The following is a 113229-nucleotide window of genomic DNA, read 5'->3' as shown; positions in this document are numbered from 1 at the left end:
TCAGGATTGATGAAGGTGATGCCTTCATTGCTGGGTTTGATCGTCCGAATATTCGTTACGCGATCATGGAGAAGGATAATCCCCGGGCGCAGCTCAGACGCTTCTTGGCAGGCCGGGACAATGAAAGCGGCATCGTCTATTGCCTGTCGAAGCGCAAGGTCGACGAGACCGCGGCGTGGCTCTGCCAAGAGGGGCGCGATGCGCTGCCCTATCATGCCGGTATGGACAAAGCGGCCCGTGAGGAGAACCAGACCCGTTTCCAGCACGGGGAAGCCATTATCATCGTTGCGACCGTCGCCTTTGGCATGGGCATCGACAAACCGGATGTACGCTTCGTGGTGCATATCGATTTGCCCGGCAGTATCGAAGCCTATTATCAGGAAACGGGGCGCGCCGGTCGTGATGGCCTGCCGTCTGACGTGCTGATGCTCTATGGTTACGAAGATATTGCCCTGCGTAATCGCTTCATCGAAGAGTCGGATGCCGCAGACCAGCGGAAGCATATGGAACGCCAGAAGCTGGATGCGCTGCTTGGTCTCGCGGAAACCGCGGGTTGCCGGAGGCAGGTTCTGCTTTCCTATTTTGGCGATCGGTGCGAGCCCTGCGGCAATTGCGATACGTGTGCGGCACCGCCCGATCTGTTCGATGGGGCCGTCGCCGCGCAGAAGCTCCTTTCCTGTATCTACCGTACAGGAGAACGTTTCGGACAGGCCTATGTCATCAGCGTATTGCTGGGCGCGCAGGATGAGCGGATTTCCCGGTTGGGGCACGATCGCATCAGCACGTACGGGATCGGCAAGGAACACGATAATCGGACCTGGCGCGCGATCTTGCGCCAGCTGGTGGCAATGCGCTTGATTGAGGTCGACCTTTCCGGCCATGGTGGCCTCTCTATTTCCGAGGAAGGACGACGCTTCCTGCGGGAAAAACCCGCATTGATGCTGAGGGTACCGAGCGCTCCGCGATCCGGCCGGCAGCAGGCAAGCCGCAATGCGGTGTCGACGATCTTGCCTGACGCCGACCGGGGTCTGTTCGAGGCTTTGCGGGCGAAGCGCATGGAAATTGCGCGTGCGCAGAACGTTCCGCCCTACGTCATTTTCCACGACAGGACTTTGCTGGAATTGGCGACAGCGAAACCGCAGACCGCAAGGGCTATGGCTGGCATCGCCGGCGTCGGAGAGACCAAGCTCGAGCGCTACGGCGATGCCTTTCTGACGGCGATCCTACAGCACGCTGCTACTGGGTGAGACGTTCCGCCGAAGCCTGATAGCCGGACAAGGAAGTCGGTCCGGCAGAAGCAGCGGTCAACCCGTGGTATCCTTGAAGAGCACATTCTGATCAATGAGGTATCGAGAGAAAAGCGGCAGACTGGCGCCGCCGATCGCTCTCGCCTGGCTGCCGACCGCACCCTCGACGATTTCTGGCATCGTGACGCCCTGTAGATCGTGATGTTTCAGAGCGGCCTGGGTGGCGGCGACGATGCGCGCCCTCACCCAATCCGGAAAGCCGCCATCGATGATGACGCTGGAAAAATCGATAATAGAGGCCGCCGCGATAACAGCCTGAGCCAGTGCGGCAGCCGTCTTCCTGATCCAACTCTCAAGAGGTTCGCCGAAATCGATCCACTCATCCGGCGAGAACCAAAGCGGCCGCGGATCGATGCCTCTTTCCCGCAGCATGTTTTCCAAGACGAAGATCGACGCGATTTTCAGGAGCTGGACGGTATTACCATCCTGGCCCTGGACGGGCAGCGGGCCGATTGCGCCAGCGGTTCCAGTCTTTCCGGAAAAAAGCGCTGAGTTCAGGACGACGCCGCCACCGATAAAGGAGCCGATGAAGACGTAAAGAAAATCCGGATAATTCTGGCCAGCGCCAAAAACCAGCTCGGCACCGCAGGCACTCGTGGCATCGTTTTGCAGGAAGACCGGATAGCTGACGCCTTCGGCAATCTGCGATCTTATATCGACGCCGCGCCACCGCTCCATCTCAATTGGCGGCGCACCCACTTCCTGAGCCCAATTCCAAAGTTCAAATGGGGCGGCGATACCAACGCCCGCGATTCTCTCCCGTTCGAGCGGCGACAGTTGCGATTCAAGATCAGCGATTCCGTCGATGACGAAGGGCAATATCCATTCCGGCAGGGGGTAGGGGTAGGTCCTGCGCAGCTTGAGCCTTATCCGGCCAACGAAGTCCATGAGGACAAGATCGACGCTGCGCCGACCGATCTTCACACCAAACGAAAACACGGCATCCGGGTTGAGCCGCATCGGCGTCGAAGGCTGCCCGACTTTACCGCGCAGGCGCTCACCACGAATAAGAAGGCCGTCCTTCTCAAGCGAACGCATGATGACCGAGACCGTTTGCGCCGACAGCCCGCAAAGTCTTGCAATATCGGCTTTCGACAGCGCGCCATGGCGGCGGACCAGAGACAGCACCAGCCGCTCATTATAAGCGCGCACGCCAACCTGATTGGCACCGCCGCTGATATCCATAGGGGTCGACGGCGCTGGCGGCGCCGTCTCAACAGAGTGTCTCATATGTCATCCTCCCGCCCGCACTATCTGTCGCGACCGATAGATCAGGCTTTATGGCAATCTTGCTATCGCAAACGTTAACCGACGTGGCGATTGTCCTCCCTGCCGCTGACAGAATGCCATACGGAATTAATAATTCAATCGGATTTATTTATTGACAGCCGGTTCCTTTGGTGGTTCCATCTGCGTCAACGGTCGTCGATCTCGGAGGAGACGGGATCGTCGGGTAACCGTAAAGGTACTCAAATATCCATTGGGAGGATCTCATGAAGACCACTGTTTCCGCTCTTCTGGGCGCGCTTGCGCTTGGCGTTTCTTTCGCTTCCGCTGCATCTGCCGCCGACACATCCGTTTGCCTCATCACCAAGACCGATACCAACCCCTTCTTCGTCAAGATGAAGGAAGGCGCCACCGCCAAGGCAAAGGAACTGGGCGTTACGCTGAAGGCCTATGCCGGTAAGATCGATGGCGATTCCGAAAGCCAGGTGGCAGCGATCGAAACGTGCATTGCCGATGGCGCCAAGGGTATCCTGATTACCGCTTCGGACACCAAGGGCATCGTACCTGCCGTGCAGAAGGCACGGGATGCCGGGCTTCTGGTGATCGCGCTCGATACGCCGCTTGAACCCGTCGATGCCGCCGATTCCACCTTCGCAACCGACAATCTGCTGGCCGGCGAATTGATCGGCAAATGGGCAGCCGGCACGCTTGGCGACAAGGCCAAGGATGCAAAGATCGCATTCCTCAACCTCACCCCCTCGCAGCCAACGGTCGACGTGCTTCGCAACCAGGGCTTCATGAAGGGCTTCGGCATCGACGTGAAGGACATCAACAAGATCGGCGATGAGAACGATCCCCGCATCGTCGGCCATGATGTCACCAACGGTAACGAAGAAGGTGGCCGTGCAGCGATGGAAAATCTGCTGCAGAAAGATCCGACCATCAACGTTGTCCACACCATCAACGAACCGGCAGCTGCCGGCGCCTACGAAGCGCTGAAGGCAGTCGGTCGCGAAAAGGATGTTCTGATCGTCTCGGTCGACGGCGGTTGCCCGGGCGTGAAGAATGTGGCCGAAGGCGTGATCGGTGCGACGTCGCAGCAATATCCGCTGGCCATGGCGGCACTGGGCGTCGAGGCGGTCAAGAAGTTTGCCGACACCGGTGAAAAGCCAAAGCCGACAGCTGGCAAGACCTTCTTCGACACGGGCGTGACGCTGGTGACGGACAAGCCGGTGAAGGGTCTCGACTCGATCGATACCAAGGAAGGCCTCAAGAAGTGCTGGGGCTGATGCCTCGCATCTGACGCAGGCGGGGGCTTTTTGCCCCCGCTTTCAGCCTCAAGTGAATGAGGCGTGATCCAGATGAGTGGACGCAGGGCGCGCCCCTGGGTCGACGGAGTCCGCTTCTCAACAGTTTGAATCGACACAAGGCCCGCTGCAGAACGGTTATGCTTCCAGGGCAAATGTGATGAAGCGATCGGGAGGAAAATCCATGAGCGATCAGCCAGTGCGGACCCAACCGCATAATGAATTTGAAAATGTGCTGTCCGGAAGCTCGACCCAGGTCGCCGCTTTCGATACGCACGACAAGAGCCTGCTCGAAAAATTCCAGCATTTTCTGCACTCCAGTCCTGCAGCTGTCCCGCTGATTGTTCTGGTGCTGTCGCTAATAGTGTTCGGCATCACACTGGGCGGCAAATTTTTCTCTGCCTTTTCGCTGACGCTCATTCTTCAGCAGGTGGCCATTGTCGGTATCGTCGGTGCGGCGCAGTCGCTCGTCATCCTGACTGCCGGCATCGATCTGTCCGTCGGCGCCATCATGGTGCTGTCTTCGGTCATCATGGGGCAGTTCACCTTCCGCTACGGCTTGCCGGCGGAACTCTCCATTCTCTGCGGACTGGCTGTTGGCGCATTTTGCGGCTTCGTCAACGGCATCCTCGTGTCGCGCATGCGATTGCCGCCCTTCATCGTGACGCTTGGCATGTGGCAGATCGTTCTTGCCACCAACTTCCTTTACTCTGCGAATGAAACCATCCGCGCCCAGGATATTGCGCAGCAGGCACCCATCCTCCAGTTCTTCGGGAACAACCTGCGCCTCGGCAGTGCCGTCTTTACCTATGGCGTCATCGCCATGGTGTTGCTCGTTGCCCTCCTCTGGTATGTGCTGAACCGCACCGCCTGGGGCCGCCACCTCTACGCTGTTGGTGACGATCCGGATGCGGCCGAGCTTGCTGGCGTCAACGTCAAGCGCATGCTGACGACGGTTTATACGCTTTCGGGGCTCATCTGCGCCTTCGCAGGCTGGGCATTGATCGGCCGCATCGGCTCGGTATCGCCAACGGCCGGACAGTTCGCCAATATCGAATCCATCACCGCTGTCGTGATTGGCGGCCTCTCGCTCTTCGGCGGTCGTGGCTCGATCATGGGCATGCTGTTTGGCGCGCTGATTGTCGGCGTTTTCTCGCTAGGCTTGAGACTGATTGGTACGGACCCGCAATGGACCTATCTGTTGATCGGTGTCCTCATCATCCTGGCTGTTGCAATCGACCAGTGGATCAGAAAGGTAGCAGGCTGATGGCACGCGAACCCATTCTCACGGCACGCAATCTCGTCAAGCGATACGGACGCGTGACCGCACTCGACAATGCCGATTTCGATCTTTACCCCGGTGAAATTCTCGCCGTCATCGGTGATAACGGCGCTGGCAAATCCTCGCTCATCAAGGCAATCTCGGGCGCGGTGACGCCCGACGAAGGGGAGATCAGGCTCGAAGGCAAGCCGGTGCAGTTCCGCTCACCGATCGAAGCGCGAAAGGCCGGTATCGAAACCGTCTACCAGAACCTCGCACTCTCACCAGCCCTGTCGATCGCCGACAACATGTTCCTGGGCCGCGAAATCCGCAAGCCCGGCATAGCCGGCAGCCTTTTTCGTGCCCTCGACCGGCCGGCCATGGAAAAGTTCGCGCGGGACAAGCTCTCCGAACTCGGATTGATGACTATCCAGAACATCAATCAGGCGGTGGAAACGCTCTCCGGCGGCCAGCGGCAGGGCGTAGCCGTAGCACGCGCAGCCGCTTTCGGCTCGAAGGTGGTGATTCTTGACGAGCCGACAGCCGCTCTTGGCGTCAAGGAAAGCCGGCGCGTCCTTGAGCTCATCCTCGACGTCCGCGCCCGTGGATTGCCGATCGTTCTGATTTCGCACAACATGCCGCATGTGTTCGAGGTGGCGGATCGCATTCATATCCATCGGTTGGGCAAGCGCCTCTGCGTCATCAATCCGAAGGATTATTCGATGTCCGACGCAGTCGCCTTCATGACCGGCGCCAAGGAAGCGCCGAAGGAAACGCTCGCCGCATGACGTTGAAGCTCGTAACGATCGTTGAAGACGTTCTTCGACGGGCAAAGGGCCAATCCCGTTTCATCGTTGCCATTGCCGGCCCCCCAGGGGCCGGCAAATCCACGCTGGCGGATGCCCTATGTGATGCTCTCATCGCACGTGGCGAAACGGCCGCCGTGCTGCCCATGGACGGCTTCCATATGGATAATGGCATCCTTGAAGAGCGGGGGCTTTTGCCGCGGAAGGGTGCGCCGGAAACATTCGATGTCCGTGGCTTTCTGGATATCGTCTCTGCCGTTCGGCAGGGCGGGCAGGAAGTGCTGGTGCCGGTTTTCGATCGTTCCCGAGAAATCGCCATCGCCTCTGCCCGTGCCATCGCGCCTGAAACGCGCTTTATTCTGGCTGAGGGCAATTATCTACTGCTCAACGAAGCGCCCTGGACAAGGCTATCCGACCATTTTGATTTGAGTGTCTTTGTAGGACCTTCCGTGACCGTTCTGGAACAGAGACTGCGTGACAGATGGCTGGGCTTTGGCCTTGATGCGGCTCAGATTCATGCCAAGCTTTTCGAGAACGATCTTCCGAATGGAAAACGGGTGATTGAAAACGCCCGCCCGGCCGATATCCACATCGACATCTGGGAATAGATCGACGTTCCCCGAACATGACGTGTTCCGCGCCGTTTAGCGGCTGTCACTCTGCGATGAATCTTTTTTATCCCCAGGGGCCAGCTTTCGCGTCATCTACTGGTTGACGCTAGGATTTCCTCATATACTATATCTAGTGTTCAAGGTTCTTCCGATTCGCAAGGGTTGGGAGCTAAGACGGGAATTCGGTGCGTTACGCCATTGAGGCGAAACAAGGCCGAAACTGCCCCCGCAACTGTAAGCGGCGAGCATCGTTCCGATTTGAGTCACTGGGGCTGAGAGCTTCGGGAAGGCCGGAATGAATGTTGTGACCCGCAAGTCAGGAGACCTGCCTTGAGCGCAAACGTCCACGGGCGGGGTGTCCGGAGGAAGGTGTATCGCGCAAATGACTTGCGTGCGCCCTTTTCTGCCCCCTCCATAACGAGCTTCGGGGTGAAGTCATGCCAGTGCATATTTTTAAGTTGCTACGCTCGTCAGCGTAGAGGAGCGACTTCTGTTGTTTGAAGCGTGCCCGAAAATCCATCTGTTTTCATTCGGATCGCACGAACTCTCAAACACCAAGCATCACCTGAATGACAGAACCATCACCGTCCGGTTGTGATTGCAATCGGCAAGGCTTTGCCGCGTCCAAAATTGGCTTCGAGAGGGAAATTATGACCGTCACCGTTTACAGTAAACCCGCCTGCGTCCAATGCACCGCCACTTATCGCGCCCTCGACCGTATCGGCGTTCCCTATGAGATTATCGACATTTCCGAAGATGCGGATGCGCTCGACCACGTCCGTGGCCTCGGCTACATGCAGGTTCCCGTAGTCGTTGCCGGCGAACGCCATTGGGCGGGTTTCCGGCCGGATATGATCGGCGCGATCAGCTGAGGCGGCGGGCGATGAGCCTGATCGTCTATTATTCCAGCCGTTCAGAAAACACTCATCGTTTCCTTCTGAAACTGGGGCGGCGATTGCTTCGCCTGCCGCTCGGCGCTGAAGAGGATGTACCGCAGGTGTCGGAACCCTATGTGCTCGTCACCCCAACCTATGGCGGCGGCGGCACCAAAGGGGCAGTGCCGAAACCCGTGATCCGGTTTTTGAACGAACCCTCCAACCGCAACCTCATCCGCGGCGTCATTGCGGCGGGAAACACCAGTTTTGGCGCCGCCTTCGCATCCGCCGGAGATATCGTCTCGCGAAAATGCGCCGTGCCGTTTCTCTATCGCTTTGAGCTTCTCGGGACGGAAGAAGACGTCGCCACCGTCAAACATGGATTGGACCGATTTTGGACACGCTGACCGCTAGCGCATTGCGCAATGACACCAAGCAGCCAACAGCCGCAAGCCAGAAGCCGCTTGATGCGGGCTTGGACTACCACGCACTGAACGCGATGTTGAACCTCTATGACGAGAACGGAAAAATCCAGCTCGACAAGGATCGGCTCGCTGCACGTCAATATTTCCTCCAGCACGTAAATCAGAATACGGTGTTTTTCCATAATCTTAGGGAAAAGCTCGATTATCTGGTGACCGAAGGCTATTACGAGCAGGCGGTGCTGGACCAGTATTCCTTCAATTTCGTGCGCGATCTCTATGACGAGGCCTATGCGCGGAAGTTTCGCTTTCCGACGTTCCTCGGTGCGTTCAAATACTACACCTCTTACACCCTGAAGACCTTCGACGGGAAACGTTATCTGGAGCGTTATGAGGACCGCGTCTGCATGGTGGCGCTGGCTCTTGCGCGCGGTGACGAGCAGCTTGCCCGAGATCTGGTCGATGAGATCATTTCCGGCCGTTTTCAGCCGGCAACGCCAACATTCCTCAATGCTGGCAAGAAGAGCCGCGGTGAGCTGGTCTCGTGTTTCCTGCTGCGGGTGGAAGACAATATGGAAAGCATCGGTCGCTCCATCAATTCGGCGCTGCAGCTTTCCAAGCGCGGCGGCGGCGTTGCCCTTTCACTGACCAATATTCGAGAGGCTGGAGCACCGATCAAACAGATCGAAAATCAGTCCTCCGGTGTCATACCTGTCATGAAGCTGCTGGAAGATTCGTTTTCCTATGCCAACCAGCTCGGCGCCCGCCAAGGTGCGGGTGCAGTCTATCTGCATGCCCACCACCCAGACATCATGCGTTTCCTCGACACCAAGCGTGAAAACGCTGACGAAAAAATCCGCATCAAGACCCTGTCGCTCGGCGTTATCATCCCAGACATCACCTTCGAGCTCGCCCGCAACAACGAGGAAATGTATCTGTTCTCTCCCTATGATGTGGAGCGGGTCTATGAGGTGCCCTTCACCGAAATCTCGGTGACGGAAAAGTACCACGAGATGGTCGCCGACAGCCGCATCCGAAAGAAGAAGATCAAGGCGCGCGAATTTTTTCAGGTCATCGCCGAAATCCAGTTCGAGAGCGGCTATCCCTATATCATGTTCGAAGATACGGTGAACCGGGCAAATCCGATTGCCGGTCGCATCAGCATGAGCAATCTTTGCTCGGAAATCCTGCAGGTCAGCGAAGCCAGCGCGTTCGATGCCGATCTCTCCTATAGCCACATGGGCAAGGATATTTCCTGCAATCTCGGTTCGTTGAATATCGCCGCGGCAATGGATTCAGCCGATTTCGGCAAGACCATTGAAACCTCCATCAGGGCACTGACGGCGGTGTCGGACATGAGTCACATTTCCTCCGTTCCGTCTGTTGAAAAGGGCAATGACGACAGCCATGCCATCGGACTCGGTCAGATGAACCTGCACGGTTATCTGGCGCGCGAGCGCATCTTCTATGGCTCCGAAGAAGGCGTAGATTTCACCAATATCTATTTCTACACCGTGACCTATCACGCTATCCGCGCCAGCAACCGGCTGGCGATGGAGAGAGGACAGAGCTTCAAGGGCTTCGAAAACTCCAAATATGCTTCGGGCGAATATTTCGACAAATATACCGAACGGGAATGGCTGCCGGCGACGGAAAAGGTCCGCGACTTGTTCGAAAAGGCCGGCATCGCCATTCCAACGCAGGAAGACTGGAATGTCTTGAAGGGGGAGGTCATGGCATCAGGCCTCTATAACCAGAACCTTCAGGCCGTGCCACCGACAGGCTCGATCTCCTATATCAACCACTCCACATCTTCCATTCATCCGATCGTCTCGAAAATCGAAATCCGTAAAGAGGGAAAGATCGGCCGCGTTTATTACCCGGCTTCCTATCTCTCGAACGACAATCTCGAATATTATCAGGATGCCTATGAGATCGGGCCGGAAAAGATCATCGACACCTATGCGGCCGCTACCCAGCATGTCGATCAGGGCCTGTCGCTGACTCTGTTCTTCCGTGATACGGCCACGACCCGCGATATCAATCGCGCACAGATCTATGCTTGGAAGAAGGGCATCAAGACCATCTATTACATCCGTTTGCGCCAGATGGCGCTGGAAGGCACGCAGGTTCAGGGCTGCGTTTCCTGCACGCTCTGATTAGAGGGACAAGACAATGAACATCGCCGTAAAACCCGTGTCCCGTGTCCGAGCGGTCAACTGGAACCGCATTGAGGACGAAAAAGACCTCGAAGTCTGGAACCGCCTCACCTCGAACTTCTGGCTGCCGGAAAAGGTGCCGCTTTCCAATGACATCCCCTCCTGGGGAACGCTGAAGCCGGAAGAACAGAAGCTGACGATCCGTGTCTTCACCGGACTGACTTTGCTCGACACCATCCAGAACGGCGTCGGCGCGGTGCGCCTGATGGCGGACTCGGCAACACCGCATGAGGAGGCGGTGCTCTCGAACATCTCCTTCATGGAGGCCGTGCATGCGCGCTCGTATTCTTCGATCTTCTCGACCCTCTGCTCCACGCCTGACGTCGATGATGGCTATCGCTGGTCGGAGGAAAACGAGTTCCTGCAGCGCAAATCCGCACTCATCATGCGAGAATATGACAGCGGCGATCCATTGAAGAAGAAGATCGCCAGCGTGTTTCTGGAGAGCTTCCTGTTCTATTCCGGCTTCTACCTGCCGATGTTCTGGTCAAGTCGTGCCAAGCTTACTAACACGGCGGACTTGATCCGCCTCATCATCCGCGATGAGGCCGTGCACGGCTATTATATCGGCTACAAGTTCCAAAGGGCGGTGGACCGCCTTAATGAAAACGAAAGGCAGGAGATCAAGGATTTTGCCTTTGACCTGCTTCTCGAGCTTTACGACAACGAGGCGAAATATACCGAGGACCTCTATGATGGCGTCGGCCTGACCGAGGACGTCAAGCAGTTCCTGCACTACAACGCCAATAAGGCCCTCATGAATCTGGGTTACGAGGCACTGTTCCCCGCCGAGGCTTGCCGGGTCAATCCAGCGATCCTTTCAGCGCTCTCGCCCAATGCAGATGAGAACCACGACTTCTTTTCGGGGTCCGGTTCGTCCTACGTCATCGGCAAGGCGGTCGCGACCGAGGACGAAGACTGGGACTTCTGAACCCTTTGGGCAAACCGCAGTAGGTTCACTGCGGATTCACCACCTGGCTGGCAAGCCGGAAGGGGCTGGAAACGGTTGCGCCGATAGCATCGAACACGAAAGCGCCCGCGCGACCGATGCCGTTTTGGCCATTGCCGTTGCGGCTTGACTCCAGCTGCGGCACGAGCGCCGCCAAGGCGGCGTAGCGGTCGTGATTGAGCGGGTCTGAGGCTTTCAGTTTGGAGATATCTACGAACTGAACGCCTTCTTTCAGGGCGGCTTCCTGTACCTTCGGATCCGTAACGTCAAGTGCGCCGATCCGCGTCACGTCTGCGCCGAGTATGGAAGAGGCTTTGAGAGCACGGTCATCCTTGGAGACCAGAACGGTAAGCGGCGGATTGAGCCGGCCGACCACCTCGATCTGCTTGCGGAAGACATCGGCATCGATATCGGGTGCGGCCAGCACCACCTGCAACTTGGCGATAACGTCGTTTCGTCCCTCGAAACGCAACTGGCGCAGCGCTTCCATGACCAGCCAGCCACCCATGCTGTGACCAAAAACGACGATGTTCTTGCGCGGAGAACGGCGTGTGAGATCCGTTAGGAGATTGGCAAGCGCATCGCGGGAATAGGTCGCCGATTCCTTGTCGGCAACGTAGCCGGCGACATTCGCCTGCGACGGCCAGGAGAATACCAATGGCACGCCATCCATATTGGCATCGGCTGCCATCTGCGCTGCCCGGAAAAGCGCTTCCTGATAGCTGTAATTATAGCCATGCACGAAAAGCGCGATCTGCTTGCCGGAGCGGGTGATATCTCCGAGGTCACCGTTGAAACGTGCCTTGCTCAACATCTGCGCCTGCGTGACGACAAAATCTTTCTTCGCGTCGGGTTTTCCGGTCGACCACTCAATTTTTCCGCTCTTGTGGGTGGGCGGTATCGAAATGTCGAAGCGGGCATAATTCGGTTCGGCCGCTCTGAGCGCACTGAAGCCCTTTTTGGCCTCTTCGCTTTTCTCGCGCGTGCTTGCCACATAGGCGGTCACGATTTTAGCATCCTTCGCTCTGGTGTCGACCGCTTGCAGAACGTCCGCTCCCGGCCGTCCGGCGCAGGAGGAAAGGAGGCCGAGCATGATGAAAAGAGACAGAAGGAGACGCATGGGAGGGTTACCGGTGATAACGAACCGGCTATAAATAGCCGCCCGCTAAAAAAGTTGCCACTACTGAATAATTCGCATGGTTTCGGCGCTCGGCGATAAACATGGGCAAGAGCCGCCTTGCCATCGGGGCAGCTTCGTTTTAGGCCGTAACCATGACGAACAAGGTCTCGCTTTCCCGCCTGAAACTCACGGACTTCCGCAATTATGCGGCGGCATCGCTTTCCCTGGATGACCGCCATGTGGTGCTGACCGGCGACAATGGGTCCGGCAAGACCAACCTTCTGGAGGCGGTGTCGTTTCTGTCGCCCGGACGCGGACTTCGCCGCGCAGTCCTGTCCGACGTCACCCGCGTGGGTGCAGAGGCAAACGGGTTTTCGATCTTTGCCGATGTCGAGGGCATGGATGGCGAGGTCGCAATCGGCACGGGCATTGAAGGCGATGGAGAGGTGGTGTCGCGCCGGCTGAGGCTGAACGGCACGCCCGTCAAATCCGTCGATGAATTGACCGATCATCTGCGCGTTCTGTGGCTCACCCCTGCCATGGACGGCCTTTTTACCGGCCCATCGTCTGACCGCCGACGTTTCCTTGACAGGCTCGTGCTGTCGCTTGATCCCGCCCATGGCCGACGCGCCAGCGATTTTGACAAAGCGATGCGTGGGCGTAACAGGCTGCTTTCCGAAGGCCGCTTTGACCCGGTCTGGCTCGACGGTATCGAAAAGCAGATGGCCGAACTCGGCATCTCCATGGCAGTTGCCCGTTATGAGATGCTCGGTCTGCTCCGGAGTCTGATCGAACGGCGAACGGGCGATGCGGCCTTCCCCTCTGCGACGCTGTCGCTTTCCGGCTTTATGGATGATGGCCTCAACCGCCCCGCCGTCGATCTGGAAGACGAATATGGCTTGATGCTGCGTGAAGGTCGCTACCGGGACGCCGCCGCCGGGCGCACGCTTGATGGGCCGCACCGTGTCGATCTCTTCGTGCGCCACGCGGAAAAGGACATGGAGGCCGAACGCTGTTCGACCGGGGAGCAGAAGGCGCTGCTGGTTGGGCTGGTGCTCGCGCATGCGCAGCTGACAGCCAATATGACCGGTTATGCGCCGGTTCTGCTGCTGGACGAGATTGCCGCTCATCTGGACGAGGGCAGGCGGGCGGCTCTTTTTGATCTCATCCACGCGCTGGGGGGACAGAGTTTCATGACTGGAACGGATGCGGCCATGTTCTCCGCCCTTGGCGAGCGGGCGCAATTCTTCAATGTATCCCACGGGAGCATCACCGCATGAACGCAAAAAGAGGGAGTGCGACATGGACCCGCTGAGCCCGGAAGAAATCGAACGCTACAAACGCCACATCCTGCTGCCGGAGATCGGCGGCGCAGGCCAGCAAAGGCTGAAGGCCGCACGCGTCCTGGTCATCGGGGCGGGTGGTCTAGGAGCGCCCGTCCTTCATTATCTGGCGGCCGCCGGCGTCGGCACACTCGGCATGATCGACGATGACGTCGTGTCTCTCTCGAATCTTCAGCGCCAGGTGATCCATGATAGCGGAACGATTGGCGAGCAGAAGACGGAAAGTGCGCGCAAGGCCATCGCACGGCTTAATCCGCATGTGCGTACCATCGTCTTTGAAGATCGTTTTTCGCAGGTCTGGGCGCACGATCATCTGCAATCCTTCGATCTCCTGATCGACGGATCGGACAATTTCGACACGCGATATTCTGCAGCCGACGCGGCGGAAACGGCAAGAAGGCCGCTGGTGACCGGCGCGGTCGGGCGTTTTGATGGCTCCGTGACGGTGCTAAAGCCCTATGAGACAAATGACGAAGGCGCCTTGCTGCCCGGCTATCGTGACCTGTTTCCCGAGCCGCCGCCGCAAGGTCTTATTCCAAATTGTGCGGAAACAGGGATTGTCGGTGCGCTGACGGGCGTTGTCGGCACGCTGATGGCCATGGAGGCGATAAAGCTGATCACCGGTGCCGGCGAACCGCTGATTGGGCGTCTGCTCCTTTATGACGCCCTGTCGGCACGTTTCGAAACGGTGCGATACAAGCGGCGGCAGGAGACAAAGAAAACATGATGGAAATCAAAAGAATCGGTGACGACTTCGACCGCTGGCATGAATTGCTGGCGCTTATCATGACGTCCTTCGCTTACATGGATGGCGTCATCGACCCGCCATCTTCAGCCCATCGCCTGACGCCTGATAATCTTGCTGAAAAGGCAAGGGCGGAGGTTGCTTTCGTGGCTTTGGACGGGAATGAGTTACTGGGTTGCCTTTTCTGCAGGCCGGAGCCACCCTCTTGCCTTTATGTCGGCAAGCTGTGCGTTTCCCCGAACGCACAGGGAAAAGGCATCGGTAAAATATTGCTGGCGCAAGCCGAGGCCTTGGCCCGTGAACTGGCATTGCCGGCGCTACGGCTGGAAACCCGGATTGAGCTTGTCGCCAATCATGCAAAGTTTGGGGACTGGGGTTTCGTCAAGACGGCAGAAAACGCCCATGAGGGATATGATCGCACGACCTCGATCGAGATGACGAAGATCCTCGGCTAAAGCGACTTTTCCGATGAGAGTGGTCAGGCAAGAGTCGTGAGGGCTTTTATCAGAGCCCGTTTCAGGGCCTAGCTGCGGCCGGGCAACACCCGGTTCGGCGGACGGTGGCCATCGAACAGCGTGCGGATATTGATGATGACCTTGTCGCCCATCTCGATGCGGCCTTCGATCGTTGCCGAGCCCATATGTGGAAGCAGTACGACCTTGCCTTCCTTGGCAAGCTTGATGAGCTTGGGGTTCACCGCAGGCTCATTCTCGTAAACATCCAGCCCAGCGCCGGCGATCTTGCCCTCGCGCAGGCATTGGATCATCGCTGCTTCATCGATGATATCACCGCGTGCCGTGTTGACGATGTAGCTCGTCGGCTGCATCAGCGCGAGCCGCCGTGCCGAAATCAGGTGATAGGTCGCCGGCGTCGAAGGGCAGTTGACGGACACGATATCCACGCGCGCCAGCATCTGGTCGAGGCTGTCCCAATAGGTCGCCTCAAGCTCCGCCTCGGTGACCGGATTGACGCGTTTGCGGTTGTGATAGTGAATGGAAAGCCCGAAAGCCTTGGCGCGCCGCGCGACCGCCGTGCCGATGCGGCCCATCCCGACAATACCGATACGCTTGCCGGAAATACGCCGCCCCAGCATCCACGTCGGTGACCAGCCGAGCCATTCGTCTGCGCCATTGGCAAGCACGCGTGTGCCCTCGATCATGCGGCGCGGTACGGCGAGCACAAGGGCCATGGTAATATCGGCGCTGTCCTCGGTCAGCACATTGGGCGTGTTGGTCACAGTGATGCCCTTACGGGCTGCGGCGTCCACGTCCACGTGGTCGATGCCGTTGGAGAAGCTGGCGATCAGCTTCAGCTGCGGCCCAGCCTGCTCGATCATTGCAGCGGTGACACGGTCGGTAACCGTCGGCACGAGCACGTCCACCCGCTGCATGGCGGCGACCAGTTCTTCCTCACTGCGCGGGGTGTCGTCAATATTGAGTTCCGCGTCGAACAGCTCGCGCATTCTGGTTTCGACGACATCAGGCAATTTGCGGGTGATATAGACTGTCGGTCTCTTCTTGTGGGTCATCGTTTGCCGCTGCCTTGTTCAGAAGTCATTAACCAGAAAGAGCGATAATTTCTTTCAATCAGGGCGTTTCTACCAGACCCAACGGCGAAGACAAATAAAACTCGCCGCATCTTGAGGCATGGGGAAACACGCCCCCTTGGATATCATCCGGTTTGCAGAAGGCGGGAAACGGAAATGGGCATGCGCAGTGTGGTTTCTATCGTTTGCATTGCATTGTCTCTGGGCTTGTCCGGTGTGGCAGGCCAGGCCGTTGCCCAAGGCGCGGCTAAGGGCGCGAGCGGCTTGCCTCTGCCGCGTTTTGTCAGCCTGAAATCCAAACGCGTCAACATGCGCATCGGACCGAGCACGGATTATGCCGTGTCCTGGATGTACATGAAATCGGGCATGCCGGTCGAAATTATCCAGGAATATGAGAACTGGCGCCGCATTCGCGATGCTGACGGCACTGAGGGCTGGGTCAATCAGGCGCTGCTGTCGGGAGAGCGCACGGCTGTTGCTGCCCCATGGATGCGCGGTAAGGGCAAGGAAGTCTATGTCAACATGCGCCGCGAAGCGCAGTCCGGCGCTGCCGTCGTAGCACGGCTTGAGCCGGGTGTGGTCTTCCGGATCGGCGAATGCAACGGTGACTGGTGCCGCGCCGAGGCCGGTCAGGCCTCGGGCTGGGTGTCACAGGGCGAAATCTGGGGTGCTTACCCCGGTGAAGCCTTCAAATAAGGCCGTGCTTCTCGCCAAGCGCCTTCAGCGATGACATGGGGCGCGGCCCGACCTGCTGGATGACGGCGGCAGCCGCAAGGCAGCCAAGCTTGCCGCAATCTTCCAGCGACCTGTCCTGGGTGTAGCCGAACAGGAAACCGGCGGCGAAAAGATCGCCCGCACCCGTCGTGTCGACCACGTCATGCACCGGATAGGCTTCCACCTTCACGCGGTCAGTGCCGCGCAGGATAACCGCACCTTCCTCGCTCATCGTCACCGCCGCGATCTTGCAGTCGGCGGCGATCCTGGTCAGCGCAAGCTCGAAGTCGTCGGTTTCGTAAAGGGAAAGCGCTTCCTGCTTGTTGGCGAAAACGATGTCCACTGTGCCGGAGCGCATCAGATCGAGAAACTCGTCACGGTAACGGCCGACGCAGAAACTGTCGGAAAGCGTCATGGAAACTTCGCGGCCGTTTTCATGTGCAATACGGGCACATTCGCGGATCGCGTCCTTGGCGCGTGGCGGATCCCACAGGTAACCTTCGAAATAGGTGACCTTTGTCTGCGCCACCACATCGTCTTCCACATCCTCAGGGCCGAGATCGACGCAGGCGCCGAGATAGGTGTTCATCGAACGCTCGCCGTCTTCGGTCACGAAGATCATCGAGCGGGCAGTGGGCGGGAAAGTGCCTTCCGGCTTGGTCTCGAAATAAACGCCTTGTGCGCGGATGTCGTGCTGGAAGATTTCGCCAAGCTGATCTTCCGCCACCTTGCCGAAATAGGCAGCCCTGCCGCCAAAATTCGCCACACCTGCCGCCGTATTGCCGGCGCTGCCGCCGGAGGCTTCGAGTGCCGGGCCCATCAGTGAATAAAGCAACTCCGCGCGCTCCGCGTCGATGAGGTTCATCGCACCTTTGGTAATCGCATTGTCGTTGAGAAACGTGCCATCGCAGCGGGAGATGATGTCGACGATGGCATTGCCGACAGTCAGTACGTCGAATTTCGTCATGGGCCCTATCCGGTTCGCACGAGGCGTTGTTTCTGATGGTCTTAAACATTTCTCGCGGCAAGAAAAGCCCAAAGGATGCCATGCCGGTTGAGGAGCTGGCCAGAACCGTCATCTTCCCGTCACGTGAGTGAGCTATCTGTTCCTTCAGAGCACCGGTGAGGAACTCTTGCCGGCATGGAAGGCATGAAGGTCTTCTGGCTCGACCGTTATCTCCGCCACGGATGTACTGGCGGTCCATAGCGGACAAAAGGCGGGGGCGACCCCGCTTTTTCTTTTATGCCATGCCTCCTCTCTCGATTTCGGCAGGCATGCCGCTCACTTCAAAGGCAATAGGCATGCCATCCATCACGCGTGCCGTTCAGCTAGAAGCAAGACGCTCATATTTCCTGATTCCATTCCGGCCGAAAAGGCTCTAAAGCGGAGTGTCTCCCCGCAGAAGCCGCGAAAGCTTTCCTTCATGTCTGCCGTTGCCGCGAATGTTGCCCCCATCTTTATTCTCATCCTGATTGGGTGGCTCACCGTTAAGGCCGGATTGTTCAGGGCGGATGCGGGCGATATTCTCAGCGACTTCGTGTTCAAGATCGCAGTACCGACGCTGATCTTTCGCACCTTGGCGGAGGCGAATTTTCACGGGGCATCGCCCTTCCTGCTCTGGATCACCTATTTCGCCAGCGTGGCCATTACCTGGACGGCCGGGCATATCGTCACCCGTTACGTATTCAGGCAGGATGGGCGCATTGCCGTGATTGCCGGAATTTCATCGGCCTTCGCCAACAATATCTTCATCGGCCTGCCGTTGGTCGGTCGTTCTGTCGGTGATGAGGGGCTGGTTGCCCTGTCAATCCTGCTCGCTATCCATCTGCCTGTGATGATGATTGCTGGGACGATCCTGATGGAGAACGCCACGCATAAGGCCGTTGGCGGCGAAAAGCGCAGCGTGGCTGCTGTCTTCAAACAGGTCGGCCGCAACCTCGTGACCAATCCGCTGGTCATCGGCCTTGCCATCGGCCTCTCGACCAATGTCTCCGGCGTGCCCCTGACGCCCATTCTCAAAACCGTGGTTGATCAGGTCGCGTCCATGGCCGGGCCGGCAGCGCTCATCTCGCTTGGCATGGCCCTGACGAAATATACCATCCGCGGGAATATGGGTATCGCCGTGACCATGACCGTTTTCAAGCTGTTGCTTCTGCCCGCCTGCGTATGGGCCATGGGCCACGCGCTCGGCCTTAGCCACGAATGGACGGCGGCGCTGGTGCTCACCTCATCGGTACCGACGGGTGTAAATGCCTGGCTGATCGCCAACCGGTTCGGTATCGGCCACAGTGTCGCGGCCTCCACGATCAGCATCTCCACAGCGACCGGCGTTCTGTCCGTGTCGCTATGGGCCTGGCTGCTGAGCTGATTTGATTACTTCTGGGCGCTCAGAATCTTGAAGCGGGCGTTGCGGCACACTTCGGCAGTCGTGCGGAATTCGGCGGCCAGAACCGGCTCATAGGGCAGGCCGCGATTGGCGACCATCAGCAGCTTGCCGCCGCTGCGCAGCGCCCCTGCTGCGGCCTTGATGAAGGCTTGGCCAAGCGCCGGTTCCGCCGCCTGTCCGGCTGCATGGAATGGCGGATTCATGATAATGAGATCGTATTTCTCCTTCGGCGGCTCATTGGCCAAATCCTGCCAGAAGAAGCGTGTCGTCAGCCGCGGATTGTTCTCGAGAAGATTGGTCTTGGCGTATTCCAGCGCGTTCCAGTCGGCTTCGAACAGATCGATGCGCGCCGTTCGCGGCGACTTCTCGGCCAGCATGATGGAGAGATAGCCCCAGCCAGCACCGAAATCGGCTGCATTGCCGTCAAAATCAGTCGGCAGACGCGATGCGAGCAGTTCCGAGCCATCATCCACGCGGTCATGGGAGAACATGCCGGGCAGGGCGGTGAAGCGACCTTCCACCGTCACCGGCTTCTGCGCGAGTTTTGCCACAATGGCGGAGGCATCTTCCGGGCGCCTGAACCAGAGGGCAACGCCATGATATTTCGGCGTCGATTCCGCTTCGATGCCGAGTTTTGCCAGCGTCTTGCGCAACGTGACGATGCCGTCCTCCTTGGAGCCGGCTGCAACGATCAGCCCGCCGGCCTTCACGCGTGACAATGCTTCGGCGACGCGATTTTCGTTCTCACCGCGATGTTTGCCACACAGCAGCAATGCCGCATCGTAATCCTCACCGGAAATATCCGGCGTGACGTTACCGCCCTGCGCCTGCAAGGCGCGATAGAGCGGGCGAAGATGCTGAACCGCGACGATCTCCGCATTGAAGCCCTCAAGTCGCGGACCCGCCTCCGCTCCCAGAAACAGAACGCGTTCGCCCTGTTTCGGCATGTCGAGCATTTCTGCAGCAAAAGGGTGGAACAGGGTTTTAACAGCGTCGCGGCTCATGGGAGCGTCCTCAAGATGGAATAGAAAAAAGGCGCGGGTAAAACCCGCGCCTCGATAGGGTCTGGTGGCGCGGCCTTATTCGGCAGCGGCTTCACCGTCTTCCTTCTTCTTGTCGGCAACGATTTCCTTGCCGCTTTCCTGGTCGACAACCTTCATGGACAGGCGAACCTTGCCACGCTCGTCGAAGCCCATCAGCTTGACCCAGACCTTGTCGCCTTCCTTGACGACGTCGGAAGTCTTGGCAACGCGCTCGGAAGCGAGCTGCGAAATGTGGACGAGGCCGTCACGGGCGCCGAAGAAGTTGACGAAAGCGCCGAAGTCGGCGGTCTTGACAACCGTGCCTTCGTAGATCGCGCCGACTTCCGGTTCCGCAACGATGGAGTGAATCCACTTACGAGCCGCTTCGATTTCCTTGCCGGAAGAAGAAGCGATCTTGACGGTGCCGTCGTCCTCGATGTTGATCTTCGCACCCGTCTTTTCGACGATTTCGCGAATGACCTTGCCGCCGGAGCCGATGACTTCACGGATCTTGTCGACCGGAATGTTCATCACTTCGATGCGCGGCGCAAATTCGCCGAGCTGGCCGCGGCTCTCGGTGATGGCATTGGCCATTTCGCCGAGAATGTGCTTGCGGCCACCTTGTGCCTGCTCCAGAGCGATCTTCATGATCTCTTCGGTGATACCGGCGATCTTGATGTCCATCTGCAGCGAGGTAATGCCGTCGGCGGTACCTGCAACCTTGAAGTCCATGTCGCCGAGGTGGTCTTCGTCACCGAGAATGTCGGAGAGAACCGCGAAACGGTCACCTTCGAGGATCAGGCCCATGGCGATGCCCGCAACCGGCTTGGCAAGCGGAACACCTGCGTCCATCAGTGCAAGCGAGGTGCCGCAAACCGTTGCCATCGACGAGGAGCCGTTGGATTCGGTGATTTCGGAAACGACGCGCAGCGTGTAGGGGAATTGTTCGGCAGTCGGCAGCATCGGACGGATCGCGCGCCATGCGAGCTTGCCGTGGCCGATTTCGCGACGGCCCGGGGAACCCATGCGGCCAGTTTCGCCGACCGAGTAGGGCGGGAAGTTGTAATGCAGCAGGAAGCGTTCCTTGTACATGCCGGTGAGGCTGTCGACATACTGTTCGTCTTCGCCGGTGCCGAGGGTCGCAACAACGATCGCCTGGGTTTCACCGCGGGTGAAGAGCGCCGAGCCGTGGGTGCGGGGCAGGATGCCGACTTCGGAAACGATTGGGCGAACGGTCGACAGGTCACGGCCGTCGATGCGGCTCTTGGTGTCGAGAACGTTCCAGCGAACGATCTTGGCCTGAAGGTGCTTGAAGACGGCGCCGATTTCTTCCGGCGTGTACTTGGCTTCGCCTTCTTCCGGCAGGAAGTGCGCCTTTACCTTCGCCTTGACGGCGTCGACGGCGGCGTAGCGGGAGGCCTTCTCTGTGATTTTGTAAGCGTCGCGCAGTTCAGCTTCCGCAAGGGCGAGCATCTCGTTTTCGAGCGTGGAAAAATCTTCCGGTTCGAACTCGCGCGGCTCCTTGGCGGCAACTTCCGCGAGCTTGATGATAGCGTCGATAACCGGCTGGAAACCGCGGTGACCGAACATGACCGCGCCGAGCATGACGTCTTCGTTCAGTTCCTTGGCTTCCGATTCCACCATCAGGACGGCGTCCTGTGTGCCGGCGACAACGAGGTCCAGGACCGATTCATCCATCTCGTCGAGATGCGGGTTCAGAACGTATTCTCCGTTGATGTAGCCAACGCGTGCGCCGCCGACCGGGCCCATGAAGGGAACGCCGGAAAGCGTCAGCGCTGCGGATGTGGCGATCATGGAGAGAATGTCAGGGTTGTTTTCCAGATCGTGCTGGATCACGGTGACGACAACCTGCGTGTCGTTCTTGTAGCCTTCAGGGAAGAGCGGACGGATCGGGCGGTCGATCAGGCGCGACACCAGCGTTTCGTTTTCGCTCGGACGTCCCTCACGCTTGAAGTAGCCACCGGGGATCTTGCCGGCAGCGTAGGTCTTCTCCTGATAGTTGACGGTCAGCGGGAAGAAATCCTGGCCCGGCTTCGGAGACTTTGCGGAAACCACAGTCGCGAGAACCATGGTCTCGCCGTAGGTTGCGATGACGGCGCCATCAGCCTGACGGGCGACCTTGCCGGTCTCGAGCTTCAGCGGGCGGCCTGCCCATTCGATTTCCACGGAGTGTTGATTGAACATATCTCGTCCTTGGTTGTGGCTGCCGCTCCGGCATCGTGCCGGCGGTGGCAGCGCAGTGACTCAATCACGGGCAAGACAGCGGGAGGCTTTCGACGAGCAAGCATCCGGCAATCCTGCCCCATGACAGGTCTGCGGTTGAAAAAGGCGGCGCCGGCCCATCCGGGTCGCCCTTATCGTCCGGGGGCCACATCAGCGGCAAACGCCCGGAAATTTATGCGGCCTCAAAAGACCGGATACAAAAACCGGCGGGCATCGTTGCGAAACCCGCCGGAGAAGTTATTAGCGGCGAATGCCGAGAGCACCGATCAGCTTGGAGTAACGGGCTTCGTCCTTCTTCTTCAGATAATCGAGAAGCGAACGACGGCTCGAAACCAGCGTCAGAAGGCCACGACGGGAGTGGTTGTCCTTCTTGTGGTCCTTGAAGTGACCGGTCAGGTTGTTGATCCGCTCGGTAAGGATAGCGACCTGAACTTCCGGCGAACCGGTGTCGCCTTCCTTCGTTGCATATTCCTTGATGAGGGCGGCTTTACGCTCTGCAGTAATCGACATCGGACGATCCTTTCAGTTTTAAGGAAAACGGGACGCCTAGAGCCGGGATGTCGTCCAGCTCTGGCCATGAAAAGCAAAGGCAAAGCCCAAGCTGGCGCTGCCTATAAACTATTCCGGGTGCAATGGAAAGAGGCGATTGACAGCGCTGCGCCACGCGTCGGCAAACGCGTGACGGTCCGACTCAGCCGAAAACCCTCTTCGGGCGAAACTCGCCTTCGCCGATTTCGCCAATGGCGACCAGCTTGCCATGTGCCGTAGCGTAGGCTTCCGGATGGTTGGCAGGCGCATCGCGCCCGCGCAGCAGGATAGGGTTGCCCATCTTTAACCGGTGCGCCTGGTCGTCGTTGATGATGAGGCGGGGAAGGGCGGAAAGCGCCTCCGCCGTGTCGATCAGATAGGCGTCCAGCGCTTCCAGCCGCTCGTCGCGGTCTTCAACGGCTTCCAGCGCGGTGAGAGTCTCTAGCGGCACCATCATGTCTTCGCCGAAGGGCGCGACCATGGTGCGGCGCAGTTCCGAGATGTGGCCGAAACAGCCGAGATCGCGGCCCATGTCGCGTGCCAGCGCCCGCACATAGGTGCCTTTGCCGCACTCCACCTCGAAATGCGCTGTATCGGCATCGGGGCAGGCCAGCAGTGTCAGGCGATGGATTTCCACCTCACGCGCGGGAATTTCCACCGTCTCGCCGTCGCGTGCCAGATCATAGGCACGCTCGCCGGCGATCTTGATGGCGGAGAACTGCGGCGGGGTCTGCATGATCATACCGGTATAATTGGGCAGAAGATCGCGGATCGCCTGCTCGTCCGGGCGATGATCGGAAGATTCGACCACTTCGCCTTCGAGATCGTCGGTCGCGCGTTGTTCGCCCCAGGTCACGGTGAATTCGTAGATCTTCCGGCCGTCCATGACGTAAGGCACGGTCTTTGTGGCGTCACCGAGCGCGATCGGCAGCATGCCGGACGCGAGCGGATCGAGCGTGCCGGCATGGCCGGCCTTCTGGGCGTTGAAAAGCCACTTGATCTTGGAAACGGCCTCGGTTGAGCCGAAATCGAGTGGCTTGTCGAGGATCAGCCAGCCCGAAATTGGACGGCCTTTGGGTTTGCGGTTCTGCTGTTTGCGTGGTTTGGACATGCTTCAGTTCTGTTCGTCGTCTTTTTCGTTTGAAGGCCCAAGATCGCGCTGCACTTCGGGCGAGCGCAGAAGCGCGTCGATCTTCTGGTAGTTGTCGAAACTCGTATCGTCGCGGAAACGCAGTTCCGGCATGTATTTCATCTGCCGAAGCTGCGGGCCGAGGCGGCCGCGCATGAACTTGGCGTGGCGGTTGAGTGCCGTGATGATGTCGGTGTGATCGGCAACGCCGAGCGGCGTTACGTAGGCAGTCGCGATCTTGAGATCGGGAGACATGCGCACTTCCGAAATGGAAATGACGGTGCTTTCGATCAGATCGTCGCGGACTTCGCCGCGCTGGAGAATCTGGGTCAGGGCGGCGCGCACCTGTTCGCCGACGCGCAGCATGCGTTGCGAAGGGGCCGATGATGTTGCTTTTGCCATTGATTATGCCTCAAACGGAGCGAGCGCCGGTAAGCCGGCGCCCGACAGTAAAGTCCTGTTCTGCGGCGAGAATGCGCTAACTCTTTGTTTTATCGCATTTCCGGACGGAAAACCGGGGTCCACTTTTCCTGGAAATGCTTTAGAGCGTTCTCGTGATGTGTTCGACGCGGAAGCACTCGATGGTGTCGCCAGCGCGGATGTCTTCGTAGTTCTCGAAGGCCATACCGCATTCCTGACCAACAGGCACTTCGTTGACTTCGTCCTTGAAGCGCTTGAGGGTCTTGAGCTTGCCTTCGTGGATAACGACGTTGTCGCGAACCAGACGCACGCCCGCACCACGTTCCACCTTGCCTTCGACGACGCGGCAACCCGCGACCTTGCCGACCTTGGTGATGTTGAACACCTCGAGGATTTCGGCATTGCCGAGGAAGGTCTCGCGACGTTCCGGCGAAAGCAGGCCCGACATCGCCGCCTTCACGTCATCCACCAGATCGTAGATGATGTTGTAGTAGCGGATTTCGATACCGGCGCGTTCGGACGCCGTCCGTGCCTGTGCGTTGGCGCGAACGTTGAAGCCGATGATCGCGGCGTTGGAGGCCTCGGCAAGCGAGATATCCGATTCCGTGATGGCGCCAGCACCGGAATGAACGATCCGAGCGCGAACTTCGTCGGTGCCGAGTTTGTCCAGCGAAGCGATAATGGCTTCGACCGAGCCCTGCACATCTGCCTTGATGACGAGCGGGAATTCCTTCATTCCCGAGGTCTGAAGCTGGCTCATCATCTGTTCCAGCGAACCACGCTGACCGGTCTGACGAGCGACAGCCTTGTCACGGGCCAGACGCTGGCGGTACTCGGAGATCTCGCGAGCACGGCTTTCGTTTTCGACAACCGCGAAACGGTCGCCGGCCGAAGGCGTGCCGGAAAGGCCGAGAATCTCGACCGGCATGGCCGGGCCGGCTTCCTTGACGTGTTCACCCTTGTCGTTGACAAGCGCGCGGACACGGCCCCACTGATCACCGGCAACGATGATCTGTCCGGGCTTCAGCGTACCCTTCTGAACCAGAACCGTGGCAACGGCACCGCGGCCGCGGTCGAGCTCGGCCTCGATGACCGTACCTTCCGCCGTGCGGTTCGGGTCTGCCTTGAGGTCGAGGATTTCGGCCTGCAGCAGGATCGCTTCAAGCAGCTTGTCGAGGTTGAGCTTGTTCTTGGCCGAAACTTCGACGTCAAGAACTTCACCGCCCATCGATTCCACGAAGACTTCGTGCTGCAAGAGCTGCTGGCGAACCTTGTCAGGGTTGGCCTCGTGCTTGTCGATCTTGTTGATCGCAACGACGATCGGGACACCCGCTGCCTTTGCATGGTTGATGGACTCGATCGTCTGCGGCATCACGCTGTCGTCTGCGGCAACCACGAGGACGGCAATATCCGTCGCCTGCGCACCACGGGCACGCATGGCCGTAAAGGCGGCGTGGCCGGGCGTATCGATGAAGGTGATCTTCTGACCGTTCTTCTCAACCTGATAGGCGCCGATATGCTGGGTGATGCCACCGGCTTCACCGGCAACGACGTTCGCCTGACGGATGGCATCGAGCAGAGAGGTCTTGCCGTGGTCGACGTGACCCATGATGGTGACGACGGGCGGACGGGCAACCATTTCGCCCTCGTCGTCCGTCTGGTTGAAGATGCCTTCTTCCACGTCGGATTCAGAAACGCGCTTGACGGTGTGGCCAAATTCGACCGCGATCAGCTCGGCCAGATCGGCGTCGATCACGTCGCCCGGCTTCATCATCTGGCCTTCCTTCATCAGGAACTTGATGACGTCGACCGCACGTTCGGACATGCGCTGCGACAGTTCCTGAATGGTGATGGTTTCCGGCAGGATCACTTCGCGCATAACCTTTTCACGGGTCTCCTGCATCTGGCTGCGGCGGAACTTTTCCTGCCGGCGGCGCATGGATGCCATGGAGCGGCCACGTGGCGTACCGTCCTCATCCAGGTTGGACGAGGTCACGGTCAGCTTGCCACGGCGGCGTTCTTCTTCTGTCTTCAGGCGGGCAGCCGGTTTGGCCGGCGCAGGTGCTGCGACCTTGCCGCGAACCGGCAGGTTGCCACGGCGTGCGCCGCGATCGTCCTCTTCGTCGCCATCCGGGCGGCGACCGCGCGGAGCGGCGGTTTCGGGCGTCGTGCGGCCGGGTGCAGCAGCGGCGGGCTGAGGACGGGTCTCGCCACGCGACGCCGGCTGGGCCGCCGCAGCGGGCCTTTCCGCGGTTGTCTGTGGCTTTGCTTCCACGGCCGGCTGGCTTGCCGCTACCTTGGCGGCTTCAGCCTCTTCGGCGGCACGACGTGCTGCCTCTTCCTTCTCGGCGGCAATGCGGCGTTCTTCTTCCACCTTGCGGCGTGCTTCGTCTTCGGCGCGCTGCTTGGCTTCGATGACATCGCGGGCCTGCGCTTCCATCAGCGCGCGGCGACGTGCTTCCATTTCACCGGCCGACAGATCGTGCAGGACGTTGCCGCGCGGACGCTCGGGCTGACGCTGCTGCGGTGCGGACGAGCCTGGGCGCTGCGGCTGGGACGAACCCGGACGCTGCTGTTGGCCGCCTGGCTGGTGAATGCGTGGCTGCGGAGCCTGCGGACGTGGCGCGGCGGCAGCAGGAGCAGCCGGCTTCGGCGCGGGCGTCACCGGCGAATGAACCTGCTTCTCGTCTTCCGGACGCATGGGGCGACGCTTGCGTGTTTCCACGACAACCGCGTTCGTGCGACCTCGACCCATATCCTGCCGCACGGTGCCCTGATTCATCCCGCCCGGCTTGAGGGTGAGAGTCTTCTTAGGCTGTGCGTTAAGTGTCTTGTCGTCGTTGTTGTCGGTCATTCCGTTCCCGTTCCTTCGGACGAGAACCGGATGACGTCCATCAGGTCTCGTCGTTCAATTGCTGCATCGGAACGCGGCGACCGTACATTTCAGTCGACCGCGTCATTGTTCTGTCCGGGCAGCGTCGCGTTCCGCCTGAGGTTGGCCGCCAAGGCGGTACCGCTCAAGCATCGTTGCGCGCTTCACTACACCCTCACCCGCCTGCCCTGCAAGCGCGCAGGCATGGATAAAAGCATTCTGGCCCATCAACTCGTCCATTTCGGCTTCGCTAAAGAGCCGGAAGGACGGAATTTCGTTGCCGGCATCGCTGCCGAGTGCCCAGGCCTTGCGGGCCTGGTCCAGTTTTCTGACGCCATCGGCCGCAGCATCGGTTGCGTGGAACACGGCGATCGCGTGTCCCGAACGGACAGCAGCATCGACCTTCGTCGCGCCGCTGATGAACTGACCCGCCTTGCGCGCCATGTTCATCATACCAGCCACATGCTGCGCCATCAGCCGGTCGAGAAGAGCGAGAAGCTCCGGCCCGGCCTTGACGTCGCGTTTGAGAGCCCGCGCGAAGAGCTTCTTCGCGATGGCCTTCTCGATCAGGGCGCGCTCGGGTGTCACCCAGCAACCGCGCCCCGGCAATTGGCGTTTCAGGTCCGGAACGACATTGCCGTCCGGGCCTGCGACGAAGCGGATCAATTCATCTGGCGATCCGCTCTGCCGTGTCACAATGCACATACGTCCATTGACGTCGCCCTTGATCCGCCCGTCATCGTCAGTCTCGGGCAGCTCGTCCGGCTCATGCGCCTGCGATGTCATTCCTGCTCGGCGGTATCCGCCTCCTCGGCAGCTTCCGCATCGGCGTCCTGTTCGGAAGCGAGCTCTTCGGCGGTGATCCAGCCTGCCAGAAGGCGAGCCTGCACCACCATGTTCTCGGCTTCGACGCGCGAAACATCGAGCTTGGAGAAGATGCCTTCGAACTTCTTCGTCTCGCCATCCTTGCGCTCGCTCCAGCCAACGAGATCGTCCGCTGCACAGCCGGCGAAGTCTTCGATGGTCTTGATGCCGTCTTCGCCGAGCGCAACCATCATCTGCGAGGTCAGGCCGTCGATCTGGCGCAGCTCGTCGGAAACGCCGAGTTCCTTGCGCTTGGCATCCATTTCGGCTTCCAGGCGTTCCAGATATTCGCGGGCGCGGGTCTGGATTTCATCGGCGGTGTCTTCATCGAAGCCATCGATCGACGAGATTTCGTCGAGATCGACATAGGCGAGTTCTTCAACCTGCGCGAAGCCTTCCGAAGCCAGAACCTGGCCGACCATTTCGTCGACGTCGAGCGCTTCCATGAAGAGGGCCGTGCGCTCGTTGAATTCCTTCTGGCGACGCTCGGATTCTTCCTGCTCGGTCATGATGTCGATATCCCAGCCGGTCAGCTGCGATGCCAGACGCACGTTCTGACCGCGGCGGCCGATGGCGAGAGACAGCTGCTCGTCGGGAACAACCACTTCGATACGCTCGGATTCTTCATCCAGAACGACCTTGGCGACTTCCGCCGGCTGCAGGGCGTTGACGATGAAGGACGCCGGCTCCTGGCTCCACGGAATGATGTCGATCTTCTCGCCCTGCAATTCGCCGACAACGGCCTGCACGCGCGAACCGCGCATACCGACGCAGGCGCCGACCGGGTCGATCGAGCTGTCGTTCGAGATAACGGCGATCTTGGCGCGCGAACCGGGGTCACGCGCAACCGACTTGATCTGGATGATGCCGTCGTAAATTTCCGGAACTTCCATGGTGAACAGCTTCACCATGAACTGCGGATGGGTACGCGACAGGAAAATCTGCGGGCCACGCTGTTCGCGGCGAACGTCATAGACGTAGGCGCGCACGCGATCACCGTAACGCATGTTTTCGCGCGGGATCATCTCATCACGACGGATAATGCCTTCGCCACGGCCGAGATCGACGATGACATTGCCGTATTCGACGCGCTTGACGGTGCCGTTGACGATCTCGCCGATGCGGTCCTTGAACTCGTCATACTGGCGGTCACGCTCGGCTTCACGCACCTTCTGGACGATCACCTGCTTGGCGGACTGGGCGGCAATACGCCCGAAATCCATCGGCGGCAGTGGGTCGGCAATGAAATCGCCGAGCTTGGCGTCCGGGTTGCGGTCGCGGGCCAGCTCCAGCGGGATCTGGGTCGAATAGTCCTCAGCGGCCTCGACAACTTCCAGAAGACGCTGCAGGCGGATTTCGCCGGTCTTGGAGTTGATGTCGGCGCGGATGTTGGTCTCCGAACCATAGCGCGAGCGGGCGGCTTTCTGGATAGCGTCGGCCATTGCGGCAAGCACGATTTCGCGGTCAATGACCTTTTCGCGCGCCACAGCATCGGCGATCTGCAGAAGCTCAAGCCGGTTAGCACTCACTGCCATTTTTATATCTCCGTAAGTCGCATAATTGCGGGGATCGCCCGTTTCCGGGCTTTACGTTGGAATTAGTCTTCGTCTGCTTCGTTTTCGTCGTTCTGGTTTGCGGCAGCGGCCTTGGCCGCCTTGTCTGCCCGCAGCGCATCACGAATAAGGTCGTCCGTCAGAATGAGCTTCGCATCCGAAAGCGCAGTGAACGGAACGATGACCGTCGGCTCTTCGCCATAAGCGATCTGGTCGCGTTCCAGCTTGAAACCGTCAGCATCAACCTCAACGATCTTGCCGCGAAACCGCTTGCGGTTCTCGACCAGAATGGAGGTTTCGACCTTCACCAGATGGCCCTGCCAGCGGGTGAAATCCGATTTGCGAACCATCGGCCGGTCGATGCCGGGCGAGGAAACTTCGAGATGATACGCCTTATCGACGGGATCTTCCACATCAAGAACCGGTGAAATGGCCATGGAGATGGCTTCACAGTCCTCAACGGTCATCGTGCCGTCTTCCCGCTCCGCCATCACCTGCAGGGTCATGCCGTTCTGGTTGGAAAGCCGCACGCGTACCAGAACATAGCCCATACCTGCCAGAACAGGCTCGATGATTTCGGCAATACGCTGGTCGATGCCGGTTTCGGTTATCAGTCGCGGTTCATGTGCGGTGTCTGCCATATGGCCTTCCGGTCTCTCTTTTTCATCGGGCGATGCGCCCGCCGTTTCCGGCTCGCCTAACGAAAAAGAGCGGAGCCTTGCGGCCCCACTCTTCATCAAGCGATCAAGAATTTCAGGGGTCATATAGACCTATCGGGGCAGGATTGCAAGGTTTTCGCCAAAATCGACGACACTGGAGGCAATCGTCACATTTTCACCCCGACGATGGCGCAGGGGGTGGATTGATTTTCGGCACTGTCTATAGTTGCCGTTTGATAAATCGCAGTTGCATCAAGTGGACAGATCGTGCCTGACCGTAAATCGCCACTCGCGCCTTTAAGGCATTTGACCTACAGACGAATCTGGTTTGCGAGCATCGCCTCGAATTTCGGCGGGCTGATCCAGGCCGTGGGTGCGGCCTGGATGATGACCTCGCTGTCGAGTTCGGAAAACATGATCGCGCTGGTGCAGGCCTCCACCTCGCTGCCGATCATGCTGTTCTCGCTGATTTCAGGCGCGCTCGCCGACAGTTTCGACCGCCGACGCATCATGATTTCGGCGCAGATACTGATGCTGACGGCCTCCGTGCTGCTCACCGTCTTTGCCTGGTCGGGATGGCTCACGCCCTGGCTGCTGCTGTTCTTCACCTTCATGATCGGTTGCGGCACCGCGCTCAACAATCCATCGTGGCAGGCGTCCGTCGGCGAAATGGTGCCGCGCGAGGATTTGCCGGCTGCGGTGACGTTGAACAGCGTCGGCTTCAACATTACCCGCAGCGTCGGACCGGCCATTGGCGGTATCATCGTCGCGGCCGCCGGTGCCGCCGCCGCATTTTTTGTCAATGCGCTGAGCTACTTCACGCTCATCTACGCCCTGTTTCGCTGGCAGCCGCCGAAATATGCCTCGAGCCTGCCGCGTGAGCAGCTGCTGGCGGCCATCTCGGCTGGCATGCGTTATGTGGCGATGTCGCCCAACATCGGCAAGGTGCTGGTGCGAGGCTTCCTTTTCGGCCTTTCCGCCAGCGCCATCCTTGCCCTGATGCCCATCGTCGCCCGCGATCTGGTGGAGGGCGGCCCCTTGACTTACGGCGTCATGCTGGGTGCATTCGGCGTTGGTGCCATCGGCGGCGCGCTGGTCAGCGCGCGCCTGCGGGAGGTCATGTCGAGCGAATGGATCGTTCGCGTGGCTTTTCTCGGCTTTGCTTTCAGTGCCGGAGTGACTGCAATCAGCACCAATGCCATCATCACGTCCCTGGTGCTGACGATCGCCGGCGCCTGCTGGGTTCTGGCGTTGTCGCTCTTCAACACCATCGTTCAGCTTTCCACGCCGCGCTGGGTGGTGGGCCGGGCGCTTTCGCTTTACCAGACGCTGACCTTCGGCGGTATCGCCGTCGGCAGCTGGCTATGGGGTGAACTTGCCGAGGACTACGGCATTTCCTATTCCCTGCTGGGCTCCTGTCTCCTGATGCTGCTCGGCGTTGTCGTGGGTTTCAAACTTGCCATGCCGGCCTTCGCCTCGCTCAATCTCGATCCGCTCAACCGGTTCGTGGAGCCGCCGCTCAGGCTCGATATCAAGCCGCGCAGTGGTCCCATCGCCATCCTTATCGACTATGAAATCCACGACGAAGACCTTGGTGAATTCCTGCCGCTGATGGCGGAGCGTCGCCGTATCCGTATCCGCGATGGCGCCCGCAACTGGAACCTGATGCGCGATCTCGAAAACCCTGATATCTGGACGGAAAGTTACCATGTGCCGACTTGGGTGGAATATGTCCGCCATAACCACCGCCGCACCCAGGCGGATGCGGAAGCCTGGGACCGGCTGCTCGAGCTTCACCGCGGCAAGACGCGCCCCCGGGTGCATCGGATGATCGAGCGGCAGACCATTCCACCGACCGACGACATCTTTCACAAGCCGCACACCGATCAGCATTGAGTGACGATGTTAAGTGAGTGGCGATGCCCTTCCCGCACTCTCCCGTCATCCTCGGGCCTGTCCCGAGGATCCAAACACCTATCGTTCAATCAATCGGTTGCAGATGCTCGGGACGGGCGCGAGCATGACGGGGGAGAGGTTTTCACACGTTGCCAGCAACCGCTACTTCAGCTTCGTCTTCAGCGTGGCGTCTGGAAAACACGTTGGGGCCAAGCCGTTTTTCGCCTGCCAGTCGCCGAGTGAGCGACGCGTCTTGAAACCGGCCAGCCCGTCCGCCTTTCCCACATCGTAACCCTTGGCGACCAGCGCCTTCTGCATGGTGAGGACATCCGAGCGCAGCATAGAGCCGACATTGCCCCATTCCCCCTTGAATGGTCCTGCGCCATGGGCGATGCGGTCGGCGAGATTGCCGATGAAAAGGGCGTAGAGATCGGAATTGTTATATTCCTTGATGACGTAGAAATTCGGTGTCACCACGAATTCCGGCCCGTGTCTCCCGGCAGGCACCAGCATCATGCCGTCGGCAGTCAGGTCATTGGCAGGAAAGGCTTTTCCGGAGATGCTGGTAATGCCCATCTTCGCCCAGTCGGCCACCGGCCGGGCGAGGTCGGGGCCTTCCTGCGCGCAGGAGACATTGGCCGGGATGGAGACTTCGAAACCCCAGTCACGACCGCGTTGCCAGCCGCGCGCAGAAAGATAGTTCGCTATGGATGCCAATGCATCCGGCACTGAATTCCAGATATCGCGATGACCGTCGCCATCGAAGTCCACGGCATATTTCAGATAGCTCGACGGCATGAATTGCGGCTGGCCGAGCGCACCGGCCCAGGAACCCATCATGCGCGAGGCAGCGATATCACCGCTTTCGACGATCTTCAGCGCATCGATAAGCTCGGCACGGAACATCTCCTTGCGGGTGGACATATAGGCTTTCGTGGCCAAGACATCGATCACCGAATGGGGAAGTTTTGCCCGACCGAAACCGGATTCGCGGCCCCATATGGCAACGACGATATCGCCGGGCACACCATATTTGGCCTCTATCCGGCGTAGCGTCGCCGCGTGGGTGGAGGCAAGCGAACGCCCGGTGGCTGCTAGCCCCTGTAGCCGCTTTTCGGAGAAATAGGCGCCTGGCGAGGAAAATTCCGCCTGACTCTGGCTCTGTTCCTTCGGCGGTTTTTGGCCCGGAATGACGAGATCGGGCAGGTTCCAGCTGATGGACAGACCGCTGAGCGTGGCCTCAAGCGTCTTTTGCGAAATGCCGGCCTTGCGGGCTTCCGGCCAGATCTCTTTTTTCAGCCAGGCATGAAATTCGACATCATATCGGGCTGCCGCAGCTCCTGTCGGTGCCGATTGCGCCAACGCCGTCGTTGCTGAAAAAACGGAAAGAAGGCCAGCCAGTGCCTTCGTGGCAAAACGGTTTCGCATTCGGTCTCCTCTTTGAATGACGGGGAGGGAGGGGCGCTTTAGATTGTCGTGCGCGCCCGAAGCGCCGCCGTCAATGTCCCCTCATCGAGATAGTCAAGTTCGCCGCCCACCGGCACGCCGTGCGCAAGCCGGGTGATCTTGATGTCGAGACCGGAGAGGCGGTCGGTGATGTAATGAGCGGTTGCCTGCCCTTCCACTGTCGCATTGACGGCGATGATGAGTTCGCGAATGCCGCCAGCGCTCACACGGTCGATCAGGCCCTTGATGTTCAGGTCCTCCGGCCCAACGCCGTCCAGCGGCGACAGCGTGCCACCCAGAACATGATAGGCCGTGTTCATCGCGCCTGTCCGCTCCAGCGCCCACAAATCCGACACGTCTTCCACCACGATGATGACCGACTGATCGCGCCGGTCGTCGGTGCAGACGGTGCAGGGATCGATCGTGTCGACATTGCCGCAGCAGGAGCAGATCTTTACCTTATCATAGGCTTCGCCCATGGCATGTCCCAAAGGCCCGAGAAGCTGTTCCTTCTTCTTGATGAGATGCAACGCCGCCCGGCGCGCCGAGCGGGGGCCAAGCCCCGGCACTTTTGCCAGAAGCTGGATCAGTTTTTCGATTTCGGGACCAGTGACTCGTTTTGCCATGAGCGCTTTCTACTGCATAAATTAGGAAACGGGAATCATGAAGCGCGAAGGGCAGTCCATGAAAATAGGGGCGGTGTGCCGGGGCGAGGCGACAAGCCTGCCGGGAAAGACGACGAAGACGGGTATCTTCAAGCACGCGGTGCAGGGGCCGGTGATGGTCGATGCCCAGGGCATCGTCAGCGACGCCGTTTGCAATCGCAAACACCACGGCGGGCCGGACCAGGCGATCTACGTCATGGGTTCGGCCGATCTCGACTTCTGGTCCCATTTTCTGGGCTATGCGGTTGAACCGGGTTTTTTCGGCGAAAATCTGGTCATCGATGATGTCGACAGCGCAAAGCTGCACGTTGGCGACAGGTTCAAGGCAAATGAAGTCGTGCTGGAAGTGACCGCCGCGCGCATTCCCTGCGCCACGCTGTCGGCTCGGATCGGCGATCCCGATTTCGCGCCTCGCTTCCGGCATGCGGGCCATCCGGGTTTTTATTGCCGGGTATTGAGCGGTGGAATGCTCGCTGCCGGGGAGGAGATCGCCTTTGAAGCCTATCAGGGAACGAAGCTGGCGATACCAACCATTTTGCAACGATTTCGTCCATTGCGGCTGAGCGTGTCGGAACGTGCGGCCTATCGCGAAACACCGCTGGCAAGCCGGTTCCGGGCGATGCTGGAAGTCTGAAAATAGGTGTCCGCCAAACCGGCTGAAGGCCGGAATGGCGGACAGATCATCAAATCAGAATGGCAGCTTCATGCCGGGCGGCAGCGGCAGACCGGCGGTCAGGCCAGCCATCTTTTCCTGGGCCTGCGCCTCGCCCTTACCCTTCGCGTCCTTGTGGGCCGCAACGATGAGGTCTTCGAGGATTTCGACTTCGTCTTCCTTGAGTAGCGACGGATCGATCTTCAGACCACGCATTTCGCCCTTGCCATTCAGGATAACGGTCACCAGACCGCCGCCAGCACGTCCTTCGATTTCAAGCGCAGCAATTTCTTCCTGCACCTTCTCCATCTTGGACTGCATTTCCTTGACCTTGCCCATCATGCCCATGATGTCGCGCATATGCCAATCTCCTGTTCTTCTTGTTTAAAACTCGATGTCGTCGCCGGGAAGGATGTCGCCTTCGCTCGATTCGGCAACCGATGGCGGGGTGATATCCTCCGCCTCATCCTGCAACGCGGCGCGGATGCGCACGTCGGTGATTTTAGCACCCGGAAACTGCGCCAGAATCGCGGCGACGTCGGGGTCCTGCCGTGCATCGACGAGACGCGCATCGCGGGCGTTGCCTTCGGCTTCGACAAGCGTCGGCTCGCCCTGGTCCTTGCTGAGGCTGACGATCCAGTGGATGCCGGTCCATTCCTTCAGCTTAACGCCCAGTTCGCCGGGAAGTGAGCCGGGTGCGCCCTCGCCAAGGCGCATATCAAGCCGGCCGGGCTCCAGCCGCACCAGCCGCACGAAGTTGCGAACCTTCGCCCGCATGACCGGATCGCGGTTTTTCTGGCAGAGATCGGCTATATCCTGCAGCGAGTTAACGGGAACTTTCGGCTCCGGTCTCTCTTCGGTTTTCGGGGAAGCGACCTGCATCTCCTGCGGCCGGCTATCTGGAACGGCGCGCAGCATCGTGGATGGCTGCGGACCGGCCTGCCTCGGGGCGGCAAATTCTGCAGGTCTTCCGGCTGCCACGGTCTGCGCCGACGAATAGGCGCGCGCGCCACCACCATTGCCGCCGCCTGAAGGCGCGCCATTGGCATAACCGCCGCCATCGCCATTCGAAAGTTCGAGCAGGCGACGTGCCGCATCCTCAGGTGCGGGTAGATTGGCGGCATGCGAAAGTCGGATCAGCACCATCTCGGCAGCACCGGCGGGGCGAGAAGCGTTTTCCGTTTCCGGAATTCCCTTCAGCAGCATCTGCCAGATGCGCGACAGCGCCGTCACGGCGATGGTGTCGGCAAACTCCGCGCCCCGCACGCGCTCCACTTCGGAGAGCGAGGGGTCTTCCGCCGCATCAGGCACATATTTCATCCGAGTGACGAGGTGGGTGAAGTCGGCAAGGTCGTTCAACACGACGACGGGGTTCGCGCCGGCCTCATATTGCCCGTTGAATTCCGCAAGGGCAGCGGCAACATCACCCTTCACGACATGCTGGAAAAGATCGACGATGCGCGCACGGTCGGCAAGACCCAGCATGCCGCGCACTGTTTCCGCCTCCACACGGCCGCCGCCATGGGCAATCGCCTGATCGAGCAGCGACAGGCCGTCGCGGGCGGAACCTTCGGCCGCACGCGCAATCATGGATAGAGCCTGCGGATCGGCCTCGAAGCCTTCCTTGCCGGCAATGGCGGTAAACAGCCCGACGAGATCAGCAGCGCTGATACGGCGCAGATCGAATCGCTGACAGCGTGACAGAACCGTGATCGGAACCTTGCGGATTTCCGTTGTCGCGAAGATGAACTTCACATGCTCCGGCGGCTCTTCCAGGGTCTTCAAAAGACCGTTGAAAGCCTGCGTCGAGAGCATGTGTACTTCGTCGATGATATAGACCTTGTAACGCGCCGAGACCGGGCGATAGCGCACCTGCTCGATAATCTCGCGAATATCGTCGATACCCGTATGGGAGGCGGCGTCCATCTCGATCACGTCGACATGCCGGCCTTCCATGATCGCCTGGCAATGTTCGCCGGGAATGCGCAGATCGATGGTCGGCTTGTCGATGGTGTCGGTCTTGTAGTTCAGCGCACGGGCGAGAATGCGGGCCGTGGTGGTTTTGCCCACACCGCGAACGCCCGTCAGCATATAGGCCTGCGCGATACGTCCGGTCTCAAACGCATTGGTCAGCGTGCGGACCATCGGCTCCTGGCCGACCATCAGATCGGAAAAATCCTTCGGGCGATATTTGCGTGCCAGTACCCGGTAGCCGGTCCCGACCTGGGATTCGCTCGATGTGGTGGGTACGGTGTCGCTCATTGCCTCGCCAGTTTGTTTTGCCAGTTATCTTGGGGCGCGGAACTGGCCCGGCGAAAGCTGAGCACGGCATTTAAAAAAGGTGGGAGGCTGGCACGGCGACCCGTGCCGGGCTCGTTAGGGCTGCTTCCTTCCGGACCTGACCCGGTTGGCGAGTGGCTCGTCCACCACCAACCTCCCGGGGCCACATATCGGCAATATCGACAGCAAATGCAAGCCAAGCCTTCAAAAAACTGCTATCACGATGAAAACAAACATGGAGGACGCCTTGGAGACATTCCAGCTGGACGAAAGACTGGCGCGCGACAGCGTGCTTGTGACACGTTTGGGTCTTTGCGAGCTGCGCTTGCAAAACGACAGTCGCTGGCCCTGGCTGGTGCTGGTGCCGCAGCGGGATGGCGTCAGCGAATTGTTCGATCTCACTCCGCTCGATCAGGCCGTGCTGACATTCGAGACCAATCTCGTCGCATCCGCCTTGAAGGACATCACCGGAGCCACCAAGATTAATGTCGGCGCTTTGGGCAATATCGTCCGGCAGCTGCATGTCCACATTATCGCCCGCAATGAAGGCGACACCTGCTGGCCCGGTCCCATCTGGGGTCACGGAACGGCGGTACCGTATGCGGCGGGCGAAAAGGAAAGCCTCATGAAAAAAATCTCCGGCGCGCTCTGATGATATCAATGAAAATTTTCGAAACCACGGCACCCCATCCCGAAGCAAGCCTGCTGACGGCCTTTTCCAAAAATGCTCTCGACCGTTTCGCCGAAAAGCGCACCGAGGAGTGCGTTGCCGAGGCGCTGAAAGTCGACGGCACCCATATTTTCGCCTTTTCAGGTAACCGGCTGGTCCTCAAGCATGACGAGCAGGTGATCGACCCCCTGTTTGCCGCCTATGAACTGGCAGAGTTGCAGCCGGATTTCGACAATGCCGTGCTGCTCGGCTATCGCGAAACCGGCGAACCACGTATTGCGGTGCCTGTTGCCATCGCGGAGGACCAGCTGGCAAGCCACTACAAGCTGGCCGATGCCCGCACACTTTACCGCGATCAGCTGCTGGATGAAGAGTTATTGAGCGAGGTGGCCCAAGCCGTCAGCCTGACGCACTGGAACGGCGACAATCGTTTCTGCGGACGATGCGGCGGCACCATGGAGCTGCGGATCGGCGGCTATAAGCGCATCTGTTCGGCTTGCAACCACACGATTTTTCCCCGCACCGATCCCGTCGTCATCATGATGACGATCGACATCGAGCGCGATCTTTGCCTGCTTGGCCGCGGCGCGCATTTTGCGCCGGGCATGTATTCATGCCTCGCCGGTTTCGTTGAGCCGGGAGAGACGATCGAACAGGCCGTGCGCCGGGAAACGCATGAGGAATCGGGCGTCGACGTCGGTCGTGTTCGCTACCACGCGTCCCAGCCATGGCCGATGCCGCACACGTTGATGATCGGCTGTTATGCCGAGGCGCTCTCATCCGAAATTGCGCGCGACGAAATAGAGCTTGAGGATTGCCGCTGGTTCACACGGGAAGAGGTGGCGAAGATGCTGGACGCACCGGCGGGGGAAGGTTTGTCGGCTCCGCCGATCGGCGCAATCGCGCATCGGCTGATGCGCGATTGGGTGGAGTGGCCAAAGTGACCTAACGGCTTGTGGCGGGCTCAGCTCTGGTTGAGCTTGCCGCGCATGGGGTGACCCTTGTAAACTCCGAGAATGCGGACCTTCTCGGAAAAGAAGCGCAGTTCATCCAGCGCGTGCCGCACGGATTCGTCTTCGGGATGCCCCTCGATGTCGGCATAAAACTGCGTCGCCACAAACTTGCCGCCCAGCTGATAGCTCTCAAGCTTGGTCATGTTGATGCCATTGGTCGCGAAACCGCCCATGGCTTTGTAAAGCGCGGCGGGAATGTTGCGGACGTTGAAGACAAAGGTCGTGACGAGAATCTCGTCGCTCGTCTGGCGCTTCGCCCAGTTTTCATCGCGCGACAGCACCACGAATCGAGTGACGTTGTTCTCGGAATCCTCGACATTCTCGGCGAGAATATCGAGGCCGTAGAGGCTGGCGGCAAGGCGCGGCGCAAGGGCTGCCATGCTTCGGTCGCCCGTTTCGGAAACGAGCCTTGCCGAACCCGCGGTATCGCCGGCGATGACAGGCTTCCAACCGTTGGAACGAATGATCTTGCGGCACTGGCCAAGCGCATGGATATGGCTGTGCACGGTGCGGATTTCGTCCTTCGTCACGCCCGGCATCACCATCAGCTGAAAACGGATCGGCATGAAATATTCGCCGATGATGTGCAGGCGTGATTCGGGCAGCAGATGGTGAATATCCGCCACCCGGCCGGCGAGCGTGTTTTCGATCGGGATCATGCCGAGGTCAGCTTCGCCGTTTTCGATGGCGTTGAAGGCATCCTCGAATGTCGGGCACGGCAGAGGTTCCATGTCCGGAAACATGTCGCGGCAGGCCATGTCGGAATTCGCGCCGAATTCGCCCTGGAAGGCAATACGATTGGTGATCAGGCTCATGAAAACTGTCCGTTAATGGGTTCTGCTTGCGAGAATTTTGCGGGCTTTTTCGAGGTCATGCGGCGTGTCGACGCCGAGCGGTACGGAGTGGACGATTTCCGCATCGATGCGCATGCCGGCCTCGAGTGCCCGCAGCTGCTCCAGCCGTTCGCGCTTTTCCAGAGGGGAAGGCGGCAGGCTTACGAATGTCTCCAGCGCTGCACGGCGGTAGGTGTAGAGACCGATGTGATGATAAAGCGGGCCATCGCCATAGGGCGCGGTGGTGCGGGTAAAATAAAGCGCGCGCAGTCTCGTATCGGAAAGCGGGCTGCCGACGACCTTCACGACGTTGGGATTGGTCTTTTCCTGTTCATCGGTGATTTCGACCGTCAGCGTCGCAATGTCGACGGCGGAATTTTCCAGTGGGCGCAGCGAGGCGCGAATTGTTTCCGCCTCGATGGTCGGGAGGTCACCCTGGACATTGATGACATAGTCGGCCTTGCCGTAGGGATCGGCCTTTTGCAGCGCTTCGAAAATCCGGTCCGAACCGGATTGATGGTCGTCGCGCGTCATCATCACGTCGAAACCGGCACTTTGAACGGCGGAAAACACCTGTTCGTCATCAACGGCAACAACGATTCGTTCCGCGCCTGCTTCCCGCGCGCGCAGTGCCACCTGCACGATCATCGGCTTGCCGCCGATGTCGGCGAGCGGCTTGCCAGGCAGGCGCGTGGATGCCATCCGCGCCGGTATGAGGACGACAGCTTTCTCGAATTCCCGATTCTTCATCCGACACCCTTCAAATCCCGACCGAAAAGTGTCAAAACGTCACGGTGTGGGGAACATTATTCAAGTTGCGCAGGCTGTGCAAAAGCCATAGCTTTCGAGCAATTTCAAGATGCCCGGTTATATGGAGCGGATGCGAGGGAGCGCATATAGATGAATTCTTATGTTAATATGGGCGTTGGGGCGTTGCTGGGCACGGTTTTCGTTCTGATGTCGGTGTCGATTGCCTCTGAGGGCATTTTCCATGCACCTGCGCCCGAGAAGGAAGGTTTCGCTATTGTTGCCGCCGAAAGCGGTGGCGAAGCCGGTGGCGGAGAAGCTGCGGCAGCCGCGACGCCAATTGCAAAACTGCTTGCGAGCGCCGACGCCGCCAAGGGCGAGGCGGTCTTCAAGAAGTGTACGAGCTGTCATACCGGAGAGAGTGGTGGTCCAAACAAGGTCGGCCCCAATCTCTTCGATGTCGTCAACCGGCCGATCGCCAGCCACGAAGGTTTCAGCTACTCCGCAGCGATGAAGGATTTTTCCAAGGGCGGCTCCGTCCACTGGGATTACGATCACCTCAACTACTTCCTGGAAGCTCCGAAGAAACATGTTCCCGGCACGGCCATGGGCTTTGCAGGCGTGAAGAAGGAAACGGAAAGAGCCGACCTCATCGCTTATCTGCGCTCGCTATCTGCAAGCCCTGCGCCGCTTCCGGATCCGAATGCGCCGCCCGCACCGATGAACTGATTGTCTTCATGGTTGCATGATGAAAGCCCGGCAGCGCTGCCGGGCTTATACATTAAAGGCCGGAGCATCGTTATGATGTTCCGGCCTTGTTTGTCTTGAGGGCGATTGCAACACCGTCGAGACGACGCAAGGGCAATCGAAGCGGCGGACGTGAGAATCAGAAGCCCTTGCCGCCGCGCACCTCGGATATCACGGTGCCGACCATGATCTTGATATCCAGCCAAATCGAAAAATTCTCGACGTAATAAAGATCTGAGACGATCCGGGCGCGCGCCTTGTCGCTGCGGTCCGTCGGGCCGCGCAAACCTCGCATCTGCGCAAGGCCGGTAATGCCCGGCCGCACCCGGTGCCGCATGTGATAGTGCGGAACCAGTTCTTCGTAGAGGCGTCCTGCGGCCAGCATCCCGATGGCATGGCAACGCGGCCCGACCAGGGACATATCGCCCTTCAGCACATTCAGAAGCTGCGGCAGTTCATCAATATTGGTGCGGCGAAGAATAGCGCCGACGCGGGTAACGCGGGGATCGTCTTTAACCGTTTGCGCTACACCGGTCGCATCACACAGATCGCTTTTCATGGAGCGGAATTTATAGACACGGATCTTCCGTCCGTTCATGCCCCAACGCACCTGTGAAAACAGGACCGGTCCTTTGCTATCCAGTTTCACCAGCGCTGCTACCGTGATCAACACGGGGGCGAGCGCGACAAGGGCAATGGTTGCCCCCGCTATGTCCATCATTCTTTTCAGCGCGAACTGACTGCGCTTAGACGCCGAGATGCCTTTTTCAAAGGAAGGCTGCGTCGGTGTCAGTTCAAAAGTCGCTAATGTAGAATTGGCTGCCCCGTAAAAAGCAGCCGACGACGAGCTTTCAGTACCCAGCATAATATCACGCCCTGAAAAGTTCTTTTGTTGGAAATATTAAAATATATTAATGGTTAACAATTTATTTACCATAGAATACTGCTGAAATGTAGCTTCTTTTTTACAAAAATCAATCTAAGGTTAATGTGCATGCACGCTTATGTTGCGGCCTTACGCCAGGCATGCCCGGGACTGCGGATGCAGCCGCTTCAACGGGTGTTTGAAAGCTAAATGCTAATAGGATAAACGTGGCCAGTCCTGAGATCGGGGTCTGCTGCGGCTTTTTGCCGTCAATTCCCCATCAGAATGTCGAGCAGGGTCGTCTGCTTGGGCCTGGGTGACGCCTGACCACCAATATCGGCGGGCGGGACGGGGCCGTTCTCGGCTGAATAGCCGGGTTCGATATCGCGGGAGGGTAGAGTGGCGGGCGGCATCGGCGGGCCGGGCTGAGGTTGGTTCGCTGGAGCGGGAGCGTCGGGATAGACCCGACTGTCAGTCGATCCACCGCCGAGCGCATTGGAAATGAGGTCGCCAATGGAGGAGGGGGCGTTCTCAGGCGCCGGCTGCTGCATGTCGCCAAGCGGCGGTACACCGCCTGCACCGAGGCCAAATAGCGGCGCGGGCGAAAGGCCGGAGTGGGCAGCCGTCATGAAGTCTTTCCAGGCGCGGGCAGGAAGCCCGCCGCCCGTTACCTTTTTCATCGATGTGCCATCGTCGTTGCCGAACCAGACCCCGGTGGTGAGATTGCTGGTGTAGCCGACAAAAAGGGCGTCGCGGAAGGACTGCGTCGTGCCAGATTTTCCTGCCGCCTGCCAGCCTTGCAGGCGCGCGGCCTTGCCGGTGCCTTCAGTGATGACGCGGGACAACATGCCGTTCATGGTCGCGGCAATCTCTTCGCTCAGCACGCGCGGCGGATTGTCGTATTTGTTTTCATAAAGCACCTTGCCGTCGGCATCGGTGATGCGTTTGACGATGTGCGGCGTCGCCTTGTAGCCGCCGTTCATGAAGGGGGCGTAAGAGGCGGTCAGCTCCATCAGCGATACTTCCGACGTGCCAAGCGCGATGGAGGCATTGTTCTGGAGCTCGGATTCAATGCCCATACGATGCGCCACCTGGGTTACCCGCTCGGGTCCGACTTCCATGACCAGTTGCGCGGCAATCGTGTTCAGTGAATTGGCGAGAGCCGTTGCGAGCGTGACTTCGCCTCGATATTTCTTCTCGTAATTTTCCGGTGTCCAGTTGCCGATGCGTACAGGCCCGTCGTTGCGGATGGTGTATGGGGTCAAGCCCGATTCGAGGGCTGCGACGTATACGAAGGGCTTGAAAGCCGAACCGGGCTGCCTTTTTGCTTTCACGGCGCGGTTAAACTGGCTTTGGGCGTAATCTGCCCCGCCAACGACGGCGCGGATCGCGCCCGTCCCGTCAATGGAAACCAGCGCTGCCTGTGAAGCGCCCTGTTTCTTGCCGTCACCCTGGAGGACGTGGGACAGCGCCTTTTCGGCATCGCGTTCGAGATTGGGATCGATCGTCGTGTCGACGACAATGTCCTGCTTGACGTCGCCGACGAGATTGCGAACCTCCTCCAGCACCATATCGGCGGCATAATGCTCGGCGCCTGACCAGAAACGTTTCGCCTTGGTCGGCGGCTGCGACATGGCAGTCTTGATCTCGTCGTCGGTGATGAAACCGACATCGCGCATGGATTGCAGCACGACCTGCGCCCGCTCCTCCGCCGCCTGCGGATCGCGCGCGGGTGAAAGACGCGAGGGGGCTTTCAGAAGTCCGGCGAGCATGGCTGCCTCGCCCAGATTGACGTCCCGCGCCGACTTGTTGAAATACCGCCGCGAGGCCGCCTCGACGCCATAGGCATTGGAGCCGAAATAGACGCGGTTGAGATACATCGCCAGGATTTGGTCCTTGGTGAACTTGTGCTCCAGCCAGAAGGACAGCAGAACTTCCTGAACCTTTCGCTCCAGCGTGCGATCCGGGGAAAGGAAGAGATTTTTTGCCAGCTGTTGCGTCAGCGTCGAGCCACCCTGAACGGTGCGCCCCGTCAACAGGTTCGTAACGATGGCGCGTCCGAGGCCGAGCGGATCGACCCCGAAATGCGAATAGAACCGCCGGTCCTCGATCGCCATCACGGCCTGCGGGATGTAGGGCGACATGTCTTCCAGCGCCAGCGCCTCACCGCCGGTGGTGCCGCGATTGGCAAGAACGCTGCCATCGACGGAAACGATCTTCACATTCGGCGGGCGTTCGGGAATGGACCAGCTGCTGGCGCTCGGCATCCGCGCGCCGTAATAAAGGACAAGCGCGGCAACACCGATGCCGCCCCATATGCCGAGTACGATGCACCAGTAGAACAGTGAGCGGATGAACCCCGTGACGCCACGGCCTGAACTGCGGTTGCGCTTTTGGCTTTTTCCGGATTTTCTGCGGCTTGCTGGAGACTTTGCTTTTTTGGCTTCCTGCTTTGCAGTTCCGCTGATGCGCTCGCTGGCATCAAGACGCAGGTCATCACCGGACTCGTGGAAATCCCCGAAGGAAGGTTCTACCCGTTCGCGTGATTTTCCCTTGCCTGCCATCCAGCCTAAATCGCTCCTTTTGCAAAACCGCACACCCGTCAGGGTTAAGCTTCTATGCCTGCGCGATCCTTAATCCAGGATGAAGAGTTTAAATGCGGCAATTTAAGGCGGGGTTAAGTCTTTAAGGGATCACATCGGCGTCATTGGCAGACGTCGATCCACGCCGCGCCCGTCAGTTCGGCCATCACGTCGGGCGAAATCTTGACGGCAGCATTGGTGGCGCCGGCAGCAGGCACCACTTCGCCATACTGTTTAAGCGACAGGTCACAATAGACCGGCAGGGCCGAGGGCAGGCCGAATGGGCATACACCGCCTACCGGATGACTGGTCACCGCAACAACCTCCTCTGGCCCAAGCATGCGCGGTTTCGCTCCAAAATGATCCCTGAATTTGCGGTTATCCAGCCGTTTTGTCCCGGCGGTAACGACGAGAAGAACGAGATCACCCGCCTTCAGGCAGATCGTTTTGGCAATCTGGTCGGGGTCAACGCCATGCGCCTCGGCCGCGAGTGCGACGGTTGCCGAACTGGCTTCCGTCTCGATCACGGTGATTTCGGGCGACTTCTCGGCAAAAAAGGCTCTGACAGATTCAATAGACATGCGTATTTCTTAGGCGTTACGACGAGTCGCTTCAAGGTGCCGCGCGCAAGCTATGCGTTTTCCGCAATGCTGCGCTGCGATGAAGCGTCTGTTTTTTAAGCTGATATGCTGTATCTTCAAATCATCGAAGCGACGCACTCCTCCTCCCAGCGTCGCCCGATTGGACTGACAATACTCCTCCTCCCAATTGTCAGTCAGTTTTAAGAACCCGGCGCACCTCCTCCCGCGCCGGGTTTTTGCTGTCTGGAGCTTTCAATTCCTCTCGCCCGGCATAGCCTAACGTGATCGTTTCGTTCAAAGAAACTTGACTTTCTGCGACTTGCGACCTAGGTACTTCGCCATCGATATTTGTTTGACGACCAGAGCTTCGGCGTCTTTTTTGACGCTCACGACGATCTTTTCCTTCAAATTCGACCCAAGTCCGCACTGCTCGCAGTGCAAATACAAAATTGCCAACGGAAGGAAATCGTTATGGCGACTGGTACAGTTAAGTGGTTCAACGCAACCAAGGGCTACGGCTTCATTCAGCCGGACGACGGTTCGCAGGACGTGTTCGTTCACATCTCTGCTGTTGAGCGTGCAGGTCTGACCGCCCTCAACGACGGCCAGAAGCTCTCCTACGAGCTGATGCAGGACCGTCGCTCGGGCAAGATGTCCGCAGGTAACCTCGTTGCTGCCTGATAAGCGCTTTGACCCGAAAGGGTCACATGCATGAATGGGAAGGCCGGATTTTTCCGGCCTTTTTCTTTTGCGGGCAGCGCTTTTCGCAGTAGCCCTTGAAAAGGCAAGGCCGGATGACAATATAGGGTTCAACGGTGCTCCAGGCCCGAAGCTTGGGAATGGCGCTTTTATAGAGTGCCGCTGCTGTTGCGTTAACCAAAGATTAACCAAAGCAGCTGATCCTGAGCCGGAAAGCAGCGTTGAGTTATTCGACGCGCTCTGGAGCATCAGACCGTTTGAACGCTTTGACCACGGATGTACTGGCATTGACGCAAAAACGGATAGAAAGGTCGGGCTCGCCCGGCCTTTTTGTTTTTATGGAATGAGAAGGCACCGAGCTTCCGGCACCTTCTCATTTTTGCATCATTTCGAAGCCAGCGCGTCGAGGATGCGGACCCAGGAGCGGATGCCCTTGTGGAAGGACTGCAGGTCGTATTTCTCATTCGGGGAGTGAATACGGTCATCGGTCAGTCCGAAGCCGACCAGCAGGGAGTCCATGCCCAGCATCTTCTGGAAATCACCAACGATCGGGATCGAGCCTCCCATGCCGATGACGACAGCCGGTTTTGGCCATTCCTCAGAAAGCGCGTTCTTGGCCTTGGTCAAAACGGGCGAATCATAAGACAGCTGAATGGCCGGAGAGCCGCCATGCTCGTGAAATTCCACCGAGCAATCGGCGGGAATCTTCGAGCGCACATAGGCCCGGAAGCTTTCGCGAATGGCTACGGGGTCCTGCTGGCCGACGAGGCGGAAAGACACTTTGGCAGAGGCCTTCGCGGCAATCACGGTTTTGAAACCATCGCCGGTATAGCCGCCGATGATGCCGTTGACTTCGGCCGTGGGTCGCGCCCAGGTCTGCTCCAGCACGGAGCGACCTTTTTCGCCTGATGGGATCGAGAGACCGACTTCGCCGAGAAAGGCTTCCGCAGTCCGGCCCAGCGTTTCCCAGGAGGCCTTGATGTTGGCTGGCGTCTCTTCCACGCCATCGTAAAAGCCGGGAAGCGTAACGCGGCCGGTCTCATCGTGAAGGCCGGCAAGAATATCGGTGAGGATGTGGATCGGGTTCGCAGCCGCACCACCAAACAGACCGGAATGCAGGTCGCGGTCGGCGGCGGTGATGACGATCTCTTCGCCGACGAGACCACGAAGCGCGGCAGCAATGGCAGGTGTGTCACGGTCCCACATGCCGGTATCGCAGACCAGCGCGTAATCGGCTTTCAGCTCCTCTGCATTGGCCTCGAGGAAAGGCTTGAGCGATGGCGAGCCGGACTCCTCTTCGCCTTCGAAAAGAATGGTGACACGCACCGGCAGGCCGCCATTCACCGCCTTATAGGCGCGGCATGCCTCCACGAAGGTCATCAGCTGACCTTTGTCGTCTGCCGTGCCGCGCCCCGTGATCACCTGCCGGCCGGCACCGATATCCTTGACGGCGGGCTCGAAGGGATCGTTTTCCCAGAGATCGAGCGGATCAACCGGCTGCACGTCATAATGGCCGTAGAAAAGGACATGCGGGGCGTCGTCGGTGGCTGCGTCATGATGCGCCACCACCATGGGATGGCCGGCCGTATCGCGCACGGATGCCGTGAAGCCGAGCGAGGTAAGCGTTCTTACCAGCCACTCGGCAGCCTTGCGGCACTCCGCCTTGTAGGCTGGGTCTGTGGAAATTGAGGGAATGCGCACCAGCTCAAACAGCCGCTCCAGGCTGGATGTGAGATTATCGTCGGCGGTGGAAAGAATGGGGGAAACGTCTATCATCGCTGATCCTGTCATGTCTGTCGTGACCCGGCGAGAAACAAAACATCCGGGCATCGCGCATCGCGGGAAACAAGCCCGGGTCGTCGTGAATCGACGAGCCCGCGGCGGGCGGAACGATAGAGCAGATCATGGAAACTGCGAAGCGCTTTCGCCCTGCAATGACTATTTTGCTTTTTTAGCGCTATCGATCGCCCGGCGCATATATTCCAGCAGGAGTTGCCGTTCGAAGCGCCGGAAATCGGCAAGCAGACTGTCTTCGGTTGCCTCCGATGCGGCAATCGCATTGGCTTCCAGATCACGCCCGCGCTGAGTCAGTTCGATAATCTGGGCGCGGCGATCATTGGGGTGAGCCTTTCGAACGATCAACCCGTCTCGCTCCATCCGCGACAGCGTGTTGGCAAGGGTCGCCTGTTCAATGTCTATCCTATCCAGCAACTGCCGCTGGGTCAGACCCTCTTCGTGCCATAGCTCGATGAGGATAGGGAACTGGCCGGGCGAGAAGCCAAGCGCAGCTGCCCTTTTCTGCAACGCCATGGTGAATTCGCGCGCCATCCGCGAGGCAAGATAGATCACTGATTCATCGCGGGAAAAGCTCATTCGTCCGTGCCTGAGAGATAGCTGCCGACAACCCGGCAAAATTGATAGCACGATATATATCGCAGGATATGCTTAAGCCAAGTACGAACGGGGCGCAAAATAAAACCGCCACGGCCGGGAGGGGTCGGCCATGGCGGTCATATTGGAGGACAAAGGCCCGGAGAGGGGGAAAGGCCTTTGTCCGGTCTGACGCGGCGGGGGACGAGCCAGCTATCAGACTACGGCGTGATCAGGCGCCGTCCTCTAAGAAATGTGTCTGCAAATGCGGCTTTTCAAGGGAAGCCTGGATTACAAATCGGTAAGGTGCGTCGACCGTTTACCGTGGTGCCTGATTTTGCGTTTTGCTCGCATGGCGAGGAGGAATTTTGCACTCCCCACCAGTAAAACAAAGACTGCAAAGAAAGTCAGTTGCTGCCCTAGGTCACCCAGAGGGTGGAGCACCAGCAATAGGAACGCCGCGAGCACCGCGGCTTCGAGAAGGTGAAATTCTGCAGTTGCGAGGGTGCCGCGCGTCGCGCCAAAACGCTCAGGAAAAAAGGCACGCAAGCCCGTGCCCGCCAGCAGAAAAAGCGGCGCCACGAGAGATTTCTGAAAGATTATCGTTGCCGGCTCGTGCTGAAGCCATGAGGCGATGACAACGATAGCGGTGAGAAGAACGGCTCCGAAATAGGCATTGACTATGGAACTTTTTGACATCGGCTTTTCCCTAGAAATCATCAAAGATATAGCCTCGCATCTGATCTCCACGATAGACCTTTCGCCTCTGGCGCGCTATCCATGCTACCCATGAAAAAAGGCGATCATCTCTTCCTCGTTGACGGTTCCGGTTTCATTTTCCGGGCCTTCCATGCCATCCCGCCGCTGAACCGCAAGTCGGACGGGCTGCCGGTCAACGCCGTCTCGGGCTTCTGCAACATGTTGTGGAAGCTTCTGAAGGATGCCCGTAACACCGATGTCGGTGTGACGCCGACGCACTTCGCGGTGATTTTCGATTATTCGTCGAAGACATTCCGCAACGAGCTCTACGACCTCTACAAGGCAAATCGCACTGCGCCGCCGGAAGATCTGGTGCCGCAATTCGGACTGATCCGGGAGGCGACGCGCGCCTTTAATCTTCCCTGCATCGAAACCGAGGGGTTCGAGGCCGACGATATCATCGCCACCTACGCCCGGCAGGCCGAGGCGATCGGCGCTGACGTCACCATCATCTCTTCCGACAAGGATCTGATGCAGCTCGTGACAGCCAATGTGCATATGTACGATGCCATGAAGGACAAGCAGATCGGCGTTCCCGATGTCATCGAAAAATGGGGCGTCGGCCCCGAAAAGATGATCGATCTGCAGGCGATGACCGGTGATTCCACCGACAATGTTCCGGGTATCCCTGGCATTGGCCCGAAGACGGCGGCGCAATTGCTGGAAGAATATGGCGATCTTGAAACGCTTCTGGCGCGCGCCGGCGAGATTAAACAGCAGAAACGTCGCGAAAACATCATTGCCAATGCCGATCTGGCCCGCATTTCGAGGCAGCTCGTGGCGCTGAGGACCGACGTGCCGTTGCAGCAGTCGCTTGAGGAGCTGGTGCTGGAGCCGCAGAACGGCCCGAAGCTGATCGCCTTCCTGAAGGCAATGGAATTCACGACCCTGACCCGCCGCGTTGCGGAAGCGACGGATACCGATGCCTCCGCCGTCGACGCCGCTACCGTGCCGGTGCAATGGGGTGCCGATGCCCATGGGCCGGACCTTGATGCGCCAGCCGATGCTGTCAGCGCCGCAGGTGCGATAGCTGCCGGGACGAACGCTGCGGTTACCCGCGCTGCGCCTGCAAGAAAGGCATCTGGCGAAGGCAACGCCCCCGCCGATCTTGCGGCAGCACGACAGGCGCTTTTTGCCGCCGCCAAGATCGATACGACCGCGTATACGACGATCCGCGATCTTCAGACCCTCGACCTCTGGATTGCCGCGGCCCGCGAAACCGGCATTGTCGCCTTCGACACGGAGACAACCTCGCTCGACCCGATGCTTGCGGAACTTGTCGGCTTTTCGCTCGCCATTGCCGATAACGGCAAGGATGCCTCGGGGACCGATATCCGTGCCGCTTACATTCCCCTAACCCACAAAACGGGCTCGGGCGGCGATCTCTTCAGCGATGGTATCAGGCTTGCGGAAGGTCAGATTCCCTTTGCCGAGGCCTTGGCCCGACTTAAGGACCTGCTGGAAGACCCAACTGTCCTCAAGGTCGCGCAAAACCTCAAATACGATTATCTGTTAATGAAACGCCACGGCGTCGTCATGCAGAGTTTTGACGACACGATGCTGATTTCCTACGTGCTCGAGGCCGGCAAGGCGACGCACGGCATGGATTCCCTCTCGGAGCGCTGGCTCGGCCACACGCCGATCCCCTATAAGGACGTGGCGGGCTCAGGCAAGTCGAGCGTTACCTTCGATTTCGTCGATATCGACAGGGCAACCGCCTATGCTGCCGAAGATGCCGATGTGACCCTCCGGCTCTGGATGGCCTTGAAGCCAAGGCTTGTTTCGAAGCGTTTGACCCGGGTTTACGAGCGGCTGGAGCGCCCCCTTGTACCGGTTCTGGCGCATATGGAAGAGCGGGGTATCACTGTCGACCGGCAAATCCTCTCACGGCTTTCCGGCGAGCTCGCACAGAAGGCAGCCGCGTTCGAAGAGGAAATCTACGAACTGGCGGGCGAACGTTTCAACATCGGATCGCCTAAACAGCTTGGCGATATCCTGTTCGGCAAGATGGGCCTGCCAGGCGGGTCAAAAACCAAGACCGGCCAGTGGTCGACGTCGGCACAAGTTCTGGAAGATCTCGCGGCAGAAGGTGTCGATCTCCCGCGCAAGATTGTCGACTGGCGACAGCTGACAAAGCTCAAATCCACCTATACGGATGCGCTGCCCGGCTATATCCATCCCGAGACGAAACGGGTGCACACCTCCTATGCGCTCGCCTCGACAACGACAGGTCGCCTGTCATCGTCGGAGCCGAACCTACAGAATATTCCGGTGCGCACAGCTGAAGGCCGCAAGATCCGTACGGCTTTCATTTCCACGCCCGGCCACAAGCTTCTGTCGGCAGATTATAGCCAGATCGAACTGCGCGTGCTTGCCCATGTCGCCGACATTCCGCAGCTTCGAAACGCCTTTGAAAATGGTATCGACATTCATGCGATGACGGCATCGGAAATGTTCGGTGTGCCAGTTGAAGGCATGCCGTCGGAAGTACGCCGCCGCGCCAAGGCGATCAATTTCGGCATCATCTACGGCATATCGGCCTTCGGTCTCGCTAACCAGCTCGGCATCGCCCGCTCGGAGGCTGGGGACTACATCAAGAAATATTTCGAGCGTTTTCCCGGCATCCGCGACTATATGGAGGCGACCAAGGCCTTCGCCCGTGAGAATGGCTATGTCGAAACCATATTTGGTCGCCGTTCTCATTATCCAGAAATCCGCTCCTCCAATCCCTCGGTGAAGGCCTTCAACGAGCGTGCCGCCATCAATGCGCCCATTCAGGGGTCGGCTGCCGATATCATCCGGCGCGCCATGATCCGCATCGAGCCGGTGCTGGAGGCCGAAAAGCTTTCCGCCCGCATGCTTTTGCAGGTGCATGACGAACTCATCTTCGAAGTCGAGGAAGCGGAGATCGAAAAGACCCTGCCGGTCGTCGTTTCTGTCATGGAAAATGCGGCCATGCCGGCGATCTCCATGAGAGTGCCGCTGAAAGTGGATGCGCGCGCGGCCGACAATTGGGATGAGGCACATTGACCCCCTCTTGAGCCGGCGGCGTCATGATCCTGTCGCGTGCAGAGCCTAGGGAAAACTTCTGACAAGGAGTTTCCCCATGCACGCCCCGCTCGTCTCGAATGGTCTCGACTATATTTCCGCCGCCACGCACGATCAGCCGCCGCGCCATCTGGGCACGCGCTTCAATGCGGGCGGCGAGTTTCTGCCAGAGCCTGGCAATACTGTCGTAAGCCATCTTGTCAGCGGCTCGCAGACGGAGAAAGCCATCATCGCGACCCGCCAGCGCTTTATGGACATGGCCGAGGCGTCGCAACTTGCCTTCACGCCCGTTTCCAGCCTGCATATGACCGTGTTTCAAGGCATCATCGAGTTTCGTCGTGCTTTGCCGTATTGGCCGGAAAACATGCCTCTCGATACGCCGATAGACGCGATGACGGACTATTACCGTGATCGGCTCTCCGCGTTTCCGGCCCTGCCGGCATTCAACATGCAGGTGACGGGTCTGCGTCCGACAGGCCTTGTCATGAAGGGTGCAACGGTAGAGGATGACCGGATCGTGGCTGTCTGGCGGGATGAATTTGCCAAGCTGTTCGGCTATCGCCACCCGGATCATGACACCTACGAATTTCACATCACGCTGTCTTACATCATCCGCTGGTTCGAGCCGGAATCCTTACCGCGCTGGCAGGCCATGCTGGATGAGGAACTTGAAAAACTGCGCGCCGCCGCGCCTGTCATCGAGATGCGCCCCCCAGCTCTCTGTGAATTCAAGGATATGAACCACTTCAAGGAACTCCTTGTCTTCGATAAACCCGCGCCTGTGATTCCGATTTCTGAGACAGGCCCACGGCGCTGATTTCCCTGAATCGGAAAAAATGCGCATCAGGGCTGGTCAAAGCCCGTTTGGGCATGTATAAGCGCGCCAAATTTCCGATATCGAGACATCCGACATTCGGCCTTTGGTTCTGGCCGGTTCCGTTGTTTCGCCGCTTAAGTGGAGTAACAAAAATGGCTGTACCAAAAAGAAAAACAAGCCCGTCCAAGCGTGGCATGCGCCGCTCGGCTGACGGTCTCAAGTCTGCGACCTATGTTGAAGACAAGAACTCCGGCGAACTGCGCCGTCCGCACCATATCGATCTGAAGACCGGTATGTATCGCGGCCGCCAGGTTCTGACGCCGAAGGAAAGCGCGTAAGCTTTTCTGGCATGACTTTGCAAAAACCGGCCCTCGTGGCCGGTTTTTTGTTTTAAGCGATCTCTAACGGTGTCCAGCGCTCACTTGGAAAATGTTCTCACTCCTCCTACACTCGCTTCGGGAGAGCGGGTTAGCTGCCTGCGGCGTGAGGGAAGTTTCGGTGAAATATCGCTCTATTTTGTTGATGATGCTCTGTCTGGGCCTCGGTTATGGCGCCGTGACGAGAGGAAGCGGCATCATTGCAGAGAGCTATTTCGGTGAAATGTCCGAGCAGGGGCGAACGACGCTCCGGCTTGCCGTCTCCGCCCTGGGCGGCCTTCTGAACCGCTACGAGCCGCTTCCGGCCTTGATTGCAGATCATGATGACATTGAGGAACTGGTGGCCCATCCCAAAGATGAAGCCTTGCGCCAGCGCGCCAATGTCTACCTCAAATCCATCAACACTCTGCTGGAATCCTCCGATATCTACATCATCACGCTGGATGGCGAGACCATCGCGGCCAGCAACTACGATGGTCCGACAAGCTTCGTCGGCGAGAACTTCAGCTACCGTCCCTATTTTCAGGATGCGGCGAGGGGCCTGCAGTCGCGATTCTTCGCGCTCGGCACGACCTCGCACAAGCGCGGATATTATTTCTCCGCGCCCATTCTCTTCAATGCGGAAATAAAGGGCGTCATTGTCTTCAAGGTCGATATCGAAGGCATCGAGGCCTCTTTCGGCGATGGGGAGAACCGTATTCTCGTATCGGACCCCGAGGGCATCATCTTCATGACGGGAACACCGCAATGGCTTTATTCCAGCCTGATGCCGCTGACGCCAGAGAGGCTGGCCCGCACCGAGGCCTCACGCCGTTACGCCAATGCCACGCTGAAGGAACTGCCGCTGAAACACGGCAATTTCGGCTCGCATCAGTTGATGACGATTAGCCAAAACGAGGGGGACAGGGAATATATGGTTCTGTCGCAGCCGATGGCGGATGCGGGATGGACCGTCAGCGTGCTCATGGACACGGGTTCGCTTCGGACGCAGGTGAAGACGGCGATGATCGCGATCATACTCTGCCTGTGTCTTGCGGCAGCGTTGATCGCCGCCATGTTGCAGAGGCGGCGGCGGCTGCGTGAACGCCTGATCCATCAGGCCGAAGCCCAGGCAGAACTGGAGCGTCGGGTCGAGGAACGCACGGCGGACCTTGCCCGCGTCAATCGGGAGATCGAACACGAGATCGCCGAACGTCGCCAGACGGAAAAACAGTTGCGCAAGATGCAGAACGATCTGGTGCAGGCCGGAAAGCTGGCGGCTCTCGGGCAGATGTCGGCGGCCCTGTCGCACGAGTTCAACCAGCCGCTGGCCGCCGCCAAGAATTACGCCGAAAATGCCTCGCTTCTGGTGGAGCGCGGGCGCTTGGAGGACGTGACGGAAAACCTCAGGCGCATATCGGGGCTGATCGATCGTATGGCGTCAATCAGCAAGCACCTGCGCAACTTTGCCCGTAAGCCGAATGAGAAGATGGCGGCAGTGGGCCTGGAAACGGTGCTTCGCGATACGCTTGAAATCGTCGGGCCGCGGCTCAAGGCCGCCAATGCGGTGCTGGAGGTTGATCTTGGCCCCGTCCCGCTCGCCGTAAAGGCAGGGCCGGTGCGGCTGCAGCAGGTGCTCGTCAACATCATCTCCAATGCCGCTGATGCCGTCGAAGGGCGGGAGGACCGCCGGATTGCGCTTCAGGCGGCGCAGCAAGGCCAGATCGTTTCCGTCATCATCCGCGACCGCGGTCCGGGCGTACCGGCGGCGATTTCGGAGCGCATTTTCGATCCCTTCTTCACCACCAAGGGTGTGGGCCGCGGTCTGGGCCTCGGCCTCTCGATCTCCTATAACATCATCAAGGACTTCGGCGGCCAGCTCCGCGTCAGAAATCATGAAGACGGCGGAGCGGAGTTCGCAATTGAATTGCCGGCTGCTGTCTGGCGTATGGGGGTGGCGGCGGAATGACCACTTCGCGGGTGCTTTTGATCGACGACGAAGAGGAGCTGCGCTTTTCGACCGCGCAGGCGCTCGAGCTTTCGGGTTTCGCCGTCACCATGCTGGCGAGCGCCGAACATGCGCTGGAGCTCATCGGTTATAGTTTTGACGGTGTCGTGGTCAGTGATATCCGCATGCCCGGCATGGACGGCATGACGCTGCTGCAAAAAGTGCGGGAGCTTGACCCGGAAATACCCGTCATCCTGATGACCGGCCACGGTGATGTGCAGCTTGCCGTCAACGCCATGCGCAACGGCGCTTATGACTTCATCGAGAAGCCCTTCACCCCGCAATATCTCGCCGGCATCATCAAGAGAGCCAATGACCGGCGGGCGCTGGTGCTGGAAAACCGCCGCCTGAAAGCAGTAGCCGGCAAGCACGATGATCTCGAAACACGTCTGCCCGGCCGAACACCGGTCATGGTCGATCTGCGATACCGCATCCGCGCGATCGGTGCGACCGATGCCGACACGCTGATCGTTGGCGATACGGGGGCGGGAAAGGAGGTCGTCGCGCGGGCGCTGCACGATATCAGCACCAGAGCCAACCGGCCCTTCGTCGCGATCAATTGCGCGGCCCTTCCGCAGACGTTGATCGAGAGTGAATTGTTTGGACATGAGGCTGGTGCGTTTCCGGGTGCGCTTCGTGCGCGTTATGGCAAGTTCGAACATGCACGTGGCGGCACCATTCTTCTGGACGAGATCGGCTCCATGCCATCAGAATTGCAGGGACGTTTCCTGCGGGTATTGCAGGAGCGGGTGATTACCCGCCTCGGCTCCAACGAAACCGTCGAGCTTGATGTCCGCTTCATCGCCACGAGCAAGGTTGATCTTGAGCAGGAGGTTGCGGCAGGCCGGTTCCGAGCCGATCTCCTGTATCGGCTAAACGTGGCGACGCTCCTCGTCCCCGCTTTGGCGCAGCGCAGTGCTGACATTCCCTTGCTGTTCCTGCATCTGGTTAGGGAGGCCGCGGCCCGCTACGGCCGCGACGATATGGACGTGCCGCAGCAACTGCTTGCCTCCATCGCACTTCGCGAATGGCCGGGCAATGTGCGCGAATTGCGCAATGCCGCAGACCGTTTCGTTCTCGGGCTGGGGGACGAGCCATCAGAAACGTCGTTGATCGCCGGAGAAGAGGCCAGGTCGCCTCTCGCTGCTCGTGTGGGCGCCTATGAAAAGAATCTGATCGCTCGCGCCATCGCGGCCAATGGCGGCAATCTCAAATCGGTGTACGAGAACCTCGGTATCTCCCGCAAAACTCTGTATGAAAAAATGCAGAAATATGGCCTGCAAAAGCATATGACGGATGTCTGATGTGTGGATTTCCACCCATGGATTTCTCTTCATGGGTTGAAATCCACACATCGGAAAGGACAATGGTGACAAAAGTCGACGTCGCTTGGCGAAGCGCGTTGCCGAACAGCAATCCCGGACTGCAAATGTGATCACCCCGGCCGCCATGGAGGAGCATGCGCGGCTGAAGTGGCGATCATTTTCATCCGGGAGGAATCGATGAAAATACTGAAGACAGTTTCCGGCCTTGCTGCCGCCGCTGCCGTTTCCCTTTTCGCGCTGGCCGCATCTGCTCAGACCTATCCCGAGCGTAACATCACCATGGTCGTGCCTTTCTCGGCTGGCGGCCCAACGGACACGGTCGCGCGTCTCGTGGCTGAATCCATGTCGAAGGATCTCGGCCAGCAGATCATCGTTGAAAATGTCGGTGGCGCCGGCGGCACGCTTGGCGCCGGCCGCGTCGCCTCCGCTGATCCCGATGGTTACACCATCCTTCTCCACCATATCGGCATGGCGACCAGCGCCACGCTCTATCGCAAGCTCGCTTACGATACGACCAACGCCTTCGAATATGTCGGTCTGGTCACCGAAGTGCCGATGACGATCCTGTCTCGCAAGAACCTCGAGACCACGGACCTCAAGGGGCTGATCGATTACGCCAAGGCGAACAAGGACAAGGTCACCGTTGCCAATGCCGGCATCGGCGCCGCTTCGCATCTGTGCGGCATGCTGTTCATGAGCGCTATCGAGACCCCGTTGGTCACCGTTCCCTACAAGGGCACAGGTCCTGCCATGACCGATCTGCTCGGCGGCCAGGTCGATATCATGTGCGACCAGACCACCAACACCACCAAGCAGATCCAAGGCGGCACTGTCAAAGCTTACGCCGTAACGTCGCCGAAACGGCTCGATGTGCTGAAGGATGTGCCGACGGTCGCCGAAGCAGGCTTGCCCAAACTCGAAGTCGGCATCTGGCACGGTATCTACACGCCGAAGGGTACGCCTGCCGAAATCAACGAGAAGCTCTCCAAGTCGCTGCAGGTGGCGCTGAAGGACAAGAATGTCGCGGCCCGCTTTGCCGAGCTCGGCACGACGCCGTCGCCGGAAAGCGATGCGACACCGGCGGCGCTGAAGGCCAAGCTTGAGAGCGAAATAGCTCGCTGGAAGCCGGTGATCGAGTCCGCTGGCCAATATGCCGACTGACGAACGCGGATGGACCGGCGGCGTTTCGTCGCCGGTTGACTGCGATCGTTTCAACCGGTTGGCCGGTCTGGCGCCGGCCGCGATGAAGGGGCATCTTTCATGAAATCGTTATTCAATGACCCTGCCGAAGCCGTCTGCGGGGCAATTTTTATGGGGCTTGGGGTCTTTTTTGCCTTGCAGTCCTACGGTCTGGAAATTGGAACCGCCTTTCGCATGGGGCCGGGCTACTTTCCGCTCGTTCTCGCCATCATCCTGATCCTGCTTGGCGGCGTCATATTCCTTCGCGCAACACGGCCGGCTAGTGAGGGCATCGGCGCAATTGCCTGGCGTGGCATATTTTTCATTCTGCCCGCGCCGATCTTTTTCGGTTTCACTGTTCGGGGTCTTGGCTTTGTGCCGGCACTGTTTTTCAGCGCGCTCATTGCGGCCTTCGCCTCACACAAGATGAGCCCATTGATGGCGGTCGTTCTTTCCGCGGCCATCACGGTCTTTTCCGTCGCAGTTTTCAACTACGGTCTTGGCCTGCCTTTCCAGCGCTTCGGCCCCTGGCTCAACTTCTGAGGTGTAGCGATGGATTTGCTCGATAACCTTGCGCTCGGTTTCGTCACCGCCTCGTCGCTGGCAAACCTCTTTTTCTGCCTTATCGGCGTGCTGCTTGGCACCCTCATCGGCGTTTTGCCCGGCATCGGCGCAACGGCGACCATCGCCATGCTGCTGCCAATCACCTTTCAGCTCGAACCGGTCTCGTCCCTGATCATGCTCGCTGGCATTTATTACGGCGCGCAATATGGCGGCTCGACCACGGCGATCCTGATCAACATGCCCGGTGAATCCTCCTCAGCCGTCACCGCCATCGATGGCTATCAGATGGCACGCAAGGGCAAAGCAGGTGCCGCTCTCGCCATTGCCGCCATAGGCTCGTTCTTCGCCGGCACGGTGTCGACCTTCCTAGTCGCAATCTTCGCGCCGCCGCTCACGGCAATCGCACTGGAATTCGGCGCGGCCGAATATTTCTCGCTGATGGTCGTCGGCCTCGTGTCGTCCATCGCGCTCGCCCATGGCTCCATCGTGAAGGCGCTGGCCATGGTCGTGCTCGGCCTGCTGCTCGGTCTGGTCGGCACGGATATTTACAGCGGTACCCCGCGCTTCACCCTCGGCATCCGCGAATATGCTGATGGCCTGAATTTCGTGGCCGTCGCTGTGGGTGTGTTCGGCATTGCCGAAATCCTGCGCAATCTTGAAAACGAGCGGACCCGCTCGGTGCTGATCGCCAAGGTCAGCGGCCTGATGCCGACCAAGGATGATTTCAAGCGCATGGTCGGCCCGGTTCTGCGCGGCACGGCGATCGGTTCGGCCCTCGGCATCCTGCCGGGTGGTGGGGCGATCCTTGCTGCCTTTGCCTCCTACACCGTGGAGAAACGTGTCTCCAAGAACCCGGAAGAATTCGGGCATGGCGCGGTCGCCGGTGTGGCTGGTCCGGAATCGGCCAACAATGCCGGAGCCCAGACCTCGTTCATCCCACTGCTCACTCTGGGCATCCCCGCCAATCCGGTCATGGCTTTGATGATTGGCGCGATGATCATCCAGGGCATCGTTCCCGGCCCGAATGTTGCGACTGAACAGCCCGCGCTGTTCTGGGGCATCATCGCCTCCATGTGGATCGGCAACCTGATGCTGGTCATCCTCAACCTGCCTTTGATAGGGCTGTGGGTGAAGCTGCTGACGGTGCCCTACTATGTGCTCTTCCCGATCATCATGGCCTTCTGCGCCATCGGGGTCTACAGCGTCAATTCCAACGTCTTCGATCTCTATGCCGTCGCCTTCTTCGGCTTCATCGGCTATGTGCTGGTGAAACTGCGTTGCGAGCCTGCCCCACTGCTTCTGGGCTTCGTGCTTGGTCCGCTGCTGGAGGAAAACCTGCGGCGTGCCATGATCCTGTCCCGTGGCGATCCGTCGACCTTCGTCACCCGGCCGATCAGCGCCACCCTGCTTTTCATCGCGCTCGCCGTGCTGATCGTCGTCTTCCTGCCTAGCGTGAAGAAGAAACGCGAAGAGGTTTTCGTAGAAGAAGACTGAGCGATATCAAACTCCAGATGCCGGCGATGGTGACATCGCCGGTTTTTTTGTGCCGGGATCGACGCAACGAATTCTCTTCACGAAAGTGACATATGGTTGACTCACAGACTTTTAAGCCCAAGGAAGGGCGGGAAAGAGAGGTCACCATGACGTCGGAAACCGAAAATCGGATCATTGCGCTAGAGGAGACGGTCGCGCATCAGGTGAAGGTGATAGAGGAACTGTCGGACCAGCTGGCGGAACAGTGGAAGGTTGTGGAACAGACCCGCGCCAAGCTCGACCGCCTGACGGAGCGGTTCCTGAGCCTTGAGGAGCAATCGCTGGACGCGCCTGCCATCACAAGGCCGCCGCACTACTGACGGGAGCACACGATGAAGAACGACACCGCCAAACTTGCAGCCGAGATCGTCGATTTCTGGAAGAAGGCCGGCCCCGACAAATGGTTTGATAAGGATGCCGCCTTCGACAGTGATTTTCACGACCGTTTCCGTGACGCTCATTTCGCTGCCGCAAGGCGGGAACTGGATGGCTGGCTGGAAGATGCGGAAAGCAGCCTCGCCTTGATGCTGCTGCTGGATCAGTTTCCGCGCAACTGCTTTCGCGACACGGCGCACATGTATGCGACAGATCCTCTGGCGCGTCTTTTGGCAGATGAAGCCATCCGGCGCGGACATGATCAGGCGGTGAGTGAGGATCTGCGGGTCTTCTTCTATCTTCCCTTTTCTCACGCAGAGGATATGGAGGCGCAGCACCGGGCGTGCCGTCTCAACCTGCCGCTTGGCGGGCTTTACCTGCATCACGCCGAACAACATCGCGAGATCATCGAGCGTTTCGGCCGCTTTCCGCATCGTAACGACATCTTGCTGCGGGAAACGACACCGGAGGAGCGGCAATATCTGGAAGAGGGCGGCTTTTCAGGCTAAACCCAAAACGAAAACGCCGCCAGTCCCATGGGATGGCGGCGTTTCTGAAGTTGGAGAGCGGCGGCGATCAGCCGTCGAAGAATTCCTTCATCCGGGCGAAGAAGCCCGTTGATTCCGGATTGTTCTCCTTGGAAGACAGCTGCTCGAATTCCTGCAACAGCTCGCGCTGACGTTTGCTGAGTTTCTGAGGCGTTTCGATCTGAATCTGGATATAGAGGTCGCCCGTCTGCGCCGAACGCAGAACCGGCATTCCCTTGCCCTTCAAACGGAATTGCTTGCCCGGTTGGGTGCCTTCCGGAACCGTGACGCGCGACTTGCTGCCGTCGAGCGTCGTAACATCGAAGGTGCCGCCAAGTGCAGCCGTCGTCATCGATATCGGCACGGTGCAATAAAGATCGGCACCGTCGCGCTGGAAGAACTCATGCGGACGCACAGACAGGAAGATATAAAGATCGCCCGCCGGCCCGCCACGCATGCCGGCTTCGCCCTCGCCCTGCAGGCGAATGCGGGTGCCGTCCTCGATGCCCGAGGGAATGTTGACCGAGAGCGAACGCTCTTCCGTCACGCGGCCCTGGCCATGGCACTTCCCGCACGGGTCGGAGATTGTCTGTCCGCGACCGTGGCAAGTGGGGCAGGTACGCTCCACCGAGAAGAAGCCCTGCGCGGCGCGCACGCGGCCTGAACCCTGGCAGGTGGCGCATGTCTTCGGCTGCGTGCCGGGCTTAGCGCCCGAGCCGGAACAGACGTCGCAGGTGATCGAGGTCGGCACCCTGATCTGCGCCGTCTTGCCGGTGAAGGCTTCTTCCAGCGTGATTTCCATGTTGTAGCGAAGATCGGCGCCGCGCTCGCGTCCGCCTGAGGAACGGCGCGCACGGCCGCCACCCATCATCTCGCCGAAGATGTCTTCGAAAATATCCGAGAAGCCGCCATTGGCGAAGCCGCCGCCGCCAAAGCCACCGCCGCCGCCCATGCCGCCATTTTCAAAGGCTGCATGGCCGAAACGGTCATAGGCCGCACGCTTCTGCGGGTCCTTCAACGTCTCGTATGCTTCGTTGATTTCTTTGAATTTCCGTTCGGAATCGGCATCATCAGGGTTTTTGTCCGGATGGTACTTCATCGCGAGTTTGCGGAAGGCGCTTTTCAGCTCTTTTTCGTCCGCAGTCTTGCTGACGCCGAGTGTTTCGTAAAAGTCTGCTTTCGCCATTCAGTTAACAAGCCCCGCAAATGGATTTCCGGCTGCACGCGGCAGCCGGATGTCTTGCATAAATTGTCAGGAGACGGAAAGTCACGCGGTTATGCGGACTTCTTGTCGTCCTTGATTTCTTCATAGTCGGCGTCGACGACGTCATCCTTGCCGCCTTCGGAAGCGTCGCCAGCCTCGGCCTGCTGCGCTTCATAGATGGCCTGACCGAGCTTCATGGAGACTTCCATGAGGGTCTGGGTCTTCGCCTGGATGTCGTCGGCGTCAGGCTCGGAGGCCTCAACCGCAGTTTTCAGGCTGGCAATGGCGTCTTCGATCGCCTTGCGGTCGGTTTCGGAAACCTTGTCACCATATTCCTTCACCGACTTCTCGGTGGAGTGGATGAGGCTTTCGGCCTGGTTCTTGGCTTCCACGCCCGCACGACGCTTCTTGTCGGCCTCGGCATTGGCTTCTGCGTCCTTAACCATCTTTTCGATGTCGGCGTCGGAGAGACCACCGGAAGCCTGGATGCGGATCTGCTGTTCCTTGCCGGTGCCCTTGTCCTTAGCGGAAACCTGCACGATGCCGTTGGCGTCGATATCGAAGGTGACTTCGATCTGCGGAACACCGCGCGGTGCCGGCGGCAGGCCAACGAGGTCGAACTGACCAAGCAGCTTGTTGTCCTGCGCCATTTCGCGCTCGCCCTGCGAGACACGGATAGTCACGGCCGACTGGTTGTCCTCGGCGGTCGAGAAGGTCTGGCTCTTCTTCGTCGGGATCGTCGTGTTGCGATCGATCAGACGCGTGAAGACACCACCCAGCGTTTCGATGCCGAGCGACAGCGGGGTCACGTCGAGCAGCAGAACGTCCTTAACGTCGCCCTGCAGAACGCCAGCCTGGATGGCTGCGCCCATGGCAACCACTTCATCCGGGTTCACGCCCTTGTGCGGCTCCTTGCCGAACAGCTGCTTGACGACTTCCTGCACCTTGGGCATGCGGCTCATGCCACCGACGAGAACGACTTCGTCGATCTCGGAAGCGGAGACGCCGGCATCCTTGAGCGCTGCCTTGCAAGGCGCAACGGTGCGCTGCACGAGGTCGTCGACCAGGCTTTCAAACTTCGCACGGGTCAGCTTCAGCGTCAGGTGCTTCGGACCGGAAGCATCGGCCGTGATGAACGGCAGGTTGATTTCGGTCTGCTGCGAGGACGACAGTTCGATCTTCGCCTTTTCGGCAGCTTCCTTGAGGCGCTGCAGGGCAAGCTTGTCGTTCTTCAGGTCGATGCCCTGATCCTTCTTGAACTCGCCGGCCAGATATTCGACCAGACGCATGTCGAAGTCTTCACCGCCAAGGAAGGTATCGCCATTGGTGGACTTCACTTCGAAGACGCCGTCGCCGATTTCCAGAACGGAAATATCGAAGGTACCGCCGCCAAGGTCGTAAACGGCGATCGTCTTGCCGTCCTTCTTGTCGAGGCCGTAAGCAAGCGCTGCCGCGGTCGGCTCGTTGATGATGCGCAGAACGTCAAGACCGGCGATGCGGCCGGCATCCTTGGTTGCCTGGCGCTGCGCGTCGTTGAAGTAAGCCGGAACGGTGATGACGGCCTTTTCGACCTTTTCGCCGAGATAGGCTTCAGCCGTTTCCTTCATCTTCTGAAGGATCATCGCGGAAATCTGCGATGGGGAATAATTCTTGTCCTGTGCCTTCACCCAGGCGTCGCCATTGTCACCCTTGACGATCTCGAAGGGAACAAGAGCCTTGTCCTTCTCGACGGTCGGGTCTTCATAACGGCGGCCGATCAGGCGCTTGACCGCAAACAGGGTGTTGGTCGGGTTGGTGACCGCCTGGCGCTTGGCCGGCTGACCGACAAGGCGTTCGCCATCGTCGGAAAATGCCACCATGGACGGCGTCGTGCGCGCGCCTTCCGCGTTCTCAATAACTTTCGTGTCCTTGCCATCCATCACTGCAACGCAGGAGTTGGTCGTGCCAAGGTCGATACCGATTACTTTTGCCATGCTCTTCTCTCCTTGAAGCGCGCTGTCTGAACCCCGTGAGGCATTCCTTTGACAGCACCTTGACTTGGATTTGCAGCCTTCGCTGCTGTTATGCGGCGTATATAAGGAGCGATTTTTGCCGCTGCAAGGCGCAAGAGAGGGGGAAGCGCAGCAAAAATCACGAGAAAGCCTGGAGTGGGCAGAAGCGGAGCCGTCACCGCGCACGGATACCCTTACACGGCGTCCTGTGACGTTAAAAGCCGTCGTTCAGCGTTGGCTTAAATCGAACGATCCACTGACATTAAGGGCGAAATGGCGGACAGGGTGGGATTCGAACCCACGGTACGCTTTCACGCACACACGCGTTCCAGGCGTGCGCCTTAAACCACTCGGCCACCTGTCCTTTTTCAAGTCTGCATGTCATGAAGAATGCAAATCACTGGAACGGCGCGATATATACCGATGAATTCGCAGGGATCAACACGAATCTGACAGTTTTTTGAAATGTCGGCAATTTCCTTGCATACGGTACGATTGCAAACCCGTTTTGCGGCCTTTATCCATGCATTATTGTTTTTTATAATGTGCTGTCTGACCGGCAGGGCCTGAGCGAGGTACATCCGATGAAAGCTTTTATGCGGTTCTTGAGCTTTCTCTTCCTCGTTGTGGCGGTTTGTCTGGGCGTTTTCGATTCGATCCGCTCGGTTTCCACGTCCTCTGTCAGCATTACCGGCATCCTGTCAGCATGGAACTACCTTCTTCCTGCCTCGCGGACCATGGCAGAAGCGGCTATGGCTCACTATATTCACCCTGAAGCGTGGCGCTTCGTTGAAAATGCCCTGTCGGCGGTGCCTGCATCTGCCGTTTGCCTGGCAATTTCTCTCCTCTGCTGGATGGCGGGGTACAGGAAACACCGGGTTATGCGGCGTCTGTCAGTTTAACATCCTGTCTTTCAAATTGCGCCCGCGGATGTGAACCCTGAAAAGCGGCGGAGCTCGCCGCATGGAGGACTGAATGTTCCTGTTCGATACGCTTTCAAAAAAGACAACGATGCCGACGCCGGAGACCGCTTTGCCCGGTCGCGAAGAAGCGCTCTTCGTGCCGGAGGCCCACTTCGTCAACGGCCGGCCTTTGAAAGGGCCATACCCCGAGGGTCTTGAAGTCATTTATCTGGGCATGGGCTGCTTCTGGGGTGCGGAGCGCCTCTTCTGGAAAACGCCGGGCGTGTGGGTCACGGCGGTGGGGTACGCCGGCGGTTTCACCCGCAACCCCACCTATCACGAGACGACGACCGGCCAGACTGGCCACGCCGAGGTGGTGAAGGTCGTCTATGATCCTGCCATCATATCGCTCTCGGGCCTCCTGAAGATTTTCTTTGAGGAGCACGATCCGACGCAGGGTATGCGCCAGGGCAACGATGTCGGCACGACCTATCGTTCCGCGATTTACGCGACGACGGAAGGGCAACTGCAGCAGGCGCAGAAAGCGCGGGATGCGTTTCAAGACGCTTTGAAACATGCTGGCCATGGTGCTGCCATCACCACCGAGATCGGGCCGCTCGAAACATTTTATTACGCTGAGGACTATCACCAGCAATATCTTGCCAAGAATCCGGGCGGGTACTGCGGCCTCAGGGGAACCGGCGTAAGCTGCAATATCGACTAGTTTTTTTGCAGTTCTGCCCGGTGGAAAGACTAAAAAATCGTCAGATCAAAGTTTTTCCACCGGGTCAAAAAAACCGGATGAATTTTTCATTGAGCCATGCAAGGATATGAGGCAAGCACAGCCGGTATAACGGCTGGCGGTTCCGCAGACATTCCCGGGCAACGGGATTGCGGGAGGACCCTTACAATATCAATTGCAACAACAGGGCTGCACAATGAAAAAATCCCTTCTGACGCTTTTTGCGCTTGCCGCAATGTCGGCTTCCGCGCTTGCCGCGGATATCAAGCCTGCGCTGGTCTATGGCACGGGCGGCAAGTTCGACAAGTCGTTCAACGAGGCCGCTGCGGCCGGCGCTGAAAAGTTCAAGGCGGAAACGGGCATCGAGTTCCGCGACTTCGAGCCGACCAGCGACACGCAGGGCGAACAGGCCATCCGCAACTTCGCCAGCAAGGGTTTCAACCCTGTTGTCGCCGTGTCCTTTGCCTGGACCTCGGCCATGGAAAAGGTTGCCGCCGAATTCCCCGATACTAAATTCGTCATCGTCGATTCCGTCGTCGAATTGCCGAACGTTCGCTCGGTCGTCTACAAGGAGCACGAAGGGTCTTACCTCGTCGGTCTGCTGGCCGGCATGGCCTCCAAGACGGGCAAGGTTGGCTTCATCGGCGGTATGGATATTCCGCTGATCCGCAAATTCGCCTGTGGCTATGCGCAGGGCGCGAAGGCCGCCAACGACAAGATCGAAGTCTTCCAGAACATGACCGGCACCACGGGTGCGGCCTGGAATGATCCGGTGCGCGGTGGCGAACTCACCAAGAACCAGATCGACCAGGGCGCTGACGTGATCTACGCGGCAGCCGGTGCGACAGGTATCGGCGTGCTCCAGACTGCCGCAGACAACAAGAAATATTCGATCGGCGTCGACTCCAACCAGAACCACCTGCATCCGGGTTCGGTGTTGACCTCGATGGTCAAGCGCGTCGATCTGGCTGTCTACAATGCCTACAAGGACGCCAAGGACGACAAGTTCACTCCTGGCATCGTCGCTCTCGGCGTCAAGGAAGATGGCGTCGCCTATGCGCTCGACGATAACAACAAGGCGCTTATCACGCCTGAAATGATCGCGGCGGTAGACAAGGCGAAGGCCGACATCATTGCCGGCACCGTCAAGGTCCATGACTATATGGCGGATAATTCCTGCCCGAAATGATATGATATCTGACTGGGGCGCATGGTGATTTTCACCTTGCGCCCTTTTCATATCCAGCCTTCGGAAAGGTTTCGGTTTGAGTATGGACCCAGCAATCGAGCTCGTGGGCATCGACAAGAAATTCGGTGCCGTTCACGCCAATAAAAATATCAATCTGACCGTTGCCAAGGGCACGATCCACGGCATCATCGGCGAAAACGGTGCCGGAAAATCGACGCTCATGTCGATCCTTTACGGGTTTTACCAGGCGGATGCCGGAGAAATCCGGGTGAATGGTTCGCCCGTTGCGATCCGGGACAGTCAGGCGGCCATCAATGCCGGCATCGGCATGGTGCATCAGCACTTCATGCTGGTCGAAAACTTCTCCGTGCTGGAAAATGTCATGCTCGGGGCCGAAGGCGGTGCGCTGCTGGCCAATGGCCGGGCCGGTGCACGCAAGGAGCTGAAGCGCCTGGAAGACGATTTTGGGCTGGAAGTAGATCCAGACGCGATTATCGAGGAATTGCCTGTCGGCCTGCAGCAGCGCGTCGAAATTCTCAAAGCCATGTATCGTGGAGCGGAAATCCTGATCCTCGATGAGCCCACCGGCGTTCTGACGCCGGCAGAGGCCGATCATCTGTTCAAGATCCTCGGCGTTCTGCGCGATCAGGGCAAGACAGTCATTCTCATTACCCACAAGCTGCGCGAGATCATGGCGATCACGGACTCCGTCTCCGTCATGCGCCGCGGCGAAATGGTGGCGACCCGGAAAACCTCCGAAACCAGCGTCGAGGAGCTGGCCGAACTGATGGTCGGCCGCCGGGTGCTGCTGCGGGTGGAAAAGGGCGAAACGACGCCGGGCGACATTCTTCTGTCGATCCGCAATCTCACCGTTAAGGATAGCCGCGGTGTCACCATGGTCGACGACGTTTCGCTTGATGTCCGGGCCGGTGAAATCGTCGGCATAGCCGGTGTCGCAGGCAACGGCCAGTCGGAGCTGCTGGAAGCCATCGCCGGCATCCGCAAACCCTATTCCGGCGAAATCTGGGTGGATGGTCAGAAGGTGGATCGCCCGGATCCCGATATTTTACGCAGGCTTGGCCTCGCCCATATCCCGGAAGACCGCCACCATATGGGGCTGGTGCTGAAATTCGAGGAGTATGAAAATTCCATCCTCGGCTATCATCACGATGAACGGTATGGCAAAGGGCCGTTCCTCAACCCCGAGGCCATCCGCAAGGATGCGGTCGAAAAGATCGAGAAATACGATATCCGCCCGCCGAACCCGCAGCTGAAGACCGCCAATTTTTCCGGCGGCAACCAGCAGAAGATCGTTGTCGCCCGGGAAATCGAGCGTGACCCCAAGATGCTGATCATCGGTCAGCCGACCCGCGGCGTGGACATTGGTGCCATCGAATTCATTCATCGCCGCATCATCGAAATGCGCGATGCTGGCAAGGCGATTTTGCTGGTTTCGGTCGAACTCGATGAAATCCGTTCCCTTTCGGACCGGATCATGGTCATGTTCGCGGGCCGTGTCGTTGGAGAGAAAACGGCGGAAGCCGAAGAACAGACGCTGGGCCTTATGATGGCCGGCATCGCCGCATGAGGCATGAATGAGCACCGCTTCCGTACCGCTGCCAAACTGGATTACATACGGCCTCCTGCCGTTTCTCAATGTCGTTACCGCCTTTCTGATTTCCGGCCTCGTTGTCTGGTCCATCGGTGAAAACCCGCTGGCGGCGTTGCGCCTGCTGATCGAAGGGGCGCTTGGACGAGGTGACGCCATCGGCTTCACGCTGTTCTATACGACGAGTTTCATTTTCACGGGCCTTTCTGTCGCCGTCGCCTTCCATGCCGGGCTCTTCAACATCGGCTCCGAAGGTCAGGCCTATGTCGGTGGCCTTGGCGCGGCGCTGGTGGCGCTGGCGCTCGATCGTTATGTGCCATGGTATGTGACGATGCCTTTCGCCGTCATCGGCGCTGCTGTTTTTGGCGCCGCCTGGGCGTTTATTCCGGCATGGCTGCAGGCAAAACGCGGCAGTCACGTCGTCATCACCACCATCATGTTCAACTTCATTGCCGCGGCCCTGATGGTTTATCTGCTGGTGAACGTGCTGATCGTGCCCGGCAAGATGGCGCCGGAAACCCGCACCTTTCTCCCTGGTGGCCAATTGCCAAAACTCGACTGGTTGATGGCACTCTTTGGCCTCAAGCTCGGTCCGGCACCGTTCAACGTGTCCTTCCTGATTGCACTGGTGATGTGTTTCCTGGTCTGGGTGCTGATCTGGCGCACCAAGCTCGGTTATGAGATGCGTACGCTCGGCATCAGCCCCTCCGCCGCCATTTATGCCGGCATTCCCTATGCGCGCACCGTCATCATCGCCATGCTCATATCGGGCGGTCTGGCGGGCATGATGGCGCTGAACCCGGTCATGGGCGCGTCGGCCCGCCTGCAGGTGGAATTCGTCGCCGGTGCGGGCTTCGTCGGCATCGCCGTGTCGCTGATGGGCCGAAGTCATCCGCTCGGCATCATCTTCTCCGCCTTGCTGTTCGGCATTCTTTATCAGGGAGGCGCAGACCTTTCCTTCGAGATGCCCAACATTACCCGCGAAATGATCGTGGTCATCCAGGGCCTGGTGATCCTCTTCGCCGGCGCGCTGGAATATATGTACCGGCCCGCAATCGTCCGCATTTACCAGCGTCTGGCAAAGGGGTGAGCTGATATGGATTTCTTCGATATGCTGGTCAGCATTCTTGGCTCGACCGTCCGTCTGACCATCCCCCTGCTCTTCACCGCCCTTGCGGGGCTTTTTTCCGAGCGCGCCGGTGTGTTCGACATCGGACTTGAAGGCAAGATGCTGGCAGCGGCCTTTGCCTCGGCCTGCGTTGCCTATCTCACGGCGAACCCGTGGGCGGGCCTTTTGGCCGGTATTGCCGTCTCCATCCTTTTTTCGCTGGTCCATGGCTTTGCCGTCATCACCAATCGCGGCAATCAGATCGTATCGGGCGTGGCACTGAACTTCATTGCCGCTGGCCTGACCGTGGTGCTGGGGCAGGCCTGGTTCGGGCAAGGCGGTCGCACGCCCCAGCTTCCGGGTGAGGGGCGTTTCGCTCCCATCATTCTGCCCGGCGCGGATGCGATGCGGGAGGTGCCCTATATCGGTCCGCTTTATGCGAACGTCATTTCCGGCAACAATATCCTCACCTATCTCGCCTTTCTGGCGGTGCCGCTGTCCTGGTGGGTGCTTTATCGCACCCGCTTCGGCCTACGCCTGCGCGCCGTTGGCGAAAATCCGGGCGCCGTCGATACCGCCGGCATTTCGGTGACGTGGATGCGTTACCGGGCTGTCATCGTCGCCGGTTTTCTCTGCGGCTTTTCCGGCGCCTATCTTGCCGTCGCGCAGTCTGCCGCCTTCATTGCAAACATGTCGGCCGGTAAGGGCTATATCGCGCTTGCCGCCCTGATCTTCGCAAAATGGAAGCCGGTGCCGGTCATGTTCGCCTGCCTGCTGTTCGGTTTTCTGGACGCTGTCGCGAACTTCATGCAGGGCAAGTCCGTGCCTGGCATCGGCGAGGTTCCGGTGCAGATCTTCCAAGCCATGCCCTATATCCTGACCTGCATTCTGCTTGCCGGTTTCATCGGCGTCGCCAAGCCCCCGAAGGCCGGCGGCGTTGCCTATGCCAAGGAGCGTTGAGCCCATGTCTTCCGATCCGAAATCTCACGCCCTGTTTGAGGCGGCGGTGGAGGCCATGGCCTTTGCCCATGCTCCCTATTCGAAATTCCCGGTTGGTGCTGCTATCCGCGCGGAAGACGGCAAGATCTACAAGGGCGCCAATATCGAGAACCTCTCTTTTCCGCAGGGCTGGTGCGCCGAACCTTCGGCGATCAGCGCCATGATCATGGGCGGCGCAAAGAAGATCAGCGAGATCGCCGTCATTGCGGAAAAGCTGGCTCTCTGCCCGCCTTGCGGTGGCTGCCGGCAGAAGATCGCAGAGTTCGCCACGCCGGATACGAAAATCTTTCTCTGCGATGAGACAGGCGTTCAGAAAGTAATGACGATGGAAGAGCTGCTTCCCTTCAGCTTCAACACAGAGCTGCCCTGATGACGGAAGCCCTGATCGATATTCTGGTGGAGCGCCTGAGCGGCCTGATGCCACGCGTCGCCATCGTTCTCGGCTCTGGCCTCGGCTCTCTGGTGGATGAGGTTAGCGATCCGATCCGGGTTCCCTATGCCGATCTTCCGGGCTTCCCGGCTAGTGGTGTTTCCGGCCACGCGGGCGAGCTTGTTGCCGGATATATGGGTGGCGAGCCTGTCATGATGCTGTCGGGCCGGGTGCATTATTACGAGAAGGGCGATCCGGCGGCCATGCGCGCGGTCATCGAGGCGCTTGCCGGCCTCGGCGTACAGTCGCTTATCCTCACAAACTCGGCTGGCTCGGTCAGGCAGGACATGCCGCCCGGCTCGGTCATGCAGATCACCGATCACATCAATTATTCCGGCATGAACCCGCTGATCGGCGAGGAAAGTGACCGCCGTTTTGTCGGTATGACCACCGCTTACGATCCTGAGCTGATGCTTGCCATGCGCAACGCCGCCATCCGCGCGACGGTGCCTTTGTTTGGCGGTGTCTATATGTGGTTCTCCGGTCCCAGCTTCGAAACGCCGGCGGAAATTCGCATGGCGCGGGTTCTGGGGGCCGATGCGGTCGGCATGTCCACGGTACCGGAAGTCATCCTTGCCCGCTTTTTCGGGATGCGTGTTGCCGCTGCATCGGTTATTACGAACTACGGTGCCGGCATGACCGGTGCGGAACTGAGCCATGAAGAGACCAAGGATATGGCTCCCGTGGGTGGCAAAAGGCTTGCCGCCATCTTGAAGGAAATGATCGCAGGAGGAGCGTGACCATGGAACTCCAGCGTCCGCGCGAAGCGGCTGCCCTCACTTTGTCCTTGCTGGACCTCACCAACCTCAAGGAAGACTGCACGCCACAGCAGATCGCCGCGCTCTGCCAGCGGGCGCATACGGAGTTTGGCAATACGGCCGCCATCTGCATCTGGCCGCGCTTCGTGGCGCAGGCGCGCGCCGCGTTCGGAAAGGATCATGCGATCCGCATTGCAACGGTGGTCAATTTTCCGTCGGGCGATCTCGACGTGGCAACCGTTGTTGCGGAAACCGAAGCGGCGATCCGTGATGGCGCTGACGAAATCGACCTCGTCGTTCCCTATCGCAAATTCATAGCCGGCGATGAAACCGCCGTTTCGCAGATGATCGCTGCCGTGCGCAAGGTCTGCGTTGCTCCCATTCTTCTCAAGGTCATCCTCGAAACCGGCGAGTTGAAGGACAAGGCGCTGATCCGCCGTGCATCGGAACTCGCCATTGCCGAAGGGGCCGATTTCATCAAGACTTCGACCGGAAAGGTTGCCGTGAATGCCACGCTGGAGGCGGCTGACATCATGTTGCAGGCGATCCGTGACAGCCGCCAAAAGGTGGGTTTCAAGCCCGCCGGCGGCATAGGCACCGTGGAGGATGCGACACTGTATCTGCGGCTGGCCGAAACCATCATGGCGCCGAACTGGGCCATGCCTTCCACCTTCCGTTTTGGAGCCTCCGGCATTCTTGATGATGTCTTGAATGTGCTGGCCGGTGGTGAACCGGCCAAGGCCGCCAGCGGGTATTGAGCTTGATCCCGCAGGAAATCATCCGCCGTAAACGTGATGGACTGCCGCTGGAACCGGAGGAGATCGCTGCTTTCATCGAAGCGCTGTCGAAAAACGGCATCTCTGAAGGGCAGGCGGCTGCTTTTGCCATGGCGGTGTTCTTTCGCGGCATGAGCCGGGATGAGATGGTGGCGCTGACGCTCGCGATGCGCGACAGCGGTGATGTCCTGTCTTGGACCGATCTCGACAAGCCTGTCGCGGATAAGCATTCGACTGGCGGCGTCGGCGACAATGTGTCTCTGATGCTTGCCCCCATCGTTGCCGCCTGTGGTCTCGCTGTGCCGATGATATCAGGCCGGGGGCTCGGTCATACCGGGGGCACGCTCGACAAGCTTGAAGCGATTCCCGGTTATAACGTCATGCCGGACGAGACGTTGCTTCGCCGGACGGTGCGGTCCGTCGGCTGCGCCATTATCGGCCAGACGGGCGATCTTGCGCCCGCCGACAGACGTCTTTATGCCATCAGGGACGTGACTGCGACGGTGGATTCCATTCCCCTGATTACTGCGTCCATCCTGTCGAAAAAACTGGCCGCGGGACTGCAGACGCTCGTTCTCGACGTGAAGGTCGGCAACGGCGCATTCATGCAAAGTCTCGATGAGGCGCGCAGCCTGGCCCATGCGCTGGTCGAAGTGGCAAACGGCGCAGGCCTGCCGACGACGGTGCTGATCACCGACATGAACCAGCCGCTGGGCGATGCCGCAGGCAACGCCGTGGAAATCGTCAACTGTCTCGACTTTCTCGCCGGCAGAAAAGCTGGCACACGTCTCGAAAAGGTCGTGCTTTGCTTCGCAGCAGAGATGCTGGTGCAGACACAAAAAGCGTCAACGCTTGAGGAAGGACACGCCTTGGCGTCGTCCGCTTTAACGTCAGGCAAGGCGCTTGAAACCTTCGCGCGGATGGTTTCTGCTCTCGGTGGTCCGTCAGACTTTGTCGAACATCCGTCCCGCTACCTGCAGTCCGCGCCGTTCATTTTTCCTGTGTTGGCGGAGCGGAACGGCACGCTTGCCGCCTGCGCCACCCGCGACCTCGGGATGGTTGTCGTTGAACTCGGTGGCGGCAGAAGAACGCCGGCGGACAGGATCAATCCTGCCGCGGGTATCGCGGATATGATGCCGCTCGGCACGCCCGTCGAAAAGGGCCAGCCGATTGCCACGGTTCATGCGTCTTCAATGGAAGCTGCCGAGCGTGCCGCCAAAAAAATAATGTCCTGTTATGTCATCGCTGACAGCGCGCCGGACGTTCGCGATCCCGTCATAGAGCGGATCACCTGACCAGCCGCAATTCGCCGCCCGACACTTTGAACGACGACAATTGCTTCAGGAAGCTCATACCTACAAGCATGTTGCCCAGCGCATTGTCCTTCAGAACCATGGCGTCGACACCCTGAACACGGATAGCGCCGATTTCGACCCGGTCCAGTTTCACATAGGCGGCCATTGTCCGCCCGTTGGCGGTTGAGATCGCATATTTGAAATCGAGGCTATTGGCGCCGTAACCGAGGCGTCTGGCGATCGTTTCGTTGATTGCGACCATGGAAGCACCCGTATCCACCAACCCATCCACGGACTTTCCGTTGATGCGAAAAGTCGCGTTGAAGTGACCGCGGTCATCCGCTTTCAGGCTCACGGTGCCCAGCGAGACCGGTTGGGGGCGGGAGACTTCAGGCGATGCCGGCGGGTGATCCGTAGATGTTTCCGGACGCGGCTGAATTTTTTCCATCAATGCCGGAATTTGGGTCGCGCCGGCTGAAAGAGCGACAAACAATAAAATGGCGCGGGGCAGCAAATTCATGCTCCTGAGGAAATGGGGTTGTCCCCACCAGAATAGGCGCAAAACATGCTGAAATCGTAAAACAATAAGCCATCCGCGAGGCCGCGCGCCGCGAATGGCTGAAATAGTTAAGCGATGATGAACGGCCGTTATTTGGTACCGTACATGCGATCGCCGGCATCGCCGAGACCGGGCACGATATAGCCCTTTTCGTTGAGGTGACGATCAATCGCCGCGGTGAAGATCGGCACGTCGGGATGGGCTTCGCGGAAATTCTTGATACCTTCCGGAGCTGCCAGCAGACAAAGGAAGCGGATGTTCTTCGCACCGCGCTCCTTCAGCTTCTCAACGGCAGCGATGGAGGAGTTGCCGGTTGCCAGCATGGGATCGACGACAATGACCAGACGGGCGTCGAGGCTTTCGGGCGCTTTGAAGTAATATTCGACGGCTTCCAGCGTGTCATGATCGCGATAAACGCCGACATGGGCGACGCGCGCCGAAGGCACAAGTTCCAGCATGCCTTCCAGAAGGCCATTGCCGGCACGAAGGATGGAGGCAAAAACAAGTTTTTTTCCCTCGAGAACGGGTGCCTCGATGGTTTCAAGCGGCGTGTCGATGGTCTCCATTGTCATTTCAAGATCACGCGTCACTTCATAGCAGAGCAGCGTCGAGATTTCGCGCAACAGGCGGCGGAAGCCGGCCGTGGAGGTTTCCTTCTTGCGCATGATGGTGAGTTTGTGCCGCACCAGCGGATGTTCGATGACTGTGACGCCGTCCATGAAACTGGCCTTTCTTTATCTCATGCCCTGTAATTCACCGAAAGCGTGCTTTTCGCAAGCCTTCTTCGTGTTTTTACCCCGTCAACAACAACTCACGCCTGCTCCAGTCTGGCGAGCAGCGTTGCACGGGTGGCGTCGTCCACGAAGGCGCTCTCCAGTGCGGTTCGAGTCATGGCGTTGATCTCGGCCTCGGTGAAACCGAACTCGTCCGCCGCCAGCGCATATTCCCGCGCCAGTGAGGTAAAGAAGAATGGCGGGTCGTCGGAACTGACGCAGAGGCGCACGCCAGCGTCGCTAAGAGCTCTGAGCGGATGGCTGGCAAAATCGGGATAGACCTTGAGAGCAATATTGGAGCCGGGACAAACTTCAAGAACAGTCCCGCTTTCGGCAAGCCGGGCGACGAGGTCCGCATCTTCGATGGCGCGCACGCCATGCCCGATACGCGCCGGCCTGACGAGATCGAGCGCATCGGCAACGCTTTCCGGACCACAGACTTCGCCCGCGTGAATGGTCAGCCCAAGACCGGCATCTCGCGCGATGTCAAAGGCACGGGCGTAATCCGCGACCCTTCCCATGCGCTCCTCACCCGCCATGTTGAAGCCTGATATAAGCGGATGCCGCACTCGCGCCGCATAGTCGGCAGCCGCGATGACCCGCTCAGGACCGAAATGCCGCTCGCCGGTGACGATGATGCGCGTCTCGATGCCGGTTTTCTCCTTTGCGATGCGGATGCCTTCTGCAACACCTGCCAGATAGGCATCTGCCCCCAGCCCGATGCGGTCACCATGATCGGGCGAAATGATCAACTCGCTATAGATGGTATTGGCCGCTGCAAGTTCGGCGAGATAGGTCTCGGTGAGAAGGGCATAATCTTCGTCGGTCTTGAACACCTGCGCCACTGCATCATAACAGCGGATGAACTCGGCGAAATCCGACCAGACATAGTTGCCGTCACGCAGAAAACTGCTGGTGTCGATGCCATATTTGTCCGCCTGTTTCGCAACGAGTGAAGGCGGAGCAGCGCCTTCGAGATGGCAGTGAATTTCGGCTTTCAGCAAATGCGATGTCAAATAAAGCTCCTGCCATGGGGACCGGCGTCAATGCCGAGATGATGGGCGATGCTTTCGCCGATATCGGCGTAGCTCGTGCGGATGCCGACATCGCGGGAACGGATGCCCGGGCCGAATGCCATGATTGGCACCCTTTCGCGTGTATGGTCCGTGCCTCGCCAGGTGGGATCGCAACCATGGTCGGCGGTGAGAAGCGCTATATCGCCAGGCGCCATCTTACGGTGGATTTCGGGGATCCGCGCATCGAAGGCCTCAAGGGCGGCGGCGTAACCGGCAACGTCCCGGCGATGGCCATAAAGCATGTCGAAATCGACGAAATTGGTAAAGACGAGATCGCCGTTTTCCGCCTCGTCGATGGCCTGCAGCGTCGCATCCATCAAGGCGGCGTTGCCATTTGCCTTGATGACGCGCGAGACGCCCTGATGAGCATAAATGTCACCGATCTTGCCGATCGCATGCACCTTTCGCCCCGCTTCCACCAGCCGGTCGAGCAGGGTGGGCTCGGGCGGCAGAACGGAGAAGTCGCGGCGATTGCCGGTGCGCTCAAAGGTCGCGACCGTTTCGCCGATGAAGGGCCTCGCGATGACGCGGCCTATGTTCAGTGGATCGAGCAGCTTGCGCACGGTCTCGCACATCGCGATGAGCCGCGGCAGGCCGAAATGCGTTTCATGCGCTGCGATCTGGAACACGGAATCCGAAGAGGTGTAGCAGATGGGCTTGCCGCTCCGGATATGTTCTTCGCCGAACCTGGCGATGATCTCGGTGCCGGAAGCATGGCAATTGCCGAGGATGCCAGGGATATCGGCCGCCTTGCAAATGGCTTCAACCAACTCCGGCGAAAAGGCGTCGCCTTCGCTCGGGAAATATCCCCAGTCGAAGGTTACAGGTGTGCCGGCGATCTCCCAGTGGCCTGAAGGGGTGTCCTTGCCCTTGGAGATTTCGCTGGCAGAGCCGTGCAGACCGAAAATTCGCTCGGGCGGCTCCATGCTGGCGGGAATGTTGCCGCTTGCCTGTCTTGCGATCTCGATGAGGCCGAGCGAACACATGTTCGGCAGCTTCAGCGGGCCGGAGCGAAGGCCTGCCCTGTCTGCAGCCCCTGCTGCGCAGAACTCTGCGATATGGGCGAGCGTATTGGCGCCAAGGTCGCCGTAGCGTTCCGCATCAGGCGCGCCGCCGACCCCGAAGGAATCCAGAACGAGAAGAAATGCTCTTGCCATAACTCTCCGCAACAAAAATGTGCCGACGGGTAACGTCAGGCCTATCCGTCGTTATAGATCAGCAATTCGTGAAGAAGGAAGCGCTTTTATGAACCATCCGGTAAAACCGGATGCTTAGTCCTCATCGCGCTTGGATTTCGGCGCGTTGAGATTGCGCAGGACATACCATCCGGCCGCGACAACCATAGCCGCCAGGATATACCACGTCACGGCGTAGGAGAGATGGTTGTTCGGGAATGTGAGCATGGTCTTGCCGCCGACCGGCAGGCCACCTGGATTGGGTGTCGCGTCCGCATCGACATAAAAGGGTGCGACATCGGACAGGCCGGAGGCCTGCGAGATTTGCGGAATATTCCGGGAATACCAGCGGCCATTCGTCGGATCGTTGGTGCGCAGGAAAAGCCCGCCTGTTTCCGGGCCGCGCATCAGGCCAACGACCTCCACGCGTCCGGCCGGTTGACCTTCCGCGCGGGAAGACGGGTCACGCTTATCGGAGGGCACGAAACCGCGATTGACGATGATGCTGGAGCCGTCGTCGCGCTTCAGTGGTGTCATTACCCAATAGCCCGGTCCCAGATCGGTGACGGTGTAGACCTGAACCTCTTTGTCGTTAAGGAAGACACCTGCCAATTTGACGCGGCGATATTCATAATCGGCGGGATCGGTGAGAGCGGGCCATTCGCCGGCTGCCGGTGCATCGACGGGCTGCGCATGGACCCGCGCTTCGACGCGCTCGATGAGGTTGAGCTTCCAGTACAGGCGCTGGACCTGCCATGTTCCGAGAGCAACAAGGCTGGACGTCAGGACAACGGTCAGGAACAGCACGACGATGGCCGCGGGGCGGACGCGGCGGTTTCCGGATGTGATTTCACTCATCTCAAGTCCTTGCGAGGCGGTTTTTGCCAACGGTTTGTCCGCATCGGGCCATTGGCGCCGCACCAGCCTCTTCCAGCAAATAACCCCATAAATCGCGCCTCGATTCATGGGGTTATGTGTTGGCCCGCCGGAGAAGCCCGGCGGGCGAAACATCGAATCTGCTCAGGGCAGGTTCTTCACATCTTCGATATGCAGCGGCATCATGTTTTTGTTCATGTTGTACATGACCCAGAGCGAGCCGGAGAGCGTGATCAGGAGAACCACGACGGTGAAGATCAACGCCATAAACGTCCAGCCGCCTTCGGATTTGGTGTCCATGTGCAGGAAGTAGATCATGTGCACGAAGATCTGGATGACGCCAAGACCCATGATTGCGATGACAAGCACGGTCTTGTTTTGAACGACGTCACCCATGACCAGCCAGAACGGGATCGCCGTCAGAATGACCGACAGGACGAAGCCGATCATGTAGCTTTTGAACGTACCGTGGCTGGCGCCATCATGGTGGTGATGGTCGTCGCCATGCGCGTGGTGATGTGCGTGTGCTTCGGAACTCATCAAAGAACTCCCATGAGGTAAACGAAGGAGAAGACGCCGATCCAGATGACGTCGAGGAAGTGCCAGAACATCGAAAGGCACATCAGGCGGCGCTTGTTGGCGGCGATCAGGCCGTGCTTGCCGACCTGAACCATCAGCGTCACGAGCCAGATGATGCCGAAGGTCACGTGCAGGCCGTGCGTGCCGACCAGCGCGAAGAAGGACGACAGGAACGCCGAGCGATGCGGGCCGGCACCTTCCTCGATCAGGTGGTGGAACTCGTAGAGTTCGACGGCGAGGAAGGCGAGACCGAAGAGACCGGTGATGCCGAGCCAGACTAGCGTCGTCTTCACCTTCTGTTTTTCCATTTCCAGCATGGCGAAGCCATAGGTGATGGAGGAGAAAAGCAGGAAGCCGGTGTTGATGGCGACGAGCTTGAGATCGAAGAGATCCGCGCCCGAAGGACCGGCCGCATAGCTGCGGCCGAGAACGGCGTAGGTGGCGAAGAGCACGGCAAAGATCAGGCAGTCGCTCATCAGATAGAGCCAGAAGCCGATAGACGTACCGTTTTCCGGATGGTGGTCTTCCTTCAGGTAGAAGACCGGTGGTTCAGCGCCGTCGACGCTGTGTGCAGGTGTATGAGCCATGTTTCGTTACGCCTGTTTCGCGAGCAGCTTCGTACGTTCCGCCTCGACGGTCGAAACGTCAGCGGCGGGAATGTAGTATTCGCGATTGTAGTTGAAGGTATGGGCGATCGAGACTGCGATGATGCCGATGAAGGACAGCGCTGCAAGCCACCAGATATGCCACACCAGGGCGAAGCCGAGTACCACGCTGATGCCGCTGATGATGACGCCAGCACCGGTATTCTTCGGCATATGGATCGGGATGAAACCTTCCAGCGGCCGGCTGTAACCGCGCTTCTTCATGTCCGTCCAAGCATCCACATCGTGGATGACGGGCGTGAAGGCGAAGTTGTACTGCGGCGGCGGCGAAGACGTCGACCATTCCAGCGTGCGGCCATTATAGGGGTCGCCGGTCACGTCACGCAGCTGCTCGCGCTTCAGGAAGCTGACGATGAGCTGGATGATGAAGGAGGCGATGCCGAGCGCTATCAGGAACGCGCCGAAGGCAGCGATCACGAACCAGATCTGCAGCGAGTTGTCTTCAAACTGGCTGAGGCGGCGGGTGATACCCATCAGGCCGAGAATGTAGAGCGGCATGAAGGCGAAGTAGAAGCCGACGAACCAGAACCAGAAGGACAGCTTGCCCCAGAACGGATCGAGACGGTAACCGAAAGCCTTCGGGAACCAGTAGACGATACCTGCCAGAACGCCGAAGACGACGCCGCCGATGATCGTGTTGTGGAAGTGGGCGATGAGGAACAGCGAGTTGTGTAGCACGAAGTCAGCAGGGGGAACGGCGAGAAGAACGCCGGTCATGCCGCCGATGACGAAGGTGATCATGAAGCCGATCGTCCAAAGCATCGGCACGTCGAACTTGATGCGGCCCTTATACATGGTGAAGAGCCAGTTGAAGATCTTCGCACCCGTCGGGATCGAGATGATCATCGTCGTGATGCCGAAGAAGGCATTGACGTTAGCGCCCGAACCCATGGTGAAGAAGTGGTGCAGCCACACGAGGTAGGACAGGATGGTGATGACGGCGGTGGCGTAAACCATCGAGGCATAACCGAAGAGACGCTTGCCCGAGAAGGTGGCGACGATTTCGGAGAAGATACCGAAAGCCGGCAGCACCAGAATATAAACTTCGGGATGGCCCCAGATCCAGATGAGGTTGACATACATCATCGGATTGCCGCCGAGGTCGTTGGTGAAGAAATTCGTGCCAGCGTAGCGGTCAAGGGTCAGAAGCGCGAGCGTTGCGGTCAGGATCGGGAAGGAGGCCACGATCAGGATGTTCGAACACAGCGACGTCCAGACGAAGATCGGCATGCGCATCATGGTCATGCCCGGCGCGCGCATCTTGATGATGGTCACGATCAGGTTGATGCCCGATAGTGTCGTTCCGACACCGGCGATCTGCAGGCCCCAGATATAATAATCGACCCCGACCCCCGGGCTTCCGTCGATGCCCGACAGCGGCGGGTAGGCGAGCCAGCCTGTCTGCGCATATTCACCGATGAACAGGGAGATCATGGTGATGACGGCGCCGGCCGTGGTCATCCAGAAGGAGAAGTTGTTGAGGAAGGGGAACGACACGTCGCGGGCGCCGATCTGAAGCGGCACGACGAAGTTCATCAGACCTGTGATCATGGGCATGGCCATGAAGAAGATCATGATGACGCCATGGGCCGTGAAAATCTGGTCGTAGTGATGCGGCGGAAGGTAACCCTCCGATCCGCCGGAGGCGATCGCCTGCTGAACGCGCATCATGATGGCGTCGGCAAAGCCGCGCAGAAGCATGACGAGCGCCAGAATGATGTACATGATACCGATCTTTTTGTGATCGATACTCGTAAACCACTCATTCCACAGATAGCCCCACATGCGGAAATAGGTGATGGCGCCGATAACGGCGATGCCGCCCAGAGCCACGGCCGCGAAGGTGGCGACAAGAATGGGCTCGTGAAGCGGGATTGACTCCCAAGTTAGCCGTCCGAACAGGAACGACGTTTGATCGGAGTTGACGACCATTTTAGCCTCTTGCGATTCAAAAACGTATGATCGGCGCGGACTGGCCGCGCCGCAGAATGCCGGGACGGATCGTCAGCCAGCGACTTGTTTCGTTTCCGGCAGCGCCGCGGGTTCGAAAGTCTGACCTTCGATCACAGCCGGGGTAGATTGCGGACCATTGGCGACGCCGTAAGGTGCAAGCGGTGTGCAGACCACGGAGTTGAGAGCCTTGGCCATGTCGATGCCTTCCTTGCCGCCGCCGCCATTGGCGTCGATATGCATCATGTCGCGCATGCAGAGCTTGTTCGGCTCGACGCAGCGGTTGAGGATGGCGCTGTAGAGTTCCGGATCGACAGAAGCGAAATACTGCACCGGCTCACGCTCGGAAGGCTTGGCGAATTCGAGATATTCCTGGCGGCCGAAACCCTTGCCGCCTTCCTTTGCCTTGGCCACCCACTGGTCGAAGCCCTGCTGGCTGAGACCATGGAACTTGAAGCGCATATGCGAGAAGCCGGGACCGGAGAAGTTTGCCGAGAAGCCGTCATAGACGCCTTCCTTGTTGATCACCGCGTGCAGCTTGGTCTGCATGCCGCCCATCGCGTAGATCTGGCCGGCCAGTGCGGGCACGAAGAACGAATTCATCGCGGTCGTTCCGGTGATCTTGAAGTTTATCGGGACATCGACGGGCGCGGCAAATTCATTGACGCTGCCAATGCCGAGTTCCGGATAGAAGAACAGCCACTTCCAGTCCATCGCTACCACTTCGACCGTCAGCGGTTTGACATCGGCCGTCACCTGACGGTTCTCATCGATCCGCTCCAGCGGGCGATAGGGGTCGAGGCGGTGGGTGGAAATCCAGGTTACCGTGCCGAGCATCAGGATGATGGCAACCGGCGCAGACCAGATCACCATTTCAAGCCGCGTGGAATGATGCCACTCGGGGTCGTAATCTTCCGCTTTCGCCGATTCACGGTACTTCCATGCGAAGAACAGCGTGAGGACGATGACCGGAACGATGATCAGCAGCATCAAGACAGTGGACGTGATGATAAGATCGCGCTGCTGGATGGCGACGTCGCCCGATGGATTCATGACAACGAGGTTGCAGCCGCTGAGCAGCAACAGAGCCGGGATCGCCAGAAGGGCGGATGGGAGTTTTTTGATCATGCGCACGTTCTTTGAACTCGTACAGTTTGGATTAGGCTGCGGAATAATTACCAAACATCATTTCTGGAATGAGGTATATTGTCGCGGTGCAGCGAAAGCGTTGCGATGCACCATAAGCGGCAGTTCTGCTCAAAGGCGGAGTGGCTGCATTATCGCACGCTGGGCCTGACCGGCAACCCTTTATTTTCAAACTTCAATTGACGTTACGTAGGGTGCGTGTGACAATCCGCCGCATAGTAACGCAACGGAAGAGGAGCCGGCGCGTTACAGGGAATGGTTCGTCCATGACGCAGGAGGGATATTATGAGTTATACCAATGCTGCTCCATCCTTTGGGCAGGCACCGGAAGCAAACGGGGCTGGCCCCGTCAGGGTCGATCCGGATCGCATCACGATTGCCGTCATTCTCGCAAGAATGACCGAATTTTTCGACTTTTTCATCTATGCCATCGCCTCTGCGCTCGTCTTCCCGCACGTGTTCTTCTCCTATGCAGATCCACTGACGGCCACCCTCTATTCCTTCGCTGTTTTCTCCCTTGCCTTCATCGCACGGCCGATCGGCTCGCTCATCTTCCTCCAGATCGACCGTAAATTCGGCCGCGCCGTGAAGCTGATGGCGGCTCTGTTCACGCTCTGTGGCTCCACCATGGCGATCAGTTTCCTGCCTTCCTATGCGGAAGTCGGAATGCTCGCACCGATCCTGCTCGCCGTCTTCCGTATCGGCCAGGGTCTTGGACTGGGTGGTGCATGGGATGGTCTCGTCTCGCTGCTTGCGATGAATGCACCACCGAAACAGCGCGGCTGGTACGCCATGATGCCGCAGATCGGCGCCGCCATGGGCTTCGGCCTCGCCAGCGCTTTCTTCATTGTCTTCGTGACGCAGCTTTCCAATGCGGAATTTCTCGCCTGGGGCTGGCGTTTCCCCTTCTTCGTGGCGCTGGCGCTGAATGTGCTTGCGCTCTTTGCCCGCCTGCGGATGATCGTGACGCCGGAATTCCAGTCCATGCTGGAGCAGCATGAGTTGGAACCACGGCCCATGTTCAAGATGTTGCGGTCGCAGTTTCCAGTCGTGGTCACGGGTGCTTTCGTGCCTCTGGCCAGCTTTGCGCTCTTCCACCTCGTCACGGTTTTTCCGCTCAGCTGGGTGTCGCTCAATACCAGCCAGCATGTGTCCGACTTCCTTTTCGTGCAGTTCGTCAGCGCTATCATCGCTGGTGGCATGATCGTGATCTCGGGCGTTCTCGCGGATCGCATCGGCCGACGGAAGCTTCTGGCCATCGCAGCGGTGCTGATTGGCCTTTTCAGCCTCGTGGCGCCCATTCTCCTGGGGTCTGGTGATATCGGCCGTTATCTCTTCGTGTTGATCGGCTTCTCCTTGCTCGGCCTGTCCTTCGGCCAGGCGGGCGGAGCGCTCGCCTCGCGCTTCAGCCGTGAGTACCGCTACACCGGCGCCTCGCTGACGTCGGATGTGTCCTGGCTCATCGGCGCCGGTTTCGCACCGCTTGTCGCGCTCGGATTTTCGTCCAAGTTCGGCCTTTTCGCTGTCGGTATTTACCTGATGTCGGGCGCACTTTGCACGCTTATCGCCCTCTGGTTCAGCCGCACGCTGGATATGCCGTCGGAGTAAATGGGGCTTTGACATCACCCGCAGCCATGACGCCGCGGAATCCTCCCGGATTTCGCGGCGCTTCTGTCACACCTATCCGAATGAGCTTCGAGTTTTCATCCACAGGCGGCCGGAACCGCCATACTCACATCTCGGCTTAGCAATTGGTGCAGGCCGTTTCGGCGTCGCGCTGCTTGAAGAAATAGTCCCGACTTATCGTGATCGATTTTGTGCCTGATGAGGCGATATCGGGCATGAACATCATCAAGTCATGTGGAATGGAGAGCTCGACATGGATCAGGAAACTGTCCGCGAGTTGCAATCGGGTCGGAACGGCCACTGGCGAGCCGACCGCATAGGGCCTCTGATTTTTCTCATCCCATGACCACACGATTTTGGCCTGCTTCTGCGCATCGATCTTGATGCCGCTGATCTTCAGTTGCAGGCCTTTGATGCTGTAGGGTGCAAATATGGCTGCGGCGACATCCTGCATGCCGGCCAGATAGGTTTTGTCTACCGAACCTGTTTTCGATATCAGGTCATTGATGCTCGCTGCTGCAGTGCTCGCCCGTTTGTAGGTGTTGTAGCCGATCGTCAATTCAAAGGACGTCAGGTAAAGTGCGAGCAATATCGGAAAGATAATCGCGAACTCGATTGCACCGACGCCCCGTTTGTCGCGGGCAAAGCGCAACGCGAGGGCGACAAGACGTTGTTTGCCGTTTGCTGCCGCGGATAGTAGCCCCGCCATCATGAGCCCCCGCTCGTGGTGTATTTCTCGTTCATGAACGCGCTCGTTGCGACGATGAGAAAATGCGAGGGCATGGAGCCATCGACGGGTCTTATCTTCGTAAGATAAGGCCGGATGATATCGGCGACGACTCGCCATCGATAATAGACGCGCAACATGTTGATGGTTTCCGGTCCGCCCGGCTTGAAGCCGAACTGGGCCGTGTCGAGGTCATAATATTCGCCATAGGCCTTCAGTGGTATCGTGGTCGGAATATCCTTGAAGGCGGCGAAGGAGCGAAGATCGATGTAAAGCTTCTGTTCTTTCTCGATCTCACCGTCGCAGTTGATCATAATGGAGACTTCGTCGCAGAAATTCTTGCGGAAATCCGCTTTCGAGATCGAGCTGCTGATCTGGCCCGTCCTCAGGCGCCGGCCCATTGTCTCCGTCGCGTTCACGACGACCTGTTCGGCCATCATGGCAATGAAGGTTTCGAGGATTGCAAACACCACGAGGAAATAGGGAATGGCGAGGATCGCAAATTCGATGGCTGCTGTCCCGTCGCGCGAGACGCCGAATTTTTCCAGCAATGGCTTCAGTCTGGCCAGTCGCATAGGGGTCTATCTCTGAGAATATGCGGCAAGCGCAACCGTTGAATTGTTGCGGACGATAACCACCCCATGTTTAGATTCTATTACTTCGATGAACTATACTTTATTGAATTCCGAATTTGGTACGCCCCACAGCAAAAAAGCCCGGCTCAGGGCCAGGCTTTTCGAGAATGGATGGAGCAGACGCTTAATCCGCATCGGCCCGGGCGAGCACCTCCAGCGTCGGCGTGGAGGTGATGTTGTAGCCGCAATCCACATAGTGGCATTCGCCGGTCACGCCGCGGGACAGGCTGGAAAGGAGATAAAGCGCCGATCCGCCAATGTCGTCGATGTCGGCCGTCCGCCGCAGCGGTGCGTTCTTCTGGTTCCAGGCGTATATCGCACGGGCGTCGGAAATGCCTGCACCGGCGAGCGTGCGGACCGGGCCGGCCGAGATGGCGTTCACGCGGATGTCGCGTGGGCCGTAATCGGCCGCGAGATAACGCACGGACGCCTCAAGAGCCGCCTTGGCGACGCCCATGACGTTGTAGTTCGGGATGACGCGCTGAGAACCATTATAGGTCAGCGTCAGCATGGAGCCGCCATTGGTCATCAGTTCAGCGGCGCGCTTGGCAATTTCCGTGAAGGAGAAACAGGAAATGACCATGGTACGGCTGAAATTCTCGCGCGTCGTGTCGGCGTAAAGACCCTTCAGCTCGTTCTTGTCGGAGAAGCCGATGGCGTGCACGACGAAATCGAGCGAGCCCCATTTTTCGCGAATCGTCGCAAACAGCGCATCCACCGAAGCGATATCCTCGACATCGCAAGGTACGATGAAGTCGGAACCAAGCTCCGCAGCGAGCGGTTTCACGCGCTTGCCAAGCGCTTCACCCTGGTAGGTGAAGGCAAGTTCCGCGCCCTGTGCCGCAAGCGCCTTGGAGATGCCCCAGGCGATCGAGTGATTGTTTGCGACGCCCATGATGAGGCCGCGTTTACCCTGCATGATGCCGTTCATGGGCAATTATCCGTTATGACGCTGGAAGACGAGCGTGGCGTTGGTGCCGCCGAAGCCGAAGGAATTGGAAAGGATGGTGTCGATCTTGGCGTTGTCGATACGGCTGCGAACGATCGGAACGCCCGCAAATTCCGGATCGAGTTCTGAAATATGCGCGCTTTCACCAATGAAGCGCTCCTGCATCATCAACAGGCCGTAGATCGATTCCTGCACGCCGGCCGCGCCGAGCGAATGGCCGGTGAGCGACTTGGTCGACTGGATGTGCGGGATCTTATCGCCGAAGACTTCGCGGATCGCGCCGATTTCCTTGCTGTCGCCAACCGGTGTCGAGGTGCCGTGGGTATTGATATAGTCGATGTCGCCCTTGACGGTGGAAAGGGCCTGCCGCATGCAGCGGATCGCGCCTTCGCCCGACGGTGCAACCATGTCGTAACCGTCCGAGGTTGCGCCATAACCGACGATTTCGGCGTAGATCTTTGCGCCGCGCGCCTTCGCATGCTCCAGCTCTTCGAGAACCAGGACGCCCGCACCGCCGGCGATAACGAAGCCATCGCGGTTGACGTCATAGGCGCGCGAGGCGACGTCGGGAGTTTCGTTGTATTTGGACGACATGGCTCCCATGGCGTCGAAAAGGTTCGACATCGACCAGTCGAGATCCTCGTGGCCGCCAGCGAACATCACGTCCTGCTTGCCCCACTGGATCATTTCGGCGGCGTTGCCGATGCAATGCGCCGAGGTGGAGCAGGCCGACGAGATGGAGTAGTTGACGCCGTGGATCTTGAACCAGGTCGCGAGCGTGGCCGAAGCGGTGGAGGACATGGCCTTCGGCACGGCGAAGGGGCCGATGCGCTTCGGGCTGTTGTTCTTCAGCGTAATGTCGGCAGCTTCGACAATCGTGCGGGTGGAAGGGCCGCCAGAGCCCATGATGATGCCGGTGCGCTCATTGCCGCTGATATCGCTCTCTTCGAGGCCGGAATCGGCGATTGCCTGCTTCATGGCGACGTGGTTCCACGCGCCGCCCTGCGACAGGAAACGCATGGCGCGACGATCGACCAGGTCGGTCGGGTCCAGAGACGGCTTGCCCCAGACCTGGCACTTGAAACCGTGTTCGGCAAAATCCGGCGAAAAAGAAATGCCGGATTTGGCATTGCGCAGCGACGCGGTGACCTCGGCGGCATCACCGCCGATGGAAGAAACAATACCGAGGCCGGTGACAACAACTCGTCTCATCAAAGGGACCTTTTCTTTAGATTTCGGCTGGGCGACTGTAGGCCGTCCGGCGTTTGTCTGAACTATTTCGTCTGCCTCAGGCAGCCTTTTCCTTGGACAGGCCGACCCGCAGGTCGGATGCCTGATAGATGGTTTCACCATCCGCCTTCAGCCAGCCGTCGGCGGTGCCAAGCACCAGACGGCCGCGCATCACGCGCTTAAAATCGATACCATATTGCAGGAGTTTGGTGTGAGGGCGAACCATGCCCTTGAACTTCACTTCACCGGTGGAAAGCGCCATGCCGCGACCTTCTTCGCCCAGCCAGCCGAGGAAGAAGCCGGTCAGCTGCCACATGCCATCAAGGCCGAGGCAGCCCGGCATGATCGGGTTGCCCTGGAAATGGCAGGGGAAATACCAGTCGTCAGGGCTCACATCGTATTCGGCACGGATGAAACCCTTGTCGAATGCGCCGCCGGTCTCCGAAATTTCGGTGATCCGGTGCACCATGAGCATGGGGGGCAATGGGAGCTGGGCATTTCCCGGGCCGAACAATTCGCCGCGACCGCAGGACAGGATCTCTTCGTAATTGTAACTTGACTGCCTCGTTGCCATACCGCTTTCACTTCCCCAGTTACTGGTGTTGATTGACTTCACTAGAGCAAGTTAGGTTCAAAATGAAGCGCCACAAGGGCAGAGGCCGTTTCAGCCCCATTCTTTGTCTTCACAACCCTCTTTACAGAAGTCATTACCTCAATATGGCGTCCGCATACAGGAACCGTCAGTCGGGAACCAGAGGAAATTTGCAGGAAGAGCCGGTTTGCAGCCATTTACGACACGCCACGGCGCTGAAACTATTGAAAGCAATCCTCGCAAAAGATATATGCTATTGCAATTGACAGGTTTCAGACCTCTGTTTGGAATGGGATTGCATGGCATTTGACGCCACATTGGATATTGGGACGAGGCTGCGGCGCTCGGGGCTGCGGCCCACGCGCCAGCGCGTTGCTTTGGGCGATCTTCTTTTCGCAAAGGGCGATCGGCACCTGACGGTCGAGGAGCTGCATGACGAGGCGGTGACCGCCGGCGTGCCCGTTTCTCTCGCCACGGTCTACAATACGCTGCATCAGTTTACGGAAGCCGGACTGATCCGTGTTCTTGCCGTCGAAGGCGCGCGCACCTATTTCGATACGAACGTTTCGGATCACCATCACTTCTTCGTGGAGGGCGAGAACGAGGTTCTCGATATTCCGATCAACAATCTTCAGATAGACAATCTGCCAGAAGCGCCCGAGGGTATGGAAATCGCCCATGTTGATGTGGTGATCCGCTTGCGTCGCAAGCGCGGCTGACGCCGTATCTGGTAACGGATATGAAAATGGCGCCGAAGGGCGCCGTTTCTGTTTTCAGCATTTCCTTCGATAGGTCACTTCATCACGTCTTCCGGCCGTCTGCCGGGCTTGGCCTTGTAGGGCGGGAAAGTCCAGCCGAAAAGTAGCGCGCCGGATCGGACGGATAAGGCCGTCAGAAAACCCGCAGCGGACGCGGCATAAAGCGGTGCGCCGAAGAAATAGACGACAATAAAGGTGGAGGAGCCCAGAAGCGCGCAGGTGATGTAGATTTCCGGGCGCAGGAGAACCGAAGGCTCCCCCGCCATTATATCGCGCAACACTCCTCCAAACGTCGCGGTCAGGACGCCTGTGACGATGGCGACGGTTGCCGAGCCGCTCGCGGCAAGGCCCTTGGCTGCTCCCATGACGCAATAGGCCGAAAGGCCGAGCGCATCGAGCCAGATCAATACACGGTAACGGGATTCGAAGAGATGCGCGGTGAAAAACAGCAGCACCGCCACCGAGACGCAGACGAGAATATAGGTGGGGTTGATGACCCAGAACACCGGCGTTCTGCCCAGCACGAGATCGCGTACCGTACCACCGCCAATACCGGTCGCAGCCGCGAAAAACAGGAAACCGATCAGGTCGAGCTGCTTGCGCGAGGCGGCGAGCGCGCCGGTTGCGGCAAAGACAGCGACACCGGCATAATCGAGAAAACCCAGAAGTGTCATGAAAAGGTTCCCCCTGGAACACGGGCCGCGAACAGGTCAGTGTCGCGCAAGCACTAAACTCTAGGCTGGTCGCCCGGATGATCGCAACATCCATAACCCAAACGGATGCAAAGGAAAATGCCGTGCGAATCGCTCTCGTTGCTGCTCTTCAGGCGCTGGTTCTCTTGATGTTTCCAGCGGCGCTCTCGGCGCAGCAGCAGCTGGTGAGCGATCCTGAAATTTACGAGAAGGATCATTTCCGCAACGAGTGCAAGGTGGCGGCTTTCGGCGATGATTTCGTCACGCGGCTGGATATCAACAATGACGGGTTGATGGATGCCGTCGTCAATCATGGGGTTCTGGACTGCGACGGCAAAAAAGGCCGCGCCTGCGATGACGAGGGATGCCCTTATAATTTTTACGTGCAGGTGAAAGAGGGCGGCTACCTGATGATCGCAACCGCGCGGATCTACGGTTATGACTTTATCAAGCGGTTCGGCAACATGGTTTTCGTGTTGAAGATGCATCCGCGTTATTGCGAGCGCACCGACAAGGAACCTTGCCTGATGACGGTTCGTGTTCGCGGTACCAAATTCGTCACCATTTCGAGGAAGTAACGACGATCCCGGTCAGGGTGCAACCCGCCGGATTTTGACCTGCTGATTATAGCGGCGCCGCAATGAGCGGGGAATGACAAGGGTGGCAAGCGCGACAGCAAAAATTGCGCCTGTAACTACCCACAGGGCATCGGACTGTAGATTGGCGCCGAGAATGGCGCCGCAGATCGCGCCGCTCAGCATGCCAAGCCAGGGAACGATCTGAATTCCCCAGTCGAGGCTCCGGTCACCGAGAAGAAAACGACCGATGCCTCGGCCGAAGCGGGAAAGCGCGCCCGTCACATAGGTGAGCCCGATCGGCAGCCCCTCTATATGCTCGACGGCCGCATTGACCATGCCCATCGCGAAAACGACAATGTAGAATTGCGGGAGGGCCGAGGCCACTTTGCCAAGCAAGGCGGCGACGGCGACCAGGCATCCCACGACCGCCAGAACGGCAAAGATGCGCCGTTCGAATTTATGGGCCACGACGATGCCACCGGCATTGCCCGCCACAAAGGCAATGATCGCGAACAGCAGTTTCGCAGCGTGGGAGTAGCCTCCCGCTTCCGCCGAGACGGCAGCTCGCGTGGTATTGCCTGTCATGAAGGACACGAAGTCGCCCGAAATATGCAGGCCTACCGCGTCAGTCATTCCAGCGATGAAGGAAATCGCCGCAACCAGTGCAATGCCGGTTCCTGTTCGTCTCGCTCTGATGATGCTGCGGCGTCTTTGTCTGGTCATGGAAAGCTCGATTTAAAAACCCCAGCCGATGCGCGCGGGCTCTTATTTCTAGAATGGCAGGCGGCAAGTTTGCAATCGTTCTGAGAGCGCTCACCAGCAGCCATTTTGTCTAGACAAATGGGGAATCACTGCCTACCATGCCTCAAATAAAGCGAAACACAACATCGCACAAAAATAAGTCAAAGGGGTTCAGATCATGAAGAAAACGTGGGTTCTCGCCACTATTGCCGCACTTGCCTCATCCGCTTCCGCTTACGCTGAAACCGCAGTGACCATCGGAATGTCCGGCTGGACAGGGTTTGCACCGCTGACGCTTGCCAAGCAGGCGGGCATTTTTGAAAAGAACGGCCTCAAAGTCGAGATCAAGAAGATTCCGCAGGCCAGCCGTCACCTTGCTCTCGCGTCCGGCGACATTCAGTGCGCGGCCACCACGGTGGAAACCTGGATCGCGTGGAATGCCAATGGCGTGAAATCCACCCAGATTTTCCAGATGGACAAGTCTCACGGTGCTGACGGTATCGCGGTTCGCAGCGACGTCTCCAAGGTCGCCGACCTCAAGGGCAAGACGATTGCCGCCTCCGCGCCGGGCACATCACCCTATTTCTTCCTCGCATGGATCCTCAAGGAGAACGGCCTGACGCTGAAGGATGTGAAGGTTGTCAACCTTGAGCCAGGCCCGGCTGCGCAGGCCTTCGTCGCTGGCCAGAACGATGCGGCCATGACCTATGAACCGTATCTTTCCACCGTTCGTGCCGCGCCCGACAAGGGCAAGATCCTTGCGACAACGCTGGATTACCCCGCTGTCATGGATACGTTCGGTTGCACCCCGGATTTCCTGAAGGCCAATCCGCAGGCGGCCAAGGCCCTCGCAGACAGCTATTTTCAGGCACTGGAACTGATCAAGGCCGACCCGGAAAAGTCCTATGCGACAATGGGGGCGGACGTAAAGCAGGCAGGTGAAGCCTTCGCCGCCTCTGCAAAATTCCTTGAATGGCAGGACAAGGCTGCCAACCAGAAATTCTTTGACGGTGAATTCAAAACATTTTCCGAAAAGGCGGCCGACCTGCTGCTGGAAATTGGCGTGATAAAGTCGAAGCCCGATCTTTCGACCCTCGCGGACACCTCTTTCATCAAGTAATCGAACAGGCCGCTGACATTCCCGCGGGGATGCCGCGGCGGAAAGCAAGTGAGAGCGTCGGTTGCGTGATGAAACACGTTCGGCGCCCTGATGGCGCGGCAAGAGTGCCGCGCCGACTTTATGGTTAAGGTCTCAGATGCAACCTCTTCAACCCATCCGCAACAGCACGAGAATTAGTCTTGGCGTTCTGTTTTTCGTTCTGTTTTTTGCCGCCTGGGGCTTTGCCACGCTTGGCGGTTTCGTGTCGCCGACCTTTCTGGCCGACCCTATCACCATGCTGAAGGATGGCATCTATCTTCTGACCGATCAGGGTTTTGCCAGCGATATTGGCATGACGATCTGGCGCGTCGTCGGTGGCTTCGTTTTGGCCTCGCTCGTGGCCGTCCCGCTCGGCATTGCGATGGGAGCATATAAGCCCGTCGAAGCGCTGCTTGAGCCGTTTGTCTCCTTCGCGCGCTATCTGCCGGCTTCAGCCTTCGTTCCGCTGCTCATTCTCTGGGCCGGTATCGGCGAGATGCAGAAGCTGCTTGTCATCTTCATTGGTGCGGTGTTCCAGATCATCCTGATGGTCGCCGTGGCGGTTGCCGGCACGCGCCGCGATCTGGTGGAGGCCGCCTATACGCTGGGTGCGAAGGACCGGGGCGTGGTGCGCCGTGTTCTCATTCCTGCCAATGCGCCAGACATCGCCGAAATTCTCCGCCTCGTCCTCGGCTGGGCCTGGACCTACGTCATCGTTGCGGAACTCATCGGCGCTTCCTCGGGTATCGGCTACATGATCATCAACAGCCAGGCGTTGATGGCGACAGGCCAGATCATCTTCGGCATCATCGTTATCGGCGTCATCGGCCTTATCTCGGATTTCGCGTTCAAATCGCTGAACCGGAAGCTTTTTGCGTGGAGGCTTGCCTGATGAGCGAACTCGTTATCAAGGGCGTCAGCCGCACGTTTCCAGGCGTACAGGGCGGGCAGCCGACATTGGCCTTGCAGCCGACCAGTCTGGAAATCCCGCGCAATGATTTCGTCACCATTCTCGGCCCGTCGGGATGCGGAAAATCAACCTTGCTGCGCATCATCGCCGGTCTCGACCGTCCGACGACGGGCGAGGTGGTGTTGTCCGGAAGGCCTGTGACGGGCCCCGGAGCGGATCGCGGGATGGTGTTCCAGTCCTATACCCTGTTCCCCTGGCTGACGATCCGCGAAAATGTTGCTTTTGGCTTGCGCGAACGCGGCGTCGCCGAGAAGGAAAAATGGGAGATCGTCGACAGCTACATCGACAAGGTCGGCCTGCGCGGCTTCGAAAACCATTGGCCAAAGCAATTGTCCGGCGGCATGCAGCAGAGAACGGCCATTGCCCGAGCGCTCGCGAACGGCCCAAAAATCCTGCTGCTTGACGAGCCATTCGGGGCTCTCGACAACCAGACGCGCGGGCTGATGCAGGAATTGCTGCTCGGCATCTGGGAGCGCGAGCAGAAGACGGTCATATTCGTCACTCATGATATCGAAGAGGCGGTCTTCATGGCGTCGCGTGTCGTGACCATGTCCGCAAGGCCCGGCCGCGTCAAGTCGATTACGCCGGTCGATCTGCCGCATCCCCGTCATTATACCGTCAAGGCCAGTCCGGAATTTTCCGAACTGCGGGCAAAGCTCACGGAGGAAATCCGCAGCGAGGCGATCGCCGCCGCCGCCCATGGCTAACTGATCCGGAAGAAGGGGTGACGTATCGGGATGAGGAATTCAGGCGTCGATCTTCAGGAGAAATCATTGCACGAGCGCATCCGCAATGATGTCGAGCGACAGATCATGTCGGGTGAGTGGCCGCCGGGATATCGTATTCCTTTCGAGCACGAAATGACCCGGCAATATGCCTGCTCGCGCATGACGGTGAACAAGGCTCTCGGCGAACTGGTTCGGCGCGGCCTGATAGAAAGACGCCGGCGGCTTGGCACTTTCGTTCGTCAGCCGCACGCGCAATCCGCCGTGCTGGACATCCACGACATTGAACGGGAAGTCCAGTCGCTGGGCCTTGCTTACAGCTATCGTCTCGACAGGAGAGACAAGCGTTCGGTGGGGGAGAAAGATGGCGCCGCCATGGAGCTTGCCGCCGACGCCCCTGTTCTCGACCTCACCTGCACGCATTTTGCCGGCGGCGTCCCCTTCTGCGTCGAACATCGCATCATCAATGTCACTGCTGTTCCCGATGCGGCGTTTGCGGATTTTTCTGAGGTCGGGCCCGGTACGTGGCTGCTGAAGATGGTTCCTTGGAGTGCTGCCGAACATCGCATCAGTGCCGTCTCCGCCGACCGGAAAATCGCGACAGCACTGGGCATTGCTTTTGGTACCGCCTGTCTTGTTGTCGACCGGCGCACCTGGCACGGCCCGGATCACATCACCCGTGTCCGGGTTATCTATCCCGGAGACCGCCATGCACTCGTTGCGCAGTTTTCGCCCTCACAAAAAAGCTGAGGCACGCGCAGTTCATTTTTTGACAAAGAGGAGTTTACGAGTCGCCTTTTGACAATATAATAGTTGTCAAAAGAACTCAGGTTATTTACGGAACGTCAAGCTTTCACGACGGCATCCGTTCATGACCCCGGTTTTCACGAACCGGTCATTTAGCGGATGAGTTCATCGACGGAAATCCGGGATAAAATCATGCCAGCCGAGACCTCAACCTCTTTAGCACTTTTCAATAGGGCAAATACTGCAAGGCGCTTTGCCCTTGGCGTGGCTGTCATCGTCGTGGCCGGTTTGAGCACGGTCACGGTTTTTGCTCAGACGGCTTCGGAAACGCAAACAGTTCAGCCGGCACAGCAGACGGACCCCGTGACGCCGGCCGCCCCGCCGCCCGCGCCCGGCCAGCCTTCCGCAACTGCACCTGAGCAGCCCGCCGCGAGCACACCGTCCCAGCCTTCGTCAATTGAGCCGGTACAGGCTCAACCAGCGGCAGCCACGCCGCCGGCTCAGACAGAACAGCCTGGTCAGGCCTCTGAGGCACCAGTGCCGAACGAGGCCACAACGCCCATCGAGCCTGTCAGCCCGGCGCCCGCGAGCGCCGAACATCGTGCGGACATCCCGCACAATTTGTCTCCGTGGGGCATGTTCATGGCCGCCGACTGGGTCGTTAAGGGCGTCATGATCGGTCTTGCTTTCGCATCGCTGGTCACCTGGACGGTCTGGGTTGCCAAGTCGATCGAGCTTGCGGGTGCACGCGTGCGTGCAGGCGCGACACTCAAGGTCATTCGCAAGGCCAAAACGCTGAGTGAAGCGACCGAGGCCGTGGAAAAGAAGGGCGGACCGGCAGCGCTGATGCTGCGCATGGCCACCCATGAAATGCAGCTTTCTGACGCGGTTGTCGAACATACGGATGGCGGCGGCATCAAGGAGCGGGTGTCGTCGGCCCTGTCGCGGATCGAAACCCATGCCGGCCGCCGCATGTCCCGCGGGACCGGCGTTCTGGCGACCATAGGCTCCACCGCTCCCTTCGTTGGCCTGTTCGGCACCGTCTGGGGCATCATGAATTCCTTCATCAGCATTTCGGAATCGCAGACCACCAATCTTGCCGTTGTCGCGCCCGGCATTGCGGAAGCGCTTCTCGCAACCGCCATCGGTCTTGTCGCCGCAATTCCGGCGGTCGTGATCTACAACGTCTTCGCCCGTTCCATTACTGGATACCGCCATTTGCTAGCGGATGCTGCAGCCGGCGTCGAACGCCTCGTCAGCCGCGATCTAGATTTCCGTCGCATTCCGCCGGGCAGCACAAGCAGGCCCGCCGTCTCGCTGGTTGGACGGTGATCGATCATGGCTGGCGGCATTCGCGAAAATAGCGGAGACGATCTCTCCGAAAACCACGAAATCAATGTCACGCCCTTCATCGACGTGATGCTGGTTCTGCTCATCATCTTCATGGTGGCTGCGCCGCTTGCCACGGTGGATGTCAATGTCGATCTGCCAGCCTCCACGGCCAAACCGGCCGAACGGCCGGAAGAACCGCTTTATCTGACGGTCAAGGACGATCTGTCGCTCAATCTTGGAAACGATGCGGTAGCACGTGAAGCGCTGGCGGCTGCAATAGACCGGCAGACGGGCGGCAACAAGGACACACGTATTTTTCTGCGCGCAGACAAGGCCGTCGATTACGGTCATTTCATGGAGATCATGAACCTGTTGCGCGACGCTGGATATCTGAAGATCGCACTCGTCGGGCTTGAAAATGCTGCCGCAGCCGTGCAGCCCGTCGGCGCTGCTGCACCCGCTGCCTCCCCAGCACCGGGAACCGCGCCATGAGTGAAAACGGCTCTCTGCAGCCTCGGCATTCCCGTCTTGGGGAAGTGGCGCTGTGGTCTGCCGCGGCGCTGCTGATGCTGAGTGTTCATGCCGGTTTTGCCTATTATCTGATGCAGGCGCCTGAGGAGCCAGAGGCCGGCGGCCAGCCGCCCGCGGCGATCATGATCGAAATGGCGGCGATACCCGAGGCCGTCAAAACGGAAGAGACCACGCAGGCGCAGGATGTCGAAGATTCCGAACAGGTGAAAAGCGACACCAGCGAGCCCGTCGAGGAGCCCATGCCGGAGGAGCCGCCGCCACCGGAACCGGTTGCGGAAACGCCGCCGCCCGAGCCGGTCCAGCCACCCGAGCCACCGGTCGAGGAAATCGTCGAGCCGCAGGAAATTCCCGAGCCGGTGGAGCAGATCGATCCCGTACAGGAACAGATGATGGCGGAACTCGAGAATGTCGAGGTTCCCTTGCCCGTCATGCGCCCTCCGCCACCACCCACCGAGAAAAAGGTGGAAAAGAAAGAGCCGGAAGAGAAAAAGAAGGTCGAACGCCAGCGCCCCAAACCGCAGCAGGCATCGGAACTACGCGAAGCTGCCAAAGCCGAAGTCCAGCAGTCCGACAGGACGGCCGCATCGCGCAGCAGTGGTGGCTTTTTCTCGTCGTCATCCGCTTCGCCGGCGAAATGGGGGTCGAAGGTTCGTTCGCACATTCAGCGCCGCAAGCCACGGTCGCTGCGCAGTGATGCCTTGACCGCGACTGTTCGGTTCAGGGTCAACGATGCGGGTGCCATCAGCGGCGTTAGCCTTATCAAGTCAACAGGGGATGCGTCGATCGATCAACAGATCGCAGCCTGGATTGAGAGCGCGTCACCTGTTCCCGCACCGCCGCCGGATGCAAACAAGACGATAACGCTGCCGATCAGTATCCGTTAGGCGATGCATCCGCGTTTATGAGCAAATAATATTTCGCGGATGCTTCCTATGGTGTAGGTGTCGTCGACATCACAAGCAGAGGCATTCCGGAATGAAATTCTCAATCGCAGAGGCAGAGGATCTCGTATCTTCTATCTTTGAGCGCAACGGTGTTCTGCCGCAAAACGCGCGTTCCGTGGCAAGGGCGCTCGTCGCATCTGAAGCCGCGGGACAAAGTGGTCACGGCTTTCGCCGCATTCCCGTTTACGTTCGGCAGGCGCTGGTTGGCAAGGTGGATGGCAGGGCACGTCCCGCGGTGACACGGCTGAAGCCAGGCGTGCTGTCCATCGACGCCAATCTCGGATATGCCTATCCGGCAATTGACTGTGCCATTGAGGCCTTGCCTGATATGGCCCGTGAGCAGGGCATTGCCCTTGCCGCCATCCACCGGTCTCACCACGCGGGTGTCATGGCGCTGACGGTGGAGCGTTTTGCCGAGATGGGGTTCGTGGCGCTGATGTTTGCCAATGCCCCCGCTTCCATGGCGCCCTGGGGCGGCAGCCGCCCGCTTTATGGCACAAACCCGATTGCCTTCGGCGCTCCCGTCGGCGGTGCCGATCCACTCGTGATCGATCTTGCCCTCTCCAAGGTCGCGCGCGGCAAAATCATGGCCGCCCGCCAGAAAGGCGAAACCATTCCGGGTGACTGGGCGCTCGACAGGAACGGTCGCCCCACGACAGATCCGGAAGAAGCTATCGAAGGCACCATGGTGCCGGCTGGCGAGGCCAAGGGAGCTGCGCTGGCGCTCATGGTCGAAATCCTGGCTGCAGCGGTCACGGGTTCAAACTTCGCATTCGAGGCATCATCCTTGCTCGATGACAAGGGGTCGCCACCGTCTATTGGTCAGACGATCATTGCCATTGATCCAGTGTCGACGGGGGGTGCAGCCTTCACCGAAAGGCTGTCTTTCATCGCTGGCGAGATCGAGAAACAGGAGAATGTGCGATTACCCGGTCGCCGCAGCCAGGGGATCCGCAAACGGGCGCTTGAGGAGGGTATCGTCATCGAAAGCGATATTCTCGCCGAAATTCAGAAGCTGTGACGGTTGCATCAGGGGTAACCCGGCAGGCGAATAAACCGGAAATTGCTGCGTGTTGGCGACCAGCGCGCCATCACCAAATTTCAGACTTCAAGCCGCGCTATACGTTGGATAGACGTGTATGTTTCCTTCGAATATCGGTTGGCGTGGCTCCGAACCAGCGGGAAACGGAGCGCGAAAAAGCGCCGGGCGTGGAATAGCCGAGCCGGTAGCCGATATCGGAGACTGGAAGATCGCTTTCCACCAGCAGTTTGAAACCGGCGTTCTTGCGGATCGCGTCCTTTATTTCGTTGAGATTGGTGCCGAGTTCGGCGAGCCGCCGCTGGAAACTTCGTTCCGACAGATTGAAGTAGGGCGCAATCTCACCAAGCGACAACTCGGCATCCGACAGCCGCATCTGCATGTAACGCTTCACCTGGTCGATGAACTGGGTCGCGTCTGAAGATGTCTCCGGGCGTAACATGCGGCATTGAAGGTTCATCAACTCGAACAGCCTCGCATCGGCATTCGGATTGACCGCATCCAGCAACGGCGCTGGAAAGCGCATGGTGTGAATGGGTTGGGAGAAACTGACGCGCGTGCTCATCCTCTCTTTAAAAAGCTGAAGGTTACTCGGTTTTGGCCGCTCCAGGCCGATATCGACCTGGTTGGTGCGGTCGCCGAGGATATCACGCAGGCGCTGCATCAGGATGCCGAGGACAAAATCCACGTATTGCTCGCGTTTGGCGATAACTGGCGCGAATGTCCAGGACAGGGTCGCCTGCTTCGCATCTGTCACCATCGTGAAGTTACTGTTGTTGGTCGCGTAATACACATGGTCCTGAAGAAAGCGCAGGAAGGCCCGCACGGTCGGCGCACTCATCAGGCCGTAGCCGAAGGCGCCGGATGCACCGGCTGTAAAGGTGGCCGCGCATTGAAGACCGAAGGTGTCGTCGCCGGCGATCAGGGCGCAGGTTTCGAGCAGCCGACAAAATCTGTCGAGGCTGATGCGTTCCGTCAGGCTGCTGAATGTAGCAGGGTCAATGTCCAGAGCCGTGCAGATCGGAGTGATATCGATCCCGCGTGAGCGGGCATAATTGCTGACGCCGGCGGCAAGGCCAGCCACCACGGTAATCTCGTCGCTGATCCTTTTGTCAGGCATCCCTCGCCTTGGCGTACCATTTTCTTAGTTGTCGTACGATGGTAAGCATGGGAAAGGGGTTTGTCGAGAAGCGTGGCGCCTCGTTTCAGGCGTGCCGGTAGGTGCAGCTTTGCTCAAGAACCTGCATGATCGCCCGCCCGGCTTCTTCGATCGCGCCACTATTGTCGACAGTCGTGACGTCGAAATCGCCGGCGACGGTGAGCGAACTGCGTTCCAGCCGTCGCAGAATATCGTCCCGGCTCTCGCGCCCGCGTTGCTCCAGTCGCATCGCCAGCACATCGGGCCGCGCAACGATGTTTAGGACTTTAAGACGGACAAAGGCGGTGCCGAAATGGGGCAGGGCAGATCGTGAGCCATTGGCGATCACCACGTCGCCCGCCTCAAGATGACGGTGGACGGTAGAAGGAATGCCGTATTTAAGCCCGTGTGCTTCCCAGGAAACGGCAAAGGCACCCGCATCTTCCAGACGGTTGAACTCCTGCATGGAAACGGCGTCGTGGTTTTCACCACCCGCATCGCAGCTGCGGGTAATGACGCGACGGGTAAAATGAAAGCCGGGTCGGCCGGCAAGCTGGACCGAGGCATAGTCCATCAGCGTGTCCTTGCCGGCGCCGCTCGGGCCGACAACAACGACCATCGTGCCGGGCGATTGCGCGCGCCGGCTATCATCCCCATCAATGCTCATGCCACGCGCTTGCCTTGACGCCAGACGGAACGGGCGACCGGAACGCCCTCTTCGCGGTGCACTCGCACCAGATCGGCCCGCAATCCCGGCGCGATGCGACCGCGGTCAAGAAGGCCGACCGTGCGCGCCGGCGTGGCCGTGACCATACGCAGTGCCTCCGGCAGGCTGATTCCCTCCACCTGATCGGCAAGCAGGAAGGGTGCGAACAGCAGGCTGAAAGGCACATAGTCGGATGACAACACATCCAGCACCCCGATTTCGGCGAGGTCACGGGCGGCGATATTGCCGGAATGCGACTTGCCGCGAACGATATTGGGTGCACCCATGAGCACGCTCATGCCCGCGCTGTGCGATGCCTTGGCCGCTTCGACGCTGGTCGGGAACTCCGCCAGCTTCACCCCATGGCCGATCGCCTCGCCCACATGCGCCTCGGTGGCGTCATCGTGGCTCGCAACGGTAATGCCACGCTCAGCGCAGCGGGCGGCGAGATAATCACGATGCTTGGCGGAATATTCGGCCGAGGCTGCCTGCCGGCGCTGCACAAATTCGGCAAAGGCCTCATCGCTCAAACCGCGCTTCTTCTGATAATAGAAGATGTATTGATCCATGGACTGAAATTGGCGCTGGCCCGGTGAGTGGTCCATCATCGAAATCAGCCGCACGCGCGGATCGGTCTCGAAGTCTTCAAAATGTTCCAGCACATCGGCGGACGCCACCTCACAGCGCAGATGCAGAAGGTGGTCGGAGCGCAGGCGATTCTGGTCCGCCGCCGCCTCGATGGCGTCAGCCATCTCCCGCATTTCGCCCTTTTTGAAACCGCCATCCTCATCCGAGCCAAGGCGCAGGCAATCGAAAACCGTGGTGATGCCGGAGGCGGCGACCTGGGCGTCATGAGCCTGGATCGCAGCGATCTTGTCCCAGGTCACGCCGGGACGCGGCGAATAATGCTGTTCCAGATGGTCGGTATGCAGTTCTACCAGACCGGGGATCAGAAAGTCCCCTTCAAGGTCTTCTCCTGATTTCGAAGCGCCTTCGCTGATGTCGGCAATCTTGCCGTCACGGATCAGAACGGAGCCCAGAATAATATCGTCTTCCAGAACGATACGGGCATTGGAAAGGGCGTGCTCGGTCATGGGATCGCATCTTTCTTGGGTGGCTCAGCAAACGGATGCCAGCTGTGAACGGTAAATGGTGCGCCGCGCTCCTCTTCAATGAAAAGGGCAAGGCCGGAAAGGGTGAGCGGCTTGTCGACAAATTCGGAAAACTGCGCAGAAAGCATGTAGCGCACGGCAGGCTGCTCGGCCTCGTCGATGCGTCCGGTCAGCGTCATGTGGAAACGAAAGTCATCCATCACATGCGGATAACCCCAAAGCGACAGATTTTGCCGCTGGCTTTCGGTCAGCATCTGCGGCCGGCGGCGGGCAATATCGGTTTCGGACAGGGGCGCACGGAAGCGGTCGAAATGATCCACGATCTCCGCGGCAAAGTCCTGCAGCGGCTGGTAAATGCGATCCGGCACCAGAGCGAAGAATGGCCCAAGTGCATCGATGACAATACGCGGAATGTCGAAAACCTGCTTCTCGGAAGTGAACTCTGTCAGAGCCGCCACCAACTCCGCTTCGCTGTATTTTTCCGCAAGCTCGAAAGGCGCCTTCAGCGTTGCGTGGAAACCGTAACGACGCGGTTCCTCAGTCATCCCGGCATAATCGGCGTGGTCATTATACAACGTGCCGGAAAATGCATTGCGGCCCAGCCAGCGCGATGCTCTCTCAGTCAGCGGATGATCTTTAGCCGGGGAAAAATAGATGGCATAGCGCACGGCAAGCACTCTTCAGTGTCATGGGGAACCAGGGATGAAAAGCTATTTGGCGTGACTCGCCCGCTTCCCGCAAGGTCAGGAGTGCGAGGTAATGGCTTTCCGTGACAGAATGATGATGCCGCAAGAAAAAAGTGCTCGAATGCTAGGAGGCTTCCAGAAACATGGGTGATCTATCGGGACAAACCGGGGTAGAACTGATGATGAAATCAGGCGAGGCGGCGGAGTAATGACAACCGTAACCGTCGTCATTTCGTCTACAAAGTCTAATGCTGTGCCTTGCCGATCAGGCGCGAGCGCAGCGAATTGGAGATGTGGTCGAACAGGAAGACCACAAAGAGGATGAGCAGGACCATATAGGCGACCTTGTCCCAGTCGGCATTGGTGCCCATTGCTTCCAGCAGTTTGAGGCCGATGCCGCCCGCACCCACTGCGCCGATGATGGTGGCGGAGCGGGTGTTGCTTTCCCAGAAATAGAGCGACTGCGAAATGAAGACCGGGAGAACCTGCGGCAACACGCCGAAACGATTGACAGCCATCGGCGATGCGCCGACCGACTTGACGCCCTCACGCTGCTTGTCGTCCACGTTCTCCAGCGCTTCGGCATAAACCTTGCCAAGCGCCCCGGTGTCGGTGAAGAAGATCGCGGCAATGCCGGGGATCGGTCCGGGACCGAAACTGCGGGTGAAGAACAGCGCCCAGATCAACATGTCGATGGATCGCAGGAAGTCGAACAGGCGCTTCATGCCCCAATTGGCGGCCTTGTTGGCGGTGATGTTGCGGGCGGCAATGAAGGCGAGCGGCAGGGCGACGAGCGTGCCGAACAATGTGCCGACAAACGCCATGACCAGTGTCTGCATCAGCTTGGACAGGATGTCGGCATGTTGCCAGACGCCGTTATCAAGGAAATCATCCACCATGTGGCCAATATTGGAGCGGGCCGGATCGAGCCTTTCTCCCCATAGGGCGAGAGCCGCCAGTTGCGCGTAGCTCTTGCCCCAGAATTCGGAATGCGTGTCGAAGAAGAAATTCGCCCAGCCGAGGAAGCGGCGCTGCACATAGACCTGGCTCGTGCGGATCTCGGCCTGACCTGCGAAGCCGTAATGCACGAGCACCTTGTTGCCATCTTGCTGGATTTCATCCGGTGCGTTTTGAGGTGCGAGGGCCTTCTCCCCATTGATGACGATGGGATAGCCGATGCCATCGACATACACATCCACCTGCGTCGGCGTCACGTCGAGGCGATTGTCCGAGCCCGCATAAACAACGCTATATCCACCATTCGGCAGCGGCTGCAGCCAGTCGATCCTGGCATCGGCCGGGTATTGCCCGCGGCTCGACCATTGCGGCTCCACCTTCCCGTCTTCGAAACGAAGGCGCGGTTGGGCACGCCATGAGTACCAGTCCTGAATATAGCTGGAAGCCCGATCCCACCGCCCCTGCATGAAGGCCGGGCCAACGTTGAAAAAGAAAAAGCAGCCGATGAGATAGGCGGTCACGGCAATAAGGCCGATAAGCAGACCATATCGCTGCATGGCGCTGCGGTTGAATACCGCAGGATGGGCAGCCGTCAGCCTCTCGCGCTCGGCAGTGTTGCGAATGAAGCTCGACGACATCAGGCCGCTCCCCGTCCGAATTCAAAGGATTGTTGGCCGATCAGCCGGCGGCGCAGCCAGCTGGAGAACTGGTCGACGGCGATGATGGTAATCAACAGTAGAATGATGATGGCATAGGTCTTTGCCGCATGATCGTTGCCGATCGACAGACGGAAGACCTCCCCGATACCGCCGCCGCCCACCGCGCCGATGATGGTGGAGGCACGCACGTTGATCTCGGCGCGCAGTAGGGCATAGGAAACGAAATTCGGCAGAACCTGAGGCACGATGGCAAAACGCACGCGTTCGAGCCAGTTGGCGCCCGCGGCGCGCAGGCCTTCATCCGGTTTCATGTCGGCATTCTCAACAACTTCGAAAAAGAGCTTTCCGAGAGCGCCGATCGTGTGGACCGAAATCGCGATGATCGCCGCGATCGGGCCGATCGACAGGATGGCGGTCAATAGTCCGGCGACCACAATTTCAGGAAAGGCCCGCAACACTTCCATAATCCGGCGCACCACCCAGCGCACGAGCCCCGCGCCGATGAGATTGGTGGAGGCGAAGAAACAGAGCACGAAGGCAAAGCCGGTGCCAATGATCGTCGAAACCAGCGCGATATTGAGCGTGATGATCAGCTGGTAGATGAAATGCGGGATGTAGAAACCATCGGCGATGTAAACGCGATCGGCGACATAATTATATTTCAGCGAACCATCCGCATAGGGCGACGGCAGGTCAAACATCGCCCGGAAGACTTCCAGCGGACTATCAGGCACGAAGGTCTTCATGAAATCGAAGAAATAGGGCAGGCGCTCGAAAAACTTACCTGAATTGGCCGCATTGGCAAAATTCAGGGAGGCGGCAAGGATGGCGAGAAAGATCACGAGCGAGATGACGGTGTAGATTCGTCGCGTCTTGAGCTGCTGCTGATAGTGACGCATGATCGTTTTGGACGATGCGCTCAATCCCTCGGGCGAGAGGGTGCCCTGGTGCAGTGTGGTCGCCATGCCGCTCTTCCTTTACTGGCAAAAGCGGCGATGCCGCCAGGCACCGCCGCTTCCTGATATGATTTGAGAATCAGCCGCCGATAACGGACTTACGGGCGTCGATGATCGTCTGGTAGAAGGACGGGTCGACCTTGATGTAGGCGGTGTTTTTGCCCTGGGTGAAACCCTGGAAGCAGGCGAGGTCCTTTTTCGGCAGTTCCATGAAGAAGTCCTCGACCTTCTGCTTCATGCTGTCGCCGATCTTGTTGGCAACGAGCAGCGGGCCGTTCGGGATCAGCGGTGACTTCCAGACTTCAACGATATCGTCCATGTCGAGGTTGCCCTTCTTGACCATCTGGTGAAGGTTGCCACCGGAGTAGCCGTCTTCCCACTTGCCAACGCCCGAACCGAAGGTGGTTCCGACATCGAACTTCTTGTCGAGAACGGCGAGAACGAGGTTCTCGTGGCCGCCACCAAAGCCGGTTTCGGAGAAGTATTCCTTGATCGGCGTGCCGGTTTCCTTAGGGATGGCAACGTTTGGAATAAGGAAGCCAGATGTGGAGTCGGGGTCGGCAAAGCCGATCTTCTTGCCCTTGGCATCCGCCAGGGTTTTGATGCCGCTGTCCTTGCGGGCAACCATGATGGTGTAATAGCCGCTGGAGCCGTCAGAGCCCGTATAGGTCAGGATCGGATCGACGGCTTTCGGGTCGGCGATGGCGATCTTGGCATAGGACGACGCGCCCATGGAGGCGATGTCGATGGTACCGCCGAGAAGACCCTGGATAACGCCGTTATAATCCGGCGACGGGAATACCTGAACTTCGGAAACGCCCGTTGCAGCCTTGAGGCCATCGGCGACGCACTTGGCGTTGCGGATCTGGTCTGCCTCGTTTTCGGAACCGTCGAGACCGATGCGCAGAACCTTGATGTCCTGAGCCATGGCGGAACCGGCCAGAACGCCAAGGGCGACTGCCGAGAGAAGCAATTTCTTCAACATGGACTTTCTCCTGTTTCCCGGCGAGCCGGAGTTGTTGTGAGATGTTGGCCCTTGACGCGGACGCAAACGATGCTGAGCGGTTCCTCAGAGCCCGGCGAGAGCGAGCGGTTCTGGGCCGGCAGATTGCTGCACCGGACGCGCGGCAAGTTGCGCGCCGGGAATGGTTATACTGGTCGAGGTCATGGTCTCGTCGATGCCGGCGCCGTGTGAGTCCGTGCCGTAGATTTCCGTCACGGCGGCAGCCGTCAGCTCAGCCGGCGTGCCATCAAAAACGACGCGGCCTTTCGACATGCCGATGATGCGTTCGCAATAGTTGCGCGCCGTATCCAGTGTGTGCAGATTCGTAACGACAGTGATGCCTTCGCGCTCGTTGATGTCGCGCAGCGCGTCCATAACGATTTTGGCGTTCAGCGGGTCGAGCGAGGCGATCGGCTCATCGGCCAGGACCATCTTCGGAGACTGCATCAGGGCGCGGGCAATCGCCACGCGCTGTTGCTGGCCCCCGGAAAGCGTACCTGCGGCCTGCATTGCCACATGCTCGATGCCCAGCCGTTCAAGTGCGGCGATCGCCATCAGCCGCTCTTCATCCGTGAAGATGTTGAAGAGGCTGAGCAGCGTCGAACGGTGGTTGAGGCGACCGAGCATGACATTGGTAAGCACGTCGAGGCGCGGGACGAGATTGAACTGCTGGAAGATCATGGCGCAGTCGCGCTGCCAGTTGCGGAGCGCGGCACCTTTCAAGGACGAAACTTCGGTATCGTTGAAATGAATTGAGCCGGAGGAGGGATCGATGAGCCGGTTTATCATCCGCAGCAGCGTCGACTTTCCCGCTCCGGAACGTCCTATCACGCCTACCATCTGTCCCTGCGGTATTTCGACATTCACGGCATCGACCGCGGTATGGTTGCCGAAACGGCGCGTGACTTGCTTCAGGTGAAAGCTCATTTCCCCGTCCAATCTTCTTATGACGGGGTTGGACATAACAATGGTGCGTGAAGTGCGAATGTCAGTTTGATGAAGAAAATATTACAAGGTGCTGATGTAGCGCGACTGCATTTCGCCGGCGAAAGTTCGAACCAACCTTTTCGGAATGATCGACAACGCTTAAAAACTAACCCCCGGATAGGTCCCGGGGGATATATCAGACGGGCGATGTCTCAGCCGCGATATTTTGCGATGAAATCTTCGGCTGACAGGCTGCGGAAATCATCGAGTGCGTCGCGCAGCCTCTTGTGGTCCCAGTCCCACCAGCGCAGATCATCCATCTGCTGGCCGACCTCAGGCGGAAAGCGGTCGCGGATCAACCTCGCGGGAACGCCGCCGACAATCGTATAGGGCGCAACGTCCTTCGAGACGACGGCGCCAGCCCCGATGACAGCGCCATTGCCGACGTTGACACCCGGCAGGATGGTGGCGCCATGGCCGATCCATACGTCGTGGCCGATCACCACGCGTCTGGCGCGGCGGGCGGCGAAAAAGTCGGACTCGTCTTCCGCGTCGTCCCAATAATTGTGGGCGCGGTAAGTGAAGTGGTGCAGGGTCGCCCGCTGCATCGGATGGTTGGTGGCGTTGATGCGGACGGAAGCGGCGATATTGACGAATTTGCCGATGGTGGCGCACCAGATCGCGCCATCCTGCATGACGTAGGAATAGTCGCCCATCTCGACCTCCTCGATGCGGCAGCGCTCCGAAATTTCGGTAAAGCGGCCAATCGAGGAATTGAGGACACGGGCATTGTCGTGGATGACGGGTTCGAGGCCGAGTTTGGAGTTCATGCTGCTGCCTTCCGGGGCGAAAATTGCGAGACGTCGAGAATGCGGTCGGCCACGGCCTCTCGCACTTCTTCATCGTGAAAAATGCCGAGCAGCGCGGTACCCTTTTCTTTCTTCTCCCTGATCATCTCCACCACCACACGCCGGTTGGTGGCGTCGAGCGAGGCCGTTGGCTCGTCGAGAAGCAGGATTGCATGATCGGTGATGAAACCGCGCGCGATATTGACGCGCTGCTGCTCGCCGCCCGAAAAGGTGGCGGGCGGAAGCGACCACAATTCCCGTGGCAGGTTGAGTTTCGAAAGCAGTGCGGCCGCCTGCTCACGCGCATCTTGAGCGGCAACCTTGCGCGCCAGAAGCGGTTCGGCAACCACGTCAATCGCCGCGACGCGGGGTACCGTCCGCAAAAACTGGCTGACATAACCGATGGTGCGATGACGGATATCGAGAATTGTGCGGGGTGAAGCGCTGCCGATATCGACAACCTCGCCCTGATGACGAATAAGGATCTGCCCGCTGTCGATGGCGTAATTGCCATAGAGCATTTTCAGGATCGAGCTTTTGCCGATGCCAGAAGGGCCACCGAGCACGACGCATTCGCCGCCAGAGACGGAAAAATTCACGTCGCGGACGACAGGCAGCTCGATGCCGTCGCGAAGATGCATGGTGAAGCTTTTAAAGACTTCCGAAACGATGAGAGGTGTCGGCATGGTGGATTTTCTCTTCCTGCGCTGATCTTCTGCGAAAAGCGGGAGCCGCTTTTCGGAATCGCGCGGCTAGACCTGCAAAATGGAGGAAACGAGCAATTGCGTGTAGGGCTCGCGGGGGTCGTCCAGCACCCGGTCGGTCAGTCCGTGCTCAATGACATCGCCGCCCTTCATCACCATCATGCGATGGGAAAGAAGCCGCGCAACCGCGAGGTCATGCGTGACGACGACAACGGCAAGGCCGAGATCGTTGACGAGGCCGCGAACCAGATCGAGCAGGCGCGCCTGTACAGAGACATCGAGACCACCGGTCGGCTCATCCATGAAAACGAGACGCGGAGAAGTGACGAGGTTACGGGCAATCTGCAGGCGCTGGCGCATGCCGCCCGAAAAGGCGCGCGGCTGGTCATCGATACGGTCGGTGCCAATTTCCACCCGCTCCAGCCATTCGCTGGCCGATTGCCTGATATTACCGTAATGCCGGTTACCCACGGCCATAAGCCGCTCGCCGACATTGGCGCCGGCAGACACCGCCATGCGCAAGCCATCCGCCGGGTTCTGATGCACGAAACCCCAGTCGGTGCGCATCAGAAAACGCCGTTCGGCCTCGCCCATATGATAGAGGTCACGCATGGAGCCATCGCGCATGCGATATTCCACGCTGCCCGCCGTTGGCATCAGCCGGGTGGAAATGCAGTTGAGCAGCGTGGTCTTGCCGGAACCGGACTCACCAACGATCGCCAGCACCTCTCCGGGATAAAGCTCGAAGGAGACGTTGCGGCAACCGGCACGCTCGCCGTAATATTTGGAAACGTCTCGGACTTTCAGAAGCGGTGCGTCGCTCATTCTGCGGCCTCCTTTACATCCGCCAGCAGGTGGCCCTTATGGCCATTGGCGCGGCGATCATCGCAATGGTCGGTGTCGGAGCAGACGAACATGCGCCCGCCCTTGTCATCCAGCACCACCTCGTCGAGATAGACATTCTCCGCGCCGCACAGTGCGCAGGGCTTGTCGAAGCGCTGGACTTCAAACGGGTGATCCTCGAAATCCAGGCTGACGACATTAGTATAGGGAGGCACGGCATAGATGCGCTTTTCGCGCCCGGCGCCGAACAGCTGCAACGCCTCCGACATATTCATTTTCGGATTGTCAAATTTCGGCGTCGGCGAGGGGTCCATCACATAACGTCCGGCAACTTTCACGGGATAGGCATAGGTAGTGGAAATGCGGCCGTTGCGGGCGATGTCCTCGTAAAGCTTGACGTGCATCAGGCCGTATTCTTCCAGCGCATGCATGACACGGGTTTCCGTCTCGCGCGGCTCGAGAAAGCGAAGGGGCTCGGGGATTGGAACCTGATATACGAGCACCTGACCGGAATGCAGGTCCTCCTCCGGAATACGGTGCCGCGTCTGGATGATGGTGGCATCCTTCGTGCGGGTGGTTACGGACACATCAGCCACCTTCTGGAAGAAGGCTCGAATGGAGACGGCGTTCGTGGTGTCGTCCGCCCCCTGGTCGATGACTTTCAGCACATCATCCGGGCCGAGGATGGAGGCGGTCAACTGCACGCCGCCGGTGCCCCAGCCATAGGGCATGGGCATTTCGCGGGAAGCGAAGGGAACCTGGTAACCCGGAATGGCGATGGCCTTGAGGATCGCCCGGCGGATCATCCGCTTTGTCTGTTCATCGAGATAAGCGAAGTTGTAGGCAGCCAGCCCGTCGTCGAATGAAACTTCTTTAAGCATTGCGCGTTAGCCTTGTGTAAAAAAGGAGTACAAGCTCATGGAGATTGGAATTCTTGCAGCCGTGTTCTTTGCCGTCTTTGCGGCATCGACCGTCTTTTGTGCTTACTGGTTCGGCGAGCAGCACAGCCGCTGACTTATTCGGCCGCATCGCCCATCCACACGGCCCCATCGGCGTTGATCGCGTCAAAATCCGCGCGCATCTTTCTGACCAAGCCGAGTTCGGCCTGAAAGTCCACGTAGTGCGGCAATTTCAGGTGTTCAACAAAGCCGGTGGCCTGCACGTTGTCGGCGTGTGAAATAACGAACTCCTCATCCTGCGCGGGAGCGACCACATCCTCGCCGAACTCTCCTGCCCGCAACGCCCGGTCGACAAGAGACATGGCCATAGCCTTGCGTTCGCTCTGTCCAAATACCAGACCGTAACCGCGTGTGAATTGCGGCGGCGCCTTTGCCGAACCCTTGAACTGGTTCACCATCTGGCATTCAGTCACGTGGATATCGCCGAGGGAGACAGTGAATCCAAGCTCGGGAACGTCGAGTTCAACCTCGACCTCGCCAATGCGGATTTCTCCAACGAAGGGGTGCGTCCGGCCGTAGCCTCTTTGCGTGGAGTAGGCGAGCGCAAGGAGAAAACCTTCATCGCCACGCGCCAGCGACTGCAGGCGCAGGTCACGCGGCATCGGAAACTCCATTGGTTCCCGCGTCAGGTCGCCCGCAACGTGATCGTCAGGCATGCCACCGTCGCTTTCGATCAGTCCCTCCTCAGCAAGAATATCGGAAACGCGCATGACATATTCCTGCTCACCTTCGCGCTGGGCGGCGGCTTCGACAGGGTCGTCCTCGAGCAGGGAGGGGTCGAGCAGGCGGTGGGTATAATCGAAGGTCGGGCCCAGCAACTGCCCGCCGGGCAAATCCTTGTAAGTGGCGGATACACGCCGCTGCACCGTCATTGCAGCGGTGTCCACCGGGACAGAATATCCAAAACGCGGCAGCGTGGTACGGTAGGCACGCAGCAGGAAGATGGCTTCGATCATGTCGCCGCGGGCCTGCTTGACGGCCAGCGCTGCAAGCGACTGATCGTAGAGCGACGCCTCCGCCATGACCCGGTCCACCGCGAGCGAGAGCTGCGAAACGATTTGCGAAACGTTCATCGCCGGTAGGTCACGGTCTCCGCGCCGCTTGTCGGCCAGCAGCCGGTGGGCGTTGGCTATGGCGGTCTCCCCGCCTTTGACAGCAACGTACATCTTACGCCTCCACTGGTTTGATGCGCGTCGTGCGCGGCAGGCAGACGAATCTATCGCCAGCCGTCAGTATGACATCGACGCCACGCGGGAAGGTGGCGTTGTTCTCTGCCCAAAGCAGGTGGAATATGTCTGGCAGGCCGATAGGGCGAATGGTGTTGACGCCTCTGATGCCCGGTCCGGAGAGCAGCAATTCCCGCCCGCCTTCAAGGTCGGGCAGCTCGATGATCAGCGTGGTCGAACGGTCGGGATATTCCTGACTGCCTTGGGCGAAAAGGCCGAAGGAGGCGATGGCGTTGCCCGCTTCGAGGACGGCGAAATGCGCAGCCGCTTTTTCTTCCGCCACCGGCGCGCCGGTGTGAAAGCCGATCCAGCCCGGCACTGCGGTCTTGCGCAACGTGCCGCTCAGCCAGACCGGGGTATCGTGGTCGCACAGTGCGAGCAGAACAGCCCCGGTTGCCCGGGCGAGCGCCGTGGGCGGAGCGACCGTAGTCTCGATGGTCTGCTGTGTACCCGGACGCGCCATGCCGTCCATCAACTTTTTAAAAATTCGCTGAGAATCGAAGACCGCGTCGGAAAAGCCGCCGGTCAGTGCTTCTGCCTCGACGCTCATCAGTCCTCTCCTCGAACCATGGTGAAGAAATCGACCCGCGTGGCAGCGGTTTCCTTTGTTTTTCGCGCCTTCTCGTCACGCAGTCTTTTTTCGACAGGTGAAAGAAGCTCACTCTCGATGAAGTCCCGGGTCCGGTTTTCCTGCCAGAGCGCGTCGAAAACGGCCGCATACCAGGCCTTCTTGCGGCCGGTGCCGAGAACATGGGCGTGGCCAACGGTTCCCGAGGCAAGCTTAACGGTTGCGCGGGTGACTGTGGTCTCGCCGAGATTAAAAGGCGCACCGCCGCCGCCAATACGGCCTTTGACCATGACGAGGCCGGTTTCAGGCCCACGCACATTTTCCGTTTGCGGGCTGGCATCCTGCCGACTCCAGACCGTTTCAAGTTCCTGAACGGTGGCGCGGGCAAGAAGCGCCGCCACTCGTTTCCTCTCCATCTGCATATTCGCAGCTTCGCTATCCATCGCTTGACCTCAAATGTCTATTGGTGTAGACAACTATACAATATAAGCTACATTTAATGGCGATGAATGACAAGCGTGTGACATGAGCCCATCAGCAGCAATGAAAAGAAAGAACGGCGTTGCACTCTGGCGGCAGATTGCCGACCGGATCAGGGGTGAGATAGCGGCTGGCGATCACGACGAAACCGGAATGTTGCCACCGGAAATGACGCTCGCCGAAAAATTCGGCGTCAACCGCCACACCGTTCGCAGCGCCATTGCCGCGCTGGCCAGCGAAGGCATTCTCGAGCCGATGCAGGGACGCGGCACGTTGATCGCACGCAAGGAGCGTCTGAGCTTTCCGATTTCGCTGCGCACGCGGTTCACGGCCGGCATCGGCGATCAGGTGAAGGAAATGGAGGCGCTGCTGCTTTCCCACACCACCGAGCCAGCAAATGCCGATCTCGCGGCCCGGCTGCAAATGCCGGTGGGTGCGCCGCTTGTCCGTCTTGAAACGCTGCGCAAGGCGGACACCCGGCCGGTGTCCCGCTCGACAACATGGTTTCCGGCGGATCGTTTCGCCGGGATAGGGGAGGCCTATCAGAACAGTGGCTCGATCACGGCAGCTTTCAAGATGCTGGGCGTGGAGGACTATGTGCGCATCTCAACCGTCATTTCTGCTATCCATGCGGATACGCAGGATCTTGCCGATCTCGAATTATCGCCGGGGGCTATCCTGCTTGTCACCCAGGCATTGAACGCCGATATGGACGGCGTGCCGGTGCAATATGCCGTCAGCCGATTTTCCGCCGATACAGTCGAATTCACGGTCGAAAATTAGAATACCGGCTTATTCCATCTGCGAAAGACCGAGCACATCAAGCATGGAATAGAAGCCCGGCTTCTTGTCCAGGGCCCAGACGGCTGCCGTGATCGCGCCGCGTGCGAAGATGGAGCGGTCGCCAGCATAATGGGAGAGCTCAACGCGCTCACCTTCGCCGGCAAAAATGACTGAGTGCTCCCCGATGACAGAGCCGCCGCGCAATGTGGCAAAACCGATGGTGCCGATCTCTCTAGCGCCCGTATGCCCGT

General features: G+C 59.0%; 111 protein-coding genes, 1 tRNA gene, 1 other RNA gene and 1 riboswitch (2 of these 114 cut by a window edge). Of the genes, 52 read left to right on the top strand and 61 right to left on the bottom strand.

What is annotated here, in order from left to right:
* A protein-coding gene (gene recQ, locus FS804_RS09435) for a DNA helicase RecQ (RefSeq protein WP_144576269.1) crosses the window boundary here: on the top strand, window positions 1-1247 show its 3' portion. 562 nt of this gene lie to the left of the window's left edge; the window shows 1247 of its 1809 coding nt (coding positions 563-1809); its start codon lies beyond the left edge, outside the window; its stop codon occupies window positions 1245-1247.
* Window positions 1248-1304: 57 nt separating this feature from the next.
* Here recQ and FS804_RS09430 read toward each other — a convergent pair whose 3' ends face one another.
* The gene (locus tag FS804_RS09430; RefSeq protein WP_144576268.1) at window positions 1305-2537 is read right to left on the bottom strand and encodes an ROK family transcriptional regulator; all 1233 of its coding nucleotides are present in this window, start codon (window positions 2535-2537) and stop codon (window positions 1305-1307) included.
* A 263-nt stretch (window positions 2538-2800) separates the two neighbouring features.
* On the opposite strand from FS804_RS09430, the gene FS804_RS09425 reads away from it, so the two are divergent.
* The 8 genes from FS804_RS09425 (at window position 2801) to nrdF (ending at window position 10966) form a co-directional block, all read left to right on the top strand.
* Complete coding sequence (locus FS804_RS09425; RefSeq protein WP_063949315.1) at window positions 2801-3823, top strand: sugar ABC transporter substrate-binding protein; 1023 nt, start codon at window positions 2801-2803, stop codon at window positions 3821-3823.
* A 202-nt stretch (window positions 3824-4025) separates the two neighbouring features.
* Entirely contained in the window at window positions 4026-5108 is a 1083-nt protein-coding gene (locus FS804_RS09420; protein WP_063949316.1) for an ABC transporter permease, read from the top strand.
* On the top strand, window positions 5108-5890 hold the full coding sequence (locus FS804_RS09415) for an ATP-binding cassette domain-containing protein (protein WP_063949317.1): 783 nt from the start codon (window positions 5108-5110) through the stop codon (window positions 5888-5890). Before FS804_RS09420 ends, FS804_RS09415 begins: the two co-directional genes overlap by 1 nt.
* Window positions 5887-6516: a nucleoside triphosphate hydrolase gene (locus tag FS804_RS09410; RefSeq protein WP_144576267.1), complete on the top strand. Its 630-nt coding sequence runs from the start codon at window positions 5887-5889 to the stop codon at window positions 6514-6516. Before FS804_RS09415 ends, FS804_RS09410 begins: the two co-directional genes overlap by 4 nt.
* Before the next feature lie 126 nt (window positions 6517-6642).
* Window positions 6643-6867: riboswitch (cobalamin riboswitch) on the top strand.
* Window positions 6868-7169: 302 nt separating this feature from the next.
* Window positions 7170-7391: a glutaredoxin-like protein NrdH gene (gene nrdH, locus FS804_RS09405; RefSeq protein WP_020011298.1), complete on the top strand. Its 222-nt coding sequence runs from the start codon at window positions 7170-7172 to the stop codon at window positions 7389-7391.
* An 11-nt stretch (window positions 7392-7402) separates the two neighbouring features.
* The gene (gene nrdI / locus FS804_RS09400; protein WP_144576266.1) at window positions 7403-7801 is read left to right on the top strand and encodes a class Ib ribonucleoside-diphosphate reductase assembly flavoprotein NrdI; all 399 of its coding nucleotides are present in this window, start codon (window positions 7403-7405) and stop codon (window positions 7799-7801) included.
* A gap of 11 nt (window positions 7802-7812) precedes the next feature.
* A complete protein-coding gene (gene nrdE, locus FS804_RS09395) occupies window positions 7813-9975 on the top strand; it encodes a class 1b ribonucleoside-diphosphate reductase subunit alpha (protein ID WP_256366755.1) in 2163 nt (720 codons plus the stop codon).
* Window positions 9976-9991: 16 nt separating this feature from the next.
* Window positions 9992-10966 (top strand): class 1b ribonucleoside-diphosphate reductase subunit beta, encoded by a 975-nt coding sequence (gene nrdF / locus FS804_RS09390; RefSeq protein WP_144576264.1) that lies wholly within the window; start codon window positions 9992-9994, stop codon window positions 10964-10966.
* 25 nt (window positions 10967-10991) lie between these two features.
* Here the strand turns inward: nrdF and FS804_RS09385 are convergent, their stop codons facing one another.
* Window positions 10992-12104 (bottom strand): alpha/beta hydrolase, encoded by a 1113-nt coding sequence (locus FS804_RS09385; RefSeq protein WP_144576263.1) that lies wholly within the window; start codon window positions 12102-12104, stop codon window positions 10992-10994.
* A 152-nt stretch (window positions 12105-12256) separates the two neighbouring features.
* On the opposite strand from FS804_RS09385, the gene recF reads away from it, so the two are divergent.
* Genes recF through FS804_RS09370 form a run of 3 tightly spaced genes read left to right on the top strand, consistent with a single transcriptional unit; the run spans window position 12257 to window position 14647 of the window.
* Window positions 12257-13384 (top strand): DNA replication/repair protein RecF, encoded by a 1128-nt coding sequence (gene recF, locus FS804_RS09380; protein WP_144576262.1) that lies wholly within the window; start codon window positions 12257-12259, stop codon window positions 13382-13384.
* A gap of 22 nt (window positions 13385-13406) precedes the next feature.
* Window positions 13407-14174 carry a molybdopterin-synthase adenylyltransferase MoeB gene (locus FS804_RS09375; RefSeq protein ID WP_144576261.1) on the top strand — a complete coding sequence of 256 codons (768 nt, stop codon included), beginning with the start codon at window positions 13407-13409 and terminating at the stop codon, window positions 14172-14174.
* Complete coding sequence (locus FS804_RS09370; RefSeq protein WP_144576260.1) at window positions 14171-14647, top strand: GNAT family N-acetyltransferase; 477 nt, start codon at window positions 14171-14173, stop codon at window positions 14645-14647. The genes FS804_RS09375 and FS804_RS09370 overlap by 4 nt, the downstream gene beginning before the upstream one ends.
* A 68-nt stretch (window positions 14648-14715) precedes the next feature.
* Here FS804_RS09370 and FS804_RS09365 read toward each other — a convergent pair whose 3' ends face one another.
* Window positions 14716-15720 carry a D-glycerate dehydrogenase gene (locus tag FS804_RS09365; protein ID WP_144576259.1) on the bottom strand — a complete coding sequence of 335 codons (1005 nt, stop codon included), beginning with the start codon at window positions 15718-15720 and terminating at the stop codon, window positions 14716-14718.
* A gap of 180 nt (window positions 15721-15900) precedes the next feature.
* On the opposite strand from FS804_RS09365, the gene FS804_RS09360 reads away from it, so the two are divergent.
* Window positions 15901-16434 carry an SH3 domain-containing protein gene (locus FS804_RS09360; RefSeq protein WP_063949785.1) on the top strand — a complete coding sequence of 178 codons (534 nt, stop codon included), beginning with the start codon at window positions 15901-15903 and terminating at the stop codon, window positions 16432-16434.
* Here the strand turns inward: FS804_RS09360 and FS804_RS09355 are convergent.
* Window positions 16427-17419, bottom strand: coding sequence for an adenosine kinase (locus tag FS804_RS09355; RefSeq protein ID WP_144576258.1), 993 nt, complete (start codon window positions 17417-17419; stop codon window positions 16427-16429). The genes FS804_RS09360 and FS804_RS09355 overlap by 8 nt on opposite strands.
* Window positions 17420-17876: 457 nt before the next feature.
* Between FS804_RS09355 and FS804_RS09350 the strand changes: the two genes are divergently transcribed.
* Window positions 17877-18821: an AEC family transporter gene (locus FS804_RS09350; protein WP_144576257.1), complete on the top strand. Its 945-nt coding sequence runs from the start codon at window positions 17877-17879 to the stop codon at window positions 18819-18821.
* Between the two features lie 5 nt (window positions 18822-18826).
* On the opposite strand, the gene FS804_RS09345 is transcribed toward FS804_RS09350, so the two are convergent.
* The 9 genes from FS804_RS09345 to rimP all read right to left on the bottom strand — a co-directional run bounded on the left by FS804_RS09345 (window position 18827) and on the right by rimP (window position 30112).
* Window positions 18827-19843, bottom strand: coding sequence for a class I SAM-dependent methyltransferase (locus tag FS804_RS09345; protein WP_144576256.1), 1017 nt, complete (start codon window positions 19841-19843; stop codon window positions 18827-18829).
* Window positions 19844-19918: 75 nt separating this feature from the next.
* Entirely contained in the window at window positions 19919-22066 is a 2148-nt protein-coding gene (gene pnp, locus FS804_RS09340) for a polyribonucleotide nucleotidyltransferase (protein WP_144576255.1), read from the bottom strand.
* Window positions 22067-22345: 279 nt separating this feature from the next.
* Complete coding sequence (rpsO, locus tag FS804_RS09335) at window positions 22346-22615, bottom strand: 30S ribosomal protein S15 (RefSeq protein WP_003492949.1); 270 nt, start codon at window positions 22613-22615, stop codon at window positions 22346-22348.
* Window positions 22616-22796: 181 nt separating this feature from the next.
* Window positions 22797-23744: a tRNA pseudouridine(55) synthase TruB gene (truB, locus tag FS804_RS09330; protein ID WP_063949331.1), complete on the bottom strand. Its 948-nt coding sequence runs from the start codon at window positions 23742-23744 to the stop codon at window positions 22797-22799.
* Between the two features lie 3 nt (window positions 23745-23747).
* Window positions 23748-24164 (bottom strand): 30S ribosome-binding factor RbfA, encoded by a 417-nt coding sequence (rbfA, locus tag FS804_RS09325; RefSeq protein WP_004439055.1) that lies wholly within the window; start codon window positions 24162-24164, stop codon window positions 23748-23750.
* Between the two features lie 139 nt (window positions 24165-24303).
* The gene (gene infB, locus FS804_RS09320) at window positions 24304-27036 is read right to left on the bottom strand and encodes a translation initiation factor IF-2 (RefSeq protein ID WP_063949332.1); all 2733 of its coding nucleotides are present in this window, start codon (window positions 27034-27036) and stop codon (window positions 24304-24306) included.
* Between the two features lie 102 nt (window positions 27037-27138).
* A complete protein-coding gene (locus tag FS804_RS09315) occupies window positions 27139-27840 on the bottom strand; it encodes an RNA-binding protein (protein WP_144576254.1) in 702 nt (233 codons plus the stop codon).
* Complete coding sequence (gene nusA / locus FS804_RS09310; RefSeq protein WP_144576253.1) at window positions 27837-29453, bottom strand: transcription termination factor NusA; 1617 nt, start codon at window positions 29451-29453, stop codon at window positions 27837-27839. Before nusA ends, FS804_RS09315 begins: the two co-directional genes overlap by 4 nt.
* A gap of 62 nt (window positions 29454-29515) precedes the next feature.
* Complete coding sequence (gene rimP / locus FS804_RS09305) at window positions 29516-30112, bottom strand: ribosome maturation factor RimP (protein WP_144576252.1); 597 nt, start codon at window positions 30110-30112, stop codon at window positions 29516-29518.
* A 285-nt stretch (window positions 30113-30397) separates the two neighbouring features.
* Here rimP and FS804_RS09300 point away from each other — a divergent pair, with 285 nt between their 5' ends.
* Window positions 30398-32026: an MFS transporter gene (locus tag FS804_RS09300; RefSeq protein ID WP_063949335.1), complete on the top strand. Its 1629-nt coding sequence runs from the start codon at window positions 30398-30400 to the stop codon at window positions 32024-32026.
* 162 nt (window positions 32027-32188) lie between these two features.
* Here FS804_RS09300 and FS804_RS09295 read toward each other — a convergent pair whose 3' ends face one another.
* Window positions 32189-33454: a lytic murein transglycosylase gene (locus tag FS804_RS09295; protein ID WP_144576251.1), complete on the bottom strand. Its 1266-nt coding sequence runs from the start codon at window positions 33452-33454 to the stop codon at window positions 32189-32191.
* A 38-nt stretch (window positions 33455-33492) separates the two neighbouring features.
* Window positions 33493-34098, bottom strand: coding sequence for a recombination mediator RecR (recR, locus tag FS804_RS09290; protein WP_003524309.1), 606 nt, complete (start codon window positions 34096-34098; stop codon window positions 33493-33495).
* A 37-nt stretch (window positions 34099-34135) separates the two neighbouring features.
* Here recR and FS804_RS09285 point away from each other — a divergent pair, with 37 nt between their 5' ends.
* Complete coding sequence (locus FS804_RS09285; protein WP_186376717.1) at window positions 34136-34771, top strand: MOSC domain-containing protein; 636 nt, start codon at window positions 34136-34138, stop codon at window positions 34769-34771.
* 54 nt (window positions 34772-34825) lie between these two features.
* Here the strand turns inward: FS804_RS09285 and FS804_RS09280 are convergent, their stop codons facing one another.
* The 3 genes from FS804_RS09280 to ffs form a co-directional block, all read right to left on the bottom strand.
* Window positions 34826-35149, bottom strand: a complete 324-nt coding sequence (locus tag FS804_RS09280) for a YbaB/EbfC family nucleoid-associated protein (protein WP_063949339.1) — start codon at window positions 35147-35149, stop codon at window positions 34826-34828.
* A gap of 24 nt (window positions 35150-35173) precedes the next feature.
* Window positions 35174-37051 (bottom strand): DNA polymerase III subunit gamma/tau, encoded by a 1878-nt coding sequence (locus FS804_RS09275; RefSeq protein ID WP_144576250.1) that lies wholly within the window; start codon window positions 37049-37051, stop codon window positions 35174-35176.
* A gap of 79 nt (window positions 37052-37130) precedes the next feature.
* An RNA gene (gene ffs / locus FS804_RS09270) (signal recognition particle sRNA small type) lies at window positions 37131-37227 on the bottom strand.
* 65 nt (window positions 37228-37292) lie between these two features.
* Here ffs and FS804_RS09265 point away from each other — a divergent pair.
* Together FS804_RS09265 and nudC are read left to right on the top strand one after the other, a co-directional pair.
* On the top strand, window positions 37293-37721 hold the full coding sequence (locus FS804_RS09265) for an HIT domain-containing protein (protein WP_063949788.1): 429 nt from the start codon (window positions 37293-37295) through the stop codon (window positions 37719-37721).
* On the top strand, window positions 37721-38683 hold the full coding sequence (nudC, locus tag FS804_RS09260; protein WP_144576249.1) for an NAD(+) diphosphatase: 963 nt from the start codon (window positions 37721-37723) through the stop codon (window positions 38681-38683). Before FS804_RS09265 ends, nudC begins: the two co-directional genes overlap by 1 nt.
* 20 nt (window positions 38684-38703) lie before the next feature.
* Here nudC and FS804_RS09255 read toward each other — a convergent pair whose 3' ends face one another.
* Together FS804_RS09255 and FS804_RS09250 are read right to left on the bottom strand one after the other, a co-directional pair.
* Window positions 38704-39567, bottom strand: a complete 864-nt coding sequence (locus tag FS804_RS09255; RefSeq protein WP_063949341.1) for a prephenate dehydratase — start codon at window positions 39565-39567, stop codon at window positions 38704-38706.
* A gap of 12 nt (window positions 39568-39579) precedes the next feature.
* Entirely contained in the window at window positions 39580-40335 is a 756-nt protein-coding gene (locus tag FS804_RS09250; protein ID WP_144576248.1) for a 3-deoxy-manno-octulosonate cytidylyltransferase, read from the bottom strand.
* A gap of 150 nt (window positions 40336-40485) precedes the next feature.
* Here FS804_RS09250 and FS804_RS09245 point away from each other — a divergent pair, with 150 nt between their 5' ends.
* Entirely contained in the window at window positions 40486-41061 is a 576-nt protein-coding gene (locus tag FS804_RS09245; RefSeq protein ID WP_063949343.1) for a cytochrome c family protein, read from the top strand.
* Window positions 41062-41218: 157 nt separating this feature from the next.
* On the opposite strand, the gene FS804_RS09240 is transcribed toward FS804_RS09245, so the two are convergent.
* From FS804_RS09240 to FS804_RS09230, 3 genes are all read right to left on the bottom strand, one after another.
* Window positions 41219-41944, bottom strand: a complete 726-nt coding sequence (locus FS804_RS09240) for a sugar transferase (RefSeq protein WP_144576247.1) — start codon at window positions 41942-41944, stop codon at window positions 41219-41221.
* 269 nt (window positions 41945-42213) lie between these two features.
* Window positions 42214-44508, bottom strand: coding sequence for a transglycosylase domain-containing protein (locus FS804_RS09235; RefSeq protein ID WP_144576246.1), 2295 nt, complete (start codon window positions 44506-44508; stop codon window positions 42214-42216).
* A 140-nt stretch (window positions 44509-44648) separates the two neighbouring features.
* Window positions 44649-45107, bottom strand: coding sequence for a YbaK/EbsC family protein (locus FS804_RS09230; protein WP_144576245.1), 459 nt, complete (start codon window positions 45105-45107; stop codon window positions 44649-44651).
* Window positions 45108-45578: 471 nt separating this feature from the next.
* Between FS804_RS09230 and FS804_RS09220 the strand changes: the two genes are divergently transcribed.
* Entirely contained in the window at window positions 45579-45788 is a 210-nt protein-coding gene (locus tag FS804_RS09220; protein WP_003492998.1) for a cold-shock protein, read from the top strand.
* 402 nt (window positions 45789-46190) lie between these two features.
* On the opposite strand, the gene FS804_RS09215 is transcribed toward FS804_RS09220, so the two are convergent.
* The 3 genes from FS804_RS09215 to FS804_RS09205 form a co-directional block, all read right to left on the bottom strand.
* Window positions 46191-47582: a dipeptidase gene (locus tag FS804_RS09215; RefSeq protein WP_144576244.1), complete on the bottom strand. Its 1392-nt coding sequence runs from the start codon at window positions 47580-47582 to the stop codon at window positions 46191-46193.
* Window positions 47583-47744: 162 nt separating this feature from the next.
* Window positions 47745-48179: a MarR family winged helix-turn-helix transcriptional regulator gene (locus FS804_RS09210; protein WP_063949348.1), complete on the bottom strand. Its 435-nt coding sequence runs from the start codon at window positions 48177-48179 to the stop codon at window positions 47745-47747.
* Between the two features lie 288 nt (window positions 48180-48467).
* Window positions 48468-48875: a hypothetical protein gene (locus FS804_RS09205; RefSeq protein WP_144576243.1), complete on the bottom strand. Its 408-nt coding sequence runs from the start codon at window positions 48873-48875 to the stop codon at window positions 48468-48470.
* 90 nt (window positions 48876-48965) lie between these two features.
* On the opposite strand from FS804_RS09205, the gene polA reads away from it, so the two are divergent.
* The 10 genes from polA (at window position 48966) to FS804_RS09150 (ending at window position 60649) form a co-directional block, all read left to right on the top strand.
* Window positions 48966-51965, top strand: coding sequence for a DNA polymerase I (gene polA, locus FS804_RS09200; RefSeq protein ID WP_144576385.1), 3000 nt, complete (start codon window positions 48966-48968; stop codon window positions 51963-51965).
* Between the two features lie 76 nt (window positions 51966-52041).
* Window positions 52042-52800 carry a DUF1868 domain-containing protein gene (locus FS804_RS09195; protein WP_144576242.1) on the top strand — a complete coding sequence of 253 codons (759 nt, stop codon included), beginning with the start codon at window positions 52042-52044 and terminating at the stop codon, window positions 52798-52800.
* Between the two features lie 152 nt (window positions 52801-52952).
* Window positions 52953-53138 (top strand): 50S ribosomal protein L32, encoded by a 186-nt coding sequence (gene rpmF, locus FS804_RS09190; RefSeq protein ID WP_003507205.1) that lies wholly within the window; start codon window positions 52953-52955, stop codon window positions 53136-53138.
* A 184-nt stretch (window positions 53139-53322) separates the two neighbouring features.
* Complete coding sequence (locus FS804_RS09185; protein ID WP_186376744.1) at window positions 53323-55125, top strand: sensor histidine kinase; 1803 nt, start codon at window positions 53323-53325, stop codon at window positions 55123-55125.
* Window positions 55122-56468: a sigma-54 dependent transcriptional regulator gene (locus FS804_RS09180; protein WP_144576240.1), complete on the top strand. Its 1347-nt coding sequence runs from the start codon at window positions 55122-55124 to the stop codon at window positions 56466-56468. The genes FS804_RS09185 and FS804_RS09180 overlap by 4 nt, the downstream gene beginning before the upstream one ends.
* Before the next feature lie 198 nt (window positions 56469-56666).
* Window positions 56667-57650, top strand: coding sequence for a tripartite tricarboxylate transporter substrate-binding protein (locus FS804_RS09170; RefSeq protein WP_063949790.1), 984 nt, complete (start codon window positions 56667-56669; stop codon window positions 57648-57650).
* A 99-nt stretch (window positions 57651-57749) separates the two neighbouring features.
* On the top strand, window positions 57750-58211 hold the full coding sequence (locus FS804_RS09165) for a tripartite tricarboxylate transporter TctB family protein (RefSeq protein WP_144576239.1): 462 nt from the start codon (window positions 57750-57752) through the stop codon (window positions 58209-58211).
* A 9-nt stretch (window positions 58212-58220) separates the two neighbouring features.
* Window positions 58221-59726 carry a tripartite tricarboxylate transporter permease gene (locus FS804_RS09160; protein WP_144576238.1) on the top strand — a complete coding sequence of 502 codons (1506 nt, stop codon included), beginning with the start codon at window positions 58221-58223 and terminating at the stop codon, window positions 59724-59726.
* A 146-nt stretch (window positions 59727-59872) separates the two neighbouring features.
* Window positions 59873-60085, top strand: coding sequence for a SlyX family protein (locus tag FS804_RS09155; protein WP_144576237.1), 213 nt, complete (start codon window positions 59873-59875; stop codon window positions 60083-60085).
* A 12-nt stretch (window positions 60086-60097) separates the two neighbouring features.
* Window positions 60098-60649: a DUF924 family protein gene (locus FS804_RS09150; RefSeq protein WP_144576236.1), complete on the top strand. Its 552-nt coding sequence runs from the start codon at window positions 60098-60100 to the stop codon at window positions 60647-60649.
* A 67-nt stretch (window positions 60650-60716) separates the two neighbouring features.
* Here the strand turns inward: FS804_RS09150 and dnaJ are convergent, their stop codons facing one another.
* The 3 genes from dnaJ to FS804_RS09135 all read right to left on the bottom strand — a co-directional run bounded on the left by dnaJ (window position 60717) and on the right by FS804_RS09135 (window position 64226).
* Window positions 60717-61853: a molecular chaperone DnaJ gene (dnaJ, locus tag FS804_RS09145; protein ID WP_063949357.1), complete on the bottom strand. Its 1137-nt coding sequence runs from the start codon at window positions 61851-61853 to the stop codon at window positions 60717-60719.
* A gap of 89 nt (window positions 61854-61942) precedes the next feature.
* On the bottom strand, window positions 61943-63844 hold the full coding sequence (gene dnaK / locus FS804_RS09140) for a molecular chaperone DnaK (protein ID WP_063949358.1): 1902 nt from the start codon (window positions 63842-63844) through the stop codon (window positions 61943-61945).
* A 292-nt stretch (window positions 63845-64136) separates the two neighbouring features.
* Window positions 64137-64226: transfer RNA gene (locus tag FS804_RS09135), tRNA-Ser, on the bottom strand.
* Window positions 64227-64446: 220 nt separating this feature from the next.
* Here FS804_RS09135 and FS804_RS09130 point away from each other — a divergent pair.
* From FS804_RS09130 to deoA, 10 genes are all read left to right on the top strand, one after another.
* Entirely contained in the window at window positions 64447-64764 is a 318-nt protein-coding gene (locus FS804_RS09130) for a hypothetical protein (RefSeq protein ID WP_144576235.1), read from the top strand.
* A 73-nt stretch (window positions 64765-64837) separates the two neighbouring features.
* Window positions 64838-65488, top strand: coding sequence for a peptide-methionine (S)-S-oxide reductase MsrA (gene msrA, locus FS804_RS09125; RefSeq protein WP_063949361.1), 651 nt, complete (start codon window positions 64838-64840; stop codon window positions 65486-65488).
* Window positions 65489-65702: 214 nt separating this feature from the next.
* Window positions 65703-66695: a BMP family protein gene (locus FS804_RS09120; RefSeq protein ID WP_045015424.1), complete on the top strand. Its 993-nt coding sequence runs from the start codon at window positions 65703-65705 to the stop codon at window positions 66693-66695.
* 82 nt (window positions 66696-66777) lie between these two features.
* Window positions 66778-68283, top strand: coding sequence for an ABC transporter ATP-binding protein (locus FS804_RS09115; RefSeq protein ID WP_144576234.1), 1506 nt, complete (start codon window positions 66778-66780; stop codon window positions 68281-68283).
* 7 nt (window positions 68284-68290) lie between these two features.
* A complete protein-coding gene (locus FS804_RS09110; RefSeq protein WP_063949363.1) occupies window positions 68291-69394 on the top strand; it encodes an ABC transporter permease in 1104 nt (367 codons plus the stop codon).
* 6 nt (window positions 69395-69400) lie between these two features.
* Complete coding sequence (locus FS804_RS09105) at window positions 69401-70372, top strand: ABC transporter permease (RefSeq protein WP_063949364.1); 972 nt, start codon at window positions 69401-69403, stop codon at window positions 70370-70372.
* A gap of 4 nt (window positions 70373-70376) precedes the next feature.
* A complete protein-coding gene (locus FS804_RS09100; RefSeq protein ID WP_063949365.1) occupies window positions 70377-70781 on the top strand; it encodes a cytidine deaminase in 405 nt (134 codons plus the stop codon).
* Window positions 70781-71581, top strand: a complete 801-nt coding sequence (locus FS804_RS09095) for a purine-nucleoside phosphorylase (protein WP_144576233.1) — start codon at window positions 70781-70783, stop codon at window positions 71579-71581. The genes FS804_RS09100 and FS804_RS09095 overlap by 1 nt, the downstream gene beginning before the upstream one ends.
* A gap of 2 nt (window positions 71582-71583) precedes the next feature.
* Window positions 71584-72357, top strand: coding sequence for a deoxyribose-phosphate aldolase (gene deoC, locus FS804_RS09090; protein ID WP_144576232.1), 774 nt, complete (start codon window positions 71584-71586; stop codon window positions 72355-72357).
* Entirely contained in the window at window positions 72354-73670 is a 1317-nt protein-coding gene (gene deoA, locus FS804_RS09085) for a thymidine phosphorylase (protein WP_144576231.1), read from the top strand. The genes deoC and deoA overlap by 4 nt, the downstream gene beginning before the upstream one ends.
* On the opposite strand, the gene FS804_RS09080 is transcribed toward deoA, so the two are convergent.
* The 9 genes from FS804_RS09080 to cyoA all read right to left on the bottom strand — a co-directional run bounded on the left by FS804_RS09080 (window position 73663) and on the right by cyoA (window position 82451).
* Window positions 73663-74184, bottom strand: a complete 522-nt coding sequence (locus FS804_RS09080; RefSeq protein WP_186376743.1) for a TIGR02281 family clan AA aspartic protease — start codon at window positions 74182-74184, stop codon at window positions 73663-73665. The genes deoA and FS804_RS09080 overlap by 8 nt on opposite strands.
* A gap of 134 nt (window positions 74185-74318) precedes the next feature.
* Window positions 74319-74948, bottom strand: coding sequence for a uracil phosphoribosyltransferase (gene upp / locus FS804_RS09075; RefSeq protein WP_063949369.1), 630 nt, complete (start codon window positions 74946-74948; stop codon window positions 74319-74321).
* A 92-nt stretch (window positions 74949-75040) separates the two neighbouring features.
* Window positions 75041-76018: an adenosine deaminase gene (locus FS804_RS09070; protein ID WP_144576229.1), complete on the bottom strand. Its 978-nt coding sequence runs from the start codon at window positions 76016-76018 to the stop codon at window positions 75041-75043.
* On the bottom strand, window positions 76015-77235 hold the full coding sequence (locus tag FS804_RS09065) for a phosphopentomutase (protein WP_144576228.1): 1221 nt from the start codon (window positions 77233-77235) through the stop codon (window positions 76015-76017). The genes FS804_RS09070 and FS804_RS09065 overlap by 4 nt, the downstream gene beginning before the upstream one ends.
* A 114-nt stretch (window positions 77236-77349) precedes the next feature.
* Entirely contained in the window at window positions 77350-78111 is a 762-nt protein-coding gene (locus FS804_RS09060) for an SURF1 family protein (protein ID WP_186376716.1), read from the bottom strand.
* 162 nt (window positions 78112-78273) lie between these two features.
* Window positions 78274-78669, bottom strand: a complete 396-nt coding sequence (gene cyoD / locus FS804_RS09055) for a cytochrome o ubiquinol oxidase subunit IV (RefSeq protein ID WP_063949372.1) — start codon at window positions 78667-78669, stop codon at window positions 78274-78276.
* Window positions 78669-79295 carry a cytochrome o ubiquinol oxidase subunit III gene (cyoC, locus tag FS804_RS09050; protein ID WP_144576227.1) on the bottom strand — a complete coding sequence of 209 codons (627 nt, stop codon included), beginning with the start codon at window positions 79293-79295 and terminating at the stop codon, window positions 78669-78671. Before cyoC ends, cyoD begins: the two co-directional genes overlap by 1 nt.
* A gap of 6 nt (window positions 79296-79301) precedes the next feature.
* Window positions 79302-81305, bottom strand: coding sequence for a cytochrome o ubiquinol oxidase subunit I (cyoB, locus tag FS804_RS09045; RefSeq protein WP_144576226.1), 2004 nt, complete (start codon window positions 81303-81305; stop codon window positions 79302-79304).
* A gap of 72 nt (window positions 81306-81377) precedes the next feature.
* Window positions 81378-82451 carry a ubiquinol oxidase subunit II gene (gene cyoA, locus FS804_RS09040; RefSeq protein WP_144576225.1) on the bottom strand — a complete coding sequence of 358 codons (1074 nt, stop codon included), beginning with the start codon at window positions 82449-82451 and terminating at the stop codon, window positions 81378-81380.
* 303 nt (window positions 82452-82754) lie between these two features.
* Between cyoA and FS804_RS09035 the strand changes: the two genes are divergently transcribed.
* Complete coding sequence (locus FS804_RS09035; protein ID WP_144576224.1) at window positions 82755-84077, top strand: MFS transporter; 1323 nt, start codon at window positions 82755-82757, stop codon at window positions 84075-84077.
* Window positions 84078-84213: 136 nt separating this feature from the next.
* Here the strand turns inward: FS804_RS09035 and FS804_RS09030 are convergent, their stop codons facing one another.
* The 5 genes from FS804_RS09030 to fabA all read right to left on the bottom strand — a co-directional run bounded on the left by FS804_RS09030 (window position 84214) and on the right by fabA (window position 88210).
* Complete coding sequence (locus FS804_RS09030) at window positions 84214-84807, bottom strand: TadE/TadG family type IV pilus assembly protein (protein WP_144576223.1); 594 nt, start codon at window positions 84805-84807, stop codon at window positions 84214-84216.
* Complete coding sequence (locus FS804_RS09025; RefSeq protein WP_144576222.1) at window positions 84804-85397, bottom strand: TadE/TadG family type IV pilus assembly protein; 594 nt, start codon at window positions 85395-85397, stop codon at window positions 84804-84806. The genes FS804_RS09030 and FS804_RS09025 overlap by 4 nt, the downstream gene beginning before the upstream one ends.
* Before the next feature lie 184 nt (window positions 85398-85581).
* Window positions 85582-86388, bottom strand: a complete 807-nt coding sequence (gene fabI / locus FS804_RS09020) for an enoyl-ACP reductase FabI (RefSeq protein ID WP_063949379.1) — start codon at window positions 86386-86388, stop codon at window positions 85582-85584.
* Between the two features lie 6 nt (window positions 86389-86394).
* The gene (gene fabB, locus FS804_RS09015) at window positions 86395-87618 is read right to left on the bottom strand and encodes a beta-ketoacyl-ACP synthase I (RefSeq protein ID WP_020011229.1); all 1224 of its coding nucleotides are present in this window, start codon (window positions 87616-87618) and stop codon (window positions 86395-86397) included.
* A 76-nt stretch (window positions 87619-87694) separates the two neighbouring features.
* Complete coding sequence (gene fabA / locus FS804_RS09010) at window positions 87695-88210, bottom strand: 3-hydroxyacyl-[acyl-carrier-protein] dehydratase FabA (RefSeq protein WP_063949381.1); 516 nt, start codon at window positions 88208-88210, stop codon at window positions 87695-87697.
* 317 nt (window positions 88211-88527) lie between these two features.
* On the opposite strand from fabA, the gene irrA reads away from it, so the two are divergent.
* The gene (irrA, locus tag FS804_RS09000) at window positions 88528-88947 is read left to right on the top strand and encodes an iron response transcriptional regulator IrrA (RefSeq protein WP_006309975.1); all 420 of its coding nucleotides are present in this window, start codon (window positions 88528-88530) and stop codon (window positions 88945-88947) included.
* Window positions 88948-89021: 74 nt separating this feature from the next.
* Here the strand turns inward: irrA and FS804_RS08995 are convergent, their stop codons facing one another.
* Complete coding sequence (locus FS804_RS08995; protein WP_063949382.1) at window positions 89022-89660, bottom strand: trimeric intracellular cation channel family protein; 639 nt, start codon at window positions 89658-89660, stop codon at window positions 89022-89024.
* 77 nt (window positions 89661-89737) lie between these two features.
* On the opposite strand from FS804_RS08995, the gene FS804_RS08990 reads away from it, so the two are divergent.
* Window positions 89738-90256 carry a hypothetical protein gene (locus FS804_RS08990; RefSeq protein ID WP_144576220.1) on the top strand — a complete coding sequence of 173 codons (519 nt, stop codon included), beginning with the start codon at window positions 89738-89740 and terminating at the stop codon, window positions 90254-90256.
* A gap of 12 nt (window positions 90257-90268) precedes the next feature.
* Here the strand turns inward: FS804_RS08990 and FS804_RS08985 are convergent, their stop codons facing one another.
* On the bottom strand, window positions 90269-90979 hold the full coding sequence (locus FS804_RS08985) for a YoaK family protein (RefSeq protein ID WP_144576219.1): 711 nt from the start codon (window positions 90977-90979) through the stop codon (window positions 90269-90271).
* Between the two features lie 196 nt (window positions 90980-91175).
* Between FS804_RS08985 and FS804_RS08980 the strand changes: the two genes are divergently transcribed.
* The 8 genes from FS804_RS08980 (at window position 91176) to FS804_RS08945 (ending at window position 98405) form a co-directional block, all read left to right on the top strand.
* Window positions 91176-92117: an ABC transporter substrate-binding protein gene (locus FS804_RS08980; RefSeq protein WP_063949385.1), complete on the top strand. Its 942-nt coding sequence runs from the start codon at window positions 91176-91178 to the stop codon at window positions 92115-92117.
* Between the two features lie 136 nt (window positions 92118-92253).
* On the top strand, window positions 92254-93027 hold the full coding sequence (locus tag FS804_RS08975; RefSeq protein WP_144576218.1) for an ABC transporter permease: 774 nt from the start codon (window positions 92254-92256) through the stop codon (window positions 93025-93027).
* Window positions 93027-93812, top strand: coding sequence for an ABC transporter ATP-binding protein (locus tag FS804_RS08970; RefSeq protein ID WP_144576217.1), 786 nt, complete (start codon window positions 93027-93029; stop codon window positions 93810-93812). Before FS804_RS08975 ends, FS804_RS08970 begins: the two co-directional genes overlap by 1 nt.
* A gap of 30 nt (window positions 93813-93842) precedes the next feature.
* Window positions 93843-94580, top strand: a complete 738-nt coding sequence (gene hutC, locus FS804_RS08965; protein WP_144576216.1) for a histidine utilization repressor — start codon at window positions 93843-93845, stop codon at window positions 94578-94580.
* Between the two features lie 189 nt (window positions 94581-94769).
* Window positions 94770-95909, top strand: a complete 1140-nt coding sequence (gene exbB, locus FS804_RS08960) for a tonB-system energizer ExbB (RefSeq protein WP_186376715.1) — start codon at window positions 94770-94772, stop codon at window positions 95907-95909.
* A gap of 6 nt (window positions 95910-95915) precedes the next feature.
* Window positions 95916-96401, top strand: a complete 486-nt coding sequence (gene exbD, locus FS804_RS08955) for a TonB system transport protein ExbD (protein WP_144576215.1) — start codon at window positions 95916-95918, stop codon at window positions 96399-96401.
* Window positions 96398-97324, top strand: coding sequence for a TonB family protein (locus tag FS804_RS08950; RefSeq protein ID WP_144576214.1), 927 nt, complete (start codon window positions 96398-96400; stop codon window positions 97322-97324). Before exbD ends, FS804_RS08950 begins: the two co-directional genes overlap by 4 nt.
* A 91-nt stretch (window positions 97325-97415) precedes the next feature.
* Window positions 97416-98405: an Ldh family oxidoreductase gene (locus FS804_RS08945; RefSeq protein ID WP_144576213.1), complete on the top strand. Its 990-nt coding sequence runs from the start codon at window positions 97416-97418 to the stop codon at window positions 98403-98405.
* Window positions 98406-98502: 97 nt separating this feature from the next.
* On the opposite strand, the gene FS804_RS08940 is transcribed toward FS804_RS08945, so the two are convergent.
* From FS804_RS08940 to phnG, 15 genes are all read right to left on the bottom strand, one after another.
* A complete protein-coding gene (locus FS804_RS08940; protein ID WP_144576212.1) occupies window positions 98503-99543 on the bottom strand; it encodes an AraC family transcriptional regulator in 1041 nt (346 codons plus the stop codon).
* An 85-nt stretch (window positions 99544-99628) separates the two neighbouring features.
* Window positions 99629-100228 (bottom strand): phosphonate metabolism protein/1,5-bisphosphokinase (PRPP-forming) PhnN, encoded by a 600-nt coding sequence (phnN, locus tag FS804_RS08935; protein ID WP_186376714.1) that lies wholly within the window; start codon window positions 100226-100228, stop codon window positions 99629-99631.
* Window positions 100225-101361, bottom strand: coding sequence for an alpha-D-ribose 1-methylphosphonate 5-triphosphate diphosphatase (locus FS804_RS08930; RefSeq protein WP_144576211.1), 1137 nt, complete (start codon window positions 101359-101361; stop codon window positions 100225-100227). The genes phnN and FS804_RS08930 overlap by 4 nt, the downstream gene beginning before the upstream one ends.
* Window positions 101358-102056 (bottom strand): DUF1045 domain-containing protein, encoded by a 699-nt coding sequence (locus FS804_RS08925; protein ID WP_186376713.1) that lies wholly within the window; start codon window positions 102054-102056, stop codon window positions 101358-101360. Before FS804_RS08925 ends, FS804_RS08930 begins: the two co-directional genes overlap by 4 nt.
* Window positions 102057-102310: 254 nt before the next feature.
* The gene (phnE, locus tag FS804_RS08920) at window positions 102311-103660 is read right to left on the bottom strand and encodes a phosphonate ABC transporter, permease protein PhnE (protein ID WP_144576209.1); all 1350 of its coding nucleotides are present in this window, start codon (window positions 103658-103660) and stop codon (window positions 102311-102313) included.
* A complete protein-coding gene (gene phnE / locus FS804_RS08915) occupies window positions 103660-104646 on the bottom strand; it encodes a phosphonate ABC transporter, permease protein PhnE (protein ID WP_144576208.1) in 987 nt (328 codons plus the stop codon). Before phnE (FS804_RS08915) ends, phnE (FS804_RS08920) begins: the two co-directional genes overlap by 1 nt.
* Window positions 104647-104716: 70 nt before the next feature.
* On the bottom strand, window positions 104717-105622 hold the full coding sequence (phnD, locus tag FS804_RS08910; RefSeq protein WP_063949398.1) for a phosphonate ABC transporter substrate-binding protein: 906 nt from the start codon (window positions 105620-105622) through the stop codon (window positions 104717-104719).
* Window positions 105623-105706: 84 nt separating this feature from the next.
* Complete coding sequence (gene phnC, locus FS804_RS08905; RefSeq protein WP_063949399.1) at window positions 105707-106567, bottom strand: phosphonate ABC transporter ATP-binding protein; 861 nt, start codon at window positions 106565-106567, stop codon at window positions 105707-105709.
* Between the two features lie 212 nt (window positions 106568-106779).
* Complete coding sequence (locus FS804_RS08900) at window positions 106780-107397, bottom strand: DapH/DapD/GlmU-related protein (RefSeq protein WP_144576207.1); 618 nt, start codon at window positions 107395-107397, stop codon at window positions 106780-106782.
* Complete coding sequence (gene phnL, locus FS804_RS08895; RefSeq protein WP_144576206.1) at window positions 107394-108101, bottom strand: phosphonate C-P lyase system protein PhnL; 708 nt, start codon at window positions 108099-108101, stop codon at window positions 107394-107396. Before phnL ends, FS804_RS08900 begins: the two co-directional genes overlap by 4 nt.
* A 66-nt stretch (window positions 108102-108167) precedes the next feature.
* Window positions 108168-108944: a phosphonate C-P lyase system protein PhnK gene (gene phnK, locus FS804_RS08890; RefSeq protein WP_144576205.1), complete on the bottom strand. Its 777-nt coding sequence runs from the start codon at window positions 108942-108944 to the stop codon at window positions 108168-108170.
* Window positions 108941-109843 carry an alpha-D-ribose 1-methylphosphonate 5-phosphate C-P-lyase PhnJ gene (locus FS804_RS08885; RefSeq protein WP_144576204.1) on the bottom strand — a complete coding sequence of 301 codons (903 nt, stop codon included), beginning with the start codon at window positions 109841-109843 and terminating at the stop codon, window positions 108941-108943. Before FS804_RS08885 ends, phnK begins: the two co-directional genes overlap by 4 nt.
* A 134-nt stretch (window positions 109844-109977) precedes the next feature.
* Window positions 109978-111087 carry a carbon-phosphorus lyase complex subunit PhnI gene (locus FS804_RS08880; protein ID WP_144576203.1) on the bottom strand — a complete coding sequence of 370 codons (1110 nt, stop codon included), beginning with the start codon at window positions 111085-111087 and terminating at the stop codon, window positions 109978-109980.
* 1 nt (window position 111088) lies between these two features.
* A complete protein-coding gene (phnH, locus tag FS804_RS08875) occupies window positions 111089-111697 on the bottom strand; it encodes a phosphonate C-P lyase system protein PhnH (RefSeq protein ID WP_186376712.1) in 609 nt (202 codons plus the stop codon).
* On the bottom strand, window positions 111697-112158 hold the full coding sequence (phnG, locus tag FS804_RS08870) for a phosphonate C-P lyase system protein PhnG (protein WP_144576201.1): 462 nt from the start codon (window positions 112156-112158) through the stop codon (window positions 111697-111699). Before phnG ends, phnH begins: the two co-directional genes overlap by 1 nt.
* A gap of 82 nt (window positions 112159-112240) precedes the next feature.
* Here phnG and phnF point away from each other — a divergent pair, with 82 nt between their 5' ends.
* Complete coding sequence (phnF, locus tag FS804_RS08865) at window positions 112241-112978, top strand: phosphonate metabolism transcriptional regulator PhnF (RefSeq protein ID WP_144576200.1); 738 nt, start codon at window positions 112241-112243, stop codon at window positions 112976-112978.
* Window positions 112979-112987: 9 nt separating this feature from the next.
* On the opposite strand, the gene dapB is transcribed toward phnF, so the two are convergent.
* A protein-coding gene (dapB, locus tag FS804_RS08860) for a 4-hydroxy-tetrahydrodipicolinate reductase (protein WP_144576199.1) crosses the window boundary here: on the bottom strand, window positions 112988-113229 show its final stretch. The gene runs 586 nt beyond the window's last position; 242 of the gene's 828 nt are visible here — the last part of the coding sequence; the start codon falls outside the window, past its right edge — the gene reads right to left on this strand; it ends in the stop codon at window positions 112988-112990.

The organism is Agrobacterium sp. DE0009, from assembly GCF_007680755.1.
Taxonomy (GTDB): domain Bacteria; phylum Pseudomonadota; class Alphaproteobacteria; order Rhizobiales; family Rhizobiaceae; genus Agrobacterium; species Agrobacterium tumefaciens_B.
Note: the sequence above shows the minus strand (reverse complement) of the source record. Positions and strands in the feature narration are given on the sequence as shown.

Excerpts from the sequence above, each read along its gene's own strand:
- FS804_RS09235 (WP_144576246.1), bottom strand. The coding sequence starts at position 44,508 with ATGGCAGGCAAGGGAAAATCACGCGAACGGGTAGAACCTTCCTTCGGG.
- FS804_RS09250 (WP_144576248.1), bottom strand. The coding sequence starts at position 40,335 with ATGAAGAATCGGGAATTCGAGAAAGCTGTCGTCCTCATACCGGCGCGG.
- rimP (WP_144576252.1), bottom strand. The coding sequence starts at position 30,112 with ATGGCAGACACCGCACATGAACCGCGACTGATAACCGAAACCGGCATC.
- FS804_RS09165 (WP_144576239.1), top strand. The coding sequence starts at position 57,750 with ATGAAATCGTTATTCAATGACCCTGCCGAAGCCGTCTGCGGGGCAATT.
- FS804_RS09245 (WP_063949343.1), top strand. The coding sequence starts at position 40,486 with ATGAATTCTTATGTTAATATGGGCGTTGGGGCGTTGCTGGGCACGGTT.
- FS804_RS09220 (WP_003492998.1), top strand. The coding sequence starts at position 45,579 with ATGGCGACTGGTACAGTTAAGTGGTTCAACGCAACCAAGGGCTACGGC.
- FS804_RS08885 (WP_144576204.1), bottom strand. The coding sequence starts at position 109,843 with ATGCTTAAAGAAGTTTCATTCGACGACGGGCTGGCTGCCTACAACTTC.
- FS804_RS09345 (WP_144576256.1), bottom strand. The coding sequence starts at position 19,843 with ATGAGCCGCGACGCTGTTAAAACCCTGTTCCACCCTTTTGCTGCAGAA.
- recR (WP_003524309.1), bottom strand. The coding sequence starts at position 34,098 with ATGGCAAAACGAGTCACTGGTCCCGAAATCGAAAAACTGATCCAGCTT.
- irrA (WP_006309975.1), top strand. The coding sequence starts at position 88,528 with ATGGCATTTGACGCCACATTGGATATTGGGACGAGGCTGCGGCGCTCG.
- FS804_RS09035 (WP_144576224.1), top strand. The coding sequence starts at position 82,755 with ATGAGTTATACCAATGCTGCTCCATCCTTTGGGCAGGCACCGGAAGCA.
- FS804_RS08880 (WP_144576203.1), bottom strand. The coding sequence starts at position 111,087 with ATGTACGTTGCTGTCAAAGGCGGGGAGACCGCCATAGCCAACGCCCAC.
- FS804_RS09410 (WP_144576267.1), top strand. The coding sequence starts at position 5,887 with ATGACGTTGAAGCTCGTAACGATCGTTGAAGACGTTCTTCGACGGGCA.
- FS804_RS08970 (WP_144576217.1), top strand. The coding sequence starts at position 93,027 with ATGAGCGAACTCGTTATCAAGGGCGTCAGCCGCACGTTTCCAGGCGTA.
- FS804_RS09110 (WP_063949363.1), top strand. The coding sequence starts at position 68,291 with ATGAGCACCGCTTCCGTACCGCTGCCAAACTGGATTACATACGGCCTC.
- FS804_RS09385 (WP_144576263.1), bottom strand. The coding sequence starts at position 12,104 with ATGCGTCTCCTTCTGTCTCTTTTCATCATGCTCGGCCTCCTTTCCTCC.
- cyoB (WP_144576226.1), bottom strand. The coding sequence starts at position 81,305 with ATGGTCGTCAACTCCGATCAAACGTCGTTCCTGTTCGGACGGCTAACT.
- exbD (WP_144576215.1), top strand. The coding sequence starts at position 95,916 with ATGGCTGGCGGCATTCGCGAAAATAGCGGAGACGATCTCTCCGAAAAC.
- FS804_RS09100 (WP_063949365.1), top strand. The coding sequence starts at position 70,377 with ATGTCTTCCGATCCGAAATCTCACGCCCTGTTTGAGGCGGCGGTGGAG.
- FS804_RS09120 (WP_045015424.1), top strand. The coding sequence starts at position 65,703 with ATGAAAAAATCCCTTCTGACGCTTTTTGCGCTTGCCGCAATGTCGGCT.
- cyoD (WP_063949372.1), bottom strand. The coding sequence starts at position 78,669 with ATGAGTTCCGAAGCACACGCACATCACCACGCGCATGGCGACGACCAT.
- FS804_RS08900 (WP_144576207.1), bottom strand. The coding sequence starts at position 107,397 with ATGAACTCCAAACTCGGCCTCGAACCCGTCATCCACGACAATGCCCGT.
- recF (WP_144576262.1), top strand. The coding sequence starts at position 12,257 with ATGACGAACAAGGTCTCGCTTTCCCGCCTGAAACTCACGGACTTCCGC.
- FS804_RS09280 (WP_063949339.1), bottom strand. The coding sequence starts at position 35,149 with ATGCGCGACATCATGGGCATGATGGGCAAGGTCAAGGAAATGCAGTCC.
- pnp (WP_144576255.1), bottom strand. The coding sequence starts at position 22,066 with ATGTTCAATCAACACTCCGTGGAAATCGAATGGGCAGGCCGCCCGCTG.
- FS804_RS09315 (WP_144576254.1), bottom strand. The coding sequence starts at position 27,840 with ATGACATCGCAGGCGCATGAGCCGGACGAGCTGCCCGAGACTGACGAT.
- FS804_RS09180 (WP_144576240.1), top strand. The coding sequence starts at position 55,122 with ATGACCACTTCGCGGGTGCTTTTGATCGACGACGAAGAGGAGCTGCGC.
- FS804_RS09350 (WP_144576257.1), top strand. The coding sequence starts at position 17,877 with ATGTCTGCCGTTGCCGCGAATGTTGCCCCCATCTTTATTCTCATCCTG.
- fabA (WP_063949381.1), bottom strand. The coding sequence starts at position 88,210 with ATGGCAACGAGGCAGTCAAGTTACAATTACGAAGAGATCCTGTCCTGC.
- truB (WP_063949331.1), bottom strand. The coding sequence starts at position 23,744 with ATGTCCAAACCACGCAAACAGCAGAACCGCAAACCCAAAGGCCGTCCA.
- fabB (WP_020011229.1), bottom strand. The coding sequence starts at position 87,618 with ATGAGACGAGTTGTTGTCACCGGCCTCGGTATTGTTTCTTCCATCGGC.
- dnaJ (WP_063949357.1), bottom strand. The coding sequence starts at position 61,853 with ATGGCGAAAGCAGACTTTTACGAAACACTCGGCGTCAGCAAGACTGCG.
- FS804_RS09365 (WP_144576259.1), bottom strand. The coding sequence starts at position 15,720 with ATGACCCACAAGAAGAGACCGACAGTCTATATCACCCGCAAATTGCCT.
- phnC (WP_063949399.1), bottom strand. The coding sequence starts at position 106,567 with ATGAGCTTTCACCTGAAGCAAGTCACGCGCCGTTTCGGCAACCATACC.
- FS804_RS09060 (WP_186376716.1), bottom strand. The coding sequence starts at position 78,111 with ATGAGTGAAATCACATCCGGAAACCGCCGCGTCCGCCCCGCGGCCATC.
- phnK (WP_144576205.1), bottom strand. The coding sequence starts at position 108,944 with ATGAGCGACGCACCGCTTCTGAAAGTCCGAGACGTTTCCAAATATTAC.
- FS804_RS08950 (WP_144576214.1), top strand. The coding sequence starts at position 96,398 with ATGAGTGAAAACGGCTCTCTGCAGCCTCGGCATTCCCGTCTTGGGGAA.
- hutC (WP_144576216.1), top strand. The coding sequence starts at position 93,843 with ATGAGGAATTCAGGCGTCGATCTTCAGGAGAAATCATTGCACGAGCGC.
- cyoC (WP_144576227.1), bottom strand. The coding sequence starts at position 79,295 with ATGGCTCATACACCTGCACACAGCGTCGACGGCGCTGAACCACCGGTC.
- FS804_RS09030 (WP_144576223.1), bottom strand. The coding sequence starts at position 84,807 with ATGATGGCGGGGCTACTATCCGCGGCAGCAAACGGCAAACAACGTCTT.
- cyoA (WP_144576225.1), bottom strand. The coding sequence starts at position 82,451 with ATGATCAAAAAACTCCCATCCGCCCTTCTGGCGATCCCGGCTCTGTTG.
- phnL (WP_144576206.1), bottom strand. The coding sequence starts at position 108,101 with ATGCCGACACCTCTCATCGTTTCGGAAGTCTTTAAAAGCTTCACCATG.
- deoC (WP_144576232.1), top strand. The coding sequence starts at position 71,584 with ATGGAACTCCAGCGTCCGCGCGAAGCGGCTGCCCTCACTTTGTCCTTG.
- phnH (WP_186376712.1), bottom strand. The coding sequence starts at position 111,697 with ATGAGCGTCGAGGCAGAAGCACTGACCGGCGGCTTTTCCGACGCGGTC.
- FS804_RS09285 (WP_186376717.1), top strand. The coding sequence starts at position 34,136 with ATGAAGCGCGAAGGGCAGTCCATGAAAATAGGGGCGGTGTGCCGGGGC.
- FS804_RS09370 (WP_144576260.1), top strand. The coding sequence starts at position 14,171 with ATGATGGAAATCAAAAGAATCGGTGACGACTTCGACCGCTGGCATGAA.
- rpsO (WP_003492949.1), bottom strand. The coding sequence starts at position 22,615 with ATGTCGATTACTGCAGAGCGTAAAGCCGCCCTCATCAAGGAATATGCA.
- nusA (WP_144576253.1), bottom strand. The coding sequence starts at position 29,453 with ATGGCAGTGAGTGCTAACCGGCTTGAGCTTCTGCAGATCGCCGATGCT.
- FS804_RS08990 (WP_144576220.1), top strand. The coding sequence starts at position 89,738 with ATGATCGCAACATCCATAACCCAAACGGATGCAAAGGAAAATGCCGTG.
- FS804_RS09275 (WP_144576250.1), bottom strand. The coding sequence starts at position 37,051 with ATGAGCGACACCGTACCCACCACATCGAGCGAATCCCAGGTCGGGACC.
- nrdF (WP_144576264.1), top strand. The coding sequence starts at position 9,992 with ATGAACATCGCCGTAAAACCCGTGTCCCGTGTCCGAGCGGTCAACTGG.
- FS804_RS09115 (WP_144576234.1), top strand. The coding sequence starts at position 66,778 with ATGGACCCAGCAATCGAGCTCGTGGGCATCGACAAGAAATTCGGTGCC.
- FS804_RS09210 (WP_063949348.1), bottom strand. The coding sequence starts at position 48,179 with ATGAGCTTTTCCCGCGATGAATCAGTGATCTATCTTGCCTCGCGGATG.
- FS804_RS08980 (WP_063949385.1), top strand. The coding sequence starts at position 91,176 with ATGAAGAAAACGTGGGTTCTCGCCACTATTGCCGCACTTGCCTCATCC.
- FS804_RS09240 (WP_144576247.1), bottom strand. The coding sequence starts at position 41,944 with ATGCTGGGTACTGAAAGCTCGTCGTCGGCTGCTTTTTACGGGGCAGCC.
- phnD (WP_063949398.1), bottom strand. The coding sequence starts at position 105,622 with ATGTTGAAGAAATTGCTTCTCTCGGCAGTCGCCCTTGGCGTTCTGGCC.
- nudC (WP_144576249.1), top strand. The coding sequence starts at position 37,721 with ATGATATCAATGAAAATTTTCGAAACCACGGCACCCCATCCCGAAGCA.
- FS804_RS09025 (WP_144576222.1), bottom strand. The coding sequence starts at position 85,397 with ATGCGACTGGCCAGACTGAAGCCATTGCTGGAAAAATTCGGCGTCTCG.
- FS804_RS09105 (WP_063949364.1), top strand. The coding sequence starts at position 69,401 with ATGGATTTCTTCGATATGCTGGTCAGCATTCTTGGCTCGACCGTCCGT.
- FS804_RS08995 (WP_063949382.1), bottom strand. The coding sequence starts at position 89,660 with ATGACACTTCTGGGTTTTCTCGATTATGCCGGTGTCGCTGTCTTTGCC.
- FS804_RS09420 (WP_063949316.1), top strand. The coding sequence starts at position 4,026 with ATGAGCGATCAGCCAGTGCGGACCCAACCGCATAATGAATTTGAAAAT.
- FS804_RS09430 (WP_144576268.1), bottom strand. The coding sequence starts at position 2,537 with ATGAGACACTCTGTTGAGACGGCGCCGCCAGCGCCGTCGACCCCTATG.
- infB (WP_063949332.1), bottom strand. The coding sequence starts at position 27,036 with ATGACCGACAACAACGACGACAAGACACTTAACGCACAGCCTAAGAAG.
- FS804_RS08945 (WP_144576213.1), top strand. The coding sequence starts at position 97,416 with ATGAAATTCTCAATCGCAGAGGCAGAGGATCTCGTATCTTCTATCTTT.
- phnF (WP_144576200.1), top strand. The coding sequence starts at position 112,241 with ATGAGCCCATCAGCAGCAATGAAAAGAAAGAACGGCGTTGCACTCTGG.
- FS804_RS09095 (WP_144576233.1), top strand. The coding sequence starts at position 70,781 with ATGACGGAAGCCCTGATCGATATTCTGGTGGAGCGCCTGAGCGGCCTG.
- FS804_RS08940 (WP_144576212.1), bottom strand. The coding sequence starts at position 99,543 with ATGCCTGACAAAAGGATCAGCGACGAGATTACCGTGGTGGCTGGCCTT.
- fabI (WP_063949379.1), bottom strand. The coding sequence starts at position 86,388 with ATGAACGGCATCATGCAGGGTAAACGCGGCCTCATCATGGGCGTCGCA.
- nrdH (WP_020011298.1), top strand. The coding sequence starts at position 7,170 with ATGACCGTCACCGTTTACAGTAAACCCGCCTGCGTCCAATGCACCGCC.
- phnN (WP_186376714.1), bottom strand. The coding sequence starts at position 100,228 with ATGAGCATTGATGGGGATGATAGCCGGCGCGCGCAATCGCCCGGCACG.
- exbB (WP_186376715.1), top strand. The coding sequence starts at position 94,770 with ATGCCAGCCGAGACCTCAACCTCTTTAGCACTTTTCAATAGGGCAAAT.
- phnG (WP_144576201.1), bottom strand. The coding sequence starts at position 112,158 with ATGGATAGCGAAGCTGCGAATATGCAGATGGAGAGGAAACGAGTGGCG.
- FS804_RS09295 (WP_144576251.1), bottom strand. The coding sequence starts at position 33,454 with ATGCGAAACCGTTTTGCCACGAAGGCACTGGCTGGCCTTCTTTCCGTT.
- FS804_RS09150 (WP_144576236.1), top strand. The coding sequence starts at position 60,098 with ATGAAGAACGACACCGCCAAACTTGCAGCCGAGATCGTCGATTTCTGG.
- FS804_RS08985 (WP_144576219.1), bottom strand. The coding sequence starts at position 90,979 with ATGACCAGACAAAGACGCCGCAGCATCATCAGAGCGAGACGAACAGGA.
- phnE (WP_144576209.1), bottom strand. The coding sequence starts at position 103,660 with ATGTCGTCGAGCTTCATTCGCAACACTGCCGAGCGCGAGAGGCTGACG.
- FS804_RS09255 (WP_063949341.1), bottom strand. The coding sequence starts at position 39,567 with ATGAGCCTGATCACCAATCGTATTGCCTTCCAGGGCGAATTCGGCGCG.
- FS804_RS09425 (WP_063949315.1), top strand. The coding sequence starts at position 2,801 with ATGAAGACCACTGTTTCCGCTCTTCTGGGCGCGCTTGCGCTTGGCGTT.
- nrdI (WP_144576266.1), top strand. The coding sequence starts at position 7,403 with ATGAGCCTGATCGTCTATTATTCCAGCCGTTCAGAAAACACTCATCGT.
- phnE (WP_144576208.1), bottom strand. The coding sequence starts at position 104,646 with ATGGCGACCACACTGCACCAGGGCACCCTCTCGCCCGAGGGATTGAGC.
- FS804_RS09215 (WP_144576244.1), bottom strand. The coding sequence starts at position 47,582 with ATGATAGACGTTTCCCCCATTCTTTCCACCGCCGACGATAATCTCACA.
- FS804_RS09360 (WP_063949785.1), top strand. The coding sequence starts at position 15,901 with ATGCGCAGTGTGGTTTCTATCGTTTGCATTGCATTGTCTCTGGGCTTG.
- FS804_RS09265 (WP_063949788.1), top strand. The coding sequence starts at position 37,293 with ATGAAAACAAACATGGAGGACGCCTTGGAGACATTCCAGCTGGACGAA.
- msrA (WP_063949361.1), top strand. The coding sequence starts at position 64,838 with ATGTTCCTGTTCGATACGCTTTCAAAAAAGACAACGATGCCGACGCCG.
- rbfA (WP_004439055.1), bottom strand. The coding sequence starts at position 24,164 with ATGGCAAAAGCAACATCATCGGCCCCTTCGCAACGCATGCTGCGCGTC.
- dnaK (WP_063949358.1), bottom strand. The coding sequence starts at position 63,844 with ATGGCAAAAGTAATCGGTATCGACCTTGGCACGACCAACTCCTGCGTT.
- upp (WP_063949369.1), bottom strand. The coding sequence starts at position 74,948 with ATGGACGGCGTCACAGTCATCGAACATCCGCTGGTGCGGCACAAACTC.
- FS804_RS09130 (WP_144576235.1), top strand. The coding sequence starts at position 64,447 with ATGAAAGCTTTTATGCGGTTCTTGAGCTTTCTCTTCCTCGTTGTGGCG.
- FS804_RS09065 (WP_144576228.1), bottom strand. The coding sequence starts at position 77,235 with ATGGCAAGAGCATTTCTTCTCGTTCTGGATTCCTTCGGGGTCGGCGGC.
- FS804_RS09375 (WP_144576261.1), top strand. The coding sequence starts at position 13,407 with ATGGACCCGCTGAGCCCGGAAGAAATCGAACGCTACAAACGCCACATC.
- FS804_RS09185 (WP_186376744.1), top strand. The coding sequence starts at position 53,323 with ATGATGCTCTGTCTGGGCCTCGGTTATGGCGCCGTGACGAGAGGAAGC.
- FS804_RS09415 (WP_063949317.1), top strand. The coding sequence starts at position 5,108 with ATGGCACGCGAACCCATTCTCACGGCACGCAATCTCGTCAAGCGATAC.
- FS804_RS09230 (WP_144576245.1), bottom strand. The coding sequence starts at position 45,107 with ATGTCTATTGAATCTGTCAGAGCCTTTTTTGCCGAGAAGTCGCCCGAA.
- FS804_RS09155 (WP_144576237.1), top strand. The coding sequence starts at position 59,873 with ATGACGTCGGAAACCGAAAATCGGATCATTGCGCTAGAGGAGACGGTC.
- FS804_RS09195 (WP_144576242.1), top strand. The coding sequence starts at position 52,042 with ATGCACGCCCCGCTCGTCTCGAATGGTCTCGACTATATTTCCGCCGCC.
- rpmF (WP_003507205.1), top strand. The coding sequence starts at position 52,953 with ATGGCTGTACCAAAAAGAAAAACAAGCCCGTCCAAGCGTGGCATGCGC.
- FS804_RS08975 (WP_144576218.1), top strand. The coding sequence starts at position 92,254 with ATGCAACCTCTTCAACCCATCCGCAACAGCACGAGAATTAGTCTTGGC.
- FS804_RS09205 (WP_144576243.1), bottom strand. The coding sequence starts at position 48,875 with ATGTCAAAAAGTTCCATAGTCAATGCCTATTTCGGAGCCGTTCTTCTC.
- FS804_RS08930 (WP_144576211.1), bottom strand. The coding sequence starts at position 101,361 with ATGACCGAGCACGCCCTTTCCAATGCCCGTATCGTTCTGGAAGACGAT.
- FS804_RS09355 (WP_144576258.1), bottom strand. The coding sequence starts at position 17,419 with ATGACGAAATTCGACGTACTGACTGTCGGCAATGCCATCGTCGACATC.
- FS804_RS09170 (WP_063949790.1), top strand. The coding sequence starts at position 56,667 with ATGAAAATACTGAAGACAGTTTCCGGCCTTGCTGCCGCCGCTGCCGTT.
- polA (WP_144576385.1), top strand. The coding sequence starts at position 48,966 with ATGAAAAAAGGCGATCATCTCTTCCTCGTTGACGGTTCCGGTTTCATT.
- FS804_RS09160 (WP_144576238.1), top strand. The coding sequence starts at position 58,221 with ATGGATTTGCTCGATAACCTTGCGCTCGGTTTCGTCACCGCCTCGTCG.